The sequence below is a fragment of the Fodinibius sp. AD559 genome (assembly GCF_052712805.1).
Map to the genome: position 1 here is coordinate 1 of NZ_JBQPVW010000008.1, position 115,343 is coordinate 115,343.

The following is a 115,343-nucleotide window of genomic DNA, read 5'->3' on the forward strand; positions in this document are numbered from 1 at the left end:
GCTACCACCAAAATCGCCCCGTCCATCTGGGCCGCTCCCGTCACCATGTTCTTGACGTAGTCGGCGTGGCCCGGGCAGTCCACGTGCGCATAGTGGCGCGCTTCGGTTTCGTACTCGACGTGCGCCGTCGAGATCGTTATGCCCCGCTCTTTCTCCTCGGGGGCGTTGTCAATGTCGACAAACTGCTTGGCTACCCCGCCGTGGTGCTTGGCCATTACGGTCGTAATCGCCGCCGTCAGGGTCGTCTTCCCGTGGTCTACGTGACCTATCGTTCCTATGTTTACATGTGGCTTGTTTCGCTGAAATGTCTCTTTTGCCATGAGTAAATAAGTTTACAGTTAAATGTTCAGAATCACATCAATAATTATTTCTGCACTTGCAGAGCCGTTAGTCGGAATTGAACCGACGACCCCTTCCTTACCATGGAAGTGCTCTACCCCTGAGCTATAACGGCTTGTGCTTGTCCCGCATGGGGCTGAGCGGGCGACCGGAGTCGAACCGGCAACATTCACCTTGGAAGGGTGACACTCTACCAATTGAGTTACGCCCGCTTAGTGTGGGGGGAGAAGGATTCGAACCTTCGAAGGCTTGCGCCAACAGATTTACAGTCTGCCCCAGTTGGCCGCTTTGGTATCCCCCCGCGAAATCAGTATGTCAAATTCAACTTCGGCCAAACTTTTAAAACACCCGATGAACCAAGTGAGCCAGCGACCGGATTCGAACCGATGACCGGCTGTTTACAAGACAGCTGCTCTACCCCTGAGCTACGCTGGCTTATCGAGTCTTTTTCCATATTTTGGGCTGGCGTTCTAATGCAACAATCAGCCCTTGGCCGAAAGACTCCAAAACTAAGTACAGTTTTCATTTTTGTCAACACAAAATCACTAATTAAATCTTTTTTCTTGGCAACCTATATAAATCTATCAATTCGGGCTCCGCTTGTTGTAGTAATAGACTATTAGCCTAATTATTATAAATATAGCAATACCTGCTAAAATTATTCTCCCATAAATTGAGAGATATTTTCCAATAAGTTGCCAATTCTCGTGCACGATCCATCCAAAACCGAGCAAAATACTATTCCATAAAAGAGAACTTATCGTTGAATAGAAAATAGTACTGCTAATACGGGTGTGGCTTACTCCAGCTGTTAATGAAATAACGGATCGAGTACCGGCTAAAAAACGATTTGCCAGCACGACCCCCATCCCCCACCGCCGCATCCATGAACGTACTTTGTTCAAATACTTCAGCGGAATAAATCGAAGTAGCCAAAACTGCTTCTTTTTTTGCTGAATTAACGTCCCCCACCGACTGCCAATCCAATACATACTCATAAACCCTATTACTGAAGCTATAGTGGTAAGCAGTAAAACCGGAATCAATCCGATAACTGATTCGGCAGCTAAGTATCCCCCAAAAGCAACCAAGACATCACCGGGTATGGGCGGGACAATATTCTCAACATACGCCACCAAAAAGAAAACCAAGTAAATACTTGACGGCGGAAGCGTATTAATAAATTGGACGGTCTCCTGAACAAATTGCTCAGCCATTATTCACTCCCCATCAACAAAACTACTGCTCTTGCTGAAATACCTTTACCACTGCCTTCAAACCCCAACCCTTCGGATGTTGTTGCCTTTACAGATATCTGATCAATACCAACTTTCAGATCTTTCGCAATCACTTGACGCATCTCATCTATATAAGATGCCAATCTGGGTTTTTCAGCTACAACTGTGGCGTCAATATTTCCAACGGAAAATCCCTTTTCCTCAACAAGTACTAATGCTTCTCGCAACAGCACTCTGCTATCAATATCTTCATAATCCTCAGAGGTATCCGGAAAATGTTTTCCTAAATCACCCAATGCACATGCGCCGAGTAAAGCATCCGTGATGGCGTGCAGCAAGACATCCGCATCAGAATGGCCGGACAAGCTTTTTCCAAAGGGGATCTCTACTCCCCCCATAATAAGCGGCCCACCATCTTTAAACTGATGTACGTCGTATCCATATCCGATGCGCATACTATCTATCTTTATTGATTAACAATTCTGCCAGCTCTAAATCCAACGGATAAGTAATCTTAAAATTGGATCGATCTCCTTTTACCATTTTTACCGTCTCACCCAGTCGCTCTACCAAAGAGGCATCATCCGTTCCAACAAAATCATCCTCGATTGCCTGCTTGTAAGCTCGAAGAAGCAAATCCTTTTGAAATACCTGTGGCGTTTGAGTCTGCCATAAAAATTTTCGCGATGGTGTTTCCTTAATTTCCTGCTGATCATCTATCCGCTTGATTGTATCTTTGGCAGGCACTCCCAAAACCGCCCCACCATATTGTTCAGCCGTCTCACAACAATGCTGAATATGATGAAGCTTTACAAAAGGGCGCACGGCATCATGAACAATCACAAGATCACTTCCAGCTATATCTTGCAAAGCATTATATATAGACTCTTGGCGCGTCTCTCCACCCACCAGAGAACTGCCTTTTATCTGTGGCGGAAGTACCTCCTCAAGAATATTTTCAGCTTTTCCCAAAAAGGATGATGAAGTGGCAACCAAAACCTGTTGCAATCCATCGAGCGGTAAAAAACGACGTATAGTCTGCTCCAGAATAGTACGATTTCCCAGCTGTAAAAAAGGTTTGGGAGTATTTTTCTGCATTCGACTTCCCGCTCCTGCAGCCGGAATAATAAGGGCTTTCGTAGTCACAGTTTACAGTATCAGCATTGAGTCACCGAAAGCAAAGAAGCGATAATCATTCTCCTGCGCTTCCTCATAGGCTTCCATCAGAAAATCATACCCGGCAAAAGCAGCGCCCAACATTAGCATTGTTGACTCGGGGCGATGGAAGTTGGTAATCACTCCTTCGGTTATTTTAAAATCATAGGGCGGAAAGATAAATTTATCTGTCCAGCCTGTACCCGGTTTTGAAATCCCACTTGCCGTAATACTTGTTTCAATGGTTCGCACCGAGGTTGTACCACAACCTACAACTTTGCGATCATCGTCGGCCAAGGCTTCGTTAATTTTAGACGAAGTTTCCTCAGATATGTAATAGTTCTCAGAATCCGTCCGGTGCTTCGTCAGATCCTCTACTTCGCACGGACGGAATGTGCCCCATCCGATATGCATAGTAATGGGAAGCATCTCCACGCCTTTATCTTCCAACTTCTCAACCAGCTCCTCAGTAAAGTGCATGGCTGCGAAAGGTGCTGCAACCGATCCACGCTCTTTAGCAAAAATAGTTTGATATTGCTCCTTGTCTTCCTCACGTGCTTCACGCTCAATATAAGGGGGCAGCGGCATCTCACCAATATTATCCAAAATGTGATACAGCTCTTCATTTGATCCTTCAAAAAGAAAACGGATTGTTCGACCCCGGGATGTCGTATTATCGATTACCTCGGCCATCAGGTTGGGTCCGAAGTACAATTTATTTCCAATACGAATTTTCCGTGCAGGCTCAACCAACACGTCCCAAAGCATATTTTCCGGCACCAATTCCCGAAGCAAAAAAACTTCAATATCGGCATCAGTTTTCTCTTTCTTACCCTTTAACCGTGCGGGAAAAACCTTTGTGTTATTATAAATTAAGACATCTCCTTCGTCCAGGTACTTGTGAATGTCTGCAAATGTCTCATGCTTGATGGACTGATCTTCTCGATTCAGAACCATCAGCTTAGCAGCATCACGGGGCTGCACAGGTTCGTCGGGGACATTATAATCTTCTGTATCAAATTTGAAATCGGTAAGTTTCATTATCGAACTATGGGCTTTTATTTGTTTTGCTTAACCGGTATTTTAGTCAGATTCAAAGCGTCCCAAATATACTCTATTTTATCCCGTAGGACAAACGGCAATATTTTGCATGGAGGTGTGCCAGAGCGGTCGAATGGGGCGGTCTCGAAAACCGTTGAACCTTTTCGGTTCCGGGGGTTCGAATCCCTCCACCTCCGCATTGACCTATCTGTACTGTCAATCAATAATACTTCAACAAGGCTTATAATTAGACCTTACTTCGGTTTGTGAAAGTTCTTAAATACCATTCTCAGTTCTTTATCTTAGATATAGACTTTATTATACTTTCTTTGAGAGCTAATCGTTATATTAGCTCTTAAGAGATTAAAAAAACTGGTATTTGTCTTATGATGAAAAAAACAGCGTTTATATCAACGATAACCTTTGTCGTTTTATTTTTGATTGGGCTAAGCTCGGTATCTCATGCACAGCTAAGATCAGAAGCTAATAATAGCTCTGACCTGATGGGGCCAATTGTCAAACAAAATGATCCCAGCCAAGGTGCCGATCTCGGTAATCTGTTTAACATGCAGATGGATCACTCCTACTCGATGATGTTCTCGAGCTCTGGCGGACAGTTTCAAAACATGAACGCCTATACCAACACCATGCATTTCTTCTTTTCGGAAGATTTGACAGGGCGGGTAGATCTGTCGCTACTACATTCACCGTTTGGTAACAGCATGATGTCTCCAAATTCCAATAGCGGTATGGATACCCAGTTTTTAATCCGTAACGCTGAACTTAATTATCAAATAAACGACCAGAGCAATATTAGCATTCATTTCCAGCAGGTACCCAGCTATGGATACGGAATGAATCCATGGTCCTCGAGAATGCGACATAATCCTTTTGCATCACCATTTCATGATCGCAACTTTTGAGTTTCGGATTTATTAATTAATGACATCAAAGAATAGCGAAACGAACTCTTTTACCTTAAACGCAACTATCGGCTTCCTAAGCCTTTTACTGGCAATTCTTATCTTCGGATTATTCACCCGAATTATCTATCCACGCATCGAAAACCAACGAGCAACAAATAATCCGGAATTAATCGGAGATATTATACAACTTGAAGTCCTAAATGGTTGTGGCGTTCCGGGCCTTGCCAACGATTTTACATCCACATTGCGTAAAAACGGTTTTGATGTGGTTGAAACCGGAAACTTCAAAAATTTTGATATGCAAAATACGGTTGTTATAGCACGTACCTTTGATACAAAAAATGCCGAGCGAGTTGCTGATGCACTTGGTATCGCAAAAGAACATGTTTTTATAGAAGCATCAGAAGACTTTTATCTGGATGCCACCGTGGTAATCGGTTCTGATTACAAATCACTCAAATTATAATTCATACTATATGACAAATACATCTCCTGAGAAAGATCAACAATTTAGCAGTTCCAATGACCAGAAGACGGCTGATTCTGATAAACTTATTGAAGTCATTGGCGAAGCCCTTCTTGACCGCAAGGCTGAAGACATCACCGTATTGGATGTTCACGAATTAACTACACTGGCCGATAAATTTGTTATTTGTCATGCCAATACGGATGTACAAATTAAATCTATTGCCGATAACGTCAATAAAGAAACCAAGGAGCAGCTCAATGAAAAAGCCTGGAAAGAGGAAGGGCGGGAAACGCGCCGATGGGTTATTCTTGATTACGTTAATGTTGTAGTTCATATCTTTAAAAAAGAGTTGCGGGAATATTATGCTCTTGAACGAATGTGGAATGATGCATCTGTACGAAAAATAGAAGATAATAAGTAACGTGCGACTACTTCTTTATACCGCTACAATTTTTGTTTTAATCATTAGCTGTGCTTCATCATCACAGAAAAGTAATACAGTGGAATCCTATGAAAACCTGATTTACATTCAGGAACCCGATGATGAACCGTATCAGCAATCAAAAGTGTATATCGATTCTGTTAAAAAGATCACGGATAACAATAAGCAAGTACTGGTGGTCAGCGGAACTTTCCCCGATGCCTGCACAAAACTTCAAAATGTTACTCATCGCACTACCGGCGATTCACTATATTTGGATATCAAGGCGTGGCGCAATCCCGATATGATGTGCTCGCAAGTACTCACTCCCTTCTCATATATTTATAATAACATCACCGAAAAAGAACTAAGCACTCACACAAAGGTAATAATTAACGCCAGCTCATACAGTTTGTAAGGTTTTATGTCTAACCGCGTCCTCATTACAGAGCCCATTATTCCATCCGTAATTGATAAACTTGAAAAACGGTATCAGGTAGATGTTGGCGAACGAGGCACCTACAATGATGAGCAGGCTCTGATTGATGATATTCCCGGTTATGATGCACTACTGCCGATGCTTTCCAATCCAATCACAGAAAAAGTTATAGCTGCGGGGTCAAACCTTGAAATTATTGCTAATCATGCGGTAGGTTATAACAACATCGATATTAAAGCAGCCCAAAAACATAATGTAGCTGTGGCCAATACCCCGGACGTGCTCACCGATTCCTGTGCAGAATTTACGATCGGACTCATGTTGGCCGTATCGCGCCGCCTGTTTGAAGCCCAGGAATATCTTTTGGACGGAAACTTCAACAACTGGGAACCGCTCGGATTCTTAGGAAAAGAACTAAACGGCAGCACGCTTGGCATTATTGGTATGGGACGAATTGGCACGGGCGTAGCTCGCAGAGCCAAAGCCCTGGGGATGGAGATCTGCTACCACAACCGAAGCAAAGTAGATCCTGATCTGGAACAAGAACTCGATGCCCAATACTGCGCAACTGTTAAAGAGCTTGTCACACAATCGGATATTATAACCCTCCACTGTCCACTCACCGATGAAACCCATCACCTCATCAATGATGAGATACTCTCCTTAATGCCAGAAGATGCTATTTTGATTAACACGTCGCGCGGACCTGTGGTTGACGAAGAGGCCCTTGCCCAAGCCCTCCACAATGGATTGATCGGTGGCGCCGGATTGGATGTCTTTGAAAATGAGCCAGAACTTCACCCTAAACTTAAAACAGCGCCAAACTGCATTCGAACACCCCATATTGCCAGTGCCAGCTTTCAAACTCGCGAAGCTATTGGCATGCTTGCCGCTGATGCTATCATTGGAATATTAGAAGGTCAGCCACCTTCCGAAATTCCCAACTTGATTCAGCCTTAATTTCGGTTCATATTCCGTAATAAGGAACCGATTGATGTGGCTATGATGAACTTCTCCTCAAAAAAACAACTCTATCACTGGCTGGGCTGGTCATTGCTGGCTTTGCTTGTGACCCTATTACTTCTCGAAGGGTGGCGCTACGGCGTAAAGCCTTCAGCCACAACGAACAAAGAAGTCATCGAAAGCAGTCTTGACAGAGCCACCGATTACTTCCTGGAGAAACAGGAAAAACTGCTATCCGACTCACAAAATCTGGCGAACGCACTTCAAGCACCACTTCTTCAAAGCAGATCTGACCAATATCTTTATAATACACTGAATCAAATTCCAGCCCTATGGAGTGCAGCCCTATATCATGAAAATGAACCCGTCATTTGGAGGGGATTTGCCCTACAAAACACAACACAAGTACAAGACCGGGATCCCTCCGCTCCTGATCTCATCCTCAAGAGGCATAACAATGTAATTTATTGGGAGTGCCACATTCCGTTCAGCATCCAAGACAGTTCAGACACAATCAACTACGACCTTTTTACCACCTATCGGGTCCAACAAAATAATCCGCTTTCTATTGGAAGTGAAAGTGAATTCAGCCTGTTTAACTCGGATGACTTTTCAACTTCGTATCCTCTCAATTTTAGTATTTTTAGTGCCCCCCCTGCCCAAACCGTCCAAACTCAGACATTAACAAACTTGGAGGGCGATTCCGTTGGTGTGGTTTACGCGACCTCCGATGAATTCGAGCAAACCCGAACAGAATGGGAAGAAAATAACACCTTTTGGCGATCCATCTTTGCTGCCCTTAGCTTTGTACTTATTATTTCTATTCTCTTTATAGCTGCCCAAAATCTTTCATTGTGGAAAGCCCTCTTGGTACAACTACTGTTTGTCATACTTGGATGGACAATTTTCTCGTATTCAAGTTTATTATCATACTGGATACTTTCGATCTCTTCATCCGGTAGTACAGAGTGGGTTAACTTAGTCACCAACCTAAGTGCTTCATTTATAAACGCTGCTTTTGCCCTTATTGCCTCTTGGGTAATCAAACAAAAACTGCAGAACTATAAACACGAACTCAAAGCCGACTGGTATTTAAGCATCATAAGTTTAGCCGCAATTTTTGGAGTCGTTAACGCATTGGCCATACTCAGTTTCTTTAAAATGCTTTTCCAAGCGGCCAATAATGCAGGCGTTGCTATTCTGGACTTGCGTATTTTTCCAGAACCCGGAACCATTATTTTGTATCTGGTACTTGGGGTAGCAATCTTAGCTGCCGGTAATATATTAGTTCTCTTAAATCGAATGCTACTTCGGTTCTCCAGGGAGCACCTTAAACTCACTTCATCCGTTTTATCCACCAGCTTTATTATTAGCTTATTTGTTGCCCAGCTATTTATTCCCGAACGGTTTATTTTCAATTGGATGTTCTACAGCAGCATTATGGGATTCATCATTGTGCTGACTATTGCTATTGCCTATGAAGCAAATCTAAAAAAGCTAACTAATAAATCCCACCTGAGAAAAGCTATCATTGGATCCTTTTTAATTGCGATTGTCTGTTTACCCGCATTATATCAGGCAGCGCTCAATAGCACCGATGACAAACTATGGCAGCGTGCATCAAGCTATGCCCAAGAAGAGGATCATTTTGCAGAACACCTTACCCGCAACTTACTCATCAAACTTGAGGAAAGTTTTCGGGGTATTACCACACAAGATCTACAAGAAAACAGATCCAATTTACAAACCCGATTTACCCAAACAATACGGGATTATATTTCTCCCAGGAGCAATACCTATTCATTAAATCTTCAGCTTGTTAATTCATCAGGAGAACTAATTGGCGATTATGCCACCGACCTTAACTCCCCCAACTGGGTCAACAGATATAACATATCGACGCTACAGATCGTCACTGAAATTGAGCAGATCACCAAGTCCACGATCAGGCCGGTCGTTCAATTACCACAACTCATCAATCAGCAAGAGTATCGTACCTTTTATCGCGGCTGGATTCCCGTTTTTGGAATTTCTGATCAAGAACCTATTGCCTGGATTCTTTGCTCGGTATACCAAGAACGTCCGGAATACAACAAACCCATCCGTACAGTTATGTCCAGGCTTAGCTTTGAAGATTTAAACACCCCTTATCTCTTGCAAAAGTTCCAAAACGGAGAGCTTATAAATTCTGTACAGCAAGGCTTTACCAACTATTTTCCAAAGTACCGCACCTTAGAAGAGAATCAACTTAAGGCTTTACAAGATGATACCCTCATCTATGTAACCAACCAAACAGACACATTTTCGTACCGTACATTATTTTGGAATGAGTCCCCGGATAACATCATCAAAGCAAGTACTACACTACCCGGTTATAGAGTTATTCTCTTTTCATTTTTTCGTTTTAGCTTTTTCCTCTTGTTAATAAGTGGCGTTATTTTACTAATCAGGCAGGTACTTCCAAGATTCAACTTTCGATTTATCGGCTCCAATGTGCGTTTTCAGGATCGCCTTATCGACAGCTTTTTACTGGCAACGCTGATCTTTCTGGGATTCCTTATTGCCTCATCCCATTATGCTATCAAACAACAAAATCGTGATATCGTGCGGCAAGAGCTGGTCGATAAGCTCCAGCGACTCTCCAACACTATTGAGTCGAACCAAGCTATCCGCAATAAAAGCCAACTCGGTTCTTCTTTTTCGCTGGACTCTCTAACCACTCCACTTGAGGTAGACGCCAGCTTTTATACCGAACGAACCGTTACAGAAACCACAACCCCACAGATTTACCAGCAGCATCTCTTGCCCGCAGCTCTGCCTTATGATATTTACCATCAGCTAAATAATCGTGATCGCCAAGATGCTTATTCTAATGTTCAGCTGGCAGGACAAAACCTACTTATTGGCTACCGTACCATCCTAAATAATCAAAATACACCTATAGCTACTATCGCTATTCCCACGTTTTTGGAATCCCCAAAATACGACCAGCAGCTGCTTGAAACCATCAGCTACCTTATTCTCGTTTACCTGTTTGTATTTGGATTATTTATCCTTGCCTCAACCTTTATTTCAAAACAACTCACACGCCCATTGGTTTACATCCAACGAGGTCTAAACAAAATATCTGGCGGGAATCTCGATACCACTATCCCTGTTACCAGTGACGATGAAATTGGAAATCTTGCCGAGGCTTATAACAACATGGTTTCGCGACTTAAAAAGCTTCAAAAAGAGTTGGCCGCCGCCGAACGTGAAGCCGCCTGGAAAGAGATGGCCCAGCAGGTAGCCCACGAGATCAAAAATCCGCTAACACCGATGAAGCTGAACGTTCAACACTTAGAACGACAGCTCAAAAGCGACAGGCATAATCCCGAAGAGCTTAAAAAAAACGTACAGCAAATTACTGCCAACCTGATTGAACAAATTCAGTCGCTCAGCAATATTGCATCTGACTTTTCAAAATTTTCACAACCACTAACCGAAGATTTTAAGGAGGTTGACTTAAAGACCATTTTAACTTCGGTCGCAAAACTCTATGAGCACGATGAAAAAGTTACTATCACCTTGGAGATGCCGCAGCATCCGGTGCAGGTTCAAGGTATTCAGGATGAGCTAAAACGCGTCATCATTAACCTCGTTAAAAATGCATATGAGGCTATGCCCGATGAGGACGGAGAAATTGTACTTCGGCTGTACCATCATCTACAAAACGTATTTATTGAGGTAGAAGATAACGGCAGCGGTATTGCCGAGGAAGATCGTCCCAACATTTTTGTGCCCAACTTCTCGACCAAATCCAGCGGCACCGGCCTGGGACTGGCGATCTGTAAAAAGATTATTGAGGCGCACGAAGGCAGTATTAGCTTTGCATCAGTCGAAGACGAAGGCACTACTTTTGTGATTAAGTTACCTCAAAAGTAACTGCAGATCTCGGCTTACTTTTCCCTCTCTTTTTTTGTACCATACGCGATTCCCTGAAATCAGAAATTTCTCTTCCCTGAAGCAGTATATTCTTCAATGCTTGCTTATTTAAAATCCAAAAAATACAATCTGCGCAAAGAAGCCGGTATTACGCTCAAAATCGGTCTGCCCGTGATCATCGCCCAACTACTGCAAATGTCGATGAACTTTGTGGATACGGTGATGGCGGGTAATCTTTCGGCGCAAGATCTCGCGGCGGTAGCAGTTGGTGGAGCTGTTTTTATGCCCTTCATGATGCTGGCGGCCGGTACGCTCATGGCGCTCACTCCTATCGTGGCCCAACATATCGGTGGACGTAATTTTGATGAAATTGGTGTTAACGTACGACAAGGCCTCTGGCTCTCCCTCTTTCTTGCCATCCCCATTTTTTTTCTGATCCGGAACCTCGAATTCGTAATGTACTTTCTGGACATTACACCAGAAATAATCCCACTCTCACAGGGTTATCTGGATGCTATTTCCTGGGGTATTTTTGGTGTTTGCGGATATATGGCCCTTCGCTTTTTCAACGAAGGGATGTCGGCAACACGTCCCGCCATGTACTTCGCTCTTATCGGCGTCTTTGTCAACGTTGGAGCCAACTACGTGCTCATGTACGGGCATCTCGGCTTCCCCGAACTGGGAGCCGTCGGCTGCGGATACGCTTCATCCCTCGTAGGTTACGTGATGTTCTTGGGAATGCTCCTTTTCACAATGAACCACAAACCATACGACCGATTCGAAATATTTTCAACCTGGCGACTTCCGGAATGGAAATACCTGAAAGAACTCCTGCAAGTAGGCGTTCCCATCGGACTTAGCTCTACCATGGAAGTTACCATGTTTGCTCTGGTCAGCTTACTGATGGGATCGCTCAGCGCTGTGGCCGTAGCCGGTCACCAGGTTGCCTTAAACTTCTCGGCGATGACCTTTATGGTTCCTTTCGGACTTTCAACTGCTATCACTACACGCGTTGGCAACGCCATCGGCAAAGGATCTATAGGCGAAGCTCGTAAACGAGGTTATCTTGGCATTGCCATAGCTACCTTTTTCATGAGCATTACCGCCATAATTATATATCTCTTCCCAGAACTCATTACCAGTATGTATACCCAGGATGCCGAAGTACAACGAGTTGCTGTTAGTTTATTATATATGGCTGCCATCTTCCAAATTTCAGACGGATTGCAAGTGAGCGGTTATGGTGCACTGCGCGGCCTAAAAGATACCACTGTTCCCATGGTTGTTAATTTTATCGCCTACTGGATGGTAGGCCTGCCGCTCGGTTACTACTTAGGAATTACTCGCGACATTGGACCACAGGGATTATGGATGGGACTTATTGCCGGTCTGACAATCGCTGCCATCTTACACAACATTCGATTTTATCTACTTACTAAAAACAAGTCGTAATTAGGAATTCGGAATTTTTACTACAAAATTAGGGTATTATAGAGTACACCCTCTAACCTTCTAATTTAACGGTAGATGTCAGTTTACATCCAAAACATTTCCACGGTGGTTCCCGAGCACTCGTATGATCAAGCCTTTCTGCGCAACCGCATGAAAGAATATATCGGCGACAAAGAAATCACACAACGCATTATTCATCGTATTTATTCAAAGTCGGGGATTAACAAGCGCCATACCGTTATCCCTGATTTTAACGCCAACGGTGATCCCCGCTTTTTCTTCCAGGAGGATGGCACCCTAAACGTACCCACTACCGGAGATCGCAACAAGCTCTACGTTCAGAAAGCCAAACAACTTTTTGTCAAAACTGCTCGACAAACTATTACCGAGAATCCATCGGTAAATCGTGAGGATATCACACATGTTATAACCGTTTCCTGCACGGGATTTTTTGCTCCGGAACCCGGATTCGAAATTATCCAAAAATTGGGGTTACCAACATCTACCCAACGTTTCCATCTTGGTTTTATGGGATGTTTTGCCGCCTTTCCCGCTATGAAAATGGCCAAAGCTTTTTGTGAGTCTCAACCTGATGCCAAAGTGCTCATTGTTTGTCTTGAACTCTGTTCCATCCACCTGCAACCTTCGGAAGTCACCGATAATTTGATTTCTGCATCCGTATTTGCCGACGGTGCAGCAGGAGTTTTAATCAGCAAAAATAAACCGAAATCTACCGCCAGTTTTGAGCTAACCCAGTTTACCACCTCCATCGCCCAAGAAAGTGAAAAAGATATGGCGTGGACAATCGGCGATACCGGCTTTGATATGATATTATCTACTTATGTGCCGGATATTATCGAGGCGAATCTTAAGCAATCGATCCAACCATTGTTTGCGAATTACCAGCTTACTGCGGATGATATTAATCACTGGGCACTTCATCCCGGCGGACGTGCCATTCTCGATAAAGTACAAAAAAGCTTTGGGCTGGAGGAGGCGCAAATCTCCCCATCCCGAAAGGTGCTGGCCGACTACGGAAATATGAGCAGTGCTACAATCCTATTTGTATTAAAAGATTTGTTAAATCGGCCAGCTTCAAAAAAACAAGAAGCTGTTCTGGCGATGGCCTTTGGGCCGGGATTAACCATCGAAAGTGGATTACTCCAAAAAATCCAGTCAAGCTGATGCCTCTGTTTTTATCACATCGAGATATCGAGAGCAAAGAACGCATGGATGATCCCCATTGCAATGTGGACAAACTACAAAATACCTATCAGCAGTTTAGCCAGATCAATGCATTAATATCGCAATGGCGACCTATCTATAAGAAGTATATTCGCCCACAACTTGACCAGCATTCGCAATTTTCGTTTTTGGATATCGGCTTTGGCGGAGGTGATATTCCCACAAAGTTAGCCGAGTGGTTGCAAGAGGATGGAATAAACTTCAAAATTACAGCTATTGATCCCGATCCTCGGGCAATAGAATTTGTACAAACACTTGAACTGCCCTCAAATATTGAATTCTTGCAATGCGGACTCTCAGAATTGGATGCAAATACACAACAATTCGACTTCGTTCTATCTAACCATCTGATTCATCACCTGGATGAGCAGAAACTCTTACCTATACTGGAACAGGCAAGAAAATTATGCTCAAAATCGGTCATTTTTAACGATCTGCGCAGAAGCGATTGGGCTTACCTGTTTTTCAATATCTTTTCTCGACCCTTTTTCCGAGATTCTTTCATCACCGAAGATGGACTCATATCCATCAAGCGAAGCTACACCAAAAAAGAATTGAGAACAGTTGTCCCGCCAGATTGGAATGTTCAAAACCTCTTCCCCTTTCGCTTATTGGTGACATACAATCATGAATAATATTTCTGAGACATATCAGGTGGCCATTGTTGGCGGTGGTCCGGTGGGACTCTACCTGGGCTTGTGTCTTGAACAAGCAGGCATTTCGAATATTATCCTTGAAAAAAGATCTGCACCACGCCCCGGCTCTCGGTCTCTGGGTATTCACCCGATCTCGTTGGAGCTGTTTAAGGAGTTAAATATTGTCAACAATTTTATTCGGGATGGGGTAAAAATCCATAAAGGACACGCTTTTGTAAACACCAAAAAGCTGGGCACCCTGTCTTTTCAAAGCTGCCCGAAGCCTTTCAACTTTATTTTAGCTCTCCCTCAATACCGAACCGAATCGCTGCTCGAACAGGCCTTGACCGAACGAAATCCTAATATCCTGCTCCGCAATGCAGCGGTCAATACCATCACAGATAATGGCCAACATGTTGACATTACCTTTAAGCACAACGGGAAAAGCCATACTATCCGATCAGAATATCTGGTGGGATGTGACGGTAAAAATAGCTTAGTTCGCAGGCAAAGCGGAATCTCATTCAAGGGACAATATTATCCCGATACCTATATCATGGGCGATTTTTCTGACAACACTGATTTTGGTTCTGATGCGGCTATTTTTATATGCGATGAGGGACTTATTGAATCCTTTCCGCTACCCAATAACCGCCGGCGATGGGTGGTTAAAACAACTGATTACATTGATGATGTTTCAAAAGAACAGCTGACATCAAGTGTTTTTAATAGGATTGGCCATTCACTGAGCGATACTGAGTATAATATGCTCAGCAGCTTTGGCGTACAGAAGCTAATTGCTGATTCTATGGTTAAAGATCACACAATTTTAGTCGGAGATGCTGCCCATATCGTAAGTCCTATAGGCGGACAGGGAATGAATTTGGGCTGGCTTGATGCCCACGATTTAGCAAATATATTACCTCAGGTGTTGGGCAATAGCTTCCAGAAAGATGCGATCCTAAATCAGTATCAAAAACGAAGAAAACACGCCGCTAAAATTGCGATCCGAAGAGCCGAGATGAATATGAAGTTAGGTAGAAAAATTACGACTCCATTTTTTCGAGAAATGATGGTTTCCCTGATGCTGAAGCCCCCTATCTCTCAACTCATGGCTAATATTTTTACGATGCGCGGTATTGAAAAATGGCCAATTTAGACTGTTCCGACCTTATTTATCAAAACGAATTAAAAAGGTAGTTCCATCCCCTCGTTGAATATCTATATCTGCTTCGAGCCTGCGAATAAGTACATCAATAAGCCATCCGCCAACTGAGCCCGATTCAGTGATCGAAAAATCCTCCCCAAGTCCAGTCCCGTTATCCGAAACTTTAAACTCAATCACTTCATCATTTATTTCGCTCAGCTCGATAATAATTCTGGGATTCTCGATTTCTTCATCAAAAGCATGCTTATAGCAATTCACCAATAATTCGTTGAGAAGCAACCCACAACTCATGGCGCGGTCAGTATCCAAAGATACATCATCAGCCTTTACTTTTATTTTAACATCTCGTGAAGCATGGGATAAGATGTTAGCAATCTTACTGGATAACCGCTCAACATATAACTTCAGCTTAATCTCATTACCGGGCTTATTGTTATACAGAAAATCATGTACCTCTGTCATCGACTTAATACGAGCCATCGTTTTCTGCAAGGCTTCCTTGGCCGTCTTATCTTCAACATCAGGTAGCTCCAACTCTATTAATGCCGTTATCGTAGATAAGTTATTCTTTAACCGGTGATGTACCTCTGTCAGCATCAGATCTCGTTCTTCGAGCTTATCTTGAACTTCCTGCAGTTCTCTACTTCGTTCAATAGCCAATGCCACATGATCAGCCAGCGCCTCAAATACAGGAATATCCTGATCAGTAAAATCACCGTTGCGCCTATTTAAAGCCTGTAATACTCCGATAACTTTTTTATTACTGTTTCTAAGGGGTACGCAAATGATGTTTTCGCTGGTAAAGTTTTCAGATATATCACCAGCAAACAGATCACTTTTAGTTACATCATTAGAATAGAATGGTTCTTTATTTTTAATGACCCAACCGCCAATTCCCGTCCCCTCTTCAATTCTTTTTCCCTTGATCTCTTTTTTAACCGGGCCCGTAGGCATACTAACTATTAACTCTCCGGTATCTTCATCTAAAAGCATCAATGAGCTGGCTTCTGTATTCATCACGTTTTGCACGACTTCAATACTCTCTTGCAAAACGGCATGTAACTTAACAGCCTTATTAACACTGTTGATATTATTTAGCAGAATCTGAAGACTACTACTTGTTTTATTATCATATGATATTTTGCCTGCTATCTTATCTCTGTTAGGTGATGACATTTTAACCTCAAACCCGATTTACCTTATTTTTTTTACTCTCTCTTATTTTAATCTATTTAATATTTCTTGAGCTTATTTAAAAATAGATAAAAGAATTATAACTATATATCAATAAAAAAGCCCGGACTCCAAACGAGTCCGGGCTTTAACATTTTATATTCTGGTTAACAGCTGTTAATTCTACTGTTCTTGTTCAGCTCGATAGTATTCTCGCAGAACGTAATGTAAAATTCCACCATTGCGATAGTATTCTACTTCAACTGGCGTGTCCATACGGCAGACCGTTTCAAAAGAAACGGTTTCACCGTTTTCTTTTTTGGCATCAACTTTCACCATCTGCTGTGCTTCGAGCTCATCATCCAAATGGATATCAAACTCTTCGGAACCATCAAGCCCGAGCGTATCGGCTGATTCCCCTTCCTTGAACTGCAACGGAAGTACCCCCATTCCAACAAGGTTAGAACGATGAATCCGTTCGTACGATGTAGCGATAACCGCTTCAACACCCAGCAAAATAGTACCTTTGGCAGCCCAGTCACGGGACGAGCCTGTACCATACTGATCGCCAGCCAGTGCAACAAGCGGCGTATCATCTTCTTTATACCGCATGGCCGCATCATAGATAGTTGTGATCTCATCTTCGGGGAAGTATTTAGTATAACCTCCCTCTTTACCCGGTGCCAGCTGATTTTTGAATCGCACATTCGCAAACGTTCCGCGAGTCATTACCCGGTCGTTACCACGACGCGATCCATACGAGTTAAAATCTTTCGGCTCAACATCGTGCTCAATCAAGTACTCTCCAGCCGGACTGTCTTTAGGAATATTTCCCGCCGGAGAAATATGATCGGTCGTTATAGAGTCACCCACTTTCACCAGCGCTCGCGCTCCGTTAATTGAGGTGATAGGATCGGGATCTTCGCCCATATCCATAAAGAACGGCGGCTCTTGGATATAAGTAGAGTCATCCTTCCATTCATAAAGCTCTCCTCCGCCAACAGGTATTTCATCCCACTCATCGGATTTGAAAATATCACCATATTGCTTTTCAAACAGCTCAGGACGAATAGCATTGTCGAGATGTTCGGCAATCTCATCCGACGTTGGCCAGATATCTTTGAGATAGACATCATTGCCATCCTTATCTTTGCCAAGTGGCTCGTGTTCCAAATCAATATCTACCGTACCGGCCAACGCATAAGCTACAACCAGCGGCGGAGAAGCCAGGTAATTGGCTTTTACATAGGGATGAATACGTCCTTCAAAGTTTCGGTTACCGGAGAGCACTCCTGCAACAATCAGGTCACCTTCTTTTACAGCATTTTCAACAGCTTGAGGCAACGGCCCTGAGTTACCGATGCACGTTGTACATCCATAACCAACCAAGTTAAAGCCGAGACTATCCATATAATCCGTAAGTCCGGCCTCTTCAAGATAATCGGTAACCACGCGAGATCCGGGAGCCAGCGATGTTTTTACATATGGAGGAACTTCCAGCCCTTTTTCAAAAGCTTTTTTAGCTACAATTCCAGCACCCAGCATCACACTTGGATTCGAAGTATTCGTACAAGATGTAATAGCAGCAATAACGACATCGCCATGCTCCATCTCAATTTCCTGACCGTTTTTGAACGTACCTTTATTGGCAAGCTTTTCCTGTGCTAGGTTGAAGCCCATCGTCGGGTCATCACTGGTCAGGCTGTTCTCGAACGTTTCTTTCATATTCGGCAATGTGATACGATCATGCGGAAGTTTGGGACCGGCCAGCGATGTCTCCACATCTCCCAAGTCAAGCTCAAGCGTGTCTGTAAATTCGGGATCGGGCGTATCATCCGTGCGATACAATCCCTGCTCCTTCATATAGCGCTCAACCATTTCCACGTGCTCGGGATCTCGTCCGGTACGACGCATGTAGCGCATGGCTTCATCATCCATCGGGAAAAAGCCCATGGTAGCTCCGTATTCCGGAGACATGTTAGCAATTGTTGCACGATCGGGCAGACTCATATTGCTAAGTCCATCGCCGTAAAACTCTACAAATTTGCCCACAACGCCGTGCTTTCGAAGCATCTGCGTTACAGTCAGCGTCAAATCAGTTGCGGTAATGCCTTCGCGAAGCTCACCGGTTAACTTCATTCCAACAACTTCGGGCACCAACATATATATAGGTTGCCCCAACATGGCTGCTTCAGCTTCAATACCGCCAACACCCCAACCTAAGATACCGAGGCCGTTAATCATTGTTGTATGCGAATCCGTACCAACCAGCGTATCGGGATAAACAACCGTAGTGCCATCTTCTTCCTCTCTACTAAATGCTCCTTTTGCCAAATACTCAAGATTTACCTGGTGGACAATTCCGCGTCCCGGAGGAACAACTCTAAAATTATCAAACGAACTCTGTCCCCACTTCAAGAACTCATATCTCTCGCGATTCCGCTCAAATTCTTTTTCCACATTATGCATAAAGGCGTACTCCTGACCAAACTCATCCACCTGTACCGAGTGGTCAATCACAAGATCTACCGGCACCTGTGGATTGATAGAAGTAGGATTGCCGCCCATACGCTCCATGGCAGAACGCAGCGCCGCCAAATCAACAATAGCCGGCACGCCCGTAAAATCCTGAAGCACAACTCGGGAAGGTTTAAAAGGAATCTCTCCCTGCGGATCTTTGGCGTTATAATTAGCTAAAGCATCTACGTCATCTTCCGAAAAGACATAGCCATCATACTCTCTAAGCACAGCCTCCAATAATATACGGATGGTAAAAGGAAGGTTGCTTACATTTCCATACCCCATTTCCTCCAGTTTCTTCAAACTATACAGGTGTGCTTGACCTTTGCCTGTATCAAAAGGGGTCTTCGTCTGTAAAAATTTATTTTCGTTACTCATGGGTTCTTGGTTGTCCTTTTTAAACTTGGCTTAACCTGTTTAAACAGGTCTATTTCGTGCTTGTAAGATATAATTAATTTTTAAGAATATCTTATCTTAAACTCCATGAATTTTATCTATTATACATCTAATTTGATTCAAAAATCTGTGATTGGTCCATCTAAATGATGCTTAGAAAATATTCATAACTTCACCGTTGCAAATGGATTTAAATAAGCCTATTTTTCGAGACTTCACACAAAAGCAATTATAAACAACTTTTAACCGTGGATACTAACAGTTACAAGACCTACTCCCCAAAACCGAGTGATATCGAAAAGAATTGGGTTCTTGTTGATGCCGAAGATCAGGCACTCGGAAGAGTTGCTTCGAAGGTAGCAACCCTACTTAGAGGCAAGCACAAGCCTAACTTCGCTCCGCATATGGACACCGGTGACAACGTTGTTGTAATCAATGCCAGCAAAGTTACACTGAGCGGCAAGAAATTACAGCAGAAAGAATATTTCCGTTATTCCGGATATCCCGGCAGCGAACGTTTTACTTCGGCAGAAGAGATGCTGGACCACAATCCCGAATTGGTTATTGAAAAAGCTGTAAAAGGAATGTTGCCAAAGAACAAGATGGGCGACAAGCTTATGACCAACGTTCGGATTTATGCCGGTCCGGTTCATGAACAAGAAGCACAACAACCAGAAAAAATCGAGCTTTAATCACGAATGGAACAGAAAAATTTCATCGGAAGAAGAAAAACTTCTACTGCGCGACTCTATATTCAATCTGGATCAGGTGAGTTTGTTGTAAACAAACGACCTCTGGATGAATATTTTTGCACTCAGGCACATCGCAATATAGCCAAGCTTCCGCTTGACGTTACCGAATCTGACGGACAGTTTGATATTTTGGTAAATGTAAGCGGTGGTGGCATTACCGGACAGTCCGGAGCCATCCAACACGCTTTGGCCCGCGCTCTTGACGATCATAACGAAGAGTGGCACGATGTATTAAAAGCACATGATCTGCTTACACGTGACGATCGTATGGTAGAGCGTAAGAAATACGGTCAACCTGGTGCTCGTAAAAAGTTCCAGTTCTCCAAGCGTTAATAGATCGCGCTTATACGTTTTCTTTTTCCACACATACAACATTCAATCACACATATGCAGCTACTCAGTGCGCCGAGTGTCCCAACATTTGTTGGGATTAGCGCCGGGGATGATCTGCATAGAGGATTAACTCAAAAATAAATCTAACCTATGCCTACTACACCTGACTTAGAAGAACTATTGAAATCCGGTGCCCATTTTGGTCACCTTACCCGTCGATGGAATCCCAAAATGAAGGAGTTTATCTTCATGGAACGCAACGGGATTCACATCATTGACCTCAAAAAGACACAGAAATTTTTCCAAGAAGCACTGGATGAAGTTACCAAGCTTGCCCGTGCCGGAAAAGATATTCTTTTTGTGGGGACAAAAAAGCAAGCTCAAGACATTGTTAGAACAGAGGCTATCCGATGCGGTATGCCTTTTGTTACTCACCGTTGGTTAGGAGGAATGATGACCAACTTCAGTACTGTCAAAAAGAGCATCTCTCGCATGGAAGAGATCGACCGCATGAGTAAGGACGGTACCTTTGAAGAGCTTACAAAGAAAGAAGCCCTCATGCTCGAACGTGAGTACGAAAAACTCGAAAACACCTTGGGCGGTATTGCCAATATGGGACATCTTCCCGGCGCAATTTTTGTTGTCGACACAATCAAAGAGGACATCGCCGTAAACGAAGCGGTTAAACTAAACATTCCTCTTATTGCAATGGTTGATACCAACAGTGATCCCGATACTCCGGATTACATTATCCCCTGCAATGATGATTCTGCTCGCAGCATCCAGCTTGTCACTTCTAAAATTGCTGATGCTATTATTGAAGGTAATGCTGAGCGCGAAGCTCAAAGTGAAGAGCAAATTATGGATCAAGCTACGGAAGAAGCACGTAAAGCCGAAGAGCAGCAGGTGAAAGAAAAAACCAAAGCTACAGGCAAACGCCGTAAACGTCGCAAGAAGAAAAAGAAGAAGGATTCCAGCGACGATTCTTCAAACGAAGAAGAGTAATAAACGGCCGTACTATCCTTTTAAACTTAGAACAACAATTTAAATAGCGTAACTCGAACAATGAGTATTTCTGCAAAAGACGTAAAAGAACTACGCGAACAAACCGGGGCCGGCATGATGGACTGCAAAAAGGCCCTACAAGAAGCTGACGGCGATTTTGAAAAAGCAACTGAAATCCTTCGCAAAAAGGGACAAAAGCTTTCTGAAAAACGCGCTGATCGTGAAGCCAACCAAGGCTTAATTGTTACACGCGTAAGCGATGACGGAAGTAAAGCTGCTGCACTCGAAATTAACTGTGAAACAGATTTCGTTGCTCGCAATGATGATTTTCAAAACCGTGCACAACAGTTTTTAGACATCGTATTTGAAAACCAAATCGAATCGGTTGATGAACTGCTTGAAACTGAACACGACGGACTTTCTATTGCCGATCACGTAAAAGATATGGTTGGTAAAATCGGTGAAAAGATTAAAATCAATCGTGTTGTATATGCCGAAACAGATGGGTTCTTTATTTCATATATCCATCCTGGCAATCAACTCGGGGTGTTAGTTGAGTTTGAAGATGATGTGGAAGACCCCGAAGTAGGCAAGGATGTAGCTATGCAGATTGCAGCAATGAATCCGCTGGCAGTAACACGAGACGGTGTTGACAGCTCGATCGTTGAAAAAGAACTCGAAATCGCTAAAGATCAACTTCTTGAAGAAGGGAAATCTGAGGAGATTGCTGAAAAAGCCTCACAAGGTAAATTGCGACGCTTCTATGAAGAACGCGTTCTTCTGGAGCAGAAGTTTGTGAAGGACAACAGCCTCTCTGTCAAGGAGTATCTCAAAAACAACGATACTCCGCTGGTTAAGTCGTTCCATCGACTCCAGCTCGGCGATGATTCGTAATCATTTTGATTCGCAAAAAAGGCTACCAATTCGGTAGCCTTTTTTTTATGCTTAAGAGATTATAAGATTGATCAGATCGTTTTAAAAAGACAGTCAATTCAATAATTAACAAGGGTAAAAAAGTGAACAGCACATATCACCGAATTTTATTAAAAGTAAGCGGAGAAGCACTTTTAGGCGAACAGGGACACGGCATTGACGGAGATATTCTTACCCAATATTCCGAGGAAATCAAATCTATACATGACGAAGGATTTGAGGTTTCTGTTGTTGTAGGAGGGGGAAATATCTTTAGAGGTGTCAAGGGCGCCACAGAAGGTATGGATCGCGTTCAGGGCGATTACATGGGCATGCTTGCTACCATGATTAACAGTATGGCACTACAGGATTCTATGGAACGGATGGGCGTGCAGACCCGACTGATGTCGGCCATTAGAATGGAAGAAATCGCCGAACCCTACATTCGTCGGCGTGCCACCCGACACCTCGAAAAGGGACGGGTTGTCATTTTTGGTGCCGGAACCGGAAATCCCTATTTCACGACCGATACAGCAGCTTCACTACGTGCCATCGAAATTGAAGCCGATGTTATTCTCAAAGGGACTCGCGTTGACGGTATTTTTGATTCCGATCCGGAAATCAATCCTGATGCTGAAAAATTCCCCACTATTACCGGCGAAGAAGTACTTAGCCGCCAGCTGGATATTATGGATCTAACAGCCTTTACGCTCTGTCGCGAAAACAAAACGCCTATCATCGTTTTTGACATGAACAAAGTTGGAAACCTGAAAAAAGTCCTACAAGAAGATGCATCTGTAGGATCAAAGGTGGTTTGGGAAGATTCTTAGATTTCTTAAATTCATTTTGATTTAATACCTGCATCACTAAAACGATTTCAAATAACCGCGATTATTATGATACCACCAGAGTTAGATTCCATTATTAAATCTGTCGACAAGAAAATGAATCAGGCTGTTGCCCACTATAAAAAAGAACTTTCTCATATTCGCGCGGGCAAAGCACAACCTTCAATACTTGATGGGGTAAAAGTAGATTACTATGGCTCCCAAACACCACTAAATCAGTTGGCTAACGTTAGTGCGCCCGAAGCCCGTCTCCTTACGGTAGAACCCTTTGATAAATCCGCCATGGAAGATATTGAAAAGGCCATTATGTCTGCCGGACTGGGCTTAAATCCCAATAATGATGGGAATATTATCAGGATCCCACTGCCTATACTGTCAGAAGAGCGCCGTAAAGAACTGGTAAAACGTGTCAACGAACTGGCAGAAGAAGCACGCATTTCTATTCGTAATAGCCGTCGCGATGCCAATGATGAGGTTAAAAAGAAAGTACAGGAAGAATCATTGCCTGAAGATTCTCTTTATGAGGCGGAAGATGAAATCCAAAAATTAACTGACCAGCATACCGAAAAAGTCGAAGAACTTTCTGAGAAGAAAGAAAAAGAGATTATGACCGTATAATTGGTTAATGGTTTATTAGTTATTGGTTGTTAGCTACTCACCAATAACTAATAACCTTATAACAGATCTAATAGATGTATATATCCGAACTTGAACTTCAGGGCTTCAAGAGTTTTGCCTACAAAACCAATGTCTCTTTTGATAAAGGCATAACCGCTATTGTAGGCCCCAACGGCTGCGGCAAATCCAATATTGTTGATGCCATGCGATGGGTACTCGGCGAACAGCGCCCTACCCAGCTCCGATCTTCAAGCATGTCGAACGTTATATTTAACGGGACCGCCAAGAAAAATGCCCTGGGCATGGCGGAGGTTTATCTAACGTTTATAAATAACAAAGGCCTGTTGCCCACTGAATATAACGAAGTTACTATTGGTCGACGCTTATATCGATCCGGAGAAAGTGAATACCTTATCAACGGAACCACCTGTCGGCTTAAGGATATTACCGAACTGTTTATGGATACCGGGATGAGCTCGGACGCCTACTCGGTAATTGAGCTGAAGATGGTTGAAGAAATTCTGAATGATAAAAACAACGACCGTCGTCGACTTTTTGAGGAAGCTGCCGGCGTTACCCGATATAAGGAAAAACGAAAGAAAACATTTCGCAAGCTCGACGAAACCCGATCCGATCTCCAGCGTGTTGAGGATATCCTGGTTGAAGTTCGAAAAAAAACAAATTCCCTCGAAAAACAGGCTGAAAAAGCTCAAAAAGCAAAGAAATACAGAAAAGAGTTAGAACATCTCGACAAAGCACTAAACAAGCATGAATACCTTAAGATAAAAGAAGAGCTTGAGCCGCTTGAAGAACGTATCGATAATGCAGATAAAGAAAAGAAAGAGATTGTTGCTAAGGCAGAAAAACTTGAAGAGGAAGCAGAAGAAGCTCGAAAAACATTAAATGAAAAAGAGCGTCAACAGTCTGAAGCGCAACGACGAGTAAGCCAGCTCAATTCTAAAATTCGGGATACCGAAACGTCACTCGAAATTACGCAGGAGAAAATCTCTAATGAAGAAAACGTAATTGACCAATATACCAACGATATTGAGCAGAGCGAAAAAGACCTGGAGGATCTTCGAGAAGCCTTTGAAAGCAGCAAAAAGAAACTGGCTACCTTCGATGACGATCTTGAAAAGGCAGAAAAAAATCTTGCGGAATCCAAAGAGCGTTACTCCGAAATTCAACAGCAGTACAATAAAGAGCAAGAAAAGCTAAACCAGCTTGAGCGAGACTTTTCTGAAGCAAACCAAGACCTTAATGATCTGCAGACCAAACGCATCAAAATTGAATCGCGCTTGGAAAATACCGAAGGTGATCTGGTTCGCATCCGTGAAGAAATTGAAGATCTCGAAGATGAGATCATGAATTTTCGTGGGGAGAAAAAACTGGCCAAAGAAAAGCTCGAGAAAGCAATATCAGAACGAGACAAGCAACAGGAAAAACTGCAATCCGCTCGCGAGGAGCGTGAAGAGCTTGGCGAAAAACAAAATACGCTCAAAGATCAGATCCGCAGTCATCAAAGCAAGCTGGATTCTGTTCAATCCGAAATTGCTTTATTGAAAGATATTGCAAATTCCAATGAAGCCTTTCCAAGCAGCGTACAGTTTTTGTTGGAAAATCATGGCGACCAGTTTAATCAGTTAGACGTCGTATCCAATCTGCTTTCCACAGATGAACAACATGCTGTTGCCCTTGAGGCTGTCTTGGCGGATGCGCTCAATTATATAGTGGTTGATACGCTTGATGATGCCCGAAAAGCTGCTACACTGCTTAAAGAAAACGACAAAGGACGGGCAACATTTATTCCGCTCGATCAACTTTCCGACTCCTATCAAACGATTTCTGGTTCCCTTGCCAACCAGGTCGAAACTGAATCCAAATTTAGTGCTTTAAAAGAACTCTTGCTGGGTAATGTCTGCGTTTTCGACTCTGTTGAAGATGCTTATTCTTCGCTCAAAGATAACGGTCAAACAGGTGTAACACTTGACGGGGAAGTTATCACCAATACCCAATTTTTGAAGAGCGGAAGCAAAAGCAAAAATGCGGGCATTCGTGTTGGCTTAAAGGATAAAATCGCTAAACTGGAAGATAAGGCCGGATCTATCAGCAGTGAGATTCAATCATCCGAAGAACAGCTCGAGGAAGTTCAACAGCAATATGAAGCTATTGATCTGAACGAACTGGAGCAGGAGCTCAAAGAGAAAGAACAGCAAGTTCGCAAGGTTGAAAATAACATCAACAGCTTTGAGCACAAGATTGAAATCTATCAGAAAAATATTGGTGAGCTCGAAAATCGACGCGAGTCGCTAATTAAGAATGAAGATTCCTCTCAACAACAGCTCGATGAACTGCAGCCCAAGCAAAAGGAATTGCAGCAAAAGCTCAAGGATCTGCACGAACAGCAGGAAGAGAAAAAGAAAACACTGCAGGAACTTGATGAAGAGCGCTCGATTGCCCAAAGTAGATACAACGATGCGCAGCTGAAGCATCAGGATCTGAAGAATAAAGTTGAGAACCACGAGCGGGATATAAAACGAGCGCAGGAAGGCATTAAAAACCTGAAGAAACGACTTAAAATTCGCTCGGAGAAGACCGAACAAGCCAAAGAGCGTATCACCAAGTACCGATCGACAATTGAGCAGCTTGAAGACGAACTCAGCACGCTTAAAGAGAAAAAGCAGGAGGCTGACAAGCAGCTTGAACAGGCCGAAGAAGCTTCGGGCAAGCAGCGCGGACGTATTAATGAAATTGAGAAGGATCTGAAGGAAGTCCGTCGACGCAAGGAAGTAAATATGGAGCTCGTTCATCACCTTGCGATGTCGAAGGAGAAGTACGAGATGCAGATCGAAAACTTATCCGATCACATCTGGGAAACCTACGGCGTTTTAATGGATCAGATCGATAAAGAACTGCCCGAGGATACCGAACCGGACGAAGCCAAAGAACGTATTTCCTGGCTACGCCAAAAGCTCAATAAAATCGGGGAAGTGAATCCGCTTGCTATCGAAGAATACGAAGAGGAAAAAGAGCGACTCGATTTTTATGAGGAACAAGTAGGCGATTTGCATCAGGCCGCTGAAGAGCTTCAGGAAACCATTGATGAGATTAATAAAACGGCCATTGAGCGATTCAACAAAACCTTCGAAAAGATCCGCGTCAATTTCCAAAAGGTGTTCCATACACTATTTAATGAAGATGATTACTGCGATCTGGTAATTGACGAGGAAGCCGAAGACCCGCTGGATGCAACTATTGAAATCAAGGCCAATCCCAAGGGCAAACGTCCCTCTACTATTAACCAGCTTTCGGGTGGCGAAAAAACGCTCACGGCTATTGCCCTGTTGTTTGCCATCTATCTCGTTAAACCTTCCCCGTTCTGTGTTCTTGATGAGGTTGACGCCCCATTGGATGATGCCAACATCGAACGTTTTGCGGATATGGTTCGTAATTTCAGTGAAGAAACACAATTCATCATTATTACTCATAACAAAAAGACGATGAGTAAAGCTGAGATGATGTATGGGGTAACGATGCCGGAAACAGGCATTAGTCGCCTTGTGGGTGTTAAGCTGGATGAAGTTGCAGAAGTTTAGGGTTTTAATAGTATTGAGTCATGAGTCTTAAGTAATGAGCAATTTTTTTTAAACATTTTGATTGAATTTTGAATTCTTAATATTCAATTACTTCTATTCATCACTTTTCCTTCCCCATTATACTGATCGAAATGCCTCGTTTTTACGTTATTCTTCATGATGTTTCGCGCTCAGCTTCGTATATTTAGAAGCTAAATTAAATCCAGCAAATAGTTATGGCTCGCAAGAAATTCAACATCCCCGACATTTATCAATCGCCTATCATTAGCAAAGTCAAAGATGCCAATAAGGTGATGGATCCCACCAAGAAAGATCTTGAGCCCAGCGTGCTCGATTTTGGTCCTGTTCGGTTTTTCGTACCTCGTCACTTCGGCTTTTGTTATGGTGTGGAAAATGCGATTGACATCGCCTATGACACCGTGAAGAATTATCCCGAAAAGGATATTTACCTGCTGAGCGAAATGATTCACAATCCGACGGTAAATGAAGATCTGCAGGCTCGGGGCGTTAAATTTCTTTTTGAGACGGATGGAACTGAGTTGATTCCCATTGAGTCGCTGGACGAAGATGATATTGTGATTGTTCCCGCTTTTGGAACCACCATTGAAATTCAGAAAAAGCTAAAAAAGCAGGGCATCGATCCATACGAATACAATACCACTTGTCCTTTTGTGGAGAAGGTTTGGCGACGGGGCAAACAGCTCGGCAAAAAAGGATATTCGCTGGTTATTCATGGCAAACATTATCACGAAGAAACCCGTGCTACCTTTTCGCACAGCGCAGATCATTCGGAATGTGTCGTTGTTCTGAACCCCGAAGAAGCCCAGACATTAGCGGATATCATGACAGGCTTACGTCCGCAGTCGGACTTTGAAGAGTATTTTGGCCATAAGAGCACGGATGGTTTTGATCCGCAGAAGGATCTGGAGCATTTTGGCGTGATCAATCAGACAACCATGCTGGCTACCGAGACGGAAGAAGTGATGGAGATTCTAAAAGAGGCGGCTATCGAAAAATACGGCGAGGCCGATATTCTTGATCACTTTGCCGATACTTCGGATACACTTTGCTATGCCACAAACGAGAATCAGTCGGCAACGCTGGCCCTGGCCGAAATGGATGCCGACCTCTCGATCGTAGTAGGTGGATACAATTCGTCAAACACCATGCACCTGGTCGAAATTTTAGAGCACTCCTTCCCTACCTATCACGTTCGTGATGCTGAGGAAATCAAATCTTCACGAAAAATCCAGCATTTTAATCAATGGGATGAAGAAATCAAACAAACAGAAGACTGGCTGCTAACCAAAGATCAGCCGGTAAATATTGCTATCACTTCGGGAGCCTCGTGTCCCGATGTGCTGGTTGACGAGGTTATGCTGAAGATCCTCGATTATTTTGAAGATACCCAATCAGTAGAAGAAGTGATTAAGCCATTTGAAGAAAAGCTTGACGAAGTAGCCTAAATATATTGTTAATTATCCAGTACAATGAAGTACGCTACGCGCCGCGGTTGAAATGATCGCAACTTGATATGATATCGTTTATTTTTTTCTTCGATCTGTGGGGTAACGAAACCAGTAGAATCTTCTAAAATCTGCTGATAACTCACATGCACATTAAAGGGATTTTCATCCTGCACATCAGCATACTCTTGAATAGGCACATCGTATTTAATCCTAATAGCAAGCGGACTGTAACTAACCATACGCCCCGGTGGCAAGTTACGTGTGGTTATATTTGCCTGCATTTCTCCCTCAGTATATTCAGCAACCTCAGCCTCAAATCTAACTTCACTCTCCGATAACCTAATCAGCTCACTTGCCGGCTCCAGAGGTACGGTCCGGGAGATATCCGTAGAAACATTATTCATTTGTACGGAATCAGTAGACCACTCTTCAATATCTTCAAGAAGAGTAGCTGCTCCATCTATGGTGATACTGTCAGGACTTATTGTCGGCGGATCTAAAAACCCGTATTGTTCGCTAAAGTTGACGTTTACAGCAGAACGTACAGGCACTTTTTTTGAAACCCGATCTCCAAGCTGCACCCTTAAATTCTGCGGCTGTACACGCTGAATACTAATATTGAGCATCGCACTCATCTGCTGCTGCACCTGATCAAATAAATTAATCTCTGTATTACTGATATTAATATCTATGGTAGGCGGATTGTTATATAAATTTATCAGCTTCCATCCTTCTCCCGTCACGCTTACCGTAGCGTTAGAAGGGAGATCTTGGACCAGTGCTTTTTCGTCGGGAACGGCCCCAAGCTCAATGGGTAACTCAATATTTAATGTATAATCACGGCTTAAATTAACCATCAGCCATAAAGCCAGCGCTAAAATAAACGCAACGATAAAAACAATGATACGTTCACGGCCTAAGCCGGCAATCTCATCTTCGTTTGATTTTTGTAGGAGCGACTCCCATCCCTCCAGCAACTTCTTTTTAAATTCCTCAATTTTTGATGTATCCATAAATAATTGTCAGATCAATCGATCATATTTGAACAAATATCAACGATCAAATATACATTATGAGCGCACAACAATCTCTTTAATTATTTTCTCATCCACCTGATCATTTAACTTTTTGGCGATACTATAGCGCTTCATGTGGATTTCCTGTCGCCATGCCGGATTTTTAACATGAACCACTAAGTTTCCGTGCTCAAAATGTAGATTTTCTGTCTGTTCGGCAATACGTTCGCCCACCGTTTGTTCCCACAGCGATAAAATCATTCCTCGCTTTAATCTTTTACGATGAGGATAAGTATCCAAAAAATCCTTCAACGCTTCTTTCAAGGATTTCGGAGAATTTGATTTATATCGTCCCATAATTGCTACTATTGATTACGGTTTAACAACAGAAATCTGTCCTTGCTCCACTTTGTATTTTCTATTCCGTTCACCGTCAAAGGTTATATAATCATCAAAAGGAATAGGATTGGCCGCCGTAACAAAAGTCTGTCCGGCATGTTCTATAAGCGCATTCAGCAATACTTCGGTGCGCTGGGCATCCAGGTCACCAAAAACATCATCCAGCAGAAATATAGGCAGATCATCCAGCTCATCTGAAAAATACAAAAGCTGGGCCAGTTTCAAAGCAAGAGCAAACAGGCGATGCTGCCCCTGGGAGCCAAACTTACGCAGTTCAAAGTCATCTAAATAAAAAACAATCTCATCGCGGTGCGGACCAATGAGCGTCAGCTCTCGCTCAAGCTCATGATCCTGTTCTTTCTCAAGCTCCGCCTGGTAGCGCTCTCTTACCGTTTCCGCATCCTCGGAAGGCTCGCAAAACGTCTGATATTCCAGATGGGGCTCGTGGCGCATACCGGATATCACTTCGTACTCCTTCGCCAGATAATCCTGAAATTTATTCAATACCTCAGTACGCTTGGCCACAATACGTGACCCATATTCCATTAGCTGCACATTCCACGGCTCCAGGTAAGCCAGCAACACTTCGCGATTTCCCCTGAACTCCTGCAGCAACTTATTACGCTGCTTACGGGCTTTTCGAAAATCGAGCAAATCTTGCAGATAGGCCGGTGAAATTTGACTGATAAACGAATCAATAAACGATCGCCGCTGCTTGGGACCTTCGCTGGTTAACTTTTTATCGGATGGAGATAGCACTACCACAGGCACCATTCCAATGAGATCAGACAGGCGATCGAGCGGACTTTCATTAACAAAAATCTTCTTGCCTTCCCCACGGGAATAGGAACATCCCACATCAAAACTGGCACGTATGTTTCCCTCAAAATGCCCCTTGATCATAAAGAAAGTAGCATCCTGATTTACCACGTACATATCACTGCTGGAAACAAAACTGCGGCTCATACACAGGTAGTGAATAGCATCAATCAAGTTAGTCTTACCCGCCCCATTCTGACCAATAATCACATTCATGTGTGGTGCCCACTCAACCACGGTTTCCTCATGGTTCCGAAAATTCTGCAATTTTAAATTCGTGATCTTCATTGGCCCCTGTGATCAGCTAAAAAAATAGCGCGAGCAAAAACCCGCGCTATTATATCCTTATTAATTAATTTGTAACTCCTTAAAATCCAAAGGCATCACTTCCCATAAAAATCGCATTTTCGCCCAGCTGCTCTTCGATTCGCAACAGCTGATTATACTTCGCAATACGATCGGTCCGACTCATCGAACCCGTCTTAATCTGTCCGGCATTGGTTGCCACCGCTAAATCAGCAATGGTCGTATCTTCTGTTTCACCCGATCGGTGGGAAATAACAGCGGTATAATCATTCTTATGCGCCATCTCAATGGCGTCAAGCGTCTCAGTAAGCGTACCAATTTGATTCACTTTAATAAGGATCGAATTGGCCACGCCCTGCTTTATACCGCGTGCCAGTCGCTCAGTGTTAGTTACAAAAAGATCATCCCCAACCAGCTGAACTTTATCGCCCACAGCATCGGTTAGCTTTTTCCAGCCGTCCCAGTCATTCTCATCAAGGGCATCCTCAATAGAAATAATGGGATACTTATCAACCCAGTTGCTCCAAAATTCGACCATTTCTTCACTGCTTCGCTCACTGCCATCGCTCCACCGAAACTCATAAACCCCTTTCTCAGCGTTATAAAATTCGGCGGTGGCAGGATCGAGTGCAATAACCACTTCATCACCGGGAATATAACCGGCCTTTTCAATTGCGTTTAAAATTACTTCAACCGCTTCTTCATTGGAATCCAAATCCGGTGCAAAACCGCCCTCGTCACCGACAGCTGTACTATAATTTTTATCCTTCAGCACTTTTTTCAGATGATGGAAAATTTCAGATCCCATGCGCACCGCTTCAGAAAAAGACTTCGCTCCGCTGGGCATAATCATAAACTCCTGCAGATCCACATTGTTATCGGCATGCGATCCACCATTAATAATATTCATCATCGGCAACGGAAGCACTTTTGCATTTACTCCTCCGACATAACGCCACATTGGTATATTGAGGGCATTTGAAGCCGCATCAGCAGCAGCAAGCGAAACCCCCAAAATAGCATTCGCACCTAAGTTTCCTTTGTTTTCGGTGCCGTCAATTTCAATAAGGGTATTATCAATCTCCACCTGATTAAAGACCTCATATCCACGAAGCTCATTGGCAATCACGGTATTCACATTTTCAACCGCTTTGGTGACTCCTTTCCCCAGATAATGATCCGATTCGGTATCACGAAGCTCAACCGCTTCGTGCTCCCCGGTAGATGCACCTGATGGCACTGCGGCACGTCCCACCATGTCGTTTGTCAAAATCACATCGACTTCAACCGTGGGATTTCCTCTTGAGTCAATAATTTGTCGGCCAATAATTTCTTCAATAAAGCTCATTGTAATATCTTATTTATTGTCGTGGAAATTGTAGACAAAGGTACAAGGTTTTTATCTACTGATAAAGAGAAAAGAACAAAGAATAGATTGAGAGAAAGGCACTAAACTGGTATAGATACAAGATGCAGGATGTGGGCTCCTCATTTTCTTATATCGTATATCCCGTACTACCACATGCCGCCAAAAGTAAATTTAATCTGGGGTGTACCAAAGTATTTTTGGGCATCAAAAAATTCAACTCTTGATTTAAAAACCGGTTCACCATCGGCGTTATATTCGGTAGGTTTATACGGCTCCATAATTTGCAGTCCCTCGCTAAAATAGTAAAAGAAATATCCAAACTCGATGGTGGTAGGCGACTTGAATTCGCTCCCTAAATCCACTCCTACCTTAATCGCACCGCTGTATCCCCATTTGGTTTCTCCCTCACTCCATCCGGAAAAAAAATCATTCACCCGCTCAACGGGATATAGAAATCCATTGGGACTTACTTGAAAATCTCGAAACCCATTATTATTGGTGTCCCTAACATAAGGATAAGTAAAGGTAAGAGCCGGCCCACCGGCAGCACTCACAAAAAAGCGCATATTATCTTCAATTTGACGAGCAAAAAGACGCTGTTTAACCCCTAATAAAAATGGAAACGCTAACCCACGCTTATATTTATTGGGCACTATTTGTTGTCCCGTTAAAAAGCTCTGAAAGGTTTGCTCACTTGCATCTCTAATACCTGTTATACCAGTACGGAATGTAATTTCTGTATAAGGAGCTACTACGCGGCCATAAGTTCCTCCAATTCCAAAACCAAAATTGTTAACAAACAGATCGACACCAATGGCATTATGGTATCCTTCCGACAATGGTGTTTTAGGCTCTGCCTTTAAAACAACTTCAGGCTCTTTTATCTGGGCGATTGCGATATCCGATAACATCCCCAATAATAGTGTCAGAACAAGTACAGAAAATATTTTTTTTATCATAGATTTATTCATGTATGGCTGCCGCTGTGTTGAGCTTTCACTAATTTATAAACGTATTATGATAACAAACGTTCAGACAAAAAATTACATAGAAATTCGGATTGTTATAAATAAATATATGTTAAGCTACAAACAAATTTGACTCTGAGTATATAAAAACTTTTATTCAGGCTCTTTATAATGTATCAATCTACCAATTGAAGTTAACATATTATGGCTACTGTAAGCAAGTATCTTGTTTTTGGGCCAGCAGATACACTGCGTAGAATGCCCGAACAGCTCTTTAATGATATAGAGCCTAAGTATTTGTATAAATATCAATCAACAGACAACGGTGATGAAGTTCACGTTGCTGTTTATGAGGAGTACGAAAAGCAAATAAACGCAAGCGTGACTCTTACCTGTATTATTGAATTTACCGGCAAACAAAATCGGTTTGAGCTCAAAAAAACCGGTGGACGTATGGGATTTCGCGGTAGCTCGCTGGACGAAGAAAAACGCACTATTGATGATGAAGTAATAGACTTCATATTAGATTTTGGCAAACGTTTTGGACTTACCGTTCAACAAGAAAAAGAACAACAAGTCGAGGAAGGCGAGTCGTAACAACTTCACTACCAAAATATGAGTAAAAAGGTTGAGGAATGGACCGTCCTTTCCATGTTGGAATGGGGCACTGATTTTTTTGAAAAAAAAGACATTCCTGACCCTCGGCACAGTATTGAATGGCTGTTGGCCGAGACGCTCGATATCAAGCGGCTGGATCTATATCTAAAATTTGACCGGCCGCTCTCCTCTCAAGAACTCGATACGTTACGACCAATGGTCAAACGCCGGGCTCAACACGAACCCCTACAATACATTGTTGGGTTTACTGACTTTATGAATGCCCACATTTCGGTCAATGAGCATGTTCTTATCCCCCGCATTGAAACCGAACAGCTTGTTGAGATTATTCTGGATGAACACCAGTCTGATGAGGAGCTCTCTGTACTCGATATCGGAACCGGATCAGGCTGCATCCCCATTGCTTTAAAAATGGAACAACCCGATTGGGAAATTTTCGGAATTGATATTTCTGAAGATGCACTCAACACCGCCCGGGATAACGCGGAACAAAATGATACTGACGTTTCTTTTTCCAAGGGAGATATTTTGAACCTCAACAGCATTTCTGTCTCCGGCCCCTTCGATCTAATCGTTTCCAATCCCCCTTATGTTAAGCCGGAAGAAAAAGATATCCTCGAGCGACAGGTCAAAGATTATGAACCGGCCGAAGCGCTATTCTTTGATGATCTCGAAAAAATGTATACCAGCATCATCGAATTTGCATCTCAAAAGTTGACAGAAAACGGGCATTTATATTTGGAGTTACACGAAAATTACAGTCAGCAAATATTAGAACTTTTTAATGCGCAAAAGTGGTCAGCACGGATCGAAAATGACTACGATAAAAAACCTCGTTTTATCATAGCTCAACAGCGCTAATTAGCTATTTCCCTTCTTCTTTAGCCTATTTATATCGATTACATATTTTGGACTACTTACTCCATAATATTGATGTGGATAACTTGTGGAAAACTTTTTTATAGCGGTAATCCATAGATTGTTTTTTGGTAAAATCATTGTTAGCGCAATATTATGTACTGTCAAGTGGAATTTGATAGAAATGTGTATAAAATACTAAGTCGTTGCGTCGCATGCATTTATAATGTTTAGAGCAATGTGGATAACTTTTCCGCGCATGGGTAATATTTTTTTGACATCTGTCTCCGAAATTATCATCTTCGTTTCACACAAAAATGGGACAGCACATAAATGTGTGGATAACTATAGGGTACTTTAAGCATTAATTTTAAAATATTAGAAGAGGTTAAGGGACGTTGAGTAATATTTCTTCCGAGGCTGCGTGGGAGCAGTGCTTAGAAATTATAAAAGACAATATCAGCTACCAGAAGTTCAAGTCATGGTTCGAACCTATCGAGCCGGTTAAGCTGGAAGAAAACACGCTTACCATTCAAGTTCCCAGCCAGTTCTGGTACGAGTGGTTAGAGGAACATTATTATGGGATGTTGCGATCTACCCTGGCAAAAGTATTGGGCGATGAAGGCAAACTTGAATACTCGGTAGTACTCGAAAAGTCTGATGATAATACTGATAACCGGTCGGTGCGACTTCCACAACGCCCCATGCCGCCGGAAACTGATCAGGGACAAGAAATGAAAGGGTACTCGGAGTATAGCCCGGGGAAAATCGAAAATCCTTTCGTTATTCCCGGAATCCAAAAAACCAAGATCGACTCCAACCTTAATTCCAGCTATGTTTTTGATCGCTTTATAGAAGGTGACTGCAACAGGCTGGCACGATCGGCGGCCCAGGCCATTGGTGAAAATCCGGGAAGCAACTCGTTTAATCCATTCTTTATTTATGGCGGTACCGGGCTGGGCAAAACGCATCTTATCCAAAGTATTGGTAACAAGGTAAAACAGGAACACGGTAATGAGCTTGCCGTCCTCTACATCTCCTCCGAAAGCTTTACCAACGAATTTGTACAGGCTATACGGAATAACCGGGCCAGTGAATTTACCATGTTTTATCGGCAGATTGATGTATTGATTGTCGATGACATCCAGTTCTTCAGTGGCAAGGAAAAAACCCAAGAAGAGTTTTTCCATATCTTTAATGCCCTTCATCAAGACGGTAAGCAGATTATACTGAGCAGTGATCGCGCCCCTCGCGAAATTCCGGACATCGAAGAACGTCTTATTTCTCGATTTAGCTGGGGACTCAGTGCCGACCTGCAGGTTCCGGAATACGAAACACGATACGCTATACTGGAACGCAAAGCCTCGGATAACGGCATCGAGCTATCACATCAGGTGCTTGAATTTATCGCTCATAATTTCAAGTCGAACGTCCGTGACCTGGAAGGCGCCATTATTAAACTACTGGCTTTTGCATCGCTGCAGCATGTGGATGAAATTGAGCCACAGATGGCCAAACGCGTGCTCAAAGATATGATCCAAGAGTCCCAGACGACTATTTCTATTGAACAGATCCAGGATTACGTTTGCGATTATTTTGGCATCGACACCAACAAGGTGCGTGAAAAAACGCGCAAGCAAGAAATTGTGGAAGCACGGCAAATTGCGATGTATCTCTCTAAGCAGTTTACCGACTCGAGCTTAAAAACAATTGGTCTCCATTTTGGCGGACGCGATCACTCAACAGTTATTCATGCCATATCTACTGTTGAAGAACGCATGCAAACAACCGCCAAACACAAACGCATTGTGGAAGAGCTGCATCAAAAAATTGAAGTATCTACGCTGTAACATATGGAAACCCTGACACTTAAAAGTCTCCGCTTTAAAGGGTATCACGGATATTATAAAGAAGAGCGCGAGCAGGGTAATGATTTTGAAGTAGACATTATTTTTTCGGCCGATTTGCGCAAAGCAGGAGAAACAGACCAACTCGACGATACGATTGACTACCAAGAAGTGCTCCGCATCATTAAAAAAGTAATGAACGGTCCGTCTGTAAAGCTCATTGAAACACTGACTAAAAAAATTGGCGATCAACTCTTCGATCAATTTTCAACGGTCGCATCCCTGAAAGTATCCGTACGCAAGCTTCATCCTCCCCTCGACGTAGAAACCGCATATTCTGAGATTACAATGCAATGGCAACGGTAGTTGTAGCACTGGGATCAAACGTAGGCGATCGGCATCAACATCTGATGGATGCCGCTGAGTTTTTGGAAGAACAATCAGAACATCCCCTGCAAAAATCATCCATCTATATCACTGCGCCGGTAGGACCCTCAACGCGAGATTTTTATAATGCTGTAGTTGTGATGGAGAGCAACGAAAATCCGAAGCCGCTGATCAAAACGTTCAAAGATTTTGAACAGCAACACGGGCGCGAGGCCGATCAGCCGAAATGGAGCGCGCGCACCATAGATCTGGATATTATTTCGTATGGCGACTTGGTGATTCAAACGGATAATCTTATCATTCCGCATCCCGAATATCAGAAACGACTTTTTGTGTTAACGCCCCTGGCAGAGGTTATGCCCGACTGGAATGATCCCAAAACCGGAACTTCCATAACACGGCTAACGGCCGAGGCACCAGAGTTAAGACTTGAAAAAACAGATCTACGTTGGTAACTATGAAAAACGAGTTCGATTTTATTGCCATTGAAGGAGTCATCGGAGTGGGAAAAACCTCCCTGGCAAAACTGCTAACCGAACGTAATAATGCGCGCCTTGTTCTTGAACAGTTTGATGAAAACCCTTTTCTGCCCAAGTTTTATAAAGATCGAGAACGCTATGCCTTCCCTACTCAAATGTCGTTTTTAGCCAGTCGTTTCCAACAGCAGCAAGAGATGCTCAGCAAAGATCTGTTTCAACAGATGACGATCTCGGACTACATCTTTGAGAAGGATCGTATTTTTGCCCGGCTCAATCTTGAAGACGACGAGCTGGCCCTTTACGATACCATTTTCAAAATTATGGCCGGCATTTCAGCCCAGCCCGATCTCGTTATTTACCTGCAATCCAATGTCGATCGGCTGATGCAAAATATCAGGGAGCGCGATCGCGACTACGAGCGCGATATTTCTCGCTCATACCTGAAAGAACTTAGCGATGCCTACAATCATTTCTTCCATCATTACAATAAATCACCCCTGATGATCATTAATACATCAGAGATTGATTTCGTTAGTAACGAAAAACACTTAGATTACATAGAAGAACAAATTTTCAATCAGCCTATTCGCGGCAACACGCATATTCACATCACAGATTAACAGTAATGATTTTTCGCACTCTTTTATTTTTTTTGGTGATGTATCTTCTTATCAAGGTCATCAGTCGACTTTTTCTGCCTTCCAATTCAAAAAAGAAAAGCAGAAAGGGATCAGGCTTTTTCTATAAGATGTATCAGCAGCAACAAAACAAGCAAAATCGCGATTCGCGATCTAAGAATTCTCCTAAGCAGGATTTTGATGAAATTGAAGAAGCCGAATTTGAGGAAATTACCGACGAGGAAAAAACAACCTCAAAATCATCTGATTAACGCTTCAACATTCCTTATCTTTCGAAGGCATTATTGAATTTATACTTAACCACGAAAGCAGCTATTTCTCATGAACTACGAAGATCAGCTCGAAGAAGGATTATCGCTACTGCACGAAGGCGACTTTGATCATGCGCTGGATATTGCCCATCAGCTACAGAAAAAGGAGCCCGAATACTCCGATGGTTTCCATTTAGAGGGATTGGTATTCCAGAAGCTCAATCAGTGGGAAAAAAGTATTGAAGCACTAGAAAAAGCCATTGACCTGGAAGAGGAAAACAGCGGTTACTATAACTTGCGCGGTTTTGCTCACATGCAGCTCGAAAATCTTGACCAGGCCATTGAAGATTTCGACAAGGCGATCGATCTGGATGATTCTCCGGCGGCACACCGCAACAAGGTGCTGTATATGATTATGAATGGAGAAGCCAGCGAGGCCAATGAATATCTGCTTAACCGCATCAAACAAGATCCAAAGGATGTTGAGAACTGGATCTTAATGGGCGATCTTCTGCAGCGCGCCGGCCAGGAAGAAAAAGCAATGGGATTTTATCAGCAGGCTAAAAAAATGGATCCGGATAATGAATATATTAAGGAGCAACTTAGTGAAGGCTAAATATTAAGTTTTTCACCTAAATTTTGTTTCTAATTATCGGGATTAACTCCTATATTTGAGGCCTTAAAAATTACCCTGAGAGATCAGCTATTAATTTCAGTAGTGATCTCATTGTTCTTTTCAAAATGATAAAAAAGTGTCATCCTGAATTTATTTCAGAATCTATACTTGTGTAATATCTTGGAGTTCATGTATAGAACAGATGCTGAAACAAGCTCAGCATGACATGGCACTTTATTTCTTTGCCCTGGTGGCGGAATTGGTAGACGCGCTGGCTTGAGGGGTCAGTTCCCATTTAGGGAGTGCTGGTTCGACTCCAGTCCAGGGCACTTTTAGAAGTGCAATATTAGCCGTAAAGTGTTGCCTCGCAAGAGTTTAGCATTTTACGGCTTTTCTTATGGTAAAACATTGGTAAAACAAACCCATAGAAAAACCTTTAGTCCTCCCCTCCCACTCAAACAAATTATTCGCATAAACTTAATCCTGTAATAGCATCTATCTTGTGCGAACAGGTACTTTCCAGAACTAATTTCTTTTAACCATAATACATGTTACCAAGTACTAACTCTCTGCTATTTGTTCAAGGGAATAGTTCTGAACCTTTTGAGGCTTAATCATATAAAAACCATCCAAGATGTGGCAGTATATCGTTATTCTATCACTTTACTTTCTTGGGCACTATATGATATATTACTATAGCCGTAATCCGTTGGGACTCATTGCACTATCGGTTTACGGCTTTTGTTTTGGTAGAACAAACTGCCAGAAAAGGGTGAATGGAGTGGTTTTATTTAGGAAAACTTCCATCGGGATTTAATCCCCAAGCAGTGTAAAAATCCCGTATTAATTTTTTGTACTCAGTCCTTTGTTGTATATCTGGATAATTTTCTCCAAGTCTGCGTAATCCATCCATAGCTCCAAAATATTCCCAGTCAGTTGGCTCAATGTCTTGGTATGTTTCGATCGCTTTCTGTGTTTTTCCAAGGCCCCAATATCCCCATGCCAGATAACGGGGGGCTACGTTGGAAGTCTTTAGCTTGTTAAGATAATTCTGAGCCGCAAGTGTGTCTCCTTGCGCCGCCGTTATTTGTACCAGGTAGGCTTTAAACCAAGGCCCCATAATTGTTTCCAAGTTTTCTTCTGCCAGCTGTTGGGCTTGTTCATATTGTTTTAGATCCATGAGAGCTCGTACCTCACCACCAATCGCTACGGCATGTTCAAGTCCCATCTTTTTTTGAAGGCGCGCTTCTTCAAGACTTTTCTCTGGTTCCCCTATGGAATTGTAAGCATCGTAAAGCAAGTGGCGGGCCCGAGTATGTTGAGGGTTGAGCTCAGTAGCAATTTTTATATGATTTAATGCCTGCTCAGGGCGCATAATCTTGTAATACAATTCACCAAGCAGATGGTGAGCCTCCCAATAGCTTGGTTTAAGCTCGACTGCTCGTTCAAGCTGTTGTCGTGCTGCTGGAGCGTTCATGTTTTTAAGCTTTACATGGCCCATAGAAGTATGTGCCTCAGCTAAATTAGGATTTAATTCCAAAGCTCTCTCGGCCGCCGTTTCTTGATCAACCGGCAAAAAAGAAAGGGTATCAGGATGTGTTCCATAGTAACTTGCGGCGGCATCCGCCAGGCCTGACCACGCCAGAGCAAAGGTTGAATCTATCTTGATCGCGCGATGAAAGTAGTCTACCGCTTTTTTTACATGTTCATCTATACCATATGTCCGTTGGGCCAGTTCTTGCCGACCTTGAGCATAAAGACGGTACGCGTCAAGATCTCCCGATGGTGCACCCGCTATCCGATCCTGTTCTCCTGCAGAGAGTTCTGCTTGTAATGCATTGGCTATTTCTCGGGCAATAGCACCCTGAATGGCAAAAATATCCTCTGCATTTAGGTCGCGCTGATAGGTGTCCGCCCAGATGTGGGTATCAGAGGAAGGATCAATAAGCTGGGCGTTAATTTGTACTTTGGAACCGCCTTTTTGCACATTTCCTTCCAGGATCCATTTAACACCGAGGCTATCAGCAATGGCAGGAAGGGTTAATTCGCTTCCTTGGAATTTTTCGACAGATGTTCTAGATATTACTTTCAGGTCAGAGACATTAGCCAGTCGGGTCAATAGGTCGTCGTGGAGCCCTTCGGCCAGTGGTAAAGATTCATCACTGCTGCTTACGCTTTTCAGCGGTAGCACAGCAATGGAGCGATCAGTAATATTTTGTGGTGTGGCAGATTTCGTACTTGCCGTTGATTCCATCGTCAGATACCACCAGCCGCCAAATAGAATTACAACTATGATGGAAATACCGATCCAAAAGTACTGATCGTCGGGATTTTTTGCGCCCTCTGTTTCACTTCCAGTGGGTTGAGTTTTTTGCACCCCTTCCGGACTAACTTCAAAAGCCCATGTCATAATCAGTGTGACAGGAAAACCTAACAGAATAACTGTGATAATCATCTTCATCACCCACGATGGAGCCCCGAAAGTATTCGCTGCTATGGAGGCAATCTGTACAATCACCCAGCCGGTGATGCCATAAACTACCGCTACTCTGTAGATGTTGCGCCTCTTGAGCTCTCTAAAAAAAGATTTTAATCCCATAATTTTGGGGATTATTATCTAAAAAGAATTCCTCTACAACTAATAAAATTTATTGTCCAATTACTATACAGAAGCTTTTCGTGCGGTAAACGTCTCTATCTGCATGCTTTGTTTGTTCAGTAACCAACTTTTTATTTGACCTCATTCTAAGGACTGGAAAGGGAACAAGCAAAATTGAGATTTCAGGCTAAAGAGAAGGTCACCCTCCCCTTCCTCGGCCTTAGCCGATTACAATATTCCCTTTGCCCGGAATGAGCTGTAATTATCAGCGGTTAGGATAATATGATCCTCCAGGGTAATGCCCAGCATATCACCGCTGGACTTAATCCTATCTGTCAACTTCTGATCAGACTTAGAAGCATCAAGATTTCCCGAAGGATGATTATGGGCAACAATTATTGAAGTGGCATTTGCCAATAGTGCCACTTGATATATCGCAGAAGGATCAACAATGGTCGCCGTGCCTCCACCGGAGCTAATCTTGCTCCATCCGATGCATCGCTTGCTATTGTTTAACAGCAATACGACAAACTCCTCCTTCAGTTGAATGTGATCATTATCCCAAACCTGACGAAGCACCGCTACCGCCTCATCTGGACTCGAAACCTGAGGAAAAGTATCAGGCGATTGCTCTGTCCTGTAGGATAGTTTGACCTCGGCCAGCGAGGGTGATTTTTCGATAGTCATAGGGTTCTCCTTTTTTGATTAGAAATAAGAAAGGGAGCCTTGAGTGGCTCCCTGTATCTGTTGTTATTTTACTGGAGTATTTATCCGGCTCCATTTTGAGCGTCAGCATACTCCTCGGGCTCTTGGTAGTCCTCCCGCTCGATGACTCTGGTATAGTTCCCGCTGGGTCGCGTAATAAACCACTGAGGGGTGCCGTCGGATCCTTGTTCGGGTGGAAGTATTGACTGGATATTGGCATAGGTTCGCTTGTCGGTCTCATTGTGTGAGATGTACACAATTGCACTTACTCCAATCAGGGATTCTAAATCAAATCCAGAGTTTTTAAGCTCTTGAGGTTTAAATTTTTTATTTCTCCAACGCTCCAGATCCTGTCTGAGATGAGCTTTCTTATGGAGCGATTTTGTATACCTCTTTCCAACTATGTATCTGTTTCCATCCTCATCTTCGGAGTCCAACTCAAACATAATTGAAATTTTCGATTTTGGGCCCCACGGGGTCTCAATTTTTCCTAAATCAACACAGTCGATAGCTACTGCATTATAGATTCCCTCATCAGGAATTGGATACTCTTTCTGTTTTTCTTTAATGACTAATGACATAATTGCCTCCTTGTTAGTTTGTAATTGAATTGTGTAATTATTTGACCGAAAATCGCCGGTAAGAGCTTTCGGTTTGGTAGTTGGAGTAGACCTCGGGCTTCTCTTCTCGAAGCTTGGTAGAGTCAAGTCGCTGTCTTTCATAGGACTTCCACGTGACGAGTGTCTGTCCTCCGTAGACGAGTCGCTCCCCATCTCCGAGCTGCTGCTTCAATTTATTCTTAAGCTCAGACTCTCGGTCTTTCAGCTCCGACTTTTCCTCACGTACTTGCTTAAGCTCCTGGTAGGATTGTCGAGCGGAAGGGCTAGCCTCCACGACCTTGCCATCCGATGAGTCGGGATACAACATGAGCAAATCTTCCTCATTCTGTGGCTCAGGTCGTTTGCCACCAATCATGTGGACGTGCCACCATTTGATTAGCTTGGCCATAGTCTCCTCGATTAGCTCGTCGTCGCGTTCGATAAGAATGGGCTCATAGAACTCACAAGTGTCACGCTCGTATATGAACAAGTACGCATACTGATAGCCAGTAAGGCCCAGATAGTGTTGGATCTGATACTCCCATTCGATGGGATATCGTCCTCCAAGCGATTTAAGCCGGTAACTATTCGTTGTTTTTAGCTCTAGCACGCCGGTACCTTGGACTCCCTCTCCATTGAGGATCTGACGGTCGATATTAGCCCGCAGAAACCCGTGCTCCTTGTGGACAAACGGGGTATTTACGCGCCTGGTCTTCAGTCCAGTGAGGTCTTCGAAGTATCCTGATTGAACCGGCTCGAATACATTGCCGAATTCCATGATAGGCGTACTTTCCACGGGGTCAATCAGACCTTGTTTGCGCATCCACACCTGCAGCGGGGTCTTAAAGGAACTTTTTTGACATAAGGCGGCCGTTTCACTGCCTCCTATGTAGTTTTGGCGATCTTCAACCCACTCCTCTGTGGGAATTTCTAAGTTATAGTTGGTAGCCATAATATTTGCTGTTTAAAGGGTTCAAATTGGTTATTGCAATAAATAAGGCCGCTTAATTGCGGCCTTTTTGGTCATCTTTGGTTTTGTTGGCATCTGGCTTGAGAAGCACAATTAATGCTTGCTTGATGAACTCACTTGTTGCATCAATAAGATCTCGCATAGTATTACCTCCTTGTGATGATTATGATAATTTTGACAATGATTTTACCTAAGCTCATAGCAGCACCTATATCCCAAATAGTTGGGAAACACTACGCTGGTGACGAGCCCGGTGCGGCTTATCTACATCGTGACTGATATAGTTGGTCACACGGTTAAGCAGTTGCCACTGGGATATCCGGTTGACATCATGCTCTTCCATTATTTGATCAGCCAGTCGTTTGGATATTTTCTTGCTGATCCCTTCGACGAGCTCCTCGTTGGCAGACATATTCTCCAGCATACTGATCCGCTGTTGGATCTCTGGGAAATGGGCTTTGGCCTCGTCGAGCTTCTCCGAGAAATCTTCAAGGTTGAAGCCACTTGTATGTTTGGAGTAGTAGCGTCCTAAAATCTCTCCGAATATCATGCCGTTAGCACAGATGGCCCGGATGGCCCCGAAGTAGAACCGTACGCCCTCTGACATGTCATACGAATTATGTAAGAAGAGCGACAGGTTGATATCCGAATCCGAGTCATGTAGAGTCAGATTGGGGAACGTGATCATCAGCCGCATGCGATTATTGTGGACGAAGGAATGGGATTCATCAATCCTAAATTCCTCACCGCTGACAGCTAAGAACTGCAAGAGCTCGTTGATTAAGGTTTCGTTCGTGATAATTTTATATGAGTCACGGACAATGCTGATGACTTCATTGGTATCATCGCGGACGATACTTTTATAGTCATTCTGTAAGTAGCTGTTTTCGTTACCCCAGTCGACAAACTCGCTGGTGAAATCATCGACGGCCACGCGTCGTTCGGCGACGGGAAAGCAAAAGTCTTTTAAGTCCATAAGAACCTCTTTGGTTGGTTAAGAATAATTACAAAGGCCGCTGTATACGGCCCGCTTCATTATTCTTATACCAAGAAATACGAGATTCTTTGGAGCATACTACTTAATAAGATTGCTTCCTTTCCGGGGGCAATATATTTGTTATATCTATAATGTTAATTGACTTCTGTAACTTCGGATAGTCCCGGCAAGAGCATTTTTTGTCGCCCAAACTGCGCTACATTGCCGCTGGAACCGCCCGGAAACCCCAGTTACTCATCCCCTTCATTAACCAGCTCCTGGGTTTCTACCCAATCTGCTGCCTGTATGTATCAATCTTTCTGTTAATTTCTTTCAGTTCATCCAGAGGTGTGAGGGCATTCTGTAATGACGGGTTTTGTGCCAATGTTGCATATGGCAGAATAAAATACCATATTTTTGCTGACCATCTTATGATCTATCTTGATGAACTGGGGACCTGCATATGATCGTGTAGGTTCTCTTTTTTTTATCACCCTTTTCCTCAATAAATTTTGCGCTTGAATCTTATCCTTCCCTAGCGGCCTGCGGATAGCCCGAAAGAACTACAGGCCACAGCTGCAGTCAAAGAATACATAGATTACAAAACAGTAATCAAGATTAAGATCCTTTTATTTAGTCGCTTTTTTCTCATCTATTGCTGACATTGCTTGACAAGAAACAATTGATATCGTCGATCATAAAACCGATCGAAAAGATAGAGAGCTAACAATAAACAACTAAGCTGATGGGTAACAGCTATGAATGACCGATTATTTCACGCCTTGAGGAAACAACTTGAATATGAAGTGTTCTTCGTCTCCGACGTTGGCAACCCGTACCAAGATGTGGCAAACGATTTAAAAATTGTTGATTTCAATTATAAGGGACAACAGTGTCATCTTATCCTCAATGGAAACATCAAATTAAAAACACAACAAAACGAGAAGGAAATAGACTCATTCCAAGAATTAATTCGGGGCCTTATGGGCGTCGCTGCCTAGTCCGTGAAAGTAAAATACTGTATAGTTAAACAGTGATACTCCTAAAACAGTGGTAAAGGAGAACTAATATATAGATCTGCATGATGAACCCAACCGAACTAAAATATCCTCCTTATTTAAATAAATAAGCAATTTTACGTCATAATAGCTTCCCTAACATTTCAGATAGCTCTGGAGAAACATACAACCCTGGGTAAACGAAAAGGTTACCTCTCCCCTAATCGGCCTTAGCCCATTACGAGTATACCCTTCCCTCGAAATAACATATAATCAGAGCCGTGAGAATAATATAACCCTCCAGGATAAAGCCCTGCATGTTCCTTTACAGTTCTATTACATAGTATTTGTCAATCCGATGATCACCCAGAATAAGGGGTACTCATAAGTCTTTTGGCAAGAATATTAAAATTTCTTAACGTATTTCAACATCAAAACTTTAGGTTTAGAGAGTTATATCATGAGATCAGTTGGCGCAGAAATAGAGCAAAAGATAGGTCGGGCAATCCAAGCGTTGGAATCTGGGGAACCGCTATCTGACGAAATGAGGGGCAGAATAGCTGATAAGCTAAAACAAACCGAACAAGAGTTACATAAAGTAAGGTCATGGATGAGCTCAGCAGAGTCCCTTGCCGATATAGGGACTTGGATCGTAGATCATCAAGACGATAAGCTGTTTTGGTCTGATCAAACGTATCGCATTTTGGGGTATAACCTCGAAGAGGATGATCCTTCCCTTGAAGCATGTTTCAACCGTATACATCCTGAAGATCAGCCAAGAGTTCGGCAAGAGTTTAATAAGTCATTGGAAAACAAACATTCGTTAGAAGTTACGTATCGGCTTCACCTTCCCAATGGACAAATTAAGTATGTAGAAGCACAAGCCAGTCATTTTTATAATGACAAAGGGGAGCCCCTTTCAACTGTTGGCACCAGTCAAGATATCACGGATCGGGAACGTGACAAACAACGACTAGAAAACTCTCTGGAAGAAAATCGTACGCTATTGGGAGAAATCCACCATCGGGTAAAAAATAATCTCGCCGTCGTGGCAGGGTTGTTACAGCTCCAATGGCTACAAAAAGATGAACCTGAGCTTATTAACACGCTAAAAAAGAGTGCCAGTCGCATAAAAGCGGTGGCAGGTATTCACCAACAGCTGTATGAATCGGATGATTACCTGGATGTTTCGTTAGGTCATAATGTAACAAGATTAGCGTCAGATATTATTAATATGATGGAGCCTGACGTGGAAATTGAGCTAGTGACAGATTGTGATATGATTTATTTAAATATGGACCAAACCCTGCCCTGTACGTTAATTGCCAATGAGGTGGTAACCAATAGCATTAAACATGCTTTCGAAGGAAGGAAACAGGGAACTATTACGATTAATTTAGCAACCTCAGATAACCTTATTAGGTTGGAAATTAGTGATAATGGTGTGGGCCTACCTGACGATTTTAACAGCAGGGAAGGGTCGTTGGGTATGAATCTTATCCAAACGTTAAGTAATCAGTTGGATGCTGATTATAATTTCAGCTCATCTGAGCAAGGCACGACCTTTTCAATCCAATTTCAAAAAAAAGAATGATAGAATAATTGTAGCAAGATAATGATAAGGCCTGTCCGCCGTTAACGTGCGTATTATATCCCGTTTCAAAGAAGAATATTTCATTTATATGTAGATGATATTTTATAAGGGATTATAACAGACAGAAATACACGATGTTCACTACATAGTTCGCTTATATATGTATTTCAATCTGGGAATTATGTAAGATATTTCTGTTGAGGTATAATGCAAACGATCAGAAAATTAGGCATCTTGCTGTTATAAGAATTATTTCACATTAATTCCCCCTGCGAATGAGCAAAGATAAATGAAGATGGAACCTTTTGAAACATTTGAACGTGCAGGCAGTTAAAAGTGTGCATATAAGCCAACCTTTTTGAAAGGCAGGTAACCATTTCGCAGTTCAATCGTCCTATACTTATAAAGAATATCATAAATTAATTTTATACCTATGAAACTAACCAAGCTACTATCTTTCGCCACGCTGATTGCACTGCTGATCAGTTTTCTTACCAGCTGTGATACTACCGGTACCAATGCTGAGCCGGGAGATGGAAATGTAAAACTGCAATTTCAAACCGTTTCGGGGAGCAGCTCTTCCAAGACTGTTTCATCCGGCAATACGACTGCATCCTCCCATGTTTCACTGCTTATAGAGGGAACGAACGGCACACTGCAGATCGATGATATTCGATTTGTCGTTGCAGAATTTGAGCTTGACCCCTCCGAGGCCGATGAGGACTCTACCGAGCTTGAAGAATTTGAATCCAAGCCGTTTTTCGTTGATCTGCCACTCGGAGAAGAAACGCTGAGTCTGGCCAACAGCCAAATTCAGGCCGGCCTGTACGAAGAACTAGAGTTCGAGGTTGAGGACTTGGATTTTGAAGATGAGGAAGGAGATAACGGGGAGCGTCAAACTCTGGCCGATTCCATCCGCTCCGAATTTCCCGATTGGCCCGATAAAGCCAGTATGATTATTACGGGTAGTTTTACCCCTACCGATGGCGATCCGCAACCGTTCAAGGTTTTTGCTCAAGCTGAAATCGAGATTGAGCGGGAATTCAGTCCACCGCTTGAGGTAACCGAGGATAATATAGCGCAAACGGTGTCGGTACGCATCAACCCAACAACATGGTTTAAACAATCCGATGGATCCGTCATGGATCTTACCCAGCACGACTGGGATCAGCATCAGCAATTGCTTGAGTTCGAAGCCGAGTTCGAAAACGGCGTAGAGGAGATCGAAGCAAACGATGATTAAGTTCGTAGCTTATCACCATCTGAGAAACTAGATAAAGCCCGGGGCTCTGCTCCGGGCTTTTATTATTTATAGAAGCGTTAGGTTGTAAAGAGTACGCAATCTCATTGCCTCCCTGGCTGGATCTACTACCCTATTGGCATTGCTACCCGAAATTGGATCCTAATGGTCTTCCCCTACCAGTATCTGTGACGGGAAGAAGACAAATCCTTTGCAGACCATCCGCCATGGCGCGCTGGAGCCGCTCAACTCGATATTGATCACACTCACATGATCCCGCTTGCGCTGGCCGCATCTGAAGTAGTTGAAATGTTTAATGATGCCACAGATGGCGGTGATGTTAAAGCTACAAAAAATGAATTCAAGTCGTTCAATGAGCAGCGCTGTCCGTTAGTCCAGAAATAACGCTTTCATACAATTCAAATTATGTAGCTTCAGCTGAGTTATCCATAAAATCAAAGATCCTGGAGAAATCTTCCCGACCCCGCTCTTCACTTATTGCCTGTCCAAACAATTCCTTAGTGATATTATTCAGAAGTAACGGATGATCTTGTTCATATGCCGAAAGAGAAGCAAGGTGCAGGTCTTTATACATCAACTCAAGAGGGAATTGTGTTTCCTGATCATTATTTTTGATCATTTCAGCCTTGGCCTTTAGAAAAGGAGCTGAGACGGGGAGGTCTGGAAGGGTATTTAGTAAAAAGTCTTTAGAAAGTCCCATTTTCTCACCTAGGAGAACGGTTTCAGAAAAAGAAGCCATTGCAACGGCTAGTAAGGAATTTACAAGCATCTTCATGGAAGTTCCCTTTCCCGTTTCTCCCACATGCACGATCTTCGATCCCATATGTTCGATCAGCGGGCGCGTTTTTTCCACGTCGGATTGATCTCCACCTATCAAGAAAGTCAGTTCTCCATGCTCTGCCGGAGCTTTGGATCCTGCAACGGGAGCATCCATAAAGCGTAGGTTGTATTTTTCCGCCTCCGCCGCTTCTTTCAGAGAAAAAGAAGGATTTACAGTAGTACAATCAACCCAAAGAGCTCCTTTCTTCATGGAGGAAAGAAACCCATTTTCCCCCAAAGCTATTTGTTCAATCGCGTTAGGATCTGATACCATGGTGAATACAATATCTGCTTCTTCAACCGCATCTTTCAGCGATCCAGCGCCATGCGCTCCGGCCTCAATTAAAGGATCCATAGCCGAGCGGGTTCGATTATAAACCGTCAGATTTACATCATTCTTTTGAAGATTATTTGCCATGCGGCTTCCCATGATTCCTAATCCGATAAATGTGATCTTTTTGTCCATAACTATAAGTTTTTTTGATTTAATCTTGTTGTCTTAGAACAAGCGAAAATACCTGCTTATTCCATCGTTACATCAGCCAGTTACTTGCGAAACTCAGCCACTTCGACCTGCTTTTTGCTATTTAAGAATATGCGATTGTCGGTAGAAAGGATATTTGTGTGACTATTGGTATCCACCTCCCTTTATTATGTGGAGTATTCTTGAAAGATCCTGTAGGTATAACCATTACTTTAACAAAAAAATGCTCTCAGTATTCTTAATATGAGCATTTTATTCATTTAATATCTCATTAGCGGAATTAATTAAAGAAATTAGTCCCACTACATATATGTTCTCATATTGAACAAAGATATACCTATTAATCTATTTATATTTTAATAGTTCTTTTAAAAATTAACCTAAATACAGGAGTTTTTATGAAACGAGTAGACAATAAGGTTATAATTGTAACTGGTGCAGCATCCGGAATAGGAAAGAAAACATCGCAGGTATTAGCTTCTGAAGGTGCCAAAGTTGCTATTACGGATATTCAAGATGATACCGGTCAAGAAGTCGCCGAACAAATCACCAATAACGGAGGTACAGCTAAATACTGGCATATGGATACCACAGATGAAGAAGAGGTCAAAGATGCCTTTACAGCTATTGAGGATGAATTTGGCTCCATTGATGGTCTGGTTAACAACGCCGGAATTGAAGGTGTGGATAAACCAACACATGAAATCACGATGGAGGAATGGCAACAAGTCATAGATGTCAATGTTAATGGTGTTTTCCTGTGTACTAAGTATGCGGTTCCGGCTATGAAAAAGGCGGGCGGTGGAAGTATCATAAATTTATCTTCTATCTATGGATTAGTAGGCGCAGCTGATCTTCCTCCATACCACGCATCTAAGGGAGCAGTTCATATTATGAGCAAAAATGATGCACTATTATATGCCGAGGATAACATCCGCGTTAACTCTGTGCATCCCGGGTTCATCTGGACTTCGTTGGTTGAGAGAGTTGCTAAAGAACAGGAAGGCGTTACAGTTGAAGAATTCCGGGAAGAACTTGCTGAGGCTCATCCAATTGGCCATGTAGGCGACCCGGAAGATATCGCCAATGGAATTCTTTACCTGTCTTCCGATGAATCAAAGTTTGTAACCGGCAGTGCGTTGGTTATAGACGGTGGCTATACCGCACAATAACTGATTCTGTTGACATAAAGTAAAAGCAGCCTGCGCTTTGCAGGTTGCTTTTTTATAGCGATGTTATCAAATATAAAACCATTCAATTACTCTGGCTAAGGTAACGATTCAGTGCGTACTAACACGTCCTAAATCGCTATTCTACGTATTCTTTCACAACCGGAAGTCCCAGTGTGATCCAATCATGCATGCCTCCGCGGTAGTACCACATCTTTTCAGCGGGATATCCTGCTTCGAGCAACAGATTAATCGCCTTTTGCGATTGTGGACACTGCGGCCCATTACAGAAGAAAATAGTGGGCTTTGACCGGTCCAGCTCATCCATCCGATCAACAATATCTGAAATGGGTATTTCATTTGTACCGGCGATTCGTATGCCGTCACGGGTACCGGGAGCTCGTACATCAATCACTGGAAGCCCGCTTTGAAGATGCTTTATTACTTCTGGCTCACCTACGGTACGGATTCCATCGGCGACCTGGATGGGCTGGATTTCGCCCCACGTAATATCTACTGCTACCAGTCCCTTTGTATCCGGTATGTATTGGGGAGTCATTTGCATTTCGTCTCTTTTGGGAATACGCTCTATCAGTTGTTCTTTTTTGTCCATTCTACTTTTCTTTGTTTTGTATATCGACTTTTAAACTCCTATCCAGTCAATGCTGAATGTCGCTGACCGGCAGGTTTGATGTTTGATGGCAATTCCATACGAATATGATAAGTTACAAGGAACTCTTACAAAAGTTCACCCGACAGCGGGGAATTAACATGACATTACGTTAAGCATTAAATAAACTTTTCAATTCATCTTCTGTCGGAATAGGATCACCGTAGTCGCCACGGTAAACGACTTCTCCGTCAACGATAATGTTTGGTGAGGAATGGGCCTCATATTTTTCTACCAGTTTCGGATGTTCATCCACATACCGAACTTCGTACGAAATGCCCATCTTCTTAAGCCGCTCTTCCACCAACGGCCGATGATTACAGTCTTTGGTTGCTAAAATAAGTACTTCCATTTTTAAAGCTTTTGTGTTTAATGTTCAAGTTCTGGTTTAGAATTTCCTTCCGTGCTACACGGTACGCCGATACCAAACTTTTTCAGGATTTCCTCGGCCAGGCACCACTTGGTAAAGGCTGACTGAAACAAATTCAATCCCACAAACAGGGTAAATAGGTACCAGTAAGGGTTTACAAAGTAGCCCAGTATCAGGCTAATAGTTACAAAACTTCCTGCGACAGCTCGTATAATACGTTCCATTTTTTCATAAAATCGGGATTAGAGTCAAATTTTTTTAGTTATTTATTTTTTCGTACCGCCTGAATGACGTGTAGATAACAGAAAGCCTTTTAGCAGGGTATTGACAACCTCCTCGAGATAGGCTCCACGTACCCAAGCGTGCAGGAATATACCGTTTAGATTACGGCTCAGGATGCTGTGGAGTCGAACTTTCCTAATCGTACAACAATATGTGCCCAATCTCCATACGGTGAGGAGCTTAATATATTTTAGCCAGTTTGGTGCTTATCAAAAAGTCCAAATCATTTCTGGACAAGACTTAAAAATTTTTAATAAAAATCTAAGGGGCAAACCCAGGGGGTACTTTGATATGAAGGAATACCGTTTCTGAGCAAGAAAAATAAAAATAACACTACATGCAGACTCTACTTTGAAAACCAGGGGTATTTCTGTAAAAATCCTTGAGAATTGATTTTAACCAAGGCAATCCCCCGCTTTTTATCAACAAACCCTACTGCCAGCTGAAAGCTTGAACTAAGGAGGTATAGCAATGATGAAATAAGTAAGTAGGTGCGGACTGTCTGTTTGAGATTTCCTTTTTTGGAAAAACGAAAATTACAGCCTAATACGTAAACCTTACCCACACGTTCCGATTTATCAGGACAATCTGAATTAAAGAATGAAATGGAATGCAACCCAGTGAACCACGGGTTAAACTACCTAAAATAAGCAAAACCTGTCTTAAAAGGTGCATCTCCAATTTCTCATTTAATAACATCTTTTAACAGATCCTGAGTAGGTTGCCCAATGAATGGCAAAGCCTCCCTTTCCCCTCCAATTGCTTTGAGAATACCCATAACCCAAAATATGAGCAGCGCCAGAGATATTACCATCATCAAAAACCCAATCAGCCATCCGATAACAGGTATTCCGGAAAGCACACTTTGGACAACTCCTACCAATAATCCCAAAATCATAAGTCCCAGTGATTGACGAAGATGAAACCCAGCCAGTTTCGGTTTTTCCTGATTATTCTTATAGATTAAAAAAGCAATTATCCAACCAATGATCGTAATATAGCTAAGTATTGCAATCAATTTACTGTTGTTATTAGAACCAGTTTCAGTCGTTAATTCAGATTCGTCCATCGGATTTTAGGTTTAATTAGAGTTTTAAATTTACTTCTCAACGCTTTATCGGCAAAATATATCTGTTATCCCGACCAAACGACTGAGATCTCATTTATAAGCGTCCCCGTTCATAAGTTAAAGAGTGCCAAAACCTCTAAGCAATAACATTTAAACTCGAAACAGATTTCTCGATCTGTCAATTTGGACATGGATTGGAGGCTGCGAGCAACCAATTCCATCCGTTAATTACGTTAACCTCATTCACCTATCGAAATTCATAAGGTACTTTGCCAAATTCCTTCACAAGTAATAAGGCTTCCCACAACAGCCTTTGGAAGGCTTGTCAAATATTTAGTGCAGTAAAATGTAGATCATTTTTTCAATTCAGGCATACTGGAATAGTTATCAATAATTGTAAGGGATTTTATTATTCATTGTAAGACTTAACCCCACCCCATGACGATGGAATCCCCTATAAAAAACGCCTGATAAATCACGTAGCATATGATTGAGGTTTCAGCAAAAGCCTAAGAACTATGATCCGATTTTTGACTTACCATCTTCGCTTAAGTAATTAATCGGACTTTACATTTGATAATCAGTTAAAACCAAAACGTGTTGTGATGATTAAAAAAACTATTTTGTTTCCATTAGCATTGCTTTTAGTCTCCTTGAGTTATACAGCAAGTTATGGCCAGGAAGATGTAGAAGGAAGTGAAGATCACTCGATGATTTCCCGCTATGAGGGTTCTGTAATTAAAGGTTATGAACATGTTGATTATGATCGGATACAGTTTCCCTCGGGTTTTGAAAAAGGTAGTCTGGAAATCGACAAAGTCGAAGGTGAAGTCACAAAAATTCTTTATGCGGCTCCGGAGGGTTTGTCTGTTTTTCAAGTACAGAGAAACTATCAGATCGCACTTAAAGATGCCGGTTTTGAAATTGTCTATGAATGTTTTGGGGGAATGGACGAGATTCCGCGAGCCATTTATACAGATGAAGCCTATAGCCCTGGCTGGTTGGGTACCGGCAGACCATCATGGACTCATGGCGACGACGCCAGCTATTTTTTGGCCAGGTTGCCCGGAGAAGATGGTGATATCTACGTATCGGCCCATACGCTGCTGAGTGATAAATACGATGGCCGTCCCGCCACCGCTCTTCAGGTGCTTGAAGAAAAGCCGATGGATACCGGGAAGGTCGAGGTAGAGATAGATTCGGAAGCCATGAAAGAAGACATTGAGGAATCCGGCAGTGTTCGCATTTACGGGATCCATTTCGATACCGATAAAGCGACAATCAAGGGAAAATCCGAATCTACGTTAGCTGAAATAGCCAATCTTTTGGAACAGCAATCAGATCTTAATCTGCGTGTTGTCGGACATACTGATGCTACCGGAAGTTTGGAATACAACATGGATTTATCAATGCAACGCGCGGAGGCCGTCGTGGAGTTTTTAACATCCAACCACGGGATTTCGGCAGACAGGCTCACGCCTCACGGCGTAGGCCCCCTTGCCCCGGTTGCCAGCAATCAAGACGAAGAGGGGCGTGCCCGTAACCGGCGGGTTGAATTGGTTAAGATAGTAGAATAATAGTTTCCACGCTTGTGTTTCAAAGGAAAAAACTGAAGGGTAAAAAGAATATAAAATTATTAAAACTTGAGTTATGAGATATTTAAATAATAATATCGTAGTGATAGCAGCCATTATGCTGTCTGTATTATTTCCCAAAACACTGCTTAGTCAGGACGCAAAAGCCTCCGAGATACTGGAAACACTGCAAGAAAATTACGAGGAATCCATTGAGGGCATAAACGATTATGTCATGGTCACAAATAAACAAACCATCTACTATAAAAAAGCTTATGATAATGGTCGGCCTTATTTTAAAACCAGAACGGAAAACCCAGAAGGGGTAGAATCAACGTCAGCAGCGAATGTTGATTTTTATTCACAATTGTTTGACCAGGTAAAAGAGAAGGCGACCTACGAGAAACCCGGAGAAGTTGAAAATCAGAGAGTACATATTCTTTATGTTTATGAACTGGAAGTAGAAAGTTTAAATAATGACCCTGACATAGATAATACCATTGAGAATCTCTATTTATATATTGATCCTGACAAATGGGTAATCCGGAAACTGGAATGCACAATGGATATGATCTATAAAAATGAACCCCATGAAGTTAACGCAAAAATGGTAAAGAGTGATTTTCGTAGTGTAGAAGGAATGCTGATACCATATGAAATGACAACTGTTATCAGTGGTCTTGCCTTATCTGAAGAAGAATACCAAGAGGCCAAAAAGGCCATTGAAAAGTTTGAGGAAATGCCCGAATCACAACGACGTATGGCAGAACAAATGATGGGTGAAAAAATAGCAAAATATAGAAAAATGCTTGAAGAATCCCGGTATGAAGTCGTGCGACAAGTAAAAGAGGTAGAAGTCAATACGGGAATGGAAAATTTTTAGAGCTGCTGCAAATGGAATTATATTTAATGATCTACTTTAGGGACAGGCAATAGTAAGTACAGTAGCCTAAGTATTCAACTGGTCACTTTCTCCCCATGAAAAAGTAGTCAGTGAACTTGTTAATTAATCCTATGGATCATTTGGGTTGCTTCGATGCCATCAAAATTAATTAAGGTTGAAATCCTTAAAGCTCAAATAATGTCAAAAAATTACATGAGAACTTGTTACAAGTTTTTTTTCAAAAAATAAAAATCCGACTTCTAAGGTAGGGGATGGTTTATTTGGAGGGGTACCGTTTTTGAGCAAGAAAAATAAAATTAACATTGCTCGCAGACCCTGGTTAAATAATGACGGGGGTGTTTCTGAGAAAATCCTAAAGATCTCGACTAACCATGGGGTACCCCCCCCTGTCTTGATCAATGATCCCGGTCGCCAGCGATAGGTTTGAACTAAGGGATTTATAGAAATGATGAAATAAGTAACTGGGTGAGGACTATCTGCTTGACATTTTCCTTTTTGAAGGGGTTAGGGTGCTAAGCTTAAGTTGACAATAGCACTACAATTGAAAAGTGATAGATGTCAAATATTTATTCTTTGAGAAATTGTAAGTTTTTAGCTCGTCTGGCATCTAACCGAAAGCCTGATATATGTCCCTTATCGTTTCGCGTAAATCGGTAGAACCTGCCTGAAGATTGAAATTGATCTGGCCCCATTGGATTCAATTTCGATGATTCATTGAATCCAATTCTCATATGTAGCTGGTTTTCTTCGATAAATAACTTGTAGGTTACATCTAGCTCTTCACTATAATAACTCCCAACATAGTTTTCTAGATCAATGTCTATATTCTCAGGTATCCTTTCTCCAGGAAATTTAGATCCGGCTTGAATGAAGATCAGTGAATCAGCTGTCTCATTTTTAAAATCCGAGAATTGAAATTTAAGCGTGTTATCCGTAGCCTTTAGAAATGTGTTACCGTAAAGTCTGCTGACATTATATGAGGAGTTATCCCACTTTTGTAACACATTAAGCGAATCGTTTTTAATACGGACTTCCACAACAAAACCTAGTTCCAAAGCATATTGCCCCGTGAGGTTATTTAAATCCTTTGGTTTGGTCTTAGGGCGATCAGCTGAGGTAGTTTGTTTGGCTGTGTCTTCCGTTTTGTTGAAATGCTTTTTTAAATACAGGTCAGCAATCTTATAACTCATTACCTCTGGATCTGCATCACTTCGATTTGACAAAAAAAACAATGCTAAAATGCTGTTCGGGAAACCTTATATAATAGGCACGGTACCCAACAAAAGCTCCACCATGAGAGATAGTCTCTACGCCCTTATATGATCTAATACTAAGTCCAGCAGCGTAGTTAATTGATTCTCCGTTATTTAGTTTCCCCTTTTCAGTCATCGCATCCCAAAACGATTGTTGCAAATAATCCGAATCATGAAAGGAATCGCTCCATTTCTTCATATCATTGATAGTTGTGAATATACCACCGTCTCCAATCATGTCTAGTGTAGTGGTATTTATTAGGAATGTGCTATCATTTTTGGGTTGATAACCGGTAGCACGATTCTTAACAACCCGTTTATGATTATCATGAAAATGGGTATTGTTCATTCCAAGTGGTTTGAAAAGCTCACTTTTTGCAAAGTCAGCCATTGGTTGACTACTGACCTCTTTCACAATCTGCCCCAGCAACCAGTACCCGGTGTTGCTGTACAAATGCTCTGATCCAGGTTTGAAATTGGGTTCTTTTTGATTCTTCAGCCACCTCATTACTTCATTATTTGTGTAGTAATCGCTGGCTGTATAGCCTGATAACGATGCCAAAGTAAGATAATCTCTTATGCCACTTGTATGATGGAGTAAATGTCGTACGGTTATCTTTTTGGCATAGTCAGGAAAATCAGGAAAAAAGGAATTTAATGAATCATCAAGGTTCAATTTCCCCTTTTCTTTTAGTAAGATGATGCATGCAGCGGTAAATTGCTTGGAAACTGAGGCGATACGAAATACAGATTGGTCGGTAATAGGAATATTATAATCTAGGTTTGCCATACCGTAGCCCTTCTGAAGAACAAACTCACCATCTTTGATAATTGCTACAGCAGCTCCGGGAGTATCTGGTTTATCCCATTTAGCAAAGAGGCTGTCAACTTTGGTTTCATTCTGGGCTTGTACGACAGTACATAAAGCAACAAAACTTAATATTAAACAAAGTGAGATTGATGTTTGGAGCACTCTTCGTTTAATCATAATAGGACTCAACTAATTCTAATTATATGTGATTTATCCCAAAAATATTTTTGCACCAAAGTAAAGCGAAAAAATCCCTGTGCCAATGAGTGTTTCCGGATGGATACGATGCTCTCTATATAGGTCGTAAACAAATACTGGCCCAACCATAGCTACTGCCATGATCTCGGTGCTCCAAGTTCCAAGCAGATACCCCATTCGAGCAATTGCGGCTATGATGAGAACCATAGTTGCAAATAACATGTATCTCTTGTGTGTTGCAGGGTTCTTGCGGAATCGATAACCAAGATACAATAATATGGGAAATTGAATCATTTCGACCTCGGATGGCCAAGCAAGCATTGGAACTCCTGACCAAGTTACTACACCTTCTTGCACAAGACTTTGTCCCTGTGCATAGATTATAAGCAGCCCTGACAGAAACACTACAATCCCGAACGCAGCTACATAGTAACCACGACGCATATGAGTACTCGTTTTATCACGGGCAATATAGATGGTTTGAAACAACATTAAGCCCATCTAAGTGAGCATAATCAGTCCATGCACGTGGAGTATAAGTGTATTTTCTATAAGGCTTTTCGGATGGCCAACTTCTTCGCCAGAAAAATATGGGCCGAAGTAGGTAGGCCAAAAACCGGCAATAACAATTACTGTCAGATAAATAGCCATGCCTACAAAGAAGGTAAGCGAAAATGTTGATTCCTTATTTTTAGTGGCGATATCTGACGTTTTATTTGCGCTAACCATAACTGTTTTACAGCATTATTTAATTTCTAATGATGAAATAGGTTTATCTCATAATAAGTTTACCATAAATTTTTACAGGAGCGGGAGTAGCACCGAGCGTAATTCCTGGGCTATTGTCTCTGCCATAGTGGCCCACGTTTCAGAAACAGCAAAAAAGATAATAGAGGCGCCACGTAATGCGATGAGTGCTGTCCCCCACCAATAGGCTGGATGTACCCGTTCCCGAGTCCACCAGTCATATCCAATGGCTAAAAATGCTGGGAGTAATGGTATACCTAAAAGTATTACTACAGAAAGTAGTACGGATTCTGCAAATGCACTTAACCGCCCTGCCGGTGCAAACAACAGCACTGTGGTAGATAGAATCATTAGCCGTTTATGAAGCTCTGGCTTTGATCGGTAGAAAATTCCTAAACTGAATAAGATTGCAAAAACTAGGATATCCCCCAGTGGAATCGGCAATCCTTTAATAAATTCCGCAAGGGTGTCATATTCGGTTGCAATTGCTGGAGAAACCCTGCCAAATCCTACTGCTATACCCAATAGTATGATAAGTATACCCCAAAAAATGCCAAGACGTTTACCGAATAGTTGATGCAGCTGGGTTTGACCATTCCAAACAAGGCTTGTCTGAATAATTAATAACACCATCCAAAGCGTAAAGGCCGCTCCATGGAGATGAAGCAGCCAGTGAAACTCTCCGTTACCTGTTATCACTGGCCACCAATAAGTTTGCCAAAAACCACCAATGGCTATGACAGTCATTAGTAGCGCCAGTGCTAAATATCCCCAATTGTGGCTCACGTTCCCTGTTCCATCTATTTGTTCTCCCTTTCCTTGTAAGTTATCCATCTTTTTCTCAATTAATCTTTTACATTTATTCTCTCGTCTTGCACATCATTTTTATTTCTCAGAAGTCTTCACTTCGCCATCTTGAATGACTATTTCTACATCTTCCAACGCCGACAGATCCTCAAGCGGATTTCCATCCACCACAATCAGATCGGCAAGTTTACCTTCTTCTAACATTCCCACTTGGTCTCCCATCTCCAAGGCCTGGGCGGCATTGGTAGTGGCAGCTTCGATGATAGCCTCTTGTGACATTCCGCCCCAGCGCAGCATTTCCATCTCAGTAATTGTTACCATACCGGGCTGAACAGCGGGATGGCTTACGTCCAATCCGCTCCACCAGTCGGTCCCGACCACGACCGGAACTCCGGCCTCAGCAAAGGTGTTCATTTCACGGGCCAGCGATTCGCCAGTTTCGCGAGCGGGCGACTCCCCTTCGAGCACAGTATCGATATGCTCATTGGTCGTCCCGCCTTCGGCGTACAGCAGTATAACTGACAGCGTCGTTGTAACTGGCGTGCCTTCGTCCGCCAGCACTTGGGCCAGTCGCTCCACTTTTCCACCGGGGATAGTAGCTGGTAACACAGAATGGACAAACCCATCCATGCCCATCTTGGCGTAGCGTTCCATGTGCTCGGCCTCATAGACATGGCCCACTGCCCGGAGTCCTTCACTATGGGCTTCCTCTACGATGGCCCCGACAATCTCCTGATCAATCTGGACAGGGGCGGTAACGCTATCGGAGACAAGTTTGATAAAATCGACTCCTTCCCCGGACAAGCGGCGAACGGCTGACCGCGCCTCCTCGGATCCGCTGACCACTTCAGCCAAATGGGCGCGGCAATAGGAATTAGGACGATCTGTATCGAGACCTGACCATTGATCCTCACAGACGGTAGTAGCAGGATGACCTCCCTCAGCCGTAAACACAGGCCCAGAGGTAATCATGCGTGGTCCATCGAGCTCGCCATCGGCAATCCGGTCTCGAAGCTTCCTTTCCAAGGGCCAGTAGCTTCCCGTCGAGCGGACGGTGGTTATCCCATGGTCAAGGAATCCCTGGAGAATGCTAGGGACGTTTCCCTTGAGATGCTGGGCAACCGCGGTAGAATCTCGTCCTTGGGGGGGAATAGTAAGATGGACGTGCGCATCAATGAGCCCAGGTAGCACTGTTTTGCCTGAAGCATCAATGCGGCGGGCATCAGGCGCTTCAACAGTCTCCTGGGTTACTGAATAGATACTATCGCCCGCAACTACAACCGAAGCCTGTTCAAATACCGTCCCATTACCAGTAATCACGCGTCCGTTTTCAATCACAAGTGTGGGCTGGGCTACGGCTGATGAACGACAAAACACTGTAACAAGAATAATCAGCAGAAATCTGACGAAGCTAACTCCTGATTCTGACTCATTAAATAATCTACATTTTTTTGAATCGCTCCCTGATAATCTCATAATTAACCCCCGGATTTATGATTCAGAAGAATGAGTTGTTGGGTTACCTCAGATCATACTCTCCATTTATGTTAGGTATGTGATCATTTTCTTAATTAAGCGTTAAGACAATCCGTTTTATGCCCAATGATTTTCATGTATATGGGCGTGGCAATAAATTTGCCAATTAATTAGAAACTGCGGTTTCATGGGCATGTGCAATTTTCCATTGCCCATTTTCACGAGAAAACATCCCGCTAATTACAGCGGTGATTTGAGTGGTATCCCCATTTGATCTTACCAATGATTGGTTATAACGAAATTACAGCAGCATCAGAATCAAGGACATTTACTTTTGAATCTACCATCGTAATGGTGGACTCCTCAAGTCCGGCCATGTATTTTTCAACAAGATTTTTAAGTTCCTCCCGGGATAGCATGGACCCTCCATAAACAAGGCTTGCATCCTGACTGTAATAGGACATATAAGACTCAGCATCTAAATTCTCCCAGGCCGCATTTACATCCTTGGCAAGCGTCTGTATTGAATCAGCTATGGCAGCTTCTTTTTCTTTTGAGAGTTGCTGTGATTCTTTCTGGACGCAACCTATAGCTAGCAGGGATAGAACTACAATGCAAAGAATCGTTTTTATAGCGTTGTTTATCCCATGTTTGCCAGGCGATACTCCCTTTTTGGTATCATACATAATGAATGAGTGTTATTGTTAGATTTATTTCTAGTTTACCAGTATTGGTACATCTTGTAATACCTACTGCTTGATTAGCCTTAGGGTTTGTCGAGTGAATCAGATGTGTTCATCTTTTTATGAGTACATCCGGGCGAACGTAATGTGTCCGTCCTCTACTGCATATGCGACCATCGCATGCGCCTCTTCGGGGAACCCCTCGGCCTTGAGACCTTGAAGTTGTTCTTCGTCGATAACCCAGTCCCCGACGGTTGTTCGATTTACGATATCACAATGAAGATTCGGACTATTTTCAAAAACATTACGGTAGAATGCCCGTATCTGCTCGCTCCCGCTCATCATTTCTTCGCCACCCCCGTTTTCGACGGTGGCATCGTCTGCGAACGCTTCCATAAAAGCGTCGATATCTCTGTTGTTAAACGCTTCAAGCTGGTGTTGGACAGGATCTTCCATAATAGTTATCCCCTCTTTCTTTAGCTTTATTTATAATTAAAGATTAGTGATAGCAACTCTGTAACACTCTCTTCCTTATTTATAAACTTTATACTAAATCAATGACGGTTTATAGCTAATTTTGAAGTCGGTTAACCACTTGACTAATATTTATTGCCATTATCGTTGATAACGAAATATTGTTTTGCTTTGCATATTTTCTTCAACAAGCTTCCGAGTATACCAGACGGGCCGCATCTGCTTCTCAGATATTAATTCTAATTGTCTATTATCCTGGCCGGATGATTGACTAGTATTCCCATACGACATAAGTACTTCAGCCCTGGGGCCACTGCGGGTAAATTCAATTACCGCACTCCACGTATCTCCAAAAGCAGGTCGATAATTTTTATAGTCTGTTGATCTGTATTCTATCACATGATACACGCCCAACGGATCGCCCGGCGCTCCGGTACCCGGGATATCATCTGAGAGACGCATAACCTCACCCCAGGGAATATCCAATCTGCCAAATTGATCTTGTACCTTTCTGGCCACTTTTCCTAAAAGAGCTGCGGCACTGTCGGGTTCAGTCAAACCATTTGGCGTTTCCAACGGATTTGCCATATTCCAAGGCTCTTTAAAATTACAGAAATTTGTGAAGTGACCTTTACACTGTTCCAAAGCCCAAAACGTAAATAATACAGCCCCTTTGCTGTCTGCATTCGCACGTTGATCCCAACCTTCCAACACGCTGGCGGCAACTCGCGTGAGAGAATCCGACGATGTCTTAGCCGTGGAGGTAAGATCACTGATTACCTGATCGGCCAAAAGCATCTTACTTGAATAGCGCATCTCAACTAGTTCTTCAAAGCTTATCGACTGATCAGCAAGCAGCATTTCCAGCCCGCGCTGTTCGCGGGGAAGCAGCCATTCCGGGGAAAGGTATTCCGGATAATCATTTGGATTTAACGGCGAAGGTTTTGTAGCAAACCACGGCGGACTGTTGGAGTTTTGTACAAATCCGCTCTCGGGATCAAGTACACTGGGCAGTTCTTCGAAGTCATGGATATCAGACCATACTGTCCTCGATGTATCACCCGCTACAGGTTTTTGCCAGTCACCAAAATCACCAAAGGGGCGTTCCGGCACCTGTCCGTTAAATAAGTAATAAATATGTCCATCACCATCGGCATAGGTGGTCGTAAGCATGGGAAGCTGAAGCTGCTTAAGTGCTTTCTGAAATTGGTCAAAGTTCTGTGCACGACCCATCTCCCAAAATTGCTGAAGCACCCCATGCCGCTCAAACATCAGAGTGCGTACAGCAATGGCCGAACTGTCGGTGGATTGAATAACGGGACCGTGCTTGGATCGTTTAATTTCTAACGTATCCCGCTTAAGCTCATTATCTTCCCCACGGACTCTAAGAATTTTGGTAGATTCATCGAAAGATTTCGTGTCGCCGTCAAAGTGATACCCTTTGCCCTCTAGCTTCAGTCGATAAGTGTCAAACACATCGGCTGTATTTATGGTATGCGACCACCCAAGTTGTTGATTAAATCCTATCATAATTGCCGGTACTCCGATAAGCGTACTACCATAAAGGTTAGAATCAGGGCCAACGAGCTGTGCCTCATAGAATCGCATAAATGGTATGTTCCAGGGAAGATGCGGATTTTGAAGCAACATAGTATTTCCGCTTTCAGAGCGGGAAGGACCGATTGCCATCGTGTTGGAACCTATTAGCGCATCCGTGGGCATTCCGTCAAAACCCATTATCGGCTGCTGGCTACCCGACCAAGCAACAAAGGTAAACATCAATCGCTGCGTGTGGCGGATCAAGTCTTCAGCCTGTACAGGCAAGACCTGCCGGACATTTTCATCAATTGCTTGCGGGTGTTTATTTGCATAGTCGTTCATTCCGGCGGCGAAAGCCTTAAGATATTTTCGGAGCTCAGTAGGCTGTTCCCCAAGAGCTTGTTCAGCTCTTTGTGGAATACCTACCCTGTGCAAAAGGCGATCCGAAGGCAAATAGTCTTCACCCCAAAACTTGGCACCATGGCCCCGGGCAATGCCATAGAGTTTAAGTATATCATTGCCATAGCTTTTCATCTGAACCCAGCCAAAACCGTAACCGAGTTCTTCGAAAGATTGCCCGTAGATATGCGGCACATCCCAGGAATCCCACAAAATCTCCGATTGCTCTGCCTGTTTTTGTTGCTGTGGACCCTCTGTAACCCCTGTTGTTTTACAAGAAATGATTAATAGAAAAAAGCTAACTAAAAGCGTAAGCGATAGTATATTTTTCTTTATCATTTTTGGCTGAACATGGAAAAGATTGAAATTAACATTCTGGGCAAATATTCCGGCAGATGAACTCAGCTGTTACATAACAACTCGGAAAAGCCCGTCCCATCATTAGCTGTTGCAGAAAATATCACCGTGATATGTTTCTCTCGTTATCTCCCATCGCATAACCCCCTTTATTGTATTTATTGCTCTTTCTGATGAATCAAGCATCACTAATTCAGCTCTCATTAACCCTATTTTTAACTAAGTTTTTAAAAGGACCCGAGAATGGCAAATTCACTATATACTCTTTAATCTTTCATTCCCTGATTAACCTTCCGCTGAAACATATTCAAAATCACTCTTATTGTTGTATGACCATTGAAGAGGCCAATCCTTACAAAATAATTTTTATAAAGGTATCAGACGTCCCAATATCTACTGCTAAAGCCAGGTTGATAGGAAAATTTTAAAATTATCTTTTCCTGCTCCTTCTGTTTTATAGCCAAAATAAAAATCTGACTTTCGAAGGTAGGGGGGGTACTTTCATATAAAGGGGTGCCGTTTCTGAGCAAGAAAAATAAAATTTCCTCGGGCAGACCCTGGGTCAAAACCATGGGGGTCATGTATGGAACCTAATCTCGGAAGATCTGAGTTAACCTACCGGCCCCCCCTTAATAAAAAAGCCCCGGCAAATACCAGGGCTTTGGATCTAAATTTGAACAATTCAGAATATCTTAATTCAAGCTTCGTACGTTAATAGCACTTAGCCCTTTGTCTGTTTCTTCGACTTCAAATTCCACGGATTCCCCGTCGTCAAACCCTTGATCAAAACCAAGATCCTCGATGTTGTTTCTGTGAACGAAAATATCATTGTTCCCTTCGTCGGGATTGATAAATCCAAAACCTTTTTGAGCGTCGAAAAATTTTATTTTGCCTTGTTGTATCATAAGAAATGTATTTTTATGCACCCGTAGAATTCTCTTAAGAAAGGAGTTGGACTAACGCGTCTTTTCAGTAAAGTTTGCTTGGCAGGTGTGTAATTAAGTTTAAGTCTATAAGGTAGGCCTAATAACAGTCAATAACTATTTATACTTTTAGCCGCTATATATTGATTTACTGCTAGCGAATAATATGCGGGGATAACACCAACTATCTTTCCCTTTCCTGCTCCGGGCTTTTCTTATTTTATGGATCTGCTGATATTACAGGAAATATTTGGAGATGAACTTGATTCAAATCTTGAACAGTTAGTTGGATAGCGATCACACGTTCAGCTCATCACAAGAAGGAACGACGTTTACACTTCAGTTTCAAAGAGAAGAAAATAATATTTAAGCCCTTCTATGTGTATGAGTACCATTTTTTCATGTCAGGGTATTTCCCTTAATCGATTATCCCATTATCTAAAAAAGACATACTTATTTAAAATTGATCTAAATAAGCATTATCTTCCATATATTATTCAATCCCCGCACTTCTAAGTTATTATCTCATACATTTGTAAAAAGAGGTCCTTATGGATCTACAACACCAAGAACAAGCCTATCAAATCGCCAGTATTGGCCATTGGCAACTTGACATCGTAAATGGACAACTCTACTGGTCCGATCAGGTCAAAAGTCTCCACGAAGTCCCCCTTGATTATCAGCCGGACTTGGCGTCGGCTCTTGCCTTTTACGCAGACGGCAAATCCACAGACAAAGTTCAAACAGCTGTCGACGAGGCTATCGACGAGGGTAAATCGTTTTCCGTCGAAGCCAAAATCATTACGGACAAGGGAAACCTTCGTTGGGTTCGGGCTGTCGGCGAAACGGTGACCCAAGATGGTCGTTGTACGCACTTGTATGGCAGCACCCAAGATATAACGGATCGAAAGTCCCTGGAACGGCAGCTGCAGCAAGAACGTGATTGTCTTAGCGAAGCCGAACGAGAGAAGACCCGTATTTTAGAACGCATCGATGACGGGTTCTTTGCCGTGGACAAAGATGGGATGGTCAACTACTGGAACACCGAAGCAGAACAAATAATAGGGGTATCCCAAGACGACATCATTGGTCGCAATATCTGGGAGGTATTCGAAGAGGCTACCGATATTGATCTTTACGATCAGTACCACAACGCCCTCAACCAGCAAGTGACGGTTCAGTTTGAAGAATTTTGTGATCCGCTGGACATGTGGATAGAGGTTACCGCCTACCCATCCGAGGGCGGCCTATCGGTCCACTTCAGAGACATCACCGAGAAAAAGCAAATCCGACAAGATCTACGGGATAAGCAAAGGCAATTGCGAAATATTGCGGATAATATCAAGGGGAGTATTCTTCGTTACCGACTCCATCCGGACGGCAGCGATGAACTGATCTATGTTAGCGAAGGCATTAAAGATCTCCATGAAATTACCCCGCAGCAGGCGATGGAATCCGTTGACCTGATTTGGTCACAGATAGCCGACGACCACCGCGAGGAGCTGCGAGAATCCATTGAAGAATCAGCTGAAAATATGACCCTATGGGATCACACGTTTAAAGTAGAAACGCCTAGTGGTCAGCAAAAATGGATTCACGGGCGGGGAACGCCCCGTCGACTTGAAGATGGGAGTGTCCAGTGGGATACTATTGAACACGATATTACGCAGCAAAAACAGCTGGAAGAGCAGGTTGCCCGACAGGTTACCCTCCTGAATCATATTTTGGACAGCCTTCCGGGCTTGTTTTTTATCGCTGATGAGGAGGAAACGTTCGCGCGAGTAAATCAACATACGGAGGAGCTCTTTGGCCTGTCGGAAGAGGAGCTCCAGGAAACCAATGTGTTAGAATTTGTAGCACCACCAGAAGTATCGGGGGCTAAAGATGCCATCCAGAGGGTATATTCTGAGGGCTATGCCGAAGTTGAAACCATACTGCTGGACGGCGACGGCCGAGAACATCACTATTACATATGTGGCACCTATTTCGAACCTGATGGCCGAGAATATATACTCGGTAGTGGCATCGATATTACCGCCCGCGTGGAGGCCGAAGAGGAGAACAGCGTTCTGCTCCAAGAGGTTCACCACCGAGTGAAAAATAATCTGGCCATCATTTCAGGCATCCTGAGCATGGAGGTGGACGATCTGCCTTCCGGCAGCCGGGATCGCGAGCCTCTCGAGCAAAGCATAAACCGTATCCATGCGATTGGCAAAGTACATGAGTTGTTATATCGGTCGTCTAGTTTCTCAAAGGTGAGCGTCAACGAATATATATCAGATCTTTTCAATACTGTAATGGAGACGCTACAGGCAGAACGGGATAAAATCGACATTCAATTGGACATCCCAGAGCTGCAGATGAATATCAATGAGGTGATTCCCTTGGGTATGCTGCTCAATGAACTGCTCACCAATTCCCTGAAACATGCTTTCCCCGATCAACAGCAGGGTCTCATAACTCTGGATATAACCAAACATCAAAAAACCTATACGGTGACCTACCGCGATAATGGTCGAGGTTTTGAACAGATAGACTTTGAAGAGTCCCAAACGCTTGGCCTCACGATTGCTAATATATTACTCCAACAGCTGGAAGCGGACTATGAGATCGACACCGAGGGCGGATTTGAAATAGCCTTCACCTTTAAATCACGGAAAAATGGATCACACGCTAATATTTGATCATCACCTATAAAGTTAACCATTGGACCCATTCGTAGTTTATTTCTGAAAGATCAAAGAATTTCAAATAAAAAATTCTGAGGCGCACACCCAGGGGGTACTTTGATATGAAGGAATACCGTTTCTGAGGGAGGAAATTTAAAAAAACGTTACTTGCAGACCCTAACTTAAAAACCATGGGGGTATTTCTGAGAGAATCCTTAAGAATTGAGTTAACCGAACTTGATCAACGATCACCAGTTGCCAGTTAAAGGTTTAGAAACAGGAGTTAAAGAAAGAAAGTACACTGAAATATATGTAAGAATGGCCTGCAAATAATATTATATGGTAAAATGCTAACATAAAATAGGCCCGCACTTAATCAAAAGTACGAGCCTTTAGGGCTATAGAAAATGATAAATAGAACTTATACGTTAGTTCTGCGGTACATCCACCGTTCCAATATCAGTTGTTGATTCAACGGTTACATCCACACCGGTAACTGTTTGTTCGCCGTAGGTGTCATTTCGAGGATGCACTAAAACATCATAGGTTCCTTCCTCCAAGCCAATGAGCTTGAAATATCCGTCAGATGTATCTGCAATCGTAGAGGCAAGCGTATCAGAGCCGGCAATGGCAGATACTACGGGCTGGGCATCGGCGGGATTGGCCGTACCTTCAATGTTTCCGGTAATGGCTTTTTCTGTCGCTGTGATTACGGGCTTCAATATGTATGGGTTCTGGTTGTTCTGCCCGGCTTCTACAACAGATCGGCTGGCATCAAAATCCAGCAGCAAGACATATTCAATGTCTTCTTCGATTTCTGCATTAATATTGAGCTTTACACCGGTTTGTGGTCCGCTGGGTACCTTCATATCGTAAATACTACCATCAATTTCGACACTGTGCCCGTCACTGCTTAGAATCAATCGGATTTGCGGGTAGGTCCCAGCTTCGAGTTCAGCGCTACCAATAACAGTGGTGGCACCATTGGTAAGCTCCAGCAGATCATATTCCTGCTGCGGTTCGTTTAACGTGACCCAGCCATACGAGCTGCCTACTCTGTTTACTTCCACGCGTTCAATAAAGACGTTTACGGCATCGGCAGAATCGATCGGGGCATCAGCCATCTCAACGGTCATCGTACCTGATCCAGAATCGGAATCCGTACCACAACCGACAAACATCATAGATAAACCTATGAGTAGTGCAATGGGGAAAAGCGTTATTCTTTTTAGTAACATAATAGTAGTTCTTTGATAATGAATAAGATGATTTTCTTTCGGTTTCTTCAGTATATAAATATGTGAGAATATATCGTTACATATTTGTAGGGAAATCGTTACATATTTACTTGGTTAGCCAATATGCTAAAGGAACATATTTTACGATGATTCACGGTTGTATCCGCTAAGCTAACACCATATCTCTTTAATTAGACAGCGCTTTAAAACCGAGATTTGGGGGGACCTACCCTCTTCAATTGTCACACAGAAAAAGGCCCCGCTCTATTTCAAGCGGGGCCTGTTTTTCTTGGGATTAAATCTTCTTGACGGTTAATAATCTCTACTATGATGGTGCTAATCCCAACACTTATTTTCACCCAATCAGCCTCTCTTTTGATGGCGCTGAAGTATTGCGTTACCTGATAATTATATTTTTGCTATTTAATCAGCCTTGACGGTTTAGTAATTAATAATGAAATAGTTTTATTACCTTTCGTCGTTTTGGATAATACAGGATTAGTTATTCGATAGGAAGAACATTTATGAACCAGTTCGGAACCTCAGGTCTGTACTGTTTGATAATTACGAGATATTACGGAAAAGAGCTGAGTTTTAACCTCTTATTTAAATTAAAAAGAACGACGTTCGGCGACGGCATATATATGTATTACCGCAAAAACGTCTTTTGGGCTAATTTGGTGAGATAGTACGGCTATGTACCTCCCGGAACTGTTCGTATCATTTATAGATGTCATATTATTTATATGAATAAAACAATTGTACTACAGGAGATGATATTTTCGCGGTGTAGGAATGGATTTGGCTTTAAAAAAGGGATCAGAATTTTTGGGAGCATATTGCCATTAGCCATCGTGCTTGTATTAGTACTCATGCCTCTCATTGGATCAGAAGCTGTCGGCTCAGATAGTAAGAATATAAGTAGGATAGCGGACCTGCTGGCAGATCGCGACGGTGACGGACGTATTGATCGGCTGGGCGAGGAGGTAACCGTAAGAGGAAGGGCTACGGTAGGTGCAAATGTCTTAAATGACCAATACCTGATGCTATATATGCAGGACAGTACGGCTGGCATAATGATTTTTTCGGATACGCTGGATATCTCCGTATCGAAAGGCGATAGTCTGCAAGTTACCGGTACGCTCGAGCTCCACACCAGCAAGCCGGAAATTGTGGTTGAGAATCTGGAGGTAGTTAAATCAGAACCCCGTATTCCTGAATCAAAACCGCTGAGTCGTGTTTTTAAGAGTCCTGATCGTTATAGAGGACTGCTGGTGAGTGGTCAGGCTGTTGTACATAGCAGAAGCACTCCGAAAGATATTAAGATGCTGCGAATAGCCCCTCCGAGCGGCTCTGATGACTCGCTTCATATTTTCGTATCCCGTTCCAATGCTCATTATGAAGATTTTAATTTTAATACACTTAAAGCCGGGGACCGGATTCATATCCGTGGTATTCTTATCCGTTATATCTCCGACTACAACGGCAAAACGTATTACCAGATTTTGCCTCGTAAGCGAGATGATCTTACTATAAACAATCTACAGCCCATGCTGAAAGAGGGGTCATTTATTTATGCAGATATGGACCCCGCATCAGGAACGATCTACATGTTACTCGAAAGTGGTCTTTGGGGGTATAACCTGTCCAATAATAACTGGCGTTTTCTTAATACTCTCGGGGATTTTGAAGGAGCGTTTGGTACCTACGAATTTGGTTTTAATGCACACACCAATGTGATTCAATTGTGGTCGAGAGGGATGGGCAAGCTTTACAGCGTTGATCCCAAAACCTACGGTATTGAGAGAGTAGACCATTCATCTGAACACCAGAACCAGTTTGGACATTTTCCTTTTTACCGGGATAGCACACTTTATGCTTTTGGAGGGTACGGATACTGGGATTATCACAATATGATGGTTCGCTTTAATCATTCGACGAATGAGTGGCGTGTACAGACCGTTGATCGTAGTTCCCCATATCCCAGTCGCCGGGTTCCCACAACCGGCATCTATGATCCCCGGCAGGATCGGTTATATATCTTCGGGGGACGTGGCACTCAGTCAGGATATCCCGAGGACCAGAATGCAAGGGGCCAGGAATTTCGGGATATCTGGAGCTTTACGTTCGACAGTCAGAAGTGGAAAAAGATCATGACGCTTGAGCAGCTTAAAAATGGTTCGGGCGTTGTTATCCATCCCTCTAAGATCGGGAAAATCAACAAGCGATCATCCTCATTATATCTTCCGGATGAGCAGTTATGGTTTATCCCCACCTTTGACCCGAAACCACTATATGACACTTTCAATTTTAGGGTCGTAGGGTTGTCATCACACAATGCGAAGGGGATTGTATCACCAGACTTTGATCGTTCTAATAACTTTATGCCCACAAATTATTTTTACAACCCGAATGAGGATGAAGTGGTGTTTGTAGGGATCGATAATCTTGCAAATGCTGATACCTACCCCGTACGTATTCACCGGATGCCTGCTGATTCGTTGGTCGCCAAGATCAGTAAATCACCTTTTTATCTCTCCACAAAACTATACTACTATCTGATCGGACTAGCGGTACTCGGAGGGGTTCTATATTGGTTTTACCGAAATCCGGCGAATGGGGAAACGGTGGAAGAGCAGGAAAGTGAAGCTATATCCTATCACTCCCTTCTACAGGCCAGCTGGTACAACAGTCAGGAGAAAAAATTGTTGGAGTATATGCACGGGCAGGATCGATTTTTGGATTCCCAAGAGATCGAAGAGCTACTGTGGAGTGATATTGAATCCTACGACTATCGACGGAGACTTCGGAACGACATTCTCAAAGAAATTAACAGTAAGTTTAACAAACACTATCCCAACCTCGACAATATAATTCTTCGGAAAAAAGATCCCAATGATAACCGTCGCTATCTATATGGGCTTAATAAACAGCTGATAGAGGAGTAGAATTTCCCAAAGGGCATGTATAAAGGTAATTAATGCATATTGAAAGATATTTTCTTGGGGTGAAGAATAACTCCTTTAGCAGAAGTTGTTGCAGTAAGTTTTGAAATAATTCAATTATTCCTAATTCATTGGTTTTGTCAACAGTTTCCTCAAGACCGATTGTATCTTTGGACTGGTAGCTATCATTCCTCGGATCGATCTAAACAGTATACGATTCTTCTCCCACACCGATCAGTTTAAGTGATCCCACCGGCGTAGGTAAATAAGCCTATACGACCGAAGCCATCACAACAATAAGCATAGGCTTATACGCATAATTTGCCCCTTTTAAGGTCTAATTACTTGATGATAGTTATCCATTTATTTATAATTGGACGCGCCCTACCTAGGGCGTCTCTCTTGATGAATAGTTAAGCCCTCACAACTGATACTTGTGAGGGCTTTTTTACTGGTAACAACATTGGGAAGAATCCAACCAGTTTTTAAAACGTAGGTATACAGACTATCATCTATACAACAAATCATATATACAAATCAGGTTTTCATAATACTGAGGCGATCTTAGAATGGACCTAAAAACAGTGTTCCTTGAGCTTGTAACCAGTCTTCGCCAGTAGTGACAGGCGAAATATTTTTCTCTAGGGACTGGAAAACGTTAAAAAATCCTTGTCGCTAGGTTCCCGGAACATATTGAGGTCAAAGAATTCTACAGCAGCACAGAGTTCGCCAGAAACATCTGGCTTTAGACCTCTTATTACAGCCAGACGGTAGTATTGGTAAAACAGTAGATCTCCAGGCCCTCCGTTCCGAGCTGGCGAACCATCACGGTCATATACTGCTTAGTTTAGGGATGGTTTTTAGGTGAAGTTCCCCATACTGTTCTGAACACTCCAAGATTGGTTATTCGCCGTCCATTTTTCACTTGGTGTTCATTTCGATTATCACTTTATTCTTATAGATCTTTTTCAGATCGTTGCTAAAATTTAAAGAGTCTACTATTGTGAATTTGGATTTGTAATAAAGAAGTGAACTGACATACTCATAGATTCTATCAAAATCTTCTGAATTTCAAGTCGACCTATACAAATGACCACGGGCATATTTCTCGTATTTTTGTTGATTCTTGTGGCATTTGTGCTGTTTTTTTTCGAGCCGGTCCCCATCGACGTTACTGCTTTGGGCATTATGGTGTTGTTGATAATCCTGGGACCCTGGACGGGTATCTCCCCCCAAGAAGGAGTTGCCGGGTTTGCCAATCCTGCTACCCTTACCATTCTTGCGATGATGGTGCTCAGCGAAGGAGTACGCCGAACGGGAGCCATCCAACACCTAGAAACTAAAGTATCTTCTTACACAGGTAACAACACATACAAACAACTCGGAGCTACTATTGGTACGGTGGGTCCTCTTTCTGCTATTATCAATAATACAGCGGCGGTAGCCATTTTACTGCCCATGGTCAGCGATCTAGCCCACAAAAATAAAACCTCTCCTTCAAAACTGTTACTTCCCCTATCCTATGCCTCAATGCTTGGCGGGATGCTCACACTGATAGGAACCTCCACAAACCTTCTTGCAAGCGATATTTCTTCTGACTTAATCGGACGTCCATTTTCCATGTTCGAATTCACTCACCTAGGCCTCGTGGTATTCGCTTTCGGAACCCTATACCTGTTCACGATAGGGTACCGCCTCGCGCCCTCACATATAACACCACGCAGTAAACTTGAAACTACGGAAAAGGAGGAGTTTCTAACGGAAATAATCATTGGGAAGGATTCCAACTTTCCAGGCCTGACAATTCAGGAAGCCCTAAAACGGGTAAACTTTGAAGCTAATATAACCCAATTGATTCGCAAGGGAGATTATTATCGCGAACCTCCGTTATCCACGGAAATTCGAGAAGGAGACGTATTTACAATACGGTTGACTAAAGACGCTCTTCGTATTCTTCTGGACCTCGAAGGCGTGGAACTAGTTCCCGAAGTAACTTCAGAGAAGGAAATGGAAACACTGGGTCCCGGGCAGACACTGATCGAAATAGTTCTGACAGCTGGTTCTGATCTCGTGGGTGAAACTATTGGAAACGCCGGGTTTCGAGATCGCTTTGGAGCTACCGTCCTTGCCATCAGGCGTGGCGGTCAAATTGTCTACGAACGATTCACTCAGTTTTCACTAAAGCCCGGTGACATGCTGCTCATTGAGTCCAGAGAAGAATCCGTGGATCGGTTTGCTAACGATACAAATGTTATTGTAGCAGGCGAACTCGCACTACAAAAATTTCGTTCTTCGAAGCTTCTCCTTGCTATCGGTATCGTCCTGGGCGTCGTCCTCATAGCTTCGCTCGGTATACTATCTATCATGGTTGCTGCTTTTGCGGGGGTGGTCCTCATGATGACAACGGGCGTGCTTAAACCGTCGGAGGCCTATGAGGCCATACAATGGGATATTATCTTTCTTTTGGCCGGCGTAATTCCCTTGGGAAAAGCACTTTCCGAAACTGGAGGAGCAGAATTAATTAGCGATGTAATCGTATCAACTGCCAGCGTTGCCCCGACTATATTCATCTTAGGTTTGTTTTACGTTGTGACGGCCCTAATGACTAACTTAATCAGCAATCAGGCAAGTGTCGTTCTGCTTCTTCCTGTCGCTGTGGAAGTCAGTCAGCAGTTGGGTACAAATGATTTTGCTTTTGTTCTCGCGGTGACCTTTGCTGCCAGCACCGCATTCATGACCCCGGTGGGTTATCAGACAAATCTATTCGTTTACGGTCCTGGAGGATATCACTTCAATGATTACCTCCGGGTAGGCGGTCCCCTTCAATTGCTTATGGCCATCGTGACCACCATAGGCATCGCTCTTTTCTGGGGAGTGTAGAATAAGAATAGTTTATCCGTTTTAATGCGCCGATTTAGATGGCTTGCTGGGCAACTCTTGGATCAACAGACTTGTGTACTTCTCAGGTAATCCTCAAAATTATTTCAAAGCATAGTGGGAGAACCCATTTAATAGAAATGCCCTAAGAAAGTGGAACGTAAGACAATATTACTACAGCTAAGCAACTAACCACCAGTAAATGAATAGATCATCCTATTAACCCCGAATAATCTGGCCGAAATTGAGTAGTAATTCTTGGAATGGTTACCCTTACAGCATCCCTGCAAATTCGAACTCTGTTTGAAAAAGCACAAGACATTTTTCGGTTATACGAACAAAACTTTACTTTTTTACTGTGGTTATTCCTATTCAGATACAGAAGTTTTTTTTATATTGTGAGCGGGTACTCACAAATAATCTAAACCATTTTTCCCAATCAGTGGCTACTACAAAAAAAGAGGCGATCCTAGAAACGGCGTTGGAACTGTTTGTAGCTAACGGTATTGATGCTACATCCATTCGTTCCATTGCCGAAGGTGCAGATACTGCCGAAGGCAACATTTATCGACATTTTAATAGTAAGAATGACCTTGCAAGGACAATTTTTTTAAACTGTGCCAGTAAATTCCGAACGGAGTTAAACGAAGCGGTTCAGAATCAGTTCGGTCCTAAGCAAAAGATTGAGACATTAGTACGCACATTATTTAATTTTGCAATCGATCACAGACGTGAATTCTCTTACATAATGATAGCGAATCACCGTGATGAAATTATTACGCAAGAGATGCTGGCGAAACCGCTGCCAAAAGATGTATTTATTGAAACCTTAAAAACCGGCAGGGAACAAAATAAATTTCAATTTGCGGAGCCCACTATTGCGGTCGCGTGGATTGTAGGAATGGTTCAACGCAGTATTATATTTATCCAGCGTAATATTACGTCACTGGAACCTGATCAGGTGATTGATGAGACGGTGAAGGCTGTTTTGCGAATGCTGAAAAAATAATTTCATTTTTAGACGCCAACTTCATTTGGATAACATCTCGTTTATCAATTCTACTTTCTTTTCTATTTCTGCGGGATCGGAATGAATGGGGGAGGATTCGATTATTTTAAGATTTTCATCTGCTATCATAATTTTCGGCTTACCTCCGGAAATGCCAAATTGTTTGAGAATCTCACCATTTTTATCCATCACAACTGGATAAGGTTCACTTTTTAGTTTACTCTTTTGAATGTTGTAAAACGGGAACGATGTTTTGAACGGTTCCACTATCAAAAGTGAAAAAGTTTGCCTATTCATGGATGTTATCTTCTTCATCCATAAACGAATATTTTTAAAAGTCTTTTTCCCTTCCGACTTTGATCCCGGTTTAGGTAGTAGAAAAAGGATGAAACTTTCCTTTTGCATTTTGGATAGTGTAAGCTCGTCTCCTTCAACAGTTTCAAAGGATTGTTTAGGAGTATGGGTTAAAGGAATTGCGTCTGCGGATAGTTGAGCAATTGCCGGCAAATTAATCAATAACATCAATCCAAAAAGTGCTATTCTCTTATTAAATAAATCCATAACTGATGATCAATTCCTTTTTTATTAATAAATACCCCCGGTTATCAACCGGGGATACCTGATGGGATTGTTGGTTAGGTTAGGGATGTAGGTAACATTCTATTGCGAGTTCTTTGCTAATTTTATTTCGGCCAGCCAAGTTGTTAAATCATCAATAACCGTATAGAAAACCGGCACTACAACCATCGTAAGAATGCTTGAGGCCGTCAGTCCGCCAATAATAACGATGGCCATCGGGGAGAATCGTTCAGCTCCCAATGCCAGCTCCATTGCCAGTGGCAGCATTCCAATAACTGTTGAGAACGTCGTCATCATAATAGGACGAAATCGAACGGCAACGGATTTCTTCACGATCTCTTCGCGACTCTCGCCTTTCATCTGGTGCAGAATAAAATCAATAAGGATAACCGAATTATTAACAGCTATACCTATCAGCAGGATAAAGCCGATCAACACAGACATGGAGATTACTTTACCGGTAACGATTAAAGCAATTGCAGCACCCACCGCAACGAGGGGAACCGCAAGCATAACGGTAAACGGATGAATGAAGGAACGAAACTGAGCAACCATCAGCAGATACACGGCAACCAAAGCAGCCAAAAGCGCCGATAGCATTTGCGAACGCGCTTCCTGGAGATCAGAGTTTTCACCGGTCACCTTCATTTCATATCCGTCCGGTACATTCATTTTGTCAATCGATGTTTCAATGTCAGCAATAACGTGACTGAATGCTCGGTCGTAGGTAAATCCTAACACGTCAGCTGTCCTTATCAGGTTCTCCCGCGTGATGAGATTGGGAGCAAGCTGCTTGTCAGTTTTTGCAACTGAGGATAGCGGCAAACCCGGTTTTAGTCTGGTCTGAAGCACATCATCAAGTACTTTGCGCTGGGTTGAATCATATCGCACGACAATGTTAGGATCAGTACCATCAGAAGCATCCAGTCGCGTAACCGGCAAACCATCAACGGCGGCAAAAGTCTCTTGTGCTATGTAACTCGGCGTAAGATCATAGAATGCGGTATTCATCCGATCGATGGTGAATTGCACTTCGGGTCGTTCGAGCGTCCACTGGCGATAGATATTGACCGCTCCTTCCACATTGCGAACCCGTTCGGCCACTTTTTTAGCCAGTTTGTTAAGTTGCTCTAAATCCGGTCCGGATATGCGCACGTCAATCGGGGCCGAGGTAGTACTTTTCGCCGTCCCACCCATTGCCTTCAAGACGGCCGTACGGATGCCGGGGATGCGGTTTATTTTATCCCGCAGCTGTTCCTCAATTTCCCAGATCGAACGGTCGCGCTCTTTACGGGAAACCAGATCAACGGTAATAAAAGCCTGCTGGACACCCATGGCACCAGCATCGCCAAAGAATTTAGCATCAGGTTCAAATCCAATCTGGGATGTATAGTTTATTACATCCTGATCCTCATTGAGCAAATCTTCAATATCACGGACGATCGTTTTTGTCTGTTCAAAGGAGCTTCCAGCTTCGGCTTCCATGGATATAAAGAACGAACCGGAATCCAGCTTGGGCAGCACCTCCATTCCCCGCATCGCCAGCAGAGCCATGCTTCCGATGAATATTATCAGGATACCAGTCAGCAGAATGGCGCGGTGCTTCAGCGACCAATCCAGCAGAACCAGATATCCGTCCCGCAATTTGTCCATGCCACGATTAAATGGTGCAATATATTTTTTGATCCATGAACCAAATTCTGACTTATTTCTTTCAAGAAGAAAAAACATGAGTGGGATAAGCGTTACAGCCATCACGATGGAAGCGCCAAAGGCAAAGATCATAGTAAGCGAGAGCGGCCCGAAAACCTTGCCTACAAAACCCGTCAAAAATTGGAAGGGGATCAATACTATGATTGTCGTGGCCACGCCCACCAATACGGCAAAGAAGACTTCTCCGGTGCCATCAATAGCGGCCTGTTTGGCAGATACGTCTTCCTCGTCGTAATGCCGACTGATATTTTCAATAACAACAACCGCGCCATCCACAACCATACCGACCGCCAGAATAATAGCTGAAAGGGTTACTAAATCCAGCTCCATACCGCTGAGTTTCATAAGGGCAAACGTCAGCAGAAAACTCATAGGCATAGCTATACTTACGATAAAAGCACGTCGAAAGCTCTCCAGGAACCCAAAAATGATTAAGGATGCCAAAAAGAGTGCAAGGACAATGGTAGTGGCCATATTTCCTGTTACCTGCTCGGTAAAGGACCCTTCCTCGGTAGCTACTTCGAATTTCAAATCTGAATACTGCTCTCGCAGCTCCGGAAGTTCAGCAGTAACGCGATCCACTACCGCCACAGTATTTGCATCATCCTGCTGCAACACCTGCACGGCTACTACTTCCGTGCCGTTGGCACGGAATGCACTTTTCGGGTCAGCCACACCATCTTCTACCTCAGCAATGTCCCCGATTAGCAATCGCTGATTGTTCTTATTTTTTACGGGGATACTTTTGATCTCCTCAGCTGTAGTCAGGGATTCATCAAAACGTAGTAATACTTCGCGACGGCTGTTATCGATACTGCCCAACGGTCTCGATATATTGGCTGTCTGTATAGCTTGGCTGATAGCTCCCAGCGTCAATTTTGCTGCTACCATGCGGTCACGATCAATTGAAATATTAATCTGCCGTCGGTATCCTCCAAAAATATCAACCGCGGCGACCCCTCTCAGACGCTGTAACGCCGGAGCGATCTCGTCATCGGCCATTTGCCGAACCTTCCTCAAGTTGCCGTCATGCGCACTTATGCCAAGGGTTATAACCGGCTTGTCGCTTGAACTAATTTTTAAGACACGTGGATCATTGATCGTCTCAGGAAGACTACCCCGAATTCGACTAACTGCATTCTGTACATCGACAGCAGCCAAATCCACGCTTACATCATATTGAAACTCAGCTGTGACGAGCGAAAGGCCATCTTGCGACTTGGAGGTCACTTTGGCAATACCATCAAGGGCGGCCACTTCTTCTTCCATATCCTCCGAAACTTTTTCGGCTACATCCAAAGCCGTCGCACCCGGATATTGAGTAATAATGGTCACTACCGGAGGAGATGTTTCCGGGAATAGCGATATCGGAAGCGTCAAATAAGACTGCGTCCCAAATACTAGAATGGCAAGAGCCAGTGCATAAATCGTGTACCTATTTTTTATTGAAAATCCTGCCCAGTTCATAAAACCTTGTGCTCTAAAATTTAATTATTCAATGTTCTTTCACGAACGATTTCTACTTGGTCCCCGGATTCTACATTATTGACTCCGGAACTGATAATGTTATCAGTTGGAGAAAGGGGACCTTCCACCTGTCGATATTCTTTACGTTGAATACCCAATTGTACCGGTATAGCTTCTGCCTTTTGCTGATCGTTAACTTTGAAAACCCGTGGTGAGTCTCCTCTTAAATCGATCGATGATACGGGCACCAACAAGGCATCTTTGTACTTATTGATTTCGAAGGATAACGATACCCCGGCCCCGGAAGGGCGCCCACTGAATGGCCCATCTGGGAAACCCACAAAAACGCGTACACTTCGGAACGGTGGTTTGGCTTGAGCATCAATTCGTTCTACACTGCCTTCTATACGTTGATTCTTCCATTCTGCTGTTACCGGACTGCCTACGTTAATACCTTTTTGAATATCTTGCTCTAATACGTCAGCATAAACTACAGGCTGGCCCTGATGGAAAAAGAAGACCGGCTGGTTTGGACCGATATTGCTTCCCTCACGAATCATAATGGATCCAATGGTACCTTCTGCGGGGGCCTTCAGTTGTGTTTGTTTTTCCCGCTCTCGCACTTCTTCCAACGCTGCTTTTGCAGAATAATAACTACTTAACGCCTGCTCATAGTTAAAGGCTGTTTTATTAAAGACAGTTTGGGAAATAGCTCCCTCATCATATAGCGTACTATCGATACTGACTTCCCGTTCCCAAAACGATTTAGCTGATTGCGCCTTTTCAAATTCGCTCTTTGTACGACGAAGTTGAGCATCCAGCTCGGGGACAGAAACAGTAGCCAATACCTGCGCTTTGTTAACTTTTTCTCCTTCCTCAACATGTATTTCGTCAAGTGTACCCCCTATGCGGAAAGATAGCTTACCGTCTTTTGATCCGGCTATAGTTCCTAAATAGGGAAGATTTTCATTAATGGTCTGTACAGAGGGCTGAGTGACTTCGACGGCAATGCTGGTATTTTCTGTAGAATTGTTTTCTTGCAGCGCTGCAGAACTACTCTCATCAGTAAGCCACAAAATAGCTACCGTTCCCAGCAGGGCTATCAGAAAGACGGTTAAAATATCTTTTTTGTTCAAATTCATAGTGGTTCACCTTCAGCCAGTTTTATTGCCATTTCTTTATTTAGTTGTCCTGTTAGTACTGCGATATTTAGATTAATCATTCTAAGTTGCGCACGCATTGCAATCAGTTCAGCACGTACGCTGTTTAATTTAGATTCTGTTGTCAACAGGTCGGTCAACGTAGATCTTCCTTCACGATACGAAGTGTTCTCAACGCGATAGGTTTCCTCCAGATACGTTATCCGCGTTTGGGTCGATTGAATTCGTTTTTGCGTTTCAAATTGCGCATTGGTTAGCTTATTAAGCTGCTGGCGGTATTGTTGACGGGTTTGCTCCAGTTGGATTTGTTGGGATTTTGCTTCCTTCTTCTTGACTTGATTATTTACAATTCTTTTACCGGCAAACAGTGGAATACGTAAGCGAACTCCGACCATCCACTGATCATCAATTTCAAGATCACTTCCCGACCGAAATCGTTCGGCTGCGAAAAGGTTAAACTGGGGCAAAAAAGCGCGAAACGAAGCTTTTGCTTTAAAATCTGCTGCCTCCTTTTGATGCTGGGCTGCAATTACGGAAGGAGCATCTTCTGGAGCTACGTTATCCGGATTGAAGGGGTAGTCATTTTCAAAATCAATCGGTTTGATATCAGCTAATGTGAGTTGTTGTTTCAGGGCTAAATCATCCGAAAGTCTTAATAAGGTTTGGTCAATACTGTTATTTGTTGAAATAACAGCGGCTTCTGCATCAACAATTGTGTCATCCATTTTTAACAAGTCTACTTCGGCGACCCTCCCCTCATGATATAGCGACTCCAATTGCTCTCTATTTTTCTTTAAAGTTTGTATACGTTCCTGCTGTACTTTTTTTAGCTCTCTAAGCTGCTGGAGTTGAATAAAGGCAGAACTGGTCGATTCGATCGTCTCCATTTTAGCCAATTCATATTTGATATTGGCCGCATCGGCAAGCGCTTTCGTTTTTTTACGTATAGCACGACTTTCCCCAAAATCAAAGACTTCCCAGTCGGCCTGTATATTGGCCTCGTAGATCTGGTCATCGAGAGGTGGAAAGGCTCCTTTCTGACGTATTGGGGTTACAATTTGGGGGTATTGTGAGCGGGTATATGACAGGCTGCTATTTATTTTGGGGAAATAATCAGAAGACAGTATTCCGCTCGCTGCATCTGCCGCCTCTTTATCCGCTTCGGCAATACGTGAACTTGTAGCATGCTCTAAAGATCGATCTATAGCCTCAGACAACGACGTGGGGCTTTCCTGAGCCTGTGTCGTCAATACAAAACCACTAACTATAAAACAGCTGATAAAAAGTATACGTGCAAGTTTCATTAGTCTTAATTATATGTGAGCGTTCACTCACAATATAGTTACTTGCATTGCTCGTGTCAACAGTATACTTACACGTATATTACAAAAGGGGCTGGTATTGGAAAGTTTACCCACTCTCTACAGACAAATGATCCTCTCCACCTTCCATGATTAGACTCATTGTATGATACAGCAAACCTTTGCAAGCAATCGTTCTTCAAGCTATTATGCAATCCGAAAGCTTGAGATTTATGGCAAACCCACCGACTGTACCGCCATAGGCATGAGTTGCAGGAACGAGATTACAGACCTTGAAAAAATATCAAAAAATAAAATCGGAGAGGCGCACCCAGAAGGGCAGTCTATGTAAGAGGGGTATCGTTTTTGAGCAAGAAAAATAAAATTTCCTTGGGCAGACCTGGGTCAAAACGACGGAGTATTTCTATGAGAATACTTGAGAATTGAATTAATCCCACTTATAAAGAGGATGCCAGTTTTCGGTCTATTGGTAGAGGTTACAAAAAGGGAGTCTTTGAAGGGATTGAATCCTAAGAGACCTATATAAAACGGACACATTTTTCTGAGAAAATTGAGATTCAATTAAATAGGTTAATCACCATGACGTATACTCAGATGTGGGTAGGGGTGGTCGTTTTAATTTTGAGGAGACCGAAAATTGTATTTTAAGTTTTTTGGGCAACCATGAGGAAAATAGGAAATAGTTTAGTTTCACCATTTTCATCAACCTCTTGTTCCATTTTGTAGGCTGTGGAAAAGTTTATTTTTGTAAAGTCCTGTTCCTCTACCAAATTTGCTAACTGCTTTCGATCAAAGCCTTTATGGACATCATCAACATCATGACCATGAAAGGAGCCATCTTCTTTATCAAGATCAGCTACACAAAGGTATCCCCCAGGATTTAGTAGCTTATAAAATTGGTTGAGGATACCTCGGGTATCTGGAATATGGTGGAGAGTCATCATCGTATAAACCAAATCAAATTGCTCGCTGGGTAATGGGTCACTGGTTAAATCAAGCTCGAACGGTTTCATGTCATCAGCTGCCCTCGTTCTTATTTTGTCTCGCAGTACTTCTAACATTCCTGTCGAACTATCAGCTAAGGTGATAGGACCTATTTTTTCACGGAGTTCGAAACTAAGCTGTCCAGTACCACAGCCATACTCGAATGCAGACATGTTGTTAGAAAGTGGGACCTGTGAACTAATGACATCCGCAATACTTCTTGCCCGTTCTTGACTTTCAGGGGTATCCCAATCTCTGGCTTCTTCATCAAATCGTGACATAACGTAAAGGTTAAACTAAATTTTAGGTAGGGTATCTATAAATGAACCTAAAGTACTTCAATTTGCTACTGGTTTCCAAAATGGCTAACGACCTTGCACTTAACCGGCAGGCGCCGGAGCGTTGATTTATTTATGAAATAAAAGATTAATTAATAAATGGAAGGGAGGCAAGGAGAGGGCGAGGCCTGTCCGTCGTTGACGCCCTTTGTTATATTATCCTTCAAGGGTGAGTACATTATTAATTCTTATATCCTGTCTTGTAAGAACTTATAAATGGTTTCAATCCCCTCGTCGGTAAAATGACTAAACTTATTTTGGCTCAGGTTGTCACAAAAGAACAAACAGCCAACTGATAGTAATGCCTCTTGTTTTTTGTAGCTCTTTCATCTCAAGCATTGTAACAAATATACATCGCTATATCATTAGCTTAGTCAATCAGAGATCCAATGATTTTAGAAGTGCTAATAAGCAGAAAGTAAATTTATTCTCATCGCCCTTAAAAGGTATTTACAAATACCCTGCTTACATTTATTTATGTTACTAATTCTATTTTGTGTTATAACTCAACATTCCAATTAAATCAGCATGCCATGAAACGGACGTTGTTAACCACGCTATCGATCCTTTGCATTTTTATGGGGATCACTTTTCAATCTTCAGCTCAACAACAAGCAGACGAGCCCAGTCACAAGGATCTACCGTTGGATGCCCAGCGAACAGTATCCCTGGATACTAATGAGGGAACTTGGATGTCGCTGGATGTTCATCCGGACGGCGAAAAGATCATTTTTGATTATATGGGTAACCTCTACGAGTTGCCCATAGACGGCGGAGAGGCGACCCAGCTTACCGAAGGCATGGGGTTCGACTCGCAGCCGCAATACAGTCCCGATGGACAAAAGGTCGTATTTATTTCCGATCGGAGCGGCGGTGAAAACGTCTGGATTCTTGACCTCGAAAGCATGGAGGTCGAGCAGCGGACGACCGGCAAAAACTATCGCATGCAAGGTCCCGCCTGGACACCGAACGGTGAATATATTGTGGCATCGCGAGCCGATCTCAGAGGCGGCGTCCACAAAATGTGGCTCTATCATGTGGATGGCGGAAGCGGCACAGAATTGATGGATACGCCCGAAGATCTAAAAACAATTGAGGCGGCCTTCGGCGGCGACGGCCGGTACCTCTGGTTTTCGCAGCGCGAAGGCGACTGGGATTACAATGCCACGTTCCCGCAGTACCAGATAGCGAAATACGACCGCAACACAGGGCAACGCCACCAACAAACCGCTCGCATTGGATCGGCATTTCGTCCGACGATCTCCAGCGACGGCAAGTGGATGGTGTATGGCACGCGATATGACACGGAAACCGGCCTTCGGCTTCGCAACCTGGAAAATGGCGACGAACGTTGGTTGGCTTATCCCATTCAGCGCGACGATATGGAATCCCGGGCTACCCGCGGAGTACTGCCACGCATAGATTTTACGCCGGATAATAATGCGGTTGTTGCCTCTTATGACGGTAAGATATGGCGCATCCCCATTGCTAAAAACAGTGAAGCTACGGCTATTAATTTCTCAGTTGATACGAATCTGGACCTCGGTCCCCGACTCGATTTCGATTATCCAATCAGCGACAGCAACGAATTTACGGCTCGACAGATTAGAGACGCCGTTCCGTCGCCGGACGGCAGCAAGCTCGCATTTACCGTGCTCAATGACCTGTATGTGATGGAATTGCCTGACGGCACGCCCCGCCGTATTACCGATTTTGACTTTACGGAAGCGTTCCCAACGTGGTCACCGGATGGGGAATGGCTTGCCTTTGCGACCTGGAACCCCGAAGAAGGCGGACACATTTACCGCGTCGAATCCGATGGCGGAACGCCCGAAAAGCTGACCGAAAAGTCGGCCATCTATCAACGACTGGCGTGGTCAAAAACACAGGATCGTATTGTGGCTGTTCGCGGCGAAGATCGTAGCTATTATCAATCGCCGGGCCCCTACGTCCCTTTTTCGGCGGATGAATTTATCTGGATTCCTTCCGATGGAGGGACTGCCAATTTCATTGCCAGCACTGAAGGACGCGACCACCCCCATTTCATTACCGACAATGACCGCATTTATCTGACGAACAATGATGGGGAGCTTGTTTCTATCCGCTATGATGGAACCGACGAACAAAAACACGTCCGAATTTTGGGCGCCACCGTTCCGGGATCCGACAGCCCGGAGGAAGCCTCCGTCATTCTAATGTCCCCTGAAGGAGATCAGGTGCTAGCTCAAGTGAACAATGACTTATATACAGCAACGGTGCCGGTAACGGGAGAAACCCCGTCTATCAATGTGGGCAGTCCCGACGATGCCTCCTTCCCGGCTTCAAAACTGACCGACGTTGGTGGACAATTTCCCGCCTGGGGATGGGACAGCAACACCGCTCACTGGTCGATCGGTAATGGACACTTTATGTATAATCTGCAAGACGCGGCCCAGCAGGAGCGCAACCAGAAGAAATACGATCGCCAGAACGAAGAAGAGAATGAAGGTGACAAAAACGGGAACGGTGATGAAGAGGACCCCGACCGTCCCGACGATTATGAGCCCGAAGAGCTAAGCATTGAGCTTCAGGCTCCACGGGATATCCCGCAGGGTACGCTGGTACTGAGAGGAGCCCGCATCATCACTATGGATGGCATGGAAATCATAGAAAATGCTGACCTTGTTATTACGGACAACCGTATAGAGGCGGTAGGCAAAAGCGGCGAAGTGGATATTCCATCCGGAGCAGAGGTTCGGGATGTAAGCGGCAAGACCATCATTCCCGGTTTTGTGGATACGCATGCGCACGTGCGTCCGTTCCGCAACCTCCATCAGCCACAAATATGGTCATTCATGGCCAACCTGGCTTACGGCGTCACCACGCTGCGTGACCCGCAAACCAGTACCACTGATCTGCTTACCTATGCTGACAAGGTTAAAACGGGCGACCTTTTGGGCCCACGTATTTACCAGACCGGACCGGGCGTTTTCTGGTCAGAACAGATTGAGGATCTCGATCACGCGCGGGACGTGCTTAAGCGGTACAGCAAATATTACGATACCAAGACGATTAAAATGTATGTGGCCGGTAATCGCGAGCAGCGCCAGTGGATTCTACAGGCGGCCAAGGAGCAGGAGCTGATGCCCACCACCGAAGGGTCGCTGGATATGAAGCTGAATATGAATATGCTTATCGACGGCTATCCCGGCCAGGAACACAACTTTCCTATTTCCCCCGTTTACGAGGATGTCATCAAAACAACGGCCGAATCCCAGATGGCCTATACGCCTACGCTACTGGTCACCTACGGCGGCCCCTGGGCAGAAAATTATTTTTACGAGCATGAAGATCCGTCCAATAACAAAAAGCTGCGCTATTTTACCCCACGCCGCGATCTTATAAGTAAAACACGTCGCCGGGGCGCCGGATGGTTCCATGAAGAAGAATACGTGATGGATCGGCAGTCGAAAATTGTAAAGGATCTTTACAATGCCGGTGGCATTATTGGCGTTGGCAGCCACGGCCAGCTGCAGGGACTTGGGTACCACTGGGAGCTGTGGGCCATGGCCTGGGATGACTTGGATCCCCATAAAGCGCTGCGTATTGCCACCATTCACGGGGCAAAGGCGCTGGGACTTGACCAAGATGTGGGAAGCATCCGGGAAGGCAAGTTGGCCGACCTGGTCATATTAAATGACAATCCCCTGGATAATCTTCGCAACACCAAGAAGATCGAGGCTGTCATGAAGAACGGCCGGTTGTATGATGACGAAACGCTTGACGAAATATGGCCGCGCCAGCAAGACAGCGGCCCCCTTTGGTTCCACCACGATGAGCCCGATAATCTTCCGGGACTAGAGCGTTAAGCGTAAATACTTATCAACACCATTGGAGGGCGGGATATTCTCCCGTCCTTTTTTATATCAGCAAGTATTTCTAGGCGATAAGAATGCTCTTCGTTGCATAGCCTCCCCCTCTTTTCAACCTGTTGTATTACCTTATCCGTAGCTACTGCATAAAACGAACGGATTGGATATCTGCATCTGCTTTCTCGTAATATCTTTTGACAATATATCTCAGCTTGTCCTCTTGATCTGTTTTAATTGCCACTCCAATTATTCCAACCTTTTTTCCATTCATTGCTCACTTAGCTGGACACTAATAGTATTATCCACAAAATTATTTTCAGCTGACCTTTCAAATTCCGCCATATATAAAACGCTACCGCTGAGCAAATAAGCGCCTCACAGGAAAGTGCCCCTCTACTACTGAGCCACTCCTACTAAGAACAAGAATTCATAAGTTTGGGGAAAGGCAGGACATGATCCCGAGGAGTTGTCCCATTGGTTAAAGAAAACACCTCCGTTTTAAAACTTGTCTTTTAAAAGCGGACGTGTCGGTTATATTGCCATAATAATAGCTATTAAAAATACATTTATTAATCCAATCGCTATCCAGTAGCGCCAGTGTACGATGAAGTCCCAAGCTTTATGTATGCCCTCTCTTTGTGAGGCAAATTCATTTTTATGGCCTTTATAGATACGATCATGACCTTTTCTTTGCATGACGCCCCACTCCATGGTGCCCCTAAAATAGGAAAGTAACCCTTGTAGTCGCCACCAGGAATGAATTTGACGGTATCCAAGATTCTCTACTATTGCTCCCCCTAACAGTATAAATACATCTCCGATCCTTGGATATTTGCGTAAGGTATATTCTTCGGCCAACACTGAAGAGATCGAAAGTATTATTCCCAACAGGACCGTTGCTATTAGAAATAGTACGGCAAACTCAAAGTACACGATACCCAAAAACAGTTGCACCGCGAATAACAGATAGCTGCCAATTTCAATGATGGGTCCGAACAGTTCAAAAATCAAGAAAAACGGAAGAACAACCATTCCCAGCAGGTTATGCTTCGGGTTAAAGATCATACTTTTATGCTTGAACATACTGTAGGCCAGTCCCTGCTGCCACCGTTGGCGTTGCTCTTGGAGCGTATCCCAGTCCGTAGGTGCTTCGGTCCAGCAAACCGGATGCGACATAAACTTGATATTGTAGGGAATATCGTTTTCGCGATACCACCGGTGAAGCCGTTGTACCATTTCGACATCCTCTCCTACGGTTTCTTTATCATACCCACCAACGTTAATCAGACTCTCCCTTGTAAAGATGCTGAAAGCCCCCGACATGATAAATAATCCATTGAGGGTATCGAATCCCACGCGACCAAATAAGTATGCTCGAAGATATTCGACCGCCTGAATCACTTCCAGGAACGTACGAGGGGTAGATATCTGTTTTATACGCCCGTTTTCAATTTCACAGCCATTGGCCAATCGTACAATACCCCCCACAGCAATGGTATTTTCGTCGGCCGAAAAGGCAATCGATAATTTGTTGAGAACATCGGGTTCCAACAGGGAATCGCTGTCAACGGAACACACCAGCTCCTTGCGGGCGGCATTTATTCCTGCATTCAGGGCATCAGCTTTACTGCCTCGTTGTTTATCAATAACAATAAGATTGTCAAAGGTTTCAGAACCGTAGACCGCCTTATTCGGTTGTTGTTCAATCACTTTCGGTATCACCCGATCCAATTCGAAAAGCTCAAAATGCTCTTTCAGACGTTTCATCGTCTGATCGCTGCTACCATCATTGATAACAATCACCTCAAAGTCATGGAACTGTACTTGCAACAGTGATTGTACCGAAGAGATAATATTTTCTTCTTCGTTATAGGCCGGGACAATGATAGACGTGGATTTGTATTGGTCCGTTTCATATTGGCCGGTCAGCCGGAATGTTTTCATCAATTTCGACTGCGTGCGAATTTTTACCAACGAAAGGCCAAGCAAAAACAGGTAAAACCCATTTATTGAGAAAAAGTACAGTAGTATGCCGAAATTTAATACCTCTAGTAAGTCGCTCATGTGCTAAGAAATCCTAAAGAGATGTGATTGCACTTCCTGCGACTCCTTTTTTACTCCGTAAAAAATATTCTCTGCAGATATTGTTTTGTTATATGCCAAATACGCTAACAACTCGTCGACCTCCCCTCCCGCCTTTGATAACGCCTGCGCAGCTTCATACTGCACGTCATAGTTGCTGTCTAGGAGCAAAGGTACAATCTCTCGATGATCCTTTTCGGTCCCGAACTTTCCCAACGCAAAAGCACAAGCCTGCCTGATGCCAGAGTGAGGACTTTCCACAGCTAATTCCCGAATAAGGGGCGCTGCCGTAACATAGTAGAGCCTGCCAAGAGCTCGTATACATTCCGCTATAACGTTGGGCTTTCCTTGTTCTTGGTTTAGAATAATAAGATAACAGTGCAATGTATCAGCCTGTTCCAAGTACCCAAACTGGGGAACGCAACGTAGCAGTGCAATTTTTACATTCGCTTTAAGATCGTCTCGAAACAGCAGCGACGGAACTAACTTGGATTCTTTAGCCGTCTGCTCGAGTTCCGGGCGATGGTATTCGTGCAAAATTTCCATAAAGGAATGCAGAGTAGCATCGGACCGTTGAATATATTTTTTAATTGCTTTCCTGCGCACCATGACATCGGTGGCTCGCATAAGTGCAGAAGTAGAGGCATGGGCCAGTATCAATGATCCCCGATCGATGTATTTCCAAAGTTTATCGACAATGTCATCCGGGAGAGCATGAAGATGACGAAAGTAGTCAAGAGCATCCAGCTTTTTGTGCTCCGAGAACGTACCTAAATACGTCTGATAGGTATTGTATAGCAAGTCAATTTTCAGCAGGTCCTGTAACCGGTCTTTATAGGACCCTTCCAAATCCTCAATTAGCTCATATACAATCTCTTGAAACGCCCGGGCCGTGGACCAACTACCATCTAAATAGGATGTTATTTCTTCTTTTGAGGCTTCGCCTTCCACATATCTAAAGACCAGGGAAAGGATTTCTTCCTGGCGGTCGGTCCGTAACGTTGTTTCCCAACTATTAATGAATCTCTTGCCCACAGCTAAAAGCACCACTGATATCGTAATGAACCCCAAACCAATAGTCAGATTGTACAGTAACGCATAGCTGATAAGCATCGTAATAACAGTTATATCTTAATGTTGAATACTACCCAATTAACCTTACGACTCTCATCAAAAGTTCTTCCACTGAGAAAGGCTTCGTCATATACTCATCCGCCTGAAGATCAAACCCCGTCTTTACATCTTTTTCCTGCCCTTTGGAAGTCAGTATTAACACTTTCATATCCTTCGTGGACTCCCTTTTGCGCAGTTCCCGCAATATTCCGAACCCATCCATTTCGGGAAGCATGATATCCAGAATAAGCAATGCAGGATTTTGCTCAATCGCCAGGGCTAACCCTTCCTTTCCGTTCCCGGTTTTAGTGACTGAATAACCTTTCTGCTTTAATTTGAGCCCCATGGTATACGATAACACCATGTTATCTTCAACAATTAAAACATCTGCTACATCTTTTCGTGACCTATTCTGAGTTGATTGTGACATAAGAAATACCCCTTTAGATAATTTATCTCTCCTAGTAGTTACTCTTGAATGCTTAATAACCTAAAACCAATTATTTGAACACACTGATCACCAATTTTAAAAAAATTGCTATAAATTTCTAATAGATGAACAGATCTTAATAATACAAGCGTACCCCCTGTCGATTCGTCTGCATTTATTACTTTTTAAAACCTATAGCATGTCGATCTCTCCATAAAAAAGGTCCCGATAGCCTATCACTACCTCGGTTAATCCCAGATATAGTACACGGCGTAGGTAAACCAGCACTTTGCTCACCAGTAGAACAATTTATGGTCAAAGACTGGAAGGGGAATATTTTACTCCAACCGATACAGGGACCATATAACGGGGCCGTTTCAGTGTAATCCCGACCAATGACGGGAGGCGGTTTCGTTTGTGATGCAATGGCGGTTTTACAAGAGAGCATTTAGGCCTGCCTTATATAAATATCACCGCAGCTGAGTATCCCCTTGTCAATATACTCGTCCATCAATTGTTGGGGGGGTCGCAATAGTGTTTGCCCGCTGGCAACGCTAGTTGCAACCAATCAGTATCCGATGCATAGCAGAAATGTGTTCTATTGCATAATAGATACAACGTGCTGCAGATCCCAATAGCCTTTAAATCCGGCCTTACAAAATTCTTTCAAAAAATTTGTAAGGATTACCCTCCTCATCGGTCTTACTAACTTACTAAAACCCAGCCTACAAGGGTTGATATAATTAGAGATAATTTAATATCTTGGCTGAAAGAAGAATTATCGCAAGAAGAGACAATAATATTCTGGCTATGGATGATGTTTCATCCAACTGCGTTGGCAAAGCATACAAATTACTGGACATTTCGGTATTTACATTATAAAAGGAGAGTAAACAATAGGTAACTAAACTGGGGGTAACAGTTATGAGTGACCGTCTATTTCATGCCTTGCGGAAACAACTCGAACACAAAGTGTACTTCGTCAATGATGTTGGCAAACCATATGACGATATGGTAAACGAATTGGAAATTTTTGATTTCAAGTATAAGGGACAACAATGTCAACTTATTCTCAATGGAGACATTACATTAAAAACACAGCAAAATGAAAAGGAAATCGGCTCATACCAAGAGTTAGTCAATGAACTTAGGCATTCCGCTTCCAACTCTCGCGTAAACTCGTAGATTACTCAGTAACCTGAGTAGCTTCTGTGACTGCCTCTTAAACAATCTCAAAGAGCTTCTCCTCAGAAGTTATGTAATTTTAAAACTCCATAAGGGCGAGCTATAAATTTTTAAAAATAATAGTGGAATAAATTATTAATAACTGACCTATAGGGGACCATTGGGTATCGTTCAAACGGTTCTAATTGATCGTTATGTGATTGGGTATCCATATTTTTCCTACCTTGGCTAACAATATATTGCTGTCCACCTATGCCGATAGCTGGCGTAGCGATCCGGTGCATAACATTCATATCCAAGCGTTTAAAAGAAGCTTACGGTTGGGACATTATCCAGCAGTTGCCCTTTCGGCTCATGCTTTCAGTGATGGTATGGAGACCCAGATCCAAGATGGTATCCCATGGGAGAGCTCTGGACTATGACATCCAACTTGAACTGCTTCGCATATTACCTATGGGTTTGTTTTTTTCTTTTGATCTGTCATTAGATAACCCGCAATATACCTTCACTGGGGGCTATTCAGATATAGCAGGCTCACGTGACCCTTCTAAATGGACTCCTCTTCCAGGTCCGCTTCTAAGAATGTCATTTCGGGCTTGGTCAGTAATCTTATAAGGCAGATTACTATATATTCCTTCTACGATGTTTTCCCCAAAACTTTGACAACAATACCGCGGCCCCTAATATGAAACCAATTGCTATAACTATCCAATAAAATCCCATGCCCATCACTCGTAATACTGCTCCCCCAGCGATGAACAGCCCACTAAAAATTCCCATTGCTATCTCATCTTCTCCTGGTAGATTAATCATGGTTTTCCCGTTTAGCCAACATTTTTTCCCTTATTTCAAACATTGATAATTTGAAACCAAAATAAAATTAACTTCTTTTAATGTTCTGTAGTTTCGAATTCTCCTGCCGACAGTAGGTCCGCACCACATTTATTTACTTATAATGATTAATAGGAAAATAAAAAGCGGGCCGCAGCGATGCACTAATACGAGAAAAGTAGGATAATATCCTGTAGGAAAGCTAAATCATGAGTTAAGAGTATACTGAAAACTAAAATTTCAGTACTCAGTAAATATTACTCATACATTTGGAACAGTTTGTCACCTTACTTCCCGATTTGACAACACAGAATAACAAAAACCTGCTCTTATAATCCATAATAGCCATCTTTTTTATAACAGAATACGTTAATAGAATATTGGCCTAATATTTGTAGCTATTATTCGTACTGTACTTTCGGCTAAAATTGTAAATGGATCATCTTATTGAACTTCTCTATGTTTGGTCGCAAAATAATAGCACTTCCTGTCCTATTTAGTCTTATTATGGGATTTCATCTCAGTGGGCAATCGCAATCCCTGGAATACGGATTGACGGCAGGGCTGAATATTAGCAATCACACCGATAGGTTTCGGAACTACGAGAGCAATCAATTAACACCCAGTTCGGCCTTGGGTTATCAAGTGAGCTTTATGACTCGAACAACCCTAAACCAGTTGCTGAAAGCGAGTCTCGAACCTTCGATTATCATGTTGGGAGCCAATTATAATGAATCCATTACATTGAATGGGAGAGAATTTCAAACCGATATCCGATCGAAGCTGTACTATTTGCACCTGCCGGTATTGGTACAATTCTATAACGAGCCGAAAAAAACAGGGCGCACCGTATACGGGAATCAAATCATGCAATACTCCTATCACTTTACCGTCGGAATATTTGGGGAATACTTGCTAAACGCGCGCCTTACCGGTGACAATATTGACGGCAATTTAACTCGAAGCGTTTTCGAAAATGTTATTGACGCTTACTCCAAATATGATGCCGGTGGTGTCGTAGGCTTTGGCATGGAGTTCATTGATAAATATGGCTTTGAGACTCGTTTACAGCGTACCTTTTTACAGACTTATAATGGAAATCCACAGCTTAAACCCAAAAATTATGCCTTTAAACTCTCTTTTGTTTACCTACTGTAGCCACCGTTAAAAAGTAAACTGACCAAATAAGCGGAATAGTCTGACAAAACGCCTGTTGGTCGCCCCTTCTCTATTATTATAATTGTCCGTGATGTTAACGCCCATATCAGCATCCAGCCAAAAGTTAAAACGGATATCATGTTTGAGATCAAACACTTTTGTCCCCATAGGCTGATAACGAAAATAAAGAGAAGGACGAATGGTACGCTCTACTGTTCCTGCTAAAACTGCAGGCATCGGATTCCCATTGGGTAAGAAAGACGAGCGTAACTCTCGAAAATCTTCCGTACCCTTCCAATAGAATGTAATCGCTGGTTCAACTTTGAGTCCATGCATCCAATCGGGATAAAAAGTTGCGTAGGCTTTCGTCCTGATATAATCACTAAAATTCGTTGCCAATCCCCGCTGAGCATAAGTCCATTGATTTTGATATTGATTTGCTCTATAAGCATTGGTAGCTACTATATCAGTTTCCACACCCAGATCAAATTTATTGGCAAGATCAGTAACCGTAACAGAACTATTAATAGTAAAAGCGAGCGGAGATTTTGGAGATCCCGCGGGATCTTGACTTTTAATATCCATGTTATCAATCATCCCCTGGAAGAATAACGTAAACGAGCCCGTTTGATACCAAATACTACCGCCAAGCATCATATTACTATCGTTATTCATAGGGGCATTATGACTTTCAAAAAACAGGAAATGCAGCGGCAACAGGTTTCGCATTTGAATACTGGCCGTCTCACTGAAATACATTTCTCCCTCGATAAAGCTAAGCTTGAGGTTCGGGACTGGACTCCAATCTAACCGATGTAAAAACAGATATCGACGGAAGCGCCCCAAATCCATACGATCGACCAGTGAAGGTGCTGTCTGCGCCCATATTATCCATCTCTCCCAGTATGCTGCTGAACGATATCTTTGAGCTCCCAAGCGTAAACTGTATCTGATCAAAAGATTGTGGATTATCCGTTAAAAAGGATCCCTGACGATCAAAAACACTCCAATGATTATTGAAACGTCCTACATAAAGATCTACTCGATCACCATTAAAACCCAAATAAGTATCTTCACTACGGATATACAGCCGACGAACTGTATCCAACCCATCGGGATCAATATCGTAAAACCAGTCGAAGGTAATGCCCGCCTGACCTATCCAGTTTTTCCATTCGAGGTAACTATTTAACCTTGCCCTTGGTAGTATCGGCTTACCTTCTCCCATCGGATCGTCTACATTGAGGCGGTCACTGCTACTATGACGAGCACCGGGCTCAAATAATCCACCGACCCGCATACTGTCCACATTTTCTGGACGTGATTCAACACTTTTCTTAAGCATATTAACCCATCGCCTTTCCTTTTCACCCAAGCTGCTTACTTCCAGTTTTTTCAATGACTGATGCAGATCCTTCACAGCATACGGAAGCTTACTCGGATGCATTTCCAATAAATGTCCCCGTTGCTGCAGACGCTTGATATATTCATATTCCCAGCTGTTGGTATGTATAAGCCGGTTATCTTGGGCTTCCCCTTTTAAAGGGATGAGTAACAGCAGTACCCCCATGAAGAACATGAGCAATAATATATTACTTACTCCCAAGTAGTTTTTTCTGTGAATCCCTATCATATGTTTACACAGCATTTTCCAACGGATGCTAATTGAAATAGTGAATTCCAATATCCTCTATTTGTGGAGGAATTTCATCTTGAAATTATGAACAGGAAATAATCTTTTTAGTAAAGATAAAGCGACCAAATCATAGGCAGAGCCGTCCGCGCCACTACTTCCAAAGAAAATTTCAAAATTATCCTTTCCTACGCGACGACTTCTTTCATCTCATCTTTCCCTTCTTCAGCTTCTTTCTGATCCACTTTCCTGCCCACTGTCTTTGGCGGCATGCCGTATTTCATCTCCAAAATCTGAATTTGTCTTCGTGACGGCATGTTAATCCCTAACTTTTTTAAAAGTCGCCGTTTGATACGTACGGTAGGAAACAGTAACACGGTTATACCAAGCACGACTGCCAACAAGGTATTTACCTCCATCCATGAGAGAGCAAACGTCATCCCGGTAATGCCGACGGTATAGGCGTAAAGTATATAACAGGCCGCACGGTGAGAGAATCCCATATCGATAAGCTGATGATGGACGTGCCGGCGATCGGCTTTGAATGGGGATTTACCGCGAAGTACCCGAAAAAGAAATACGCGCAGGGTATCAAACAGGGGAACAATTAATACCGAAAGTACTATTACGGGCACGGCATTTTGATAAGGAACTTCTACAGGTGATGTAACTCCGGCCTGAACAAATGCCACGGCCAAAAAAGCCAATGAATATCCCACAACCTGCGAGCCGGTATCACCCATAAAGATAGAGGCCGGCTGAAAGTTAAAGCGCAGAAACGCAAGCAGCGATCCGGCCATGATAAAGGCAAATACGGAATGGGCCATCATGCCCGTCTCCCAGAACCACCATCCAAAAAATAGCGAAGCTATAACTCCTACCCCCCCAGCCAGTCCGTCAATACCGTCGATAAGGTTATAGGCATTCAAAACCACGATCATCGTAAAAAAGGTAAGCCCAAATCCGGCTTCGTAAGGAATTTCATACAATCCGAAAACGCCCCCTAGATTCGTTATAACCAACTCACCACCTACCATTAATGCCAATACGGCCATTACCTGTATCAAAAGCTTTTTGTAGGGATCAATAACCAGGATATCATCTTTTATACCAGAAAAGAATAGCAGCGTAAGACCCGCAGCGAGATAGGGCGCCCAATATTGCGTAGCATAGCCAGAGATGGAAAATACGATAAACACGGTAGCAAATATAGCTACACCGCCCAGATTGGGGATAGCGGTTACGTGCAGCTTGCGCTCATCCGCAGGATCATCAAACAATCCTTTGAGGTGCGATACATCAATGATTGAGGGTATCAGCCAATACGTTATTATAAACGCTCCTATTGCAGCCAGTATCGGTAACGTCTCCTTTAAAATGATTAATGCGTCCATCACATAGCCCTTTTTCGCTATTAGCCAACACTCTTGCTTTTTGGACTGACAAGGTATTAAAAATTTGGGAAAAGGTGAACTGTTAAACCCACCATTAATTTTTTTAATATTTATAAACTTTCTAATTCCATACCACAAAAAAGTTTTGATGCTCCCGTTATCAGCCTGTGTACTCACATACCATACTAATGATATTATAAAGGGAAATACCTACTGGGGTTCTCTTTTCAAAGATTAGTGGCAATTTTGAGTTCTACATTGATCAGTCAACAAGTTTGATCACGCCTGCCAGATGTGGATATCAGATTTACGCTCGATGCCGTTCATTTCGTTACGGCTGTCAACAATACAATCCGACCACTCAACCAGTTGTTGGTAATCAATATCCGAATGATTTGTTGAAATAACGACTGCGTCAAAACTGCTAATCGTTTTTTTATTCCACTGAATGCTTTTTTTACCGGTCCAGTGATCGTACTCCCGCGTCGGTTTTATTTCCGAGATATGGGGATCGTAGTAGGAAACCTCAGCCCCGTATTTTTCAAGCAGATTCATGATTTTAAAGGTGGGTGATTCACGCTGATCATCGACATCCGGTTTATAAGCCAGACCGATCACCAGTACCTTGCTGCCGTTCATCGGCTTTTTGTGAGCATTTAGTGCTTTCAAAGTCTGGTCGATCACATACTGCGGCATTTTTGTATTAATCTCACCGGCCAGCTCGATAAAGCGGGTGTGCTGCTCGTGCTCACGGGCTTTCCACGTCAAGTAAAAGGGATCAATGGGAATACAGTGACCACCAAGACCCGGACCGGGGACAAACTTCATAAAGCCAAAGGGTTTGGTGTCGGCGGCATCAAGCACTTCGTGGACGTTGATGTCCATCTCCTGAAACACCACTTTAAGCTCATTTACCAAGGCTATATTTACAGCCCGAAAAACATTCTCGGTCATCTTTACCGCTTCGGCCGTCTTTGTATCGGAAACCGGAACCGTTTGGACAATAGCCGTATCATACATGGCACAAGCCAGATCAATACCTTCCTGGGTATGTCCGCCCACCACTTTAGGAATACTTCCCGTATCAAAGTTAACATTCCCGGGATCTTCGCGTTCGGGGCTGTACGCCACATAGAAATCTTCTCCAGCCGTCAAGTTGGACTTGGATTCCAATATGGGAATAATCAGCTCTTCAGTGGTGCCGGGATACGTGGTTGACTCCAAAACCACCAGTTGTCCCTTTCGTAAATTCTCTCCAATCGTCATGGCCGTCTTTTCCACATACTGCATATCAGGCTCGCGGTGCTCGTCCAGTGGAGTCGGCACGCACATCAGGATCGCATCAGCTTCAGACAGACGCGAAAAGTTGACTGTAGCATCACACCGATTACTCTCAGATAGTGTTTGCATCATGTTTTCATCCAGATGCTTGATATACGATCGTCCTTCATGAATACAATCGATTTTCTTCTGGTCGATATCGTAACCGATGACAGGTATGCCGGCTTTGTGGAACGTCCACATCAGGGGGAGTCCTACGTATCCTAATCCTACGATGCCAACGGTGTACTCTCTCTCGTCAATCTTTTGTAATAACTCTTGAAACATGTTTTCTCTTTTTGATCTGAATTTTTGGGAAAGATGAATATAGCGGATTCGAATTTTAAGTGAAAAGTTTAACGTAGTCTATAGTTTATTTTCCCCACTTTTTCTATACTTCATCAATAAGGCCTCGTCCAATAATGAACATCTGATAGGATTGCGTAGCATCTGAAAAGCCCCATCTCCAAAACGATTGCGAACAATTTTCGAGAGAATTCCGCGCTTCATTTTATTCTGCTTATAACAATCGGGCATTATTCCCTCGCCCCCACTGCGCCTCGTAATACTAATTTTCTTTGAAGAATGGAAAGAACTGTTCAATCTTGGTAGTTCTCTTTAAAATTTGAGCTTTTAATCCAGTCATCGTTCCCAAATCATTATTCTTCCAAGCCTTATAATCTTCAATAAAGGCCTGGATCCTACTTTTTAAACCGTCATTACTAACTCCTCCCGAACGCATTTGTACCAATACTTCCGGGATGTAGGAAACTGGCACTTCATTTTTGTATAAAAAGCGAAGTATTAGCTCATAGTCAGCAGCAATATCAAATTCTTCATTGTAGAGACCGTACTCCTCATAAAGTTCACTTCGGACAAAAAGCGTTGGGTGGGGAGGCATCCAGCCGTTCTCGAATTTTTTAAGAGCAAATGGACCCGCTTCCCAGTTTCGAAGCAGCTTATCAGCATTACTATCCAAATACTGCAAATCCCCATAGACGGCTGACGTTTCTTCTTTTTTAAAACTGGCAACTACCATTTCAATAACATCATTAGAGATATACTTGTCATCGGCATTAAGGATTCCAATAATATCTCCCGTCGCACGCAATATTCCCTTATTTATTGCATTATAAATTCCCTCATCATTTTCAGAGATCAATTTATCAATTCCAGCACGGTAATTGTGAAGAACTTCGAGCGTTTCATCCTCTGAATTTCCATCAATTATAATGTGCTCTATATTATCATAACTTTGATCTTGAACACTCTGAACACTCTCTATAATGGTAGCCTCACTGTTATAACAAGGAGTAATGATGGATACTTTCATTCAATAATTCTGTTTCTTTTTTCCTTAGCAGGCACACCTTGGTAAATGGTATATGACTCTAAATTGCCGGTAGCCACCGAACCTACCGATAAAATACTATGTGATTTACATTCAACTCCCGGACATACCACAGACTGTGCCCCGATCCATACCCCTTCTTCAATTATTATCGGTTCAGTAATCAAATCAAATGACTGCTTTGTATAATTGTGATTACCAGTTAATAACATCGCACCCTGAGAGATGCATACATTTTTCCCAATATGAACATCTGCAAGGTTATCAATCCATACCTCCTCCCCTATCCAGCTATTATCACCTATATTCAAATTCCAAGGATATTTTATATTAACGTTCGGCTTAATTACCACATTTTTTCCTATTGTGGCGCCAAATAATCGCAGTAATTTTACTTTTAAAATTGATAATACTGAAAAAGAATTTTTTAAAAAAAGCACGTTAATAACATACCAAAGTGATCGAACTATTACTCCTCGACCGGGAGAATACCAATCATTATTAAATTGAGATAGATCCGTCTTGTTTAACTTATTCACATCAATGTCTAAATATTAAAGTTACCTTAAAAAAAGAACTTAAGTTACAGTATGGTAGGTTTCTATTAATTTCTGGCCAACCCTATCTAAAGAAAAAGTTTCTTTAACTGAAACTGGCCCTTCTTCAGCACATCGCTTACGATATGGTTTATCTTCAATAATGTCGATGATGGCATTGGCAATAAGTTTCGGATTACGTTTAACTACTTTGCCTGTATTTGACTCCTTAACAAAATTGCATAATTGTACTTCAGGAGAAATAACTACCGGCAATCCCTCCGCTATAGCTTCAAGAACAGCAATACCAAAATTTTCATGATATGAAGGAAGTGCAAATAACCAAGCCCTTTCAATTAGCTCTCTTTTTTGCATCCCTGTAACAAAACCTTTAAAAGTTACGGAATCAAACAAATCCAACTTAGCAACTAAACTTTTTAAGGATTTCTGGTATTCTTTCTCACCACTACCCGCTACCAATAATTTAGAGGTAGGATATTTCTGAACGACCTGTTCCCAAGCCTGAATTAAATCTTCTAAATTTTTTTTAGGATGTAAACGTGACATAAATAAACAAACTGGTTCGTCAAATTTCTCTGACGCACCTGCATAATTATCATTTTCAAATTTAAAAGGTGGGGGAATTACATACTTCTTTTCAGAAAAATTAATATTCAAACGATCAGCCACCTCATATTCAGCTTCCGTTGTAAAGTGCACAGCCTCAGCTTTACGTAAATTCGGTTTGTCGATTAGTTGATACCAAGGTTGTTTGAACCATTTTCGGCGTGAAAAAGTGTATCGGGAAAGTGTTCCAAAGGGACGGATGATATATGGTATTTGTTTTTTACGGCAAATTGTAGCCGAAAAGCTGCTTACCGGATTGAATAGACCGTGAATATGAATAAGATCATAGTTTCTGCCATTATCTGAAAGCCATTTCCACAGCTCGGGTGAACTCACCCAAGCATGACGGCCATAGGTTTTAAACTGATGAAACTCTACAAAAGGTAACTGTTCGCTTAACCATTTGAAATCTTTACCGGGACACCTCGGAGAAGCCACCTCTAACTGAATATCTGAAACCTTATTTATTGCCTGACTATACCCAATTAAGGATTCGGTGGGTCCACCAAATGATCGGGCAATACTGGGCATTATTTGTAGAATCTTCAATATGCTCTTAGATATGATTGTTCATAAATAAATGTGAATTTAATTTTGTATCTCAAATCTATCACAGAAAATCTAATCTACCCATTACTAATTCTGGCATAACCTAGAAGCAACCACATTATCAGTCCATTTCCACCAATTGAAAGAAGGGCTGCTTCAGCAATATTAAATAGTAACACTCCAATAAAAATAACAAGTGATGGAAATACTATATTTTTTGATAAAATCGGTACAAAAAAACTTGCCATAAAAGTCAAAAAAAGAAGTCCTCCTACTAATCCTGTTTCTTCTAAAATAGCCGAGTAAAGAAATCCTTTTTCAATTGGTGCACCAATTGGTAAACCGAACAAGGGATCTCTCGTTATATAAACCTCACTTGGTAGTGAAGGAACTCCAAAACCAATCCCTAAAATAGGATTTTTGTAAAAATTCCCCATAGATTGAGTTATTAAAAAGCCGCGCGACTTTTCAAAAGCTTGTTCAACTGTAATACTATTTCGTTTAAAAACAAACTCTGATGTTGCGTCGATAATTGAACCACTGTAAATTATCCCAGCTATCATAATCGCTCCAACTATAGGAACTAATACCGCCGCCACTTTGATATTAATCGACTCAATAATTTTTTTATTTTTAAATACGCTAACAAATCCAGAGATAATAACTCCACCACCAAATACCAGAAGAGCAGCTCGTGATTCTGATGCAATAATTGATATACTTCCAACTGCCATTATAAACCAAAACCACAAGCTTTGGTTATCCTTCGAAACTCTATTTGCAAAAAACCAACTTAACAATAGTGCTATAACCGGACCGAAGGCCTGAGGATGATTTAAAATCCCTTGAAATCCAGTCCCATTTCGAGTATATCCCCATTCTAATACTATTAATGGTAAACTAACCAAGAGTAGTGTTTGTAAGAGGGTTGTGAACCATGCCTCCCAATATTTATTATTATCACTCTCGATTTGAAAGCCCATTAATATGGTCATCACTCCTATGCAAAAACTCAAAACTTTAAAAAGCGAAACCAAAGGTAATCGGCTACTAATAAATGCCATTACCATTATACCAATTGTATAAACTATTAACCATACGACTGCTCTTGGGATATTATAGTCCCTTGTAAAAAAGCCAACACGCATAACTGTAAACGCTGAAGCAAACAGAGGTAACCAACGCAAAAAACCTTCAAGACTGCTTAAAGAATAAATGCCTGGATTCAGATATGTTAACAACCACAACAATGTCAAACCCTCCAGACTCCTCCGAACACCCAACAAGCACCAGGCTGCTACCAGTAAATAACAAGCAGTATGAAAAATACCCCCAAAAATTGGAAGTAGAAGTATCACCAAAAACTTAATCGCCGCCATTTGGGAATTATCCAACGTAAGCTTTCCCAGACCGGTATAAACTACAGTAGAACTCATTTAATTTTGCTTAAACTCTTTGATTCCCTCTATCAATGTATCCGCCCACAAATGGGGAGTAAGCTGCTTTGACAATTCAAAACTTCGCTTACTCATTTTTCCATATTCCTTATCTGATAACTGATGCATCGTTTTCATCTTATTCACCAGATGGCTTGTATTGCCCGGTTCTACCAAGTATCCATTATAGCGATCCCGCAACAAAGCCGTAGTAACCCCACAGGCAGAGCTGCATATCAGTGGAAGACCCGTAGCCGCCGCCTCATGCACTACTACTCCCCAAGGTTCTTTTAAACTTGGTAACACAAAGGCACTGGCCTCAGTCATAAGTTCAGGAAGCTCATCCGGCTGCGTAAACCCGCGGTTCTCGATGCCGTTTACCCTGTCCAGTTCTTTTCCCAGAGGACCCTTACCGGCACACACCAGTTTCCAGGGATCCTTTACCTCCTCACAGTACTGCTTGTAAGCATCAATGAGCTGGGGAATACCTTTTCGATCTATATAACGACCCACATAGATAAAGGCTCGCTGTGATTTGTCAACGTTCTTATACTCAGCAAACTTTTCCCAGTCACAAGAGTAGAAACCATCCAAACAATTCTGATCCGTATACCCTAATTTATAGGCCAATTGCCGCTGCCGTTCTCCGGAAACCCACAGCACATCTATTGCAGAGTGTAGATAAAACGGAGCAATCCATTGAGCCGCTTTTTGACGAAACGTATTTTCAAATTGAGTATCAGAACCAGCTATAACAGGTATTCCATTACCTTTTATTCTACGACAAGCTTTCAAATAGTCGCTATCTATCCATCCCGAGGTCAATATAGTATCGGGATCAAATTTTATAAGCCTTTCAAGTATTTGACTATAATCATCATTTTCTTTTATATAATGATGATCAATAAACTGAAATGTTTCTTCATCAAATGGAGCATTGGGAGATTGAGGCCAACTGTAAACCAACAGCTTAACATCATATTTCTCTTTTAATGTTTTTAAACAGGCAGACATATAACCTGATAAACGGGAAGAAAGGAAAGCAATTTTATTAAAATTCATCTCCAACATTTACTTAGAACCTTTTACTTCTTGGTACAGATTTTCGTAGTGCTTATATGCTTTTTCTAAACTAAACCGCTCTTTTGCTTTTTTAATGGCCGTTTTAGAAAACTCTCCATACAACTTTTTTTCTTGCAAAAGCCTTTTTATTGATTCTACGAAACAGTCAATATCATCAGGGGGGCAAGTAAAACCTGTTTTGCCATCAATTACCACTTCCTGTAGTCCTCCGACCTCACTGGCCACAACGGGCACACCACGGGCAGCAGCTTCGGCGGCCGTTATTCCAAACCCTTCCCACTGCGAAGGCATCAATAAGATATCAGCCTCATTAAGTTGTTGCTCTACATCTTGTTGAAACCCCCTGAATTCCGTAACACCATCTAAATTTAAATCCTCTGTTTCATTCACCATTTTGTCGTAGTCTTTCCCATCCCCGACAACGATAAACCGGATATTTTCTCCCTCTCTGTGTAATCTTTCTATCACAGACAATGCGGCCCCCAATCCCTTCTTATCCCAGATAAGACGGGTGAGCATAAAAATTTTGACAGGCGTCTTGTTATCTATCTTTTTTGAGGCACTCGAAAAATTAATATTCACAAAATTATAAACCCGGGGGATTTCATTGGAGTCAAGCCCCTGATAATTCACCAGATCTTTTCTGACTGAATTACTTATAGCCACATTTTTACATGCCGTTTTTTGCGCAAATTTTTTCTCTATATGAGTCATCAATTTTGACTTGAAATCTTCTCTAAACCACCAAGGACTATTGTCATGTTGAGTTTGAAGTATTGGGGGCATTTTATTAGACGACAAACCATACAGTAGAATTTTAGGTATAAATAAATGCTCGTGAATAACGTCGGGACCTATCTCATTAATCTTTTCTTGTAACAGCCTTCTAAGATTTAGGAGAGTAAAAAAATTCTGTGGTTTAAATCTACCTTCATATTCAAGACTGTGATAGTCAAACATATCTTCTTCCAATAGTTCAGGATAATCTAGACTATCAGTTATTGATAGAAAACTTACATCGTGACCCGTTTGAATTGCTTTTTTAGCAAGTCCTACTATAATGTTTTGCGCCCCACCAAATCCAAAACCGGACGTTAAATAGAGAATGTGCATTAACCCGTCCTACTTCCTTTTTTATAGATTTCTAATAAACTGTCCGATTGTTTTTGTGCAATAAAGTTCTCTTTAAAATAGGTATATCCGTTATTACCCATTTTCTTTTTTTGCTCAGTGTTTTGCAATAGCTTTTCCATTTTTGCTCTTAACATATTTCTATTCTTTCGCTCAACCAAATAGCCATTATAACCATCCCTTAACCAGTTATGTATACCTCCAACATCAAAGGCAATTACTGGTTTTCTTGAAGCCATGGCTTCTATACCTACAATACCAAATACTTCATCCCATATTGAGGGAACGACAAGAAATTCACAGTTACCGTAAAGCCACGCCAACTCGCGATCCCCTCTCCAACCAAGAAAGCGAACCTTAGCCATTATTTCCAAACTCGATGCTTTCGTTTTAATCTGCTTGGCATATTGACCATCACCTACAATCACCAACTGTGGTTTAGGAGTATCTAACTCTGAATAAGAATCTAACAAATAGTGTACTCCTTTAGATTTAGACAATCTCCCAACATATAGAATATAGTTCGATTCAATCTCTTCAACTTGTTTTCCCTTGCTCTCAAATTTTCCAGCATTGATACCGTATGCTACTTTATCAAGTTTTTCTTTGGGTATTCCCGCTTTAACTGCCCGATCAATCAGGTACTCAGATGATGTTACAAACTGAATATTCTCATTATCATATAGTCCTTTCTTTCTATATGCATTACGAACTGAGGGTACCAAATGCTTAGGGTGCCGATTGTTACATTTCTTTATATAGGCATTGGGCACACACTTCCAGCACGTAGTGAGATCACAATTCTCCTCGGTTCTGGAGTGAAAAAGGTCATTGCCTGGGCACCACCATCCATAATTATGCAAAAAGACAAAAGAAGGAATACGTCTCAAAAATTCTTCTAGCAGATCCAGGTTTTTTACTTCATGAAATTGAACAACATCAATATCATACTGCTTAGCAATATGCTCTACCTCCGACCTGTCACAACCGCCGGTAGCAGTAACCAAAGGGCTGTAAATATTGGTAATTCCATCAATTTTCTGATCCAGTTTTTCAGAGGTCAAGGTAAAAACATTGTGACCTTCCTTGGCCCAAAAGGGTGCATACTCCCGAATCATACGGGCCACTCCTCCGCCCTTAGTGGAGATATCCTGGTTAACTTGTAAAATATTCATTCGATAATAATTCTTTGAGGTTGCACAATGTAATTCTATTTATGCTTTACACTACTTTCTAAAATTTTTTCCGTCCGGTCCACGACATCATTCCATGTATGATGCTTCTCTATATCACTCCTGATGTTTTTACCAAGCTCTTTTCTTAACACTTGGTCTTTTAGCAGTTCTTCCAATTGTTCATTAAAGGAAGACTGTGACTCTTTATAAAACAGCAGACCATTCCTGCCGTCATCTATAATTTCTGTTATTGAACTACGGTTGGTAGCCAATACTGGTCTACCAGCTGCGCCATAATTAAATAATTTGACCGGAGAATTATAAGAACTGGACCCCGGAATAGTACATATATCCATTGCTTTTATATGTACAGGTACTTGGTTTTGCGGTACAGCACCGGTGAATACAATATTTTCTTTTAAACCGAGCCGATCCACTTCATTAAATACTTTATCTAGTTTACCCCCGCCAACAATTAGTCCCTTTACCGGATACCCACCTTTATTCAACTGCGCAATTCCTTCCACCAAGATATCCAACCTGTGCCAAGGCAAAATATGGCCAATAAAGCCAATAACAACATTATTTTCACTGAATCCAAAACTGTTCCTTAAATCTGTTATCTTTTTGCTAGGCACCTCATAAACATCCATCTCCACCCCGTTATGGAGCACAGAAACTTTGCCTTCATCAATGCCAAGACCTACCATTTTCTTTTTAAATTCACCGGAAACCGCTATAAGATGGTCAGCTGACTTCCACTTTTGAACGTGTCTTCTCTTATACAATTTTTTAAAAGCCAAACCATCAAACATCTGTTCTTCCCAGAAAAACCCATTGCATTCAATGATATAAGGCAAGTCATATTTCTCAGCTAATTTTTGGGATTTAAAGCAGTATACTCCATCACGTTCATAGATGAGATCACATGATTTTAAGCCATTCTCCCAACCGTTAAGCATTCGCATGTTTCTGCGATACTTAAGATAATTCTTAAATGGGCGGACAATCCCCCGGGGTACTATCTTTTTAACACTATTTTTGAAAAGATTTTTAAAAGAAAAACCATTAACCCCGGAATTAGAATTACTTACTCCATCAAAGTTATAATTATGCGAAAATAAATTTACTTTATGGCCTTTATTTCTCAGACCTTCGATAATTTTACTTACATGGACGGATGCTCCGCTTGTACCATTGGGGTTGACGGGTTCTGACAGGATATAACCTATATTCATATATCTATATCAACTTATCGATTTATACCATTTATGATCAACCTTTCTATTTATTAACTCACTGATACCCTCATTTTGCTAATTAAAATAGTCGTCTAAAAATTTTCGGGTTTCTTTATTCATTAAGGGTTTATCCGAAATCACCGGATTCATGATATGATGCAATTTATCAATGGCTCGCCTTAGAAAACCCTTAGTATTATTTTCATTTCTAGGCATCCAAGGTAGATAACTGTAGGATACCCTAGGACCAGTAAACTTATTTCTTAACAGTTGCAACTTGAGACTTTTCCTTGCTGAAGCTTTATTTCTATGAGCATTTAATTTTGATGGATCTATTTCACTCAAATCTGCCCCAATAAATCTCATAACCTTCTTCGTAACTTCTCTTATATCAGACACAAAATCTTCAAACAAGATAAACTTAACCTGTTCTCTAGGAATATTGTCCAGTAATCTTTTTATCTGAGCTTTATAAAGACTTCTCTGAATAATCGTATTTTCTCCAAACTGCAGTTCCTCTTCAAAATTTTTTGTAGTTCTACCAGATTTCACTAAATGAAAATAATGTGAGTAACTTCTACTTGCAGGATCTCTTAGCATAATTATGATTTTTGTATCCGGTATTATTTTTGAAATCCTTTTAGCAGCATTTTTTGATGCAATATACGTCGTAGAATCCTCCCCTATTATTTCGTAATCCTTCCCATCTTCAAAAAATGAGCTATACCAGTTGGAGGTATTCTACTTTATTCTTCATGAAATTGGGATAATACCATTTCCCATTTTTGTACATTATGAAATCTTTATGTTGATCAAATTCATCTAAATCAAAAAAATTAATCTCTTCATCTGGAATAAAAATTTGAGGATGTTTAGACAGAATATAATGTAAAGAAGTGGTCCCACATTTCATTGCACCTGCAATAATAAAATCAGGAATAACCATTTATCAGTTTATTACCCCTTTAAGTACGTTAATATTCTTAACTATCTGCTTTTTCATGTCAAACTCACTCTCCATGTGCTGCCTTGCATTCTTCCCAAGTATTTTACGAAGTTTCTCATCCTTAGCAAGCCTTGCCATCTCATTTCCCATCCTTTCAAAGTCACCTTCTTCAACTAATAAACCTGTATCTCCATCTTTAACAACATCCGGAAATCCATTGTGATTAGTTGTAATCACCGGTATACCGCTTGCAGAAGCTTCGGCTAATGTTACTCCCATTCCTTCTTGATCACCATTTGGAGCCGTTACAGAATGTTGTACATAAATGTCTGTTTTCACCAGATATTCAGGAATTTGCGCGTGTGGTATATACCCCTCAAAATCTACAAATTCTTCTAAATGATTATCCCTTACAAATTTTTGGGAATCAGACATAAGCCGGCCATCTCCTACCATAATAAGCTTGCATCTGATATTTTCAATCATGTCTAAACAGCATTGAAATGATTTTAGCAAAAGAACGGGTGATTTCTTCTCCACAAATCGACCGATAAAACAAAAAGTCACCTCCCCTTCAGATTCATAGCTTTTCTTAACGTTGAAATCTTTAACACGAATACCATTATGAACTAAATGAACCTTATCCTTATGGGCCCCTAACCATTTTACTTTATTACAAATATGATTGGATACCCCTACAAATGCTGAGAAATCGGGAAAATGTTTTTCATATTGCTTTACCCAACCCTCATGTTGTATTAGTCTGGATACATCGTAACCATGGAATGTGACCACCAGGGGTATATCCAACTCATCAGCTATTGGAGATATAAGAACACCATTTGGACCAAACTGGGCGTGTATAACATCTGGAGCTATCTCCTGAACTTTTTGTTTTAATTTTCTTCGTATTTGAGGCCAAGATGCTGTTATCGGTGTTTCTTCAGTATAATCCCAAATTCGCCTGAGAACCCGTTCAATATTCCATTTCCCGGGTTTTTGAACGATATGGACATTATCAAAAGGCCTTTCTTCCTCATTTTTTCGTTCAAACGTCAAGACATGATTTTCAAAACCCTTGTTTTGTAATTCCGTAACGTAATCATAGATAAATGTTTCAGGTCGTGTAGAAAATTTTTCGCAGAAATGTAAAATTCTCATAAATAGATTTATATGAAATAAACTTAAAAGATACCGAGATATTTTTTACCCTTTTCACCGTACCTTCTAAGCTTTAAATACAATGTTTTAATTCTAAGAGAAATTGAAGGTTTGTAGGCATAATGATAAAGCGGAGTATGGCCAAAACTTATTAATGGTTTATAATTATACGAACTTAAGAAACTAGTAATCTCTTTAAATTTTTTTTGATTTTGAGCCTCTATAAATAAATGGGGGTGATATGCTTTAATGGTTTGGACACTACCTTTTAAGGCATTAAGCTCCATACCTTCAATATCCAATTTCATATAACTGACCTTATAGTTATCCTGCTGTATGATTCTGGCAACAATCTCATCCACAGTAGTAATTTCTATACTCTTCTCACTATCTGTACCAGCGGAAACCAATTTAGAAGCACCCAAATTATTCCTATCGATAATATTGATATATCCTTTCCCCTTTTCCTTATCTACTGCTTTATTAATCAAAGAAAAATTATTCGGGAGATTATTCTGAAGATTACGTTGAAGATATCCAATGACTTCATGATTGGGCTCGATTGCTACTACATAATCACATATATAAGTACCAAAATATATTGCATGGTTACCAATATTAGCACCTACATCAATTATTAAAGATTTTGTGCTCCCTTCATCGAACTTATCTCTAATACTAAACAAGTACTCCAAGAATGTTAATTCATAAAAAGATCCATCCTCTTTAATATTTTTGTAGATGTAATCATTACTGTGTGATTCTATATAAAATCTATTCTCTCTATAATTAAATTCAACTCCCATTTCCACTTATTTTGGTTTAATTCAAAGGCTTCTATATTGTTCATACCCTAACCATTTCATTTGATCAGCACAAATATTTTGGATTTTATTTAAATCCTCATGTTTAAATAGACTCTTAACATCTATATTTCGATTTTTGCCTCTTGGTTGAAAAGTATTATTTACCAAGTTTTCAATGTCGTATTGCTGATTTATACCCATTTTAGCACATAAGTTTTCGATCTCCTTTTGTTTATTACCACAAAAATCTTCATACTTAAGTATGAGTGCTTTACTTTTTAGTTGCTGATAATTACTGATAGCGATATTCCAGCGCATTGACAAATTATAAATAAAATCTGTAGGCTTGGGATCATGCCACTGCTTTAAATTACTTCCATCTAAAACACTTCTCCAAAAGTTATTAATAGTATCGTTACTATAAGGTTTTACCTTTACCTGCATAACGTCTGATGGTAAGTTATTGGGATCAATTTCAACTCTATCTAAAATACTCCTTATATTATCAACGGGATGTCGTACTACGAATATGTATTTGGAATTGGGATATATATTAATTAGCTGATGAGTTAGAAATATTAACTGCGGTTCTTTTATTAAATCATTATTAAAGTATTGTGGATAATTTTTTATATGCCTATAAAGAGTCTCTTCACCTTCCATTAAAAGATTTACCTCATTTGCAATGCTGGGTATATCGATTTTCTTCGAAAATCCAGCACACTTAGCAATTAAGCTGGCAATTACCGATGTACCTGATTTTTGATTACCTATTACAATTACTTTAGGTTGAGGAAATTTTAGAAAATGTTGATTATACTTTTTTTCAATATAATTTTTAAATAAGCTGTGTTCAAGTAACTAATGCAACACTGCGGTATTTTAGCGTTTGTTGAATGGGATTAAGATAGTCAAATTTCCGTACCGGTCGAAAGTTCAGATATTGCTCCACGGTTTTGATGCGCTCCTCGGAAACCGTTCGAAGATCCATACCCTTGGGAAAGAATCGGCGAATCACGCCAATACGGTTTTCCACGGTTCCTTTATCTTGCGAGGTGTACGGGCGGGTAAAGTAGGTGTCTGCCTGTAGCTGTGCAGCTATCTGCTGGTGTTTGGCAAACGCTTTGTCGTTGTCAAAGGTTAGGGTTTTGATGAACCCTGAAGGAATATCGCTGAGTTGCCGAACAATGTGGGAGGCCATCGGATCGGCCTTTCGGGAGGTGACTTTCTGGAGCTTGGTAAGCAACGTCGTGCGATCAGTCAGCACCAGCAGGGCGGACTTGTGGGCTTTGCCCATCATCAGGTCGACTTCGATATCTCCCAGGCGGGTCCGTTGGTCGACCACTTCCGGACGGTTAGTAATTGAGGTACGCCCTTTGATTCTACCCCTGCTATCTTGGTAGTTGCCCCGCTTGCGCTTCCGGCAACCGTGTTTGAGATGTTTGTAGAGGTTCTTATCGGTTGGATCGGTCGTGCGTTTGGCTGCCCAGATCCACCGGTAGATCGTCTCATGGGAAACCCCATCGATACCTAAGATCTTCCAGCGACCACTGATCAGCTCCGGAGAGAGCTTCTCTTCGGTCAGCCACTGGCGGGCCTGGGCTTTAAGTTGGTCGGTAAAACGACGGTGTTTGGGTTTATTCCGGTGGCGTTGGGAAGTCTGCTGCTGGGCTATCTCTGGGCAGTATTGGTTGCCTGTGGAATCGCCATTGTCTACATTACGTCTAAGTTCCCGACTGATTGTAGAGCGATGTACACCGATAGTTCGGGCAATTTCACTCTGATTATGGCCTGCTTTAAGCAAAGCCTTGATCTGATGACGATTTTCTAGGCTGAGTTGGGTGTATTTTTGCATGACAACATGAATATAACCCGCTTGGTTGAAGACCTCAGGGATTTTTCCCTGGGGTCTTACTTCATGTTGCACTTACTACTTGAACTCAGATAATACATAAATTTGACTTGATCTTCGTCTAATTCCATTGTAAAAATAACTATACATAACTCATCTACTTTCAAACGGTCAACTTTCAGGGAATCTTACATTACCAGAACATCCCGCCTCAATGCTGAAAAATGAGTTCTGGCTCATGCTGAAGAAGAATGTTTTCTTTATTTAAGACATAATAAATGTCTTTAAAACGTGACCTAATAAAAGAGGTCATAGTATCTACAAAATGTAATTTAATCAGACAATTCTAGAATAAATTCTTTCCACTTTTTTAATGCCTCATCATCAGTCCATGCAAAAGTATCTCTAAAATTATCAACGCACTGATTACGTCCAGGTTCATTCCACCATGTCTCTGGATCCTCAAATATTTCATTTACTGTTTGCGCTGCAGATTCGGGGGTTCTATGAAATATATCGTATTCTTCCAATTTCTTATAATAGGGCTTGGCAATGTCCCTAATATCTTCGTAGTCAATGTCTGCAAATAAAATAACTGGTTTGTTTAACCCAATAAGTTCGAGAAAACTTGTAGAACCAAATTGATCAAAAACCACTAATCTTGCATTTCTAGCTTTTTCTGTTAGCGATAAACTCCAATCATCTAGACTAAGCTTCTTCAAATTTTCAGTAGGCTTCCCAGACAAATCCAAATAATGATACAATACCTTTTTTAGATCATCATATTTTATATCTACTGGCTTAAATCTTATTTCAATATTTTGAATAACTTTTTCGCTTATAGAACCGGCAAAAGTATTATTCCATTCTATAAAATTTTGTCTTTCCCCAAATATTTGTTGCCGGGTAATATTCAACCTGTAACGTCTAGTATTATAGTGTTCTACTGAGTTAGTTATCCATACTACACCACCTCTTTTTTTTGCAGTATATTCATTTTTTCCTATAAGTTTACTTGCTGGTAGTGGGAGGTCTTTATCATGCTCTTTCCAACCCCACGTAACTAAAAAATCAGAAACCGACCGCTCAAATTTTTCCTGATTAAAATCTACTTCACCATATCCTCCCCCATGTTGTATGGCAACCAATTTACTATTTCTTTCAACACACTCAGCTTGCCATAAACGCACTAATGGGTCCGAAGATCTTCCAGTTAAGATAGCAGTAGGATTTTTATTCAGATCCACATTATCCTCTAATATTCCCCTCGTTAAATCGAATCCTTCTATATAAATTTTAGGAATATTTATTGAGATGGCTTCAATTATTTTATTCTGAAAATCATCTTCAGTTCTTATTTCTTTTAATTTTTCACGTTTACCATCATCTAAAGTTATTTTTTTTAAACTGGGTAAGTCACCTACTTTATAAGCCCCCCAAACCCTTAATCCTGTTAACAGAGTTAGCTTCCATCTATTTATACTTGATATACCTCCAGTTCTTAGTGCAAATTCTGACTCAAACCCTTTATCCCTATAATTAAATACTGAATTTAAAGTATTCTTAAGTAACGCTAAGTAACCTGAACTTTTTGAATAATCATCTGCTTGTTCCCGACTAAAAAAATCATCCGCCTGATTAAGTTTTACAGATAGTTCAGATTCATAATACTCATTATCAACAATGAGTTGACTAAACAATTGTAAATTAAATGTATGATTGTATAACATAAGATAAAACAAATCAACATCAGGAGTACCAAAACTATCATTTGCTATCAAAGAAAATTGTACATTCGAATATTTATCCAGAATACTGTCAATATATATCTTC

The 115,343-nt window shown here is 42.2% G+C and carries 101 protein-coding genes and 6 tRNA genes (1 of these 107 running past the window's edge); 43 read left to right on the forward strand and 64 right to left on the reverse strand.

Features of this window, described 5'->3' with window-relative positions:
- From ACQ4LT_RS13265 to queA, 9 genes are all read right to left on the reverse strand, one after another.
- Window positions 1–320 (reverse strand): GTP-binding protein (locus ACQ4LT_RS13265; protein WP_445666547.1); only part of this gene is annotated, 320 nt, incomplete at its 3' end.
- A 62-nt stretch (window positions 321–382) separates the two neighbouring features.
- Window positions 383–454: transfer RNA gene (locus tag ACQ4LT_RS13270), tRNA-Thr, on the reverse strand.
- 24 nt (window positions 455–478) lie between these two features.
- Window positions 479–551: transfer RNA gene (locus tag ACQ4LT_RS13275), tRNA-Gly, on the reverse strand.
- Window positions 552–557: 6 nt separating this feature from the next.
- Window positions 558–640: transfer RNA gene (locus ACQ4LT_RS13280), tRNA-Tyr, on the reverse strand.
- Window positions 641–702: 62 nt separating this feature from the next.
- Window positions 703–774: transfer RNA gene (locus ACQ4LT_RS13285), tRNA-Thr, on the reverse strand.
- A gap of 149 nt (window positions 775–923) precedes the next feature.
- A complete protein-coding gene (locus ACQ4LT_RS13290; RefSeq protein WP_445666548.1) occupies window positions 924–1,556 on the reverse strand; it encodes a DedA family protein in 633 nt (210 codons plus the stop codon).
- Window positions 1,556–2,032: a 2-C-methyl-D-erythritol 2,4-cyclodiphosphate synthase gene (ispF, locus tag ACQ4LT_RS13295; RefSeq protein WP_445666549.1), complete on the reverse strand. Its 477-nt coding sequence runs from the start codon at window positions 2,030–2,032 to the stop codon at window positions 1,556–1,558. Before ispF ends, ACQ4LT_RS13290 begins: the two co-directional genes overlap by 1 nt.
- 1 nt (window position 2,033) lies before the next feature.
- Window positions 2,034–2,723, reverse strand: coding sequence for a 2-C-methyl-D-erythritol 4-phosphate cytidylyltransferase (gene ispD, locus ACQ4LT_RS13300; RefSeq protein WP_445666550.1), 690 nt, complete (start codon window positions 2,721–2,723; stop codon window positions 2,034–2,036).
- Between the two features lie 3 nt (window positions 2,724–2,726).
- The gene (gene queA, locus ACQ4LT_RS13305) at window positions 2,727–3,773 is read right to left on the reverse strand and encodes a tRNA preQ1(34) S-adenosylmethionine ribosyltransferase-isomerase QueA (RefSeq protein ID WP_445666551.1); all 1,047 of its coding nucleotides are present in this window, start codon (window positions 3,771–3,773) and stop codon (window positions 2,727–2,729) included.
- A gap of 111 nt (window positions 3,774–3,884) precedes the next feature.
- On the opposite strand from queA, the gene ACQ4LT_RS13310 reads away from it, so the two are divergent.
- From ACQ4LT_RS13310 to ACQ4LT_RS13360, 11 genes are all read left to right on the forward strand, one after another.
- A tRNA-Ser gene (locus ACQ4LT_RS13310) sits at window positions 3,885–3,970 on the forward strand.
- 189 nt (window positions 3,971–4,159) lie between these two features.
- Window positions 4,160–4,696 carry a hypothetical protein gene (locus tag ACQ4LT_RS13315; RefSeq protein WP_445666552.1) on the forward strand — a complete coding sequence of 179 codons (537 nt, stop codon included), beginning with the start codon at window positions 4,160–4,162 and terminating at the stop codon, window positions 4,694–4,696.
- 19 nt (window positions 4,697–4,715) lie between these two features.
- Complete coding sequence (locus ACQ4LT_RS13320; RefSeq protein ID WP_445666553.1) at window positions 4,716–5,165, forward strand: LytR C-terminal domain-containing protein; 450 nt, start codon at window positions 4,716–4,718, stop codon at window positions 5,163–5,165.
- Window positions 5,166–5,175: 10 nt separating this feature from the next.
- Window positions 5,176–5,589: a ribosome silencing factor gene (gene rsfS / locus ACQ4LT_RS13325; protein ID WP_445666554.1), complete on the forward strand. Its 414-nt coding sequence runs from the start codon at window positions 5,176–5,178 to the stop codon at window positions 5,587–5,589.
- Window position 5,590: 1 nt separating this feature from the next.
- Window positions 5,591–6,007: a hypothetical protein gene (locus tag ACQ4LT_RS13330; protein ID WP_445666555.1), complete on the forward strand. Its 417-nt coding sequence runs from the start codon at window positions 5,591–5,593 to the stop codon at window positions 6,005–6,007.
- Window positions 6,008–6,013: 6 nt separating this feature from the next.
- The gene (locus ACQ4LT_RS13335) at window positions 6,014–6,988 is read left to right on the forward strand and encodes a 2-hydroxyacid dehydrogenase (protein ID WP_445666556.1); all 975 of its coding nucleotides are present in this window, start codon (window positions 6,014–6,016) and stop codon (window positions 6,986–6,988) included.
- Window positions 6,989–7,030: 42 nt separating this feature from the next.
- Entirely contained in the window at window positions 7,031–10,915 is a 3,885-nt protein-coding gene (locus ACQ4LT_RS13340) for an ATP-binding protein (RefSeq protein ID WP_445666557.1), read from the forward strand.
- Window positions 10,916–11,011: 96 nt separating this feature from the next.
- Window positions 11,012–12,367, forward strand: a complete 1,356-nt coding sequence (locus ACQ4LT_RS13345) for an MATE family efflux transporter (protein ID WP_445666558.1) — start codon at window positions 11,012–11,014, stop codon at window positions 12,365–12,367.
- A 75-nt stretch (window positions 12,368–12,442) separates the two neighbouring features.
- Window positions 12,443–13,552, forward strand: a complete 1,110-nt coding sequence (locus ACQ4LT_RS13350; RefSeq protein WP_445666559.1) for a type III polyketide synthase — start codon at window positions 12,443–12,445, stop codon at window positions 13,550–13,552.
- Window positions 13,552–14,247 (forward strand): methyltransferase domain-containing protein, encoded by a 696-nt coding sequence (locus ACQ4LT_RS13355; RefSeq protein WP_445666560.1) that lies wholly within the window; start codon window positions 13,552–13,554, stop codon window positions 14,245–14,247. Before ACQ4LT_RS13350 ends, ACQ4LT_RS13355 begins: the two co-directional genes overlap by 1 nt.
- Window positions 14,240–15,406, forward strand: a complete 1,167-nt coding sequence (locus tag ACQ4LT_RS13360; RefSeq protein WP_445666561.1) for an FAD-dependent monooxygenase — start codon at window positions 14,240–14,242, stop codon at window positions 15,404–15,406. Before ACQ4LT_RS13355 ends, ACQ4LT_RS13360 begins: the two co-directional genes overlap by 8 nt.
- A gap of 12 nt (window positions 15,407–15,418) precedes the next feature.
- On the opposite strand, the gene ACQ4LT_RS13365 is transcribed toward ACQ4LT_RS13360, so the two are convergent.
- Complete coding sequence (locus ACQ4LT_RS13365; RefSeq protein WP_445666562.1) at window positions 15,419–16,591, reverse strand: histidine kinase dimerization/phosphoacceptor domain -containing protein; 1,173 nt, start codon at window positions 16,589–16,591, stop codon at window positions 15,419–15,421.
- A gap of 180 nt (window positions 16,592–16,771) precedes the next feature.
- A complete protein-coding gene (acnA, locus tag ACQ4LT_RS13370; protein WP_445666563.1) occupies window positions 16,772–19,486 on the reverse strand; it encodes an aconitate hydratase AcnA in 2,715 nt (904 codons plus the stop codon).
- A gap of 266 nt (window positions 19,487–19,752) precedes the next feature.
- Between acnA and rplM the strand changes: the two genes are divergently transcribed.
- The 8 genes from rplM (at window position 19,753) to ACQ4LT_RS13410 (ending at window position 29,034) form a co-directional block, all read left to right on the forward strand.
- Window positions 19,753–20,196 carry a 50S ribosomal protein L13 gene (gene rplM / locus ACQ4LT_RS13375; RefSeq protein ID WP_445666564.1) on the forward strand — a complete coding sequence of 148 codons (444 nt, stop codon included), beginning with the start codon at window positions 19,753–19,755 and terminating at the stop codon, window positions 20,194–20,196.
- 6 nt (window positions 20,197–20,202) lie between these two features.
- Window positions 20,203–20,589 (forward strand): 30S ribosomal protein S9, encoded by a 387-nt coding sequence (gene rpsI, locus ACQ4LT_RS13380; RefSeq protein ID WP_322574775.1) that lies wholly within the window; start codon window positions 20,203–20,205, stop codon window positions 20,587–20,589.
- Window positions 20,590–20,739: 150 nt separating this feature from the next.
- Complete coding sequence (gene rpsB, locus ACQ4LT_RS13385; protein WP_445666565.1) at window positions 20,740–21,594, forward strand: 30S ribosomal protein S2; 855 nt, start codon at window positions 20,740–20,742, stop codon at window positions 21,592–21,594.
- A gap of 60 nt (window positions 21,595–21,654) precedes the next feature.
- Entirely contained in the window at window positions 21,655–22,488 is an 834-nt protein-coding gene (tsf, locus tag ACQ4LT_RS13390; RefSeq protein WP_445666566.1) for a translation elongation factor Ts, read from the forward strand.
- Between the two features lie 122 nt (window positions 22,489–22,610).
- The gene (pyrH, locus tag ACQ4LT_RS13395) at window positions 22,611–23,336 is read left to right on the forward strand and encodes a UMP kinase (protein WP_445666567.1); all 726 of its coding nucleotides are present in this window, start codon (window positions 22,611–22,613) and stop codon (window positions 23,334–23,336) included.
- Between the two features lie 66 nt (window positions 23,337–23,402).
- A complete protein-coding gene (frr, locus tag ACQ4LT_RS13400; RefSeq protein ID WP_445666568.1) occupies window positions 23,403–23,972 on the forward strand; it encodes a ribosome recycling factor in 570 nt (189 codons plus the stop codon).
- A gap of 74 nt (window positions 23,973–24,046) precedes the next feature.
- A complete protein-coding gene (gene smc / locus ACQ4LT_RS13405; protein WP_445666569.1) occupies window positions 24,047–27,568 on the forward strand; it encodes a chromosome segregation protein SMC in 3,522 nt (1,173 codons plus the stop codon).
- Window positions 27,569–27,783: 215 nt separating this feature from the next.
- Window positions 27,784–29,034, forward strand: a complete 1,251-nt coding sequence (locus tag ACQ4LT_RS13410; protein ID WP_445666570.1) for a 4-hydroxy-3-methylbut-2-enyl diphosphate reductase — start codon at window positions 27,784–27,786, stop codon at window positions 29,032–29,034.
- Window positions 29,035–29,042: 8 nt separating this feature from the next.
- On the opposite strand, the gene ACQ4LT_RS13415 is transcribed toward ACQ4LT_RS13410, so the two are convergent.
- The 5 genes from ACQ4LT_RS13415 to ACQ4LT_RS13435 all read right to left on the reverse strand — a co-directional run bounded on the left by ACQ4LT_RS13415 (window position 29,043) and on the right by ACQ4LT_RS13435 (window position 33,917).
- Window positions 29,043–30,050: a CdaR family protein gene (locus ACQ4LT_RS13415; protein WP_445666571.1), complete on the reverse strand. Its 1,008-nt coding sequence runs from the start codon at window positions 30,048–30,050 to the stop codon at window positions 29,043–29,045.
- Between the two features lie 57 nt (window positions 30,051–30,107).
- Complete coding sequence (locus ACQ4LT_RS13420; protein WP_095606217.1) at window positions 30,108–30,410, reverse strand: DUF721 domain-containing protein; 303 nt, start codon at window positions 30,408–30,410, stop codon at window positions 30,108–30,110.
- 15 nt (window positions 30,411–30,425) lie between these two features.
- Window positions 30,426–31,559: a DNA replication/repair protein RecF gene (gene recF / locus ACQ4LT_RS13425; RefSeq protein ID WP_445666572.1), complete on the reverse strand. Its 1,134-nt coding sequence runs from the start codon at window positions 31,557–31,559 to the stop codon at window positions 30,426–30,428.
- 79 nt (window positions 31,560–31,638) lie between these two features.
- Window positions 31,639–32,925 carry a phosphopyruvate hydratase gene (eno, locus tag ACQ4LT_RS13430; RefSeq protein WP_445666573.1) on the reverse strand — a complete coding sequence of 429 codons (1,287 nt, stop codon included), beginning with the start codon at window positions 32,923–32,925 and terminating at the stop codon, window positions 31,639–31,641.
- A gap of 167 nt (window positions 32,926–33,092) precedes the next feature.
- The gene (locus tag ACQ4LT_RS13435) at window positions 33,093–33,917 is read right to left on the reverse strand and encodes a hypothetical protein (protein ID WP_445666574.1); all 825 of its coding nucleotides are present in this window, start codon (window positions 33,915–33,917) and stop codon (window positions 33,093–33,095) included.
- Window positions 33,918–34,118: 201 nt separating this feature from the next.
- Here ACQ4LT_RS13435 and ACQ4LT_RS13440 point away from each other — a divergent pair, with 201 nt between their 5' ends.
- The 9 genes from ACQ4LT_RS13440 to ACQ4LT_RS13480 all read left to right on the forward strand — a co-directional run bounded on the left by ACQ4LT_RS13440 (window position 34,119) and on the right by ACQ4LT_RS13480 (window position 39,937).
- Complete coding sequence (locus ACQ4LT_RS13440; protein WP_445666575.1) at window positions 34,119–34,511, forward strand: hypothetical protein; 393 nt, start codon at window positions 34,119–34,121, stop codon at window positions 34,509–34,511.
- A gap of 18 nt (window positions 34,512–34,529) precedes the next feature.
- On the forward strand, window positions 34,530–35,393 hold the full coding sequence (prmC, locus tag ACQ4LT_RS13445; protein WP_445666576.1) for a peptide chain release factor N(5)-glutamine methyltransferase: 864 nt from the start codon (window positions 34,530–34,532) through the stop codon (window positions 35,391–35,393).
- 395 nt (window positions 35,394–35,788) lie between these two features.
- Window positions 35,789–37,240, forward strand: a complete 1,452-nt coding sequence (gene dnaA / locus ACQ4LT_RS13450) for a chromosomal replication initiator protein DnaA (protein WP_445666577.1) — start codon at window positions 35,789–35,791, stop codon at window positions 37,238–37,240.
- Between the two features lie 3 nt (window positions 37,241–37,243).
- Window positions 37,244–37,603, forward strand: coding sequence for a dihydroneopterin aldolase (gene folB, locus ACQ4LT_RS13455; protein ID WP_445666578.1), 360 nt, complete (start codon window positions 37,244–37,246; stop codon window positions 37,601–37,603).
- Complete coding sequence (gene folK / locus ACQ4LT_RS13460; RefSeq protein WP_445666579.1) at window positions 37,591–38,079, forward strand: 2-amino-4-hydroxy-6-hydroxymethyldihydropteridine diphosphokinase; 489 nt, start codon at window positions 37,591–37,593, stop codon at window positions 38,077–38,079. The genes folB and folK overlap by 13 nt, the downstream gene beginning before the upstream one ends.
- A 2-nt stretch (window positions 38,080–38,081) precedes the next feature.
- Window positions 38,082–38,723 carry a deoxynucleoside kinase gene (locus ACQ4LT_RS13465; protein WP_445666580.1) on the forward strand — a complete coding sequence of 214 codons (642 nt, stop codon included), beginning with the start codon at window positions 38,082–38,084 and terminating at the stop codon, window positions 38,721–38,723.
- A gap of 5 nt (window positions 38,724–38,728) precedes the next feature.
- The gene (locus ACQ4LT_RS13470) at window positions 38,729–38,992 is read left to right on the forward strand and encodes a hypothetical protein (RefSeq protein ID WP_445666581.1); all 264 of its coding nucleotides are present in this window, start codon (window positions 38,729–38,731) and stop codon (window positions 38,990–38,992) included.
- A gap of 70 nt (window positions 38,993–39,062) precedes the next feature.
- On the forward strand, window positions 39,063–39,608 hold the full coding sequence (locus tag ACQ4LT_RS13475; RefSeq protein ID WP_445666582.1) for a tetratricopeptide repeat protein: 546 nt from the start codon (window positions 39,063–39,065) through the stop codon (window positions 39,606–39,608).
- A 244-nt stretch (window positions 39,609–39,852) separates the two neighbouring features.
- Window positions 39,853–39,937: transfer RNA gene (locus ACQ4LT_RS13480), tRNA-Leu, on the forward strand.
- Window positions 39,938–40,395: 458 nt separating this feature from the next.
- Here the strand turns inward: ACQ4LT_RS13480 and ACQ4LT_RS13485 are convergent.
- The 5 genes from ACQ4LT_RS13485 to ACQ4LT_RS13505 all read right to left on the reverse strand — a co-directional run bounded on the left by ACQ4LT_RS13485 (window position 40,396) and on the right by ACQ4LT_RS13505 (window position 45,457).
- Window positions 40,396–42,207, reverse strand: a complete 1,812-nt coding sequence (locus ACQ4LT_RS13485) for a hypothetical protein (protein WP_445666583.1) — start codon at window positions 42,205–42,207, stop codon at window positions 40,396–40,398.
- A 228-nt stretch (window positions 42,208–42,435) separates the two neighbouring features.
- Window positions 42,436–42,894, reverse strand: coding sequence for a JAB domain-containing protein (locus ACQ4LT_RS13490; RefSeq protein WP_445666584.1), 459 nt, complete (start codon window positions 42,892–42,894; stop codon window positions 42,436–42,438).
- Window positions 42,895–42,974: 80 nt separating this feature from the next.
- On the reverse strand, window positions 42,975–43,493 hold the full coding sequence (locus ACQ4LT_RS13495) for a phage replication initiation protein, NGO0469 family (protein WP_445666585.1): 519 nt from the start codon (window positions 43,491–43,493) through the stop codon (window positions 42,975–42,977).
- A gap of 37 nt (window positions 43,494–43,530) precedes the next feature.
- The gene (locus ACQ4LT_RS13500; RefSeq protein WP_445666586.1) at window positions 43,531–44,463 is read right to left on the reverse strand and encodes a YqaJ viral recombinase family nuclease; all 933 of its coding nucleotides are present in this window, start codon (window positions 44,461–44,463) and stop codon (window positions 43,531–43,533) included.
- Between the two features lie 226 nt (window positions 44,464–44,689).
- A complete protein-coding gene (locus ACQ4LT_RS13505; protein WP_445666587.1) occupies window positions 44,690–45,457 on the reverse strand; it encodes a DUF932 domain-containing protein in 768 nt (255 codons plus the stop codon).
- 758 nt (window positions 45,458–46,215) lie between these two features.
- On the opposite strand from ACQ4LT_RS13505, the gene ACQ4LT_RS13510 reads away from it, so the two are divergent.
- The 4 genes from ACQ4LT_RS13510 (at window position 46,216) to ACQ4LT_RS13525 (ending at window position 49,694) form a co-directional block, all read left to right on the forward strand.
- Window positions 46,216–46,458: a hypothetical protein gene (locus ACQ4LT_RS13510; protein WP_445666588.1), complete on the forward strand. Its 243-nt coding sequence runs from the start codon at window positions 46,216–46,218 to the stop codon at window positions 46,456–46,458.
- 457 nt (window positions 46,459–46,915) lie between these two features.
- Window positions 46,916–48,049, forward strand: coding sequence for a sensor histidine kinase (locus ACQ4LT_RS13515; protein WP_445666589.1), 1,134 nt, complete (start codon window positions 46,916–46,918; stop codon window positions 48,047–48,049).
- Between the two features lie 433 nt (window positions 48,050–48,482).
- The gene (locus ACQ4LT_RS13520; protein WP_445666590.1) at window positions 48,483–49,292 is read left to right on the forward strand and encodes a hypothetical protein; all 810 of its coding nucleotides are present in this window, start codon (window positions 48,483–48,485) and stop codon (window positions 49,290–49,292) included.
- Window positions 49,293–49,559: 267 nt separating this feature from the next.
- On the forward strand, window positions 49,560–49,694 hold the full coding sequence (locus ACQ4LT_RS13525) for a hypothetical protein (RefSeq protein WP_445666591.1): 135 nt from the start codon (window positions 49,560–49,562) through the stop codon (window positions 49,692–49,694).
- A 19-nt stretch (window positions 49,695–49,713) separates the two neighbouring features.
- Here ACQ4LT_RS13525 and ACQ4LT_RS13530 read toward each other — a convergent pair whose 3' ends face one another.
- On the reverse strand, window positions 49,714–50,595 hold the full coding sequence (locus tag ACQ4LT_RS13530; RefSeq protein WP_445666592.1) for an NAD(P)-dependent oxidoreductase: 882 nt from the start codon (window positions 50,593–50,595) through the stop codon (window positions 49,714–49,716).
- A gap of 416 nt (window positions 50,596–51,011) precedes the next feature.
- Here ACQ4LT_RS13530 and ACQ4LT_RS13535 point away from each other — a divergent pair, with 416 nt between their 5' ends.
- Window positions 51,012–51,785 carry an SDR family NAD(P)-dependent oxidoreductase gene (locus ACQ4LT_RS13535; protein ID WP_445666593.1) on the forward strand — a complete coding sequence of 258 codons (774 nt, stop codon included), beginning with the start codon at window positions 51,012–51,014 and terminating at the stop codon, window positions 51,783–51,785.
- Window positions 51,786–51,921: 136 nt separating this feature from the next.
- Here ACQ4LT_RS13535 and ACQ4LT_RS13540 read toward each other — a convergent pair whose 3' ends face one another.
- The 4 genes from ACQ4LT_RS13540 to ACQ4LT_RS13555 form a co-directional block, all read right to left on the reverse strand.
- Window positions 51,922–52,395: a rhodanese-like domain-containing protein gene (locus tag ACQ4LT_RS13540; RefSeq protein ID WP_445666594.1), complete on the reverse strand. Its 474-nt coding sequence runs from the start codon at window positions 52,393–52,395 to the stop codon at window positions 51,922–51,924.
- 169 nt (window positions 52,396–52,564) lie between these two features.
- Window positions 52,565–52,804, reverse strand: a complete 240-nt coding sequence (locus ACQ4LT_RS13545) for a thioredoxin family protein (RefSeq protein WP_445666595.1) — start codon at window positions 52,802–52,804, stop codon at window positions 52,565–52,567.
- 17 nt (window positions 52,805–52,821) lie between these two features.
- The gene (locus ACQ4LT_RS13550) at window positions 52,822–53,046 is read right to left on the reverse strand and encodes a YgaP family membrane protein (protein ID WP_445666596.1); all 225 of its coding nucleotides are present in this window, start codon (window positions 53,044–53,046) and stop codon (window positions 52,822–52,824) included.
- Between the two features lie 743 nt (window positions 53,047–53,789).
- Window positions 53,790–54,173, reverse strand: coding sequence for a DUF4870 domain-containing protein (locus ACQ4LT_RS13555; RefSeq protein ID WP_445666597.1), 384 nt, complete (start codon window positions 54,171–54,173; stop codon window positions 53,790–53,792).
- 605 nt (window positions 54,174–54,778) lie between these two features.
- Between ACQ4LT_RS13555 and ACQ4LT_RS13560 the strand changes: the two genes are divergently transcribed.
- Both ACQ4LT_RS13560 and ACQ4LT_RS13565 read left to right on the forward strand, forming a co-directional pair.
- Entirely contained in the window at window positions 54,779–55,750 is a 972-nt protein-coding gene (locus tag ACQ4LT_RS13560; RefSeq protein WP_445666655.1) for an OmpA family protein, read from the forward strand.
- Window positions 55,751–55,823: 73 nt separating this feature from the next.
- Entirely contained in the window at window positions 55,824–56,630 is an 807-nt protein-coding gene (locus ACQ4LT_RS13565; RefSeq protein WP_445666598.1) for a hypothetical protein, read from the forward strand.
- 587 nt (window positions 56,631–57,217) lie between these two features.
- On the opposite strand, the gene ACQ4LT_RS13570 is transcribed toward ACQ4LT_RS13565, so the two are convergent.
- From ACQ4LT_RS13570 to ACQ4LT_RS13615, 10 genes are all read right to left on the reverse strand, one after another.
- Window positions 57,218–57,841: a hypothetical protein gene (locus ACQ4LT_RS13570; protein WP_445666599.1), complete on the reverse strand. Its 624-nt coding sequence runs from the start codon at window positions 57,839–57,841 to the stop codon at window positions 57,218–57,220.
- A gap of 16 nt (window positions 57,842–57,857) precedes the next feature.
- On the reverse strand, window positions 57,858–58,892 hold the full coding sequence (locus ACQ4LT_RS13575) for a serine hydrolase domain-containing protein (RefSeq protein ID WP_445666600.1): 1,035 nt from the start codon (window positions 58,890–58,892) through the stop codon (window positions 57,858–57,860).
- A gap of 33 nt (window positions 58,893–58,925) precedes the next feature.
- Window positions 58,926–59,357: a hypothetical protein gene (locus tag ACQ4LT_RS13580; RefSeq protein WP_445666601.1), complete on the reverse strand. Its 432-nt coding sequence runs from the start codon at window positions 59,355–59,357 to the stop codon at window positions 58,926–58,928.
- Between the two features lie 57 nt (window positions 59,358–59,414).
- The gene (locus ACQ4LT_RS13585; RefSeq protein ID WP_445666602.1) at window positions 59,415–59,642 is read right to left on the reverse strand and encodes a hypothetical protein; all 228 of its coding nucleotides are present in this window, start codon (window positions 59,640–59,642) and stop codon (window positions 59,415–59,417) included.
- Window positions 59,643–59,714: 72 nt separating this feature from the next.
- The gene (locus tag ACQ4LT_RS13590; RefSeq protein WP_445666603.1) at window positions 59,715–60,494 is read right to left on the reverse strand and encodes a hypothetical protein; all 780 of its coding nucleotides are present in this window, start codon (window positions 60,492–60,494) and stop codon (window positions 59,715–59,717) included.
- 51 nt (window positions 60,495–60,545) lie between these two features.
- Window positions 60,546–61,844, reverse strand: coding sequence for an amidohydrolase family protein (locus ACQ4LT_RS13595; protein ID WP_445666604.1), 1,299 nt, complete (start codon window positions 61,842–61,844; stop codon window positions 60,546–60,548).
- A gap of 389 nt (window positions 61,845–62,233) precedes the next feature.
- Window positions 62,234–62,629: a nuclear transport factor 2 family protein gene (locus ACQ4LT_RS13600; RefSeq protein WP_445666605.1), complete on the reverse strand. Its 396-nt coding sequence runs from the start codon at window positions 62,627–62,629 to the stop codon at window positions 62,234–62,236.
- 117 nt (window positions 62,630–62,746) lie between these two features.
- The gene (locus ACQ4LT_RS13605; protein ID WP_445666606.1) at window positions 62,747–63,082 is read right to left on the reverse strand and encodes a nuclear transport factor 2 family protein; all 336 of its coding nucleotides are present in this window, start codon (window positions 63,080–63,082) and stop codon (window positions 62,747–62,749) included.
- A 159-nt stretch (window positions 63,083–63,241) separates the two neighbouring features.
- Entirely contained in the window at window positions 63,242–65,377 is a 2,136-nt protein-coding gene (locus tag ACQ4LT_RS13610) for a penicillin acylase family protein (RefSeq protein ID WP_445666607.1), read from the reverse strand.
- Window positions 65,378–66,087: 710 nt separating this feature from the next.
- Window positions 66,088–66,300, reverse strand: a complete 213-nt coding sequence (locus tag ACQ4LT_RS13615) for a cold-shock protein (protein ID WP_445666608.1) — start codon at window positions 66,298–66,300, stop codon at window positions 66,088–66,090.
- 569 nt (window positions 66,301–66,869) lie between these two features.
- Here ACQ4LT_RS13615 and ACQ4LT_RS13620 point away from each other — a divergent pair.
- Window positions 66,870–69,002, forward strand: coding sequence for a PAS domain-containing sensor histidine kinase (locus ACQ4LT_RS13620; protein ID WP_445666609.1), 2,133 nt, complete (start codon window positions 66,870–66,872; stop codon window positions 69,000–69,002).
- A 413-nt stretch (window positions 69,003–69,415) separates the two neighbouring features.
- Here the strand turns inward: ACQ4LT_RS13620 and ACQ4LT_RS13625 are convergent, their stop codons facing one another.
- Complete coding sequence (locus ACQ4LT_RS13625) at window positions 69,416–70,225, reverse strand: DUF4382 domain-containing protein (RefSeq protein WP_445666610.1); 810 nt, start codon at window positions 70,223–70,225, stop codon at window positions 69,416–69,418.
- Window positions 70,226–70,971: 746 nt separating this feature from the next.
- Here ACQ4LT_RS13625 and ACQ4LT_RS13630 point away from each other — a divergent pair.
- The 3 genes from ACQ4LT_RS13630 (at window position 70,972) to ACQ4LT_RS13640 (ending at window position 77,056) form a co-directional block, all read left to right on the forward strand.
- The gene (locus ACQ4LT_RS13630) at window positions 70,972–73,173 is read left to right on the forward strand and encodes a kelch repeat-containing protein (RefSeq protein WP_445666611.1); all 2,202 of its coding nucleotides are present in this window, start codon (window positions 70,972–70,974) and stop codon (window positions 73,171–73,173) included.
- A gap of 1,086 nt (window positions 73,174–74,259) precedes the next feature.
- A complete protein-coding gene (locus ACQ4LT_RS13635; protein WP_445666612.1) occupies window positions 74,260–76,050 on the forward strand; it encodes an SLC13 family permease in 1,791 nt (596 codons plus the stop codon).
- 439 nt (window positions 76,051–76,489) lie between these two features.
- Window positions 76,490–77,056: a TetR/AcrR family transcriptional regulator gene (locus ACQ4LT_RS13640; RefSeq protein ID WP_445666613.1), complete on the forward strand. Its 567-nt coding sequence runs from the start codon at window positions 76,490–76,492 to the stop codon at window positions 77,054–77,056.
- 21 nt (window positions 77,057–77,077) lie between these two features.
- Here the strand turns inward: ACQ4LT_RS13640 and ACQ4LT_RS13645 are convergent, their stop codons facing one another.
- The 5 genes from ACQ4LT_RS13645 to ACQ4LT_RS13665 form a co-directional block, all read right to left on the reverse strand.
- Window positions 77,078–77,617 (reverse strand): hypothetical protein, encoded by a 540-nt coding sequence (locus ACQ4LT_RS13645; protein WP_445666614.1) that lies wholly within the window; start codon window positions 77,615–77,617, stop codon window positions 77,078–77,080.
- Window positions 77,618–77,716: 99 nt separating this feature from the next.
- Complete coding sequence (locus ACQ4LT_RS13650) at window positions 77,717–80,815, reverse strand: efflux RND transporter permease subunit (protein ID WP_445666615.1); 3,099 nt, start codon at window positions 80,813–80,815, stop codon at window positions 77,717–77,719.
- 20 nt (window positions 80,816–80,835) lie between these two features.
- Entirely contained in the window at window positions 80,836–81,957 is a 1,122-nt protein-coding gene (locus tag ACQ4LT_RS13655) for an efflux RND transporter periplasmic adaptor subunit (RefSeq protein WP_445666616.1), read from the reverse strand.
- Window positions 81,954–83,279, reverse strand: coding sequence for a TolC family protein (locus ACQ4LT_RS13660; protein WP_445666617.1), 1,326 nt, complete (start codon window positions 83,277–83,279; stop codon window positions 81,954–81,956). Before ACQ4LT_RS13660 ends, ACQ4LT_RS13655 begins: the two co-directional genes overlap by 4 nt.
- Window positions 83,280–83,941: 662 nt before the next feature.
- A complete protein-coding gene (locus ACQ4LT_RS13665) occupies window positions 83,942–84,562 on the reverse strand; it encodes a class I SAM-dependent methyltransferase (RefSeq protein ID WP_445666618.1) in 621 nt (206 codons plus the stop codon).
- Window positions 84,563–85,152: 590 nt separating this feature from the next.
- On the opposite strand from ACQ4LT_RS13665, the gene ACQ4LT_RS13670 reads away from it, so the two are divergent.
- On the forward strand, window positions 85,153–88,467 hold the full coding sequence (locus ACQ4LT_RS13670) for an amidohydrolase family protein (RefSeq protein ID WP_445666619.1): 3,315 nt from the start codon (window positions 85,153–85,155) through the stop codon (window positions 88,465–88,467).
- Window positions 88,468–89,001: 534 nt separating this feature from the next.
- On the opposite strand, the gene ACQ4LT_RS13675 is transcribed toward ACQ4LT_RS13670, so the two are convergent.
- Genes ACQ4LT_RS13675 through ACQ4LT_RS13685 form a run of 3 tightly spaced genes read right to left on the reverse strand, consistent with a single transcriptional unit; the run spans window position 89,002 to window position 92,095 of the window.
- Window positions 89,002–90,534: a glycosyltransferase family 2 protein gene (locus tag ACQ4LT_RS13675; protein WP_445666620.1), complete on the reverse strand. Its 1,533-nt coding sequence runs from the start codon at window positions 90,532–90,534 to the stop codon at window positions 89,002–89,004.
- Window positions 90,535–90,537: 3 nt separating this feature from the next.
- On the reverse strand, window positions 90,538–91,665 hold the full coding sequence (locus ACQ4LT_RS13680) for a HEAT repeat domain-containing protein (RefSeq protein ID WP_445666621.1): 1,128 nt from the start codon (window positions 91,663–91,665) through the stop codon (window positions 90,538–90,540).
- Window positions 91,666–91,696: 31 nt separating this feature from the next.
- A complete protein-coding gene (locus ACQ4LT_RS13685) occupies window positions 91,697–92,095 on the reverse strand; it encodes a response regulator transcription factor (RefSeq protein ID WP_445666622.1) in 399 nt (132 codons plus the stop codon).
- 924 nt (window positions 92,096–93,019) lie between these two features.
- On the opposite strand from ACQ4LT_RS13685, the gene ACQ4LT_RS13690 reads away from it, so the two are divergent.
- The 3 genes from ACQ4LT_RS13690 (at window position 93,020) to ACQ4LT_RS13700 (ending at window position 95,269) form a co-directional block, all read left to right on the forward strand.
- Window positions 93,020–93,280 (forward strand): hypothetical protein, encoded by a 261-nt coding sequence (locus tag ACQ4LT_RS13690; RefSeq protein WP_445666623.1) that lies wholly within the window; start codon window positions 93,020–93,022, stop codon window positions 93,278–93,280.
- A 224-nt stretch (window positions 93,281–93,504) separates the two neighbouring features.
- Window positions 93,505–93,702, forward strand: a complete 198-nt coding sequence (locus tag ACQ4LT_RS13695; protein WP_445666624.1) for a hypothetical protein — start codon at window positions 93,505–93,507, stop codon at window positions 93,700–93,702.
- A gap of 916 nt (window positions 93,703–94,618) precedes the next feature.
- Window positions 94,619–95,269, forward strand: coding sequence for a porin family protein (locus ACQ4LT_RS13700; RefSeq protein WP_445666625.1), 651 nt, complete (start codon window positions 94,619–94,621; stop codon window positions 95,267–95,269).
- Window positions 95,270–95,275: 6 nt separating this feature from the next.
- Here ACQ4LT_RS13700 and ACQ4LT_RS13705 read toward each other — a convergent pair whose 3' ends face one another.
- The 19 genes from ACQ4LT_RS13705 to ACQ4LT_RS13795 form a co-directional block, all read right to left on the reverse strand.
- On the reverse strand, window positions 95,276–96,028 hold the full coding sequence (locus tag ACQ4LT_RS13705) for a hypothetical protein (RefSeq protein ID WP_445666626.1): 753 nt from the start codon (window positions 96,026–96,028) through the stop codon (window positions 95,276–95,278).
- A 16-nt stretch (window positions 96,029–96,044) separates the two neighbouring features.
- A complete protein-coding gene (locus ACQ4LT_RS13710) occupies window positions 96,045–96,902 on the reverse strand; it encodes a hypothetical protein (RefSeq protein WP_445666627.1) in 858 nt (285 codons plus the stop codon).
- 188 nt (window positions 96,903–97,090) lie between these two features.
- Window positions 97,091–98,296 (reverse strand): MraY family glycosyltransferase, encoded by a 1,206-nt coding sequence (locus ACQ4LT_RS13715; RefSeq protein ID WP_445666628.1) that lies wholly within the window; start codon window positions 98,294–98,296, stop codon window positions 97,091–97,093.
- A gap of 279 nt (window positions 98,297–98,575) precedes the next feature.
- Window positions 98,576–99,904 carry a nucleotide sugar dehydrogenase gene (locus ACQ4LT_RS13720; RefSeq protein ID WP_445666629.1) on the reverse strand — a complete coding sequence of 443 codons (1,329 nt, stop codon included), beginning with the start codon at window positions 99,902–99,904 and terminating at the stop codon, window positions 98,576–98,578.
- Between the two features lie 280 nt (window positions 99,905–100,184).
- Window positions 100,185–100,949, reverse strand: coding sequence for a glycosyltransferase family 2 protein (locus ACQ4LT_RS13725; protein WP_445666630.1), 765 nt, complete (start codon window positions 100,947–100,949; stop codon window positions 100,185–100,187).
- Window positions 100,946–101,506 carry a WcaF family extracellular polysaccharide biosynthesis acetyltransferase gene (locus tag ACQ4LT_RS13730; RefSeq protein ID WP_445666631.1) on the reverse strand — a complete coding sequence of 187 codons (561 nt, stop codon included), beginning with the start codon at window positions 101,504–101,506 and terminating at the stop codon, window positions 100,946–100,948. Before ACQ4LT_RS13730 ends, ACQ4LT_RS13725 begins: the two co-directional genes overlap by 4 nt.
- 39 nt (window positions 101,507–101,545) lie before the next feature.
- A complete protein-coding gene (locus ACQ4LT_RS13735) occupies window positions 101,546–102,679 on the reverse strand; it encodes a glycosyltransferase (protein ID WP_445666632.1) in 1,134 nt (377 codons plus the stop codon).
- A gap of 77 nt (window positions 102,680–102,756) precedes the next feature.
- A complete protein-coding gene (locus ACQ4LT_RS13740; RefSeq protein ID WP_445666633.1) occupies window positions 102,757–104,115 on the reverse strand; it encodes an O-antigen ligase family protein in 1,359 nt (452 codons plus the stop codon).
- The gene (locus ACQ4LT_RS13745) at window positions 104,116–105,177 is read right to left on the reverse strand and encodes a glycosyltransferase family 4 protein (protein ID WP_445666634.1); all 1,062 of its coding nucleotides are present in this window, start codon (window positions 105,175–105,177) and stop codon (window positions 104,116–104,118) included.
- A 9-nt stretch (window positions 105,178–105,186) separates the two neighbouring features.
- Window positions 105,187–106,311, reverse strand: coding sequence for a glycosyltransferase family 4 protein (locus ACQ4LT_RS13750; RefSeq protein WP_445666635.1), 1,125 nt, complete (start codon window positions 106,309–106,311; stop codon window positions 105,187–105,189).
- On the reverse strand, window positions 106,311–107,504 hold the full coding sequence (locus ACQ4LT_RS13755; protein WP_445666636.1) for a glycosyltransferase family 4 protein: 1,194 nt from the start codon (window positions 107,502–107,504) through the stop codon (window positions 106,311–106,313). The genes ACQ4LT_RS13750 and ACQ4LT_RS13755 overlap by 1 nt, the downstream gene beginning before the upstream one ends.
- 35 nt (window positions 107,505–107,539) lie before the next feature.
- A complete protein-coding gene (locus tag ACQ4LT_RS13760) occupies window positions 107,540–108,742 on the reverse strand; it encodes a glycosyltransferase family 4 protein (RefSeq protein ID WP_445666637.1) in 1,203 nt (400 codons plus the stop codon).
- 78 nt (window positions 108,743–108,820) lie between these two features.
- Window positions 108,821–109,435 (reverse strand): sulfotransferase family protein, encoded by a 615-nt coding sequence (locus tag ACQ4LT_RS13765; protein WP_445666656.1) that lies wholly within the window; start codon window positions 109,433–109,435, stop codon window positions 108,821–108,823.
- Between the two features lie 31 nt (window positions 109,436–109,466).
- The gene (locus ACQ4LT_RS13770) at window positions 109,467–109,691 is read right to left on the reverse strand and encodes a sulfotransferase (protein WP_445666638.1); all 225 of its coding nucleotides are present in this window, start codon (window positions 109,689–109,691) and stop codon (window positions 109,467–109,469) included.
- Window positions 109,692–109,694: 3 nt separating this feature from the next.
- Window positions 109,695–110,852 carry a glycosyltransferase family 4 protein gene (locus ACQ4LT_RS13775; protein ID WP_445666639.1) on the reverse strand — a complete coding sequence of 386 codons (1,158 nt, stop codon included), beginning with the start codon at window positions 110,850–110,852 and terminating at the stop codon, window positions 109,695–109,697.
- A gap of 23 nt (window positions 110,853–110,875) precedes the next feature.
- Window positions 110,876–111,658 carry an FkbM family methyltransferase gene (locus ACQ4LT_RS13780; RefSeq protein ID WP_445666640.1) on the reverse strand — a complete coding sequence of 261 codons (783 nt, stop codon included), beginning with the start codon at window positions 111,656–111,658 and terminating at the stop codon, window positions 110,876–110,878.
- A 21-nt stretch (window positions 111,659–111,679) separates the two neighbouring features.
- Complete coding sequence (locus ACQ4LT_RS13785) at window positions 111,680–112,489, reverse strand: sulfotransferase (RefSeq protein ID WP_445666657.1); 810 nt, start codon at window positions 112,487–112,489, stop codon at window positions 111,680–111,682.
- Window positions 112,490–112,511: 22 nt separating this feature from the next.
- Complete coding sequence (locus ACQ4LT_RS13790; RefSeq protein ID WP_445666641.1) at window positions 112,512–113,513, reverse strand: IS30 family transposase; 1,002 nt, start codon at window positions 113,511–113,513, stop codon at window positions 112,512–112,514.
- 329 nt (window positions 113,514–113,842) lie between these two features.
- Window positions 113,843–115,343, reverse strand: the 3' portion of a protein-coding gene (locus ACQ4LT_RS13795; protein ID WP_445666642.1) for an LIC12162 family transferase. The gene runs 314 nt beyond the window's last position; 1,501 of the gene's 1,815 nt are visible here — the last part of the coding sequence; its start codon lies off the right edge, out of view; it ends in the stop codon at window positions 113,843–113,845.

Bases quoted from the DNA above. Each gene is read 5' to 3' on its own strand.
- prmC (WP_445666576.1), top strand. From the start codon at position 34,530: ATGAGTAAAAAGGTTGAGGAATGGACCGTCCTTTCCATGTTGGAATGG.
- ACQ4LT_RS13470 (WP_445666581.1), top strand. From the start codon at position 38,729: ATGATTTTTCGCACTCTTTTATTTTTTTTGGTGATGTATCTTCTTATC.
- ACQ4LT_RS13690 (WP_445666623.1), top strand. From the start codon at position 93,020: ATGAGTGACCGTCTATTTCATGCCTTGCGGAAACAACTCGAACACAAA.
- ACQ4LT_RS13340 (WP_445666557.1), top strand. From the start codon at position 7,031: ATGATGAACTTCTCCTCAAAAAAACAACTCTATCACTGGCTGGGCTGG.
- ACQ4LT_RS13335 (WP_445666556.1), top strand. From the start codon at position 6,014: ATGTCTAACCGCGTCCTCATTACAGAGCCCATTATTCCATCCGTAATT.
- ACQ4LT_RS13655 (WP_445666616.1), bottom strand. From the start codon at position 81,957: ATGAATTTGAACAAAAAAGATATTTTAACCGTCTTTCTGATAGCCCTG.
- frr (WP_445666568.1), top strand. From the start codon at position 23,403: ATGATACCACCAGAGTTAGATTCCATTATTAAATCTGTCGACAAGAAA.
- ACQ4LT_RS13350 (WP_445666559.1), top strand. From the start codon at position 12,443: ATGTCAGTTTACATCCAAAACATTTCCACGGTGGTTCCCGAGCACTCG.
- ACQ4LT_RS13355 (WP_445666560.1), top strand. From the start codon at position 13,552: ATGCCTCTGTTTTTATCACATCGAGATATCGAGAGCAAAGAACGCATG.
- ACQ4LT_RS13570 (WP_445666599.1), bottom strand. From the start codon at position 57,841: ATGAGTTATAAGATTGCTGACCTGTATTTAAAAAAGCATTTCAACAAA.
- ACQ4LT_RS13520 (WP_445666590.1), top strand. From the start codon at position 48,483: ATGAAACTAACCAAGCTACTATCTTTCGCCACGCTGATTGCACTGCTG.
- folB (WP_445666578.1), top strand. From the start codon at position 37,244: ATGGAAACCCTGACACTTAAAAGTCTCCGCTTTAAAGGGTATCACGGA.
- ACQ4LT_RS13685 (WP_445666622.1), bottom strand. From the start codon at position 92,095: ATGTCACAATCAACTCAGAATAGGTCACGAAAAGATGTAGCAGATGTT.
- ACQ4LT_RS13710 (WP_445666627.1), bottom strand. From the start codon at position 96,902: ATGATAGGGATTCACAGAAAAAACTACTTGGGAGTAAGTAATATATTA.
- ACQ4LT_RS13420 (WP_095606217.1), bottom strand. From the start codon at position 30,410: ATGGGACGATATAAATCAAATTCTCCGAAATCCTTGAAAGAAGCGTTG.
- tsf (WP_445666566.1), top strand. From the start codon at position 21,655: ATGAGTATTTCTGCAAAAGACGTAAAAGAACTACGCGAACAAACCGGG.
- recF (WP_445666572.1), bottom strand. From the start codon at position 31,559: ATGAAGATCACGAATTTAAAATTGCAGAATTTTCGGAACCATGAGGAA.
- ACQ4LT_RS13345 (WP_445666558.1), top strand. From the start codon at position 11,012: ATGCTTGCTTATTTAAAATCCAAAAAATACAATCTGCGCAAAGAAGCC.
- ACQ4LT_RS13505 (WP_445666587.1), bottom strand. From the start codon at position 45,457: ATGGACTTAAAAGACTTTTGCTTTCCCGTCGCCGAACGACGCGTGGCC.
- ACQ4LT_RS13715 (WP_445666628.1), bottom strand. From the start codon at position 98,296: ATGGACGCATTAATCATTTTAAAGGAGACGTTACCGATACTGGCTGCA.
- ACQ4LT_RS13465 (WP_445666580.1), top strand. From the start codon at position 38,082: ATGAAAAACGAGTTCGATTTTATTGCCATTGAAGGAGTCATCGGAGTG.
- ACQ4LT_RS13475 (WP_445666582.1), top strand. From the start codon at position 39,063: ATGAACTACGAAGATCAGCTCGAAGAAGGATTATCGCTACTGCACGAA.
- ACQ4LT_RS13535 (WP_445666593.1), top strand. From the start codon at position 51,012: ATGAAACGAGTAGACAATAAGGTTATAATTGTAACTGGTGCAGCATCC.
- rpsB (WP_445666565.1), top strand. From the start codon at position 20,740: ATGCCTACTACACCTGACTTAGAAGAACTATTGAAATCCGGTGCCCAT.
- ACQ4LT_RS13600 (WP_445666605.1), bottom strand. From the start codon at position 62,629: ATGTATGATACCAAAAAGGGAGTATCGCCTGGCAAACATGGGATAAAC.
- ACQ4LT_RS13770 (WP_445666638.1), bottom strand. From the start codon at position 109,691: ATGGTTATTCCTGATTTTATTATTGCAGGTGCAATGAAATGTGGGACC.
- ACQ4LT_RS13320 (WP_445666553.1), top strand. From the start codon at position 4,716: ATGACATCAAAGAATAGCGAAACGAACTCTTTTACCTTAAACGCAACT.
- ACQ4LT_RS13515 (WP_445666589.1), top strand. From the start codon at position 46,916: ATGAGATCAGTTGGCGCAGAAATAGAGCAAAAGATAGGTCGGGCAATC.
- ACQ4LT_RS13290 (WP_445666548.1), bottom strand. From the start codon at position 1,556: ATGGCTGAGCAATTTGTTCAGGAGACCGTCCAATTTATTAATACGCTT.
- ACQ4LT_RS13635 (WP_445666612.1), top strand. From the start codon at position 74,260: ATGACCACGGGCATATTTCTCGTATTTTTGTTGATTCTTGTGGCATTT.
- ACQ4LT_RS13630 (WP_445666611.1), top strand. From the start codon at position 70,972: ATGAATAAAACAATTGTACTACAGGAGATGATATTTTCGCGGTGTAGG.
- ACQ4LT_RS13490 (WP_445666584.1), bottom strand. From the start codon at position 42,894: ATGACTATCGAAAAATCACCCTCGCTGGCCGAGGTCAAACTATCCTAC.
- ACQ4LT_RS13620 (WP_445666609.1), top strand. From the start codon at position 66,870: ATGGATCTACAACACCAAGAACAAGCCTATCAAATCGCCAGTATTGGC.
- eno (WP_445666573.1), bottom strand. From the start codon at position 32,925: ATGAGCTTTATTGAAGAAATTATTGGCCGACAAATTATTGACTCAAGA.
- ACQ4LT_RS13565 (WP_445666598.1), top strand. From the start codon at position 55,824: ATGAGATATTTAAATAATAATATCGTAGTGATAGCAGCCATTATGCTG.
- smc (WP_445666569.1), top strand. From the start codon at position 24,047: ATGTATATATCCGAACTTGAACTTCAGGGCTTCAAGAGTTTTGCCTAC.
- ACQ4LT_RS13585 (WP_445666602.1), bottom strand. From the start codon at position 59,642: ATGGTTAGCGCAAATAAAACGTCAGATATCGCCACTAAAAATAAGGAA.
- ACQ4LT_RS13485 (WP_445666583.1), bottom strand. From the start codon at position 42,207: ATGGGATTAAAATCTTTTTTTAGAGAGCTCAAGAGGCGCAACATCTAC.
- ACQ4LT_RS13500 (WP_445666586.1), bottom strand. From the start codon at position 44,463: ATGGCTACCAACTATAACTTAGAAATTCCCACAGAGGAGTGGGTTGAA.
- ACQ4LT_RS13580 (WP_445666601.1), bottom strand. From the start codon at position 59,357: ATGCGTCGTGGTTACTATGTAGCTGCGTTCGGGATTGTAGTGTTTCTG.
- ACQ4LT_RS13790 (WP_445666641.1), bottom strand. From the start codon at position 113,513: ATGCAAAAATACACCCAACTCAGCCTAGAAAATCGTCATCAGATCAAG.
- ACQ4LT_RS13725 (WP_445666630.1), bottom strand. From the start codon at position 100,949: ATGAAAGTATCCATCATTACTCCTTGTTATAACAGTGAGGCTACCATT.
- ACQ4LT_RS13555 (WP_445666597.1), bottom strand. From the start codon at position 54,173: ATGGACGAATCTGAATTAACGACTGAAACTGGTTCTAATAACAACAGT.
- ACQ4LT_RS13610 (WP_445666607.1), bottom strand. From the start codon at position 65,377: ATGATAAAGAAAAATATACTATCGCTTACGCTTTTAGTTAGCTTTTTT.
- folK (WP_445666579.1), top strand. From the start codon at position 37,591: ATGGCAACGGTAGTTGTAGCACTGGGATCAAACGTAGGCGATCGGCAT.
- ACQ4LT_RS13575 (WP_445666600.1), bottom strand. From the start codon at position 58,892: ATGATTAAACGAAGAGTGCTCCAAACATCAATCTCACTTTGTTTAATA.
- acnA (WP_445666563.1), bottom strand. From the start codon at position 19,486: ATGAGTAACGAAAATAAATTTTTACAGACGAAGACCCCTTTTGATACA.
- ACQ4LT_RS13705 (WP_445666626.1), bottom strand. From the start codon at position 96,028: ATGTATTTCAGTGAGACGGCCAGTATTCAAATGCGAAACCTGTTGCCG.
- ACQ4LT_RS13510 (WP_445666588.1), top strand. From the start codon at position 46,216: ATGAATGACCGATTATTTCACGCCTTGAGGAAACAACTTGAATATGAA.
- ACQ4LT_RS13675 (WP_445666620.1), bottom strand. From the start codon at position 90,534: ATGAGCGACTTACTAGAGGTATTAAATTTCGGCATACTACTGTACTTT.
- ACQ4LT_RS13525 (WP_445666591.1), top strand. From the start codon at position 49,560: ATGATCCCGCTTGCGCTGGCCGCATCTGAAGTAGTTGAAATGTTTAAT.
- ACQ4LT_RS13590 (WP_445666603.1), bottom strand. From the start codon at position 60,494: ATGGATAACTTACAAGGAAAGGGAGAACAAATAGATGGAACAGGGAAC.
- ACQ4LT_RS13615 (WP_445666608.1), bottom strand. From the start codon at position 66,300: ATGATACAACAAGGCAAAATAAAATTTTTCGACGCTCAAAAAGGTTTT.
- ACQ4LT_RS13540 (WP_445666594.1), bottom strand. From the start codon at position 52,395: ATGGACAAAAAAGAACAACTGATAGAGCGTATTCCCAAAAGAGACGAA.
- ACQ4LT_RS13545 (WP_445666595.1), bottom strand. From the start codon at position 52,804: ATGGAAGTACTTATTTTAGCAACCAAAGACTGTAATCATCGGCCGTTG.
- ACQ4LT_RS13435 (WP_445666574.1), bottom strand. From the start codon at position 33,917: ATGAATAAATCTATGATAAAAAAAATATTTTCTGTACTTGTTCTGACA.
- ACQ4LT_RS13750 (WP_445666635.1), bottom strand. From the start codon at position 106,311: ATGCACATTCTCTATTTAACGTCCGGTTTTGGATTTGGTGGGGCGCAA.
- ispF (WP_445666549.1), bottom strand. From the start codon at position 2,032: ATGCGCATCGGATATGGATACGACGTACATCAGTTTAAAGATGGTGGG.
- ACQ4LT_RS13700 (WP_445666625.1), top strand. From the start codon at position 94,619: ATGGGATTTCATCTCAGTGGGCAATCGCAATCCCTGGAATACGGATTG.
- ACQ4LT_RS13605 (WP_445666606.1), bottom strand. From the start codon at position 63,082: ATGGAAGATCCTGTCCAACACCAGCTTGAAGCGTTTAACAACAGAGAT.
- ACQ4LT_RS13415 (WP_445666571.1), bottom strand. From the start codon at position 30,050: ATGGATACATCAAAAATTGAGGAATTTAAAAAGAAGTTGCTGGAGGGA.
- ACQ4LT_RS13650 (WP_445666615.1), bottom strand. From the start codon at position 80,815: ATGAACTGGGCAGGATTTTCAATAAAAAATAGGTACACGATTTATGCA.
- ACQ4LT_RS13365 (WP_445666562.1), bottom strand. From the start codon at position 16,591: ATGTCATCACCTAACAGAGATAAGATAGCAGGCAAAATATCATATGAT.
- ACQ4LT_RS13410 (WP_445666570.1), top strand. From the start codon at position 27,784: ATGGCTCGCAAGAAATTCAACATCCCCGACATTTATCAATCGCCTATC.
- ACQ4LT_RS13720 (WP_445666629.1), bottom strand. From the start codon at position 99,904: ATGTTTCAAGAGTTATTACAAAAGATTGACGAGAGAGAGTACACCGTT.
- ACQ4LT_RS13495 (WP_445666585.1), bottom strand. From the start codon at position 43,493: ATGTCATTAGTCATTAAAGAAAAACAGAAAGAGTATCCAATTCCTGAT.
- ACQ4LT_RS13550 (WP_445666596.1), bottom strand. From the start codon at position 53,046: ATGGAACGTATTATACGAGCTGTCGCAGGAAGTTTTGTAACTATTAGC.
- ACQ4LT_RS13660 (WP_445666617.1), bottom strand. From the start codon at position 83,279: ATGAAACTTGCACGTATACTTTTTATCAGCTGTTTTATAGTTAGTGGT.
- ACQ4LT_RS13665 (WP_445666618.1), bottom strand. From the start codon at position 84,562: ATGTCACGATTTGATGAAGAAGCCAGAGATTGGGATACCCCTGAAAGT.
- ACQ4LT_RS13560 (WP_445666655.1), top strand. From the start codon at position 54,779: ATGATTAAAAAAACTATTTTGTTTCCATTAGCATTGCTTTTAGTCTCC.
- rpsI (WP_322574775.1), top strand. From the start codon at position 20,203: ATGGAACAGAAAAATTTCATCGGAAGAAGAAAAACTTCTACTGCGCGA.
- ACQ4LT_RS13530 (WP_445666592.1), bottom strand. From the start codon at position 50,595: ATGGACAAAAAGATCACATTTATCGGATTAGGAATCATGGGAAGCCGC.
- ACQ4LT_RS13625 (WP_445666610.1), bottom strand. From the start codon at position 70,225: ATGTTACTAAAAAGAATAACGCTTTTCCCCATTGCACTACTCATAGGT.
- ACQ4LT_RS13740 (WP_445666633.1), bottom strand. From the start codon at position 104,115: ATGAGTTCTACTGTAGTTTATACCGGTCTGGGAAAGCTTACGTTGGAT.
- ACQ4LT_RS13755 (WP_445666636.1), bottom strand. From the start codon at position 107,504: ATGAATATTTTACAAGTTAACCAGGATATCTCCACTAAGGGCGGAGGA.
- ACQ4LT_RS13680 (WP_445666621.1), bottom strand. From the start codon at position 91,665: ATGCTTATCAGCTATGCGTTACTGTACAATCTGACTATTGGTTTGGGG.
- ACQ4LT_RS13315 (WP_445666552.1), top strand. From the start codon at position 4,160: ATGATGAAAAAAACAGCGTTTATATCAACGATAACCTTTGTCGTTTTA.
- ACQ4LT_RS13360 (WP_445666561.1), top strand. From the start codon at position 14,240: ATGAATAATATTTCTGAGACATATCAGGTGGCCATTGTTGGCGGTGGT.
- ACQ4LT_RS13760 (WP_445666637.1), bottom strand. From the start codon at position 108,742: ATGAATATAGGTTATATCCTGTCAGAACCCGTCAACCCCAATGGTACA.
- ACQ4LT_RS13775 (WP_445666639.1), bottom strand. From the start codon at position 110,852: ATGAGAATTTTACATTTCTGCGAAAAATTTTCTACACGACCTGAAACA.
- ACQ4LT_RS13645 (WP_445666614.1), bottom strand. From the start codon at position 77,617: ATGGATTTATTTAATAAGAGAATAGCACTTTTTGGATTGATGTTATTG.
- ACQ4LT_RS13745 (WP_445666634.1), bottom strand. From the start codon at position 105,177: ATGAATTTTAATAAAATTGCTTTCCTTTCTTCCCGTTTATCAGGTTAT.
- ACQ4LT_RS13780 (WP_445666640.1), bottom strand. From the start codon at position 111,658: ATGGGAGTTGAATTTAATTATAGAGAGAATAGATTTTATATAGAATCA.
- ACQ4LT_RS13670 (WP_445666619.1), top strand. From the start codon at position 85,153: ATGAAACGGACGTTGTTAACCACGCTATCGATCCTTTGCATTTTTATG.
- ACQ4LT_RS13440 (WP_445666575.1), top strand. From the start codon at position 34,119: ATGGCTACTGTAAGCAAGTATCTTGTTTTTGGGCCAGCAGATACACTG.
- rsfS (WP_445666554.1), top strand. From the start codon at position 5,176: ATGACAAATACATCTCCTGAGAAAGATCAACAATTTAGCAGTTCCAAT.
- queA (WP_445666551.1), bottom strand. From the start codon at position 3,773: ATGAAACTTACCGATTTCAAATTTGATACAGAAGATTATAATGTCCCC.